The organism is Citrobacter sp. Cf072 (assembly GCF_030334485.1).
GTDB classification, from domain to species: Bacteria; Pseudomonadota; Gammaproteobacteria; order Enterobacterales; family Enterobacteriaceae; genus Citrobacter; species Citrobacter freundii.
The window spans coordinates 112,350-224,801 of sequence record NZ_JAOWDX010000038.1; the positions used below are offsets into that span (position 1 = coordinate 112,350).

125 protein-coding genes, 1 other RNA gene, 3 pseudogenes and 1 other annotated feature (2 of these 130 running past the window's edge) are annotated in these 112,452 nt (G+C 50.7%); of the genes and pseudogenes, 81 read left to right on the plus strand and 48 right to left on the minus strand.

Features of this window, described 5'->3' with window-relative positions; translation table 11 throughout:
• The 8 genes from OGX66_RS06370 to OGX66_RS06405 all read right to left on the minus strand — a co-directional run.
• A protein-coding gene (locus tag OGX66_RS06370) for a host-nuclease inhibitor Gam family protein (RefSeq protein ID WP_270932848.1) crosses the window boundary here: on the minus strand, positions 1–201 show its 5' portion. 93 nt of this gene lie to the left of the window's left edge; 201 of the gene's 294 nt are visible here — the first part of the coding sequence; it begins with the start codon at positions 199–201; its stop codon lies off the left edge, out of view.
• Between the two features lie 72 nt (positions 202–273).
• Positions 274–483: a cell division protein FtsZ gene (locus OGX66_RS06375; RefSeq protein ID WP_270932847.1), complete on the minus strand. Its 210-nt coding sequence runs from the start codon at positions 481–483 to the stop codon at positions 274–276.
• The gene (locus OGX66_RS06380; protein WP_180242121.1) at positions 480–638 is read right to left on the minus strand and encodes a hypothetical protein; all 159 of its coding nucleotides are present in this window, start codon (positions 636–638) and stop codon (positions 480–482) included. The genes OGX66_RS06375 and OGX66_RS06380 overlap by 4 nt, the downstream gene beginning before the upstream one ends.
• Positions 635–991 carry a hypothetical protein gene (locus tag OGX66_RS06385; protein WP_286511050.1) on the minus strand — a complete coding sequence of 119 codons (357 nt, stop codon included), beginning with the start codon at positions 989–991 and terminating at the stop codon, positions 635–637. The genes OGX66_RS06380 and OGX66_RS06385 overlap by 4 nt, the downstream gene beginning before the upstream one ends.
• A 35-nt stretch (positions 992–1,026) precedes the next feature.
• Positions 1,027–1,590, minus strand: coding sequence for an HNH endonuclease signature motif containing protein (locus tag OGX66_RS06390; RefSeq protein ID WP_258925867.1), 564 nt, complete (start codon positions 1,588–1,590; stop codon positions 1,027–1,029).
• A gap of 143 nt (positions 1,591–1,733) precedes the next feature.
• Positions 1,734–2,009, minus strand: a complete 276-nt coding sequence (locus tag OGX66_RS06395) for a hypothetical protein (RefSeq protein ID WP_286511052.1) — start codon at positions 2,007–2,009, stop codon at positions 1,734–1,736.
• An 885-nt stretch (positions 2,010–2,894) separates the two neighbouring features.
• Positions 2,895–3,275, minus strand: a complete 381-nt coding sequence (locus OGX66_RS06400; protein WP_233101314.1) for a hypothetical protein — start codon at positions 3,273–3,275, stop codon at positions 2,895–2,897.
• 45 nt (positions 3,276–3,320) lie between these two features.
• A complete protein-coding gene (locus OGX66_RS06405; protein WP_182316912.1) occupies positions 3,321–4,025 on the minus strand; it encodes an XRE family transcriptional regulator in 705 nt (234 codons plus the stop codon).
• Positions 4,026–4,136: 111 nt separating this feature from the next.
• On the opposite strand from OGX66_RS06405, the gene OGX66_RS06410 reads away from it, so the two are divergent.
• From OGX66_RS06410 to OGX66_RS06520, 24 genes and pseudogenes are all read left to right on the plus strand, one after another.
• Positions 4,137–4,364, plus strand: a complete 228-nt coding sequence (locus tag OGX66_RS06410; protein ID WP_045348771.1) for a helix-turn-helix domain-containing protein — start codon at positions 4,137–4,139, stop codon at positions 4,362–4,364.
• A 30-nt stretch (positions 4,365–4,394) separates the two neighbouring features.
• On the plus strand, positions 4,395–4,937 hold the full coding sequence (locus tag OGX66_RS06415) for a toxin YdaT domain-containing protein (RefSeq protein ID WP_198887315.1): 543 nt from the start codon (positions 4,395–4,397) through the stop codon (positions 4,935–4,937).
• A 185-nt stretch (positions 4,938–5,122) separates the two neighbouring features.
• Complete coding sequence (locus OGX66_RS06420) at positions 5,123–6,064, plus strand: phage replication protein O (RefSeq protein WP_286511055.1); 942 nt, start codon at positions 5,123–5,125, stop codon at positions 6,062–6,064.
• Positions 6,061–6,750 carry a replication protein P gene (locus OGX66_RS06425; RefSeq protein WP_181562394.1) on the plus strand — a complete coding sequence of 230 codons (690 nt, stop codon included), beginning with the start codon at positions 6,061–6,063 and terminating at the stop codon, positions 6,748–6,750. Before OGX66_RS06420 ends, OGX66_RS06425 begins: the two co-directional genes overlap by 4 nt.
• Before the next feature lies 1 nt (position 6,751).
• Entirely contained in the window at positions 6,752–7,051 is a 300-nt protein-coding gene (locus OGX66_RS06430; protein ID WP_103856794.1) for a protein ren, read from the plus strand.
• Positions 7,048–7,587 (plus strand): hypothetical protein, encoded by a 540-nt coding sequence (locus OGX66_RS06435; RefSeq protein ID WP_160180341.1) that lies wholly within the window; start codon positions 7,048–7,050, stop codon positions 7,585–7,587. Before OGX66_RS06430 ends, OGX66_RS06435 begins: the two co-directional genes overlap by 4 nt.
• Positions 7,584–8,045, plus strand: coding sequence for a hypothetical protein (locus OGX66_RS06440; RefSeq protein WP_286511061.1), 462 nt, complete (start codon positions 7,584–7,586; stop codon positions 8,043–8,045). Before OGX66_RS06435 ends, OGX66_RS06440 begins: the two co-directional genes overlap by 4 nt.
• A gap of 2 nt (positions 8,046–8,047) precedes the next feature.
• A pseudogene (locus OGX66_RS06445) lies at positions 8,048–8,308 on the plus strand (ead/Ea22-like family protein); the annotation flags it as partial.
• A 103-nt stretch (positions 8,309–8,411) separates the two neighbouring features.
• Complete coding sequence (locus tag OGX66_RS06450; RefSeq protein ID WP_071697840.1) at positions 8,412–8,924, plus strand: hypothetical protein; 513 nt, start codon at positions 8,412–8,414, stop codon at positions 8,922–8,924.
• Positions 8,921–9,313, plus strand: a pseudogene (locus tag OGX66_RS24600) (hypothetical protein); the annotation flags it as partial. The gene OGX66_RS06450 and the pseudogene OGX66_RS24600, both read left to right, overlap by 4 nt.
• 165 nt (positions 9,314–9,478) lie before the next feature.
• Entirely contained in the window at positions 9,479–10,012 is a 534-nt protein-coding gene (locus tag OGX66_RS24605) for a DUF551 domain-containing protein (protein ID WP_502873835.1), read from the plus strand.
• Positions 10,013–10,431: 419 nt separating this feature from the next.
• Positions 10,432–10,689 carry a DNA polymerase III subunit theta gene (locus tag OGX66_RS06460; RefSeq protein WP_200023746.1) on the plus strand — a complete coding sequence of 86 codons (258 nt, stop codon included), beginning with the start codon at positions 10,432–10,434 and terminating at the stop codon, positions 10,687–10,689.
• 453 nt (positions 10,690–11,142) lie between these two features.
• Entirely contained in the window at positions 11,143–11,598 is a 456-nt protein-coding gene (locus OGX66_RS06465) for a YbcN family protein (protein ID WP_047359646.1), read from the plus strand.
• Positions 11,591–12,112, plus strand: a complete 522-nt coding sequence (locus OGX66_RS06470; RefSeq protein ID WP_286511067.1) for an HNH endonuclease — start codon at positions 11,591–11,593, stop codon at positions 12,110–12,112. The genes OGX66_RS06465 and OGX66_RS06470 overlap by 8 nt, the downstream gene beginning before the upstream one ends.
• The gene (locus OGX66_RS06475) at positions 12,112–12,282 is read left to right on the plus strand and encodes a NinE family protein (RefSeq protein WP_286511069.1); all 171 of its coding nucleotides are present in this window, start codon (positions 12,112–12,114) and stop codon (positions 12,280–12,282) included. The genes OGX66_RS06470 and OGX66_RS06475 overlap by 1 nt, the downstream gene beginning before the upstream one ends.
• Positions 12,246–12,746, plus strand: a complete 501-nt coding sequence (locus tag OGX66_RS06480) for an HNH endonuclease signature motif containing protein (RefSeq protein WP_286511070.1) — start codon at positions 12,246–12,248, stop codon at positions 12,744–12,746. Before OGX66_RS06475 ends, OGX66_RS06480 begins: the two co-directional genes overlap by 37 nt.
• Complete coding sequence (locus OGX66_RS06485; protein ID WP_214603187.1) at positions 12,740–13,351, plus strand: recombination protein NinG; 612 nt, start codon at positions 12,740–12,742, stop codon at positions 13,349–13,351. The genes OGX66_RS06480 and OGX66_RS06485 overlap by 7 nt, the downstream gene beginning before the upstream one ends.
• Complete coding sequence (locus OGX66_RS06490; RefSeq protein ID WP_214603133.1) at positions 13,348–13,527, plus strand: hypothetical protein; 180 nt, start codon at positions 13,348–13,350, stop codon at positions 13,525–13,527. Before OGX66_RS06485 ends, OGX66_RS06490 begins: the two co-directional genes overlap by 4 nt.
• Positions 13,524–13,640, plus strand: coding sequence for a PPVAKH motif-containing phage-derived small protein (locus OGX66_RS06495; RefSeq protein WP_270932846.1), 117 nt, complete (start codon positions 13,524–13,526; stop codon positions 13,638–13,640). The genes OGX66_RS06490 and OGX66_RS06495 overlap by 4 nt, the downstream gene beginning before the upstream one ends.
• Positions 13,637–14,326, plus strand: a complete 690-nt coding sequence (locus OGX66_RS06500) for a bacteriophage antitermination protein Q (RefSeq protein WP_270932845.1) — start codon at positions 13,637–13,639, stop codon at positions 14,324–14,326. Before OGX66_RS06495 ends, OGX66_RS06500 begins: the two co-directional genes overlap by 4 nt.
• A 992-nt stretch (positions 14,327–15,318) precedes the next feature.
• On the plus strand, positions 15,319–15,507 hold the full coding sequence (locus OGX66_RS06505) for a hypothetical protein (protein WP_123924736.1): 189 nt from the start codon (positions 15,319–15,321) through the stop codon (positions 15,505–15,507).
• A gap of 153 nt (positions 15,508–15,660) precedes the next feature.
• Positions 15,661–15,939, plus strand: coding sequence for a phage holin (locus OGX66_RS06510; protein ID WP_001568784.1), 279 nt, complete (start codon positions 15,661–15,663; stop codon positions 15,937–15,939).
• Complete coding sequence (locus tag OGX66_RS06515; RefSeq protein ID WP_123924735.1) at positions 15,911–16,459, plus strand: lysozyme; 549 nt, start codon at positions 15,911–15,913, stop codon at positions 16,457–16,459. Before OGX66_RS06510 ends, OGX66_RS06515 begins: the two co-directional genes overlap by 29 nt.
• Positions 16,456–16,989 carry a DUF2514 domain-containing protein gene (locus OGX66_RS06520; RefSeq protein ID WP_172960226.1) on the plus strand — a complete coding sequence of 178 codons (534 nt, stop codon included), beginning with the start codon at positions 16,456–16,458 and terminating at the stop codon, positions 16,987–16,989. Before OGX66_RS06515 ends, OGX66_RS06520 begins: the two co-directional genes overlap by 4 nt.
• 3 nt (positions 16,990–16,992) lie before the next feature.
• On the opposite strand, the gene OGX66_RS06525 is transcribed toward OGX66_RS06520, so the two are convergent.
• On the minus strand, positions 16,993–17,208 hold the full coding sequence (locus tag OGX66_RS06525) for a KTSC domain-containing protein (RefSeq protein WP_071891841.1): 216 nt from the start codon (positions 17,206–17,208) through the stop codon (positions 16,993–16,995).
• Here OGX66_RS06525 and OGX66_RS06530 point away from each other — a divergent pair.
• Positions 17,187–17,357, plus strand: coding sequence for a hypothetical protein (locus OGX66_RS06530; protein ID WP_191238446.1), 171 nt, complete (start codon positions 17,187–17,189; stop codon positions 17,355–17,357). The two genes, OGX66_RS06525 and OGX66_RS06530, sit on opposite strands and share 22 nt — an antisense overlap.
• A gap of 90 nt (positions 17,358–17,447) precedes the next feature.
• On the opposite strand, the gene OGX66_RS06535 is transcribed toward OGX66_RS06530, so the two are convergent.
• The gene (locus OGX66_RS06535) at positions 17,448–17,834 is read right to left on the minus strand and encodes a hypothetical protein (protein WP_100272350.1); all 387 of its coding nucleotides are present in this window, start codon (positions 17,832–17,834) and stop codon (positions 17,448–17,450) included.
• 76 nt (positions 17,835–17,910) lie between these two features.
• Here OGX66_RS06535 and OGX66_RS06540 point away from each other — a divergent pair, with 76 nt between their 5' ends.
• The 24 genes from OGX66_RS06540 (at position 17,911) to OGX66_RS06655 (ending at position 38,239) form a co-directional block, all read left to right on the plus strand.
• Positions 17,911–18,552: a putative metallopeptidase gene (locus OGX66_RS06540; RefSeq protein WP_270932844.1), complete on the plus strand. Its 642-nt coding sequence runs from the start codon at positions 17,911–17,913 to the stop codon at positions 18,550–18,552.
• A 31-nt stretch (positions 18,553–18,583) separates the two neighbouring features.
• Entirely contained in the window at positions 18,584–19,039 is a 456-nt protein-coding gene (locus OGX66_RS06545; protein ID WP_023300389.1) for a DUF2280 domain-containing protein, read from the plus strand.
• Complete coding sequence (locus OGX66_RS06550) at positions 19,036–20,283, plus strand: PBSX family phage terminase large subunit (protein WP_270932842.1); 1,248 nt, start codon at positions 19,036–19,038, stop codon at positions 20,281–20,283. The genes OGX66_RS06545 and OGX66_RS06550 overlap by 4 nt, the downstream gene beginning before the upstream one ends.
• Positions 20,284–20,347: 64 nt before the next feature.
• Complete coding sequence (locus OGX66_RS06555; RefSeq protein ID WP_032638862.1) at positions 20,348–20,542, plus strand: hypothetical protein; 195 nt, start codon at positions 20,348–20,350, stop codon at positions 20,540–20,542.
• 68 nt (positions 20,543–20,610) lie between these two features.
• Positions 20,611–21,960 carry an anti-CBASS protein Acb1 family protein gene (locus OGX66_RS06560; RefSeq protein ID WP_095140273.1) on the plus strand — a complete coding sequence of 450 codons (1,350 nt, stop codon included), beginning with the start codon at positions 20,611–20,613 and terminating at the stop codon, positions 21,958–21,960.
• Complete coding sequence (locus OGX66_RS06565; RefSeq protein WP_286511081.1) at positions 21,920–22,870, plus strand: phage minor head protein; 951 nt, start codon at positions 21,920–21,922, stop codon at positions 22,868–22,870. The genes OGX66_RS06560 and OGX66_RS06565 overlap by 41 nt, the downstream gene beginning before the upstream one ends.
• 9 nt (positions 22,871–22,879) lie before the next feature.
• Positions 22,880–24,145 carry a hypothetical protein gene (locus tag OGX66_RS06570; protein WP_095140271.1) on the plus strand — a complete coding sequence of 422 codons (1,266 nt, stop codon included), beginning with the start codon at positions 22,880–22,882 and terminating at the stop codon, positions 24,143–24,145.
• A gap of 12 nt (positions 24,146–24,157) precedes the next feature.
• The gene (locus OGX66_RS06575; protein WP_023330664.1) at positions 24,158–24,607 is read left to right on the plus strand and encodes a gp53 minor capsid family protein; all 450 of its coding nucleotides are present in this window, start codon (positions 24,158–24,160) and stop codon (positions 24,605–24,607) included.
• 17 nt (positions 24,608–24,624) lie between these two features.
• Entirely contained in the window at positions 24,625–25,701 is a 1,077-nt protein-coding gene (locus tag OGX66_RS06580; protein ID WP_049110404.1) for a major capsid protein, read from the plus strand.
• Between the two features lie 9 nt (positions 25,702–25,710).
• Complete coding sequence (locus OGX66_RS06585) at positions 25,711–26,004, plus strand: hypothetical protein (protein ID WP_286511085.1); 294 nt, start codon at positions 25,711–25,713, stop codon at positions 26,002–26,004.
• Between the two features lie 62 nt (positions 26,005–26,066).
• The gene (locus OGX66_RS06590; protein WP_286511087.1) at positions 26,067–26,468 is read left to right on the plus strand and encodes a DUF7370 family protein; all 402 of its coding nucleotides are present in this window, start codon (positions 26,067–26,069) and stop codon (positions 26,466–26,468) included.
• On the plus strand, positions 26,468–26,638 hold the full coding sequence (locus OGX66_RS06595; RefSeq protein ID WP_286511090.1) for a hypothetical protein: 171 nt from the start codon (positions 26,468–26,470) through the stop codon (positions 26,636–26,638). Before OGX66_RS06590 ends, OGX66_RS06595 begins: the two co-directional genes overlap by 1 nt.
• Entirely contained in the window at positions 26,635–26,952 is a 318-nt protein-coding gene (locus OGX66_RS06600; RefSeq protein ID WP_241510689.1) for a ubiquitination-like system serine protease family protein, read from the plus strand. Before OGX66_RS06595 ends, OGX66_RS06600 begins: the two co-directional genes overlap by 4 nt.
• Positions 26,953–26,962: 10 nt before the next feature.
• A complete protein-coding gene (locus OGX66_RS06605) occupies positions 26,963–27,313 on the plus strand; it encodes a hypothetical protein (protein ID WP_286511095.1) in 351 nt (116 codons plus the stop codon).
• Between the two features lie 2 nt (positions 27,314–27,315).
• A complete protein-coding gene (locus OGX66_RS06610) occupies positions 27,316–27,780 on the plus strand; it encodes an HK97 gp10 family phage protein (RefSeq protein WP_286511097.1) in 465 nt (154 codons plus the stop codon).
• Entirely contained in the window at positions 27,777–28,160 is a 384-nt protein-coding gene (locus OGX66_RS06615) for a phage tail termination protein (protein ID WP_286511101.1), read from the plus strand. Before OGX66_RS06610 ends, OGX66_RS06615 begins: the two co-directional genes overlap by 4 nt.
• 62 nt (positions 28,161–28,222) lie before the next feature.
• On the plus strand, positions 28,223–28,966 hold the full coding sequence (locus OGX66_RS06620) for a phage tail tube protein (RefSeq protein ID WP_286511103.1): 744 nt from the start codon (positions 28,223–28,225) through the stop codon (positions 28,964–28,966).
• Positions 28,967–29,023: 57 nt separating this feature from the next.
• On the plus strand, positions 29,024–29,695 hold the full coding sequence (locus tag OGX66_RS06625; RefSeq protein ID WP_286511105.1) for a DUF6246 family protein: 672 nt from the start codon (positions 29,024–29,026) through the stop codon (positions 29,693–29,695).
• A gap of 12 nt (positions 29,696–29,707) precedes the next feature.
• Positions 29,708–32,641: a tail protein (tape measure) gene (locus OGX66_RS06630; protein WP_286511108.1), complete on the plus strand. Its 2,934-nt coding sequence runs from the start codon at positions 29,708–29,710 to the stop codon at positions 32,639–32,641.
• On the plus strand, positions 32,641–33,138 hold the full coding sequence (locus OGX66_RS06635; protein WP_071685495.1) for a hypothetical protein: 498 nt from the start codon (positions 32,641–32,643) through the stop codon (positions 33,136–33,138). The genes OGX66_RS06630 and OGX66_RS06635 overlap by 1 nt, the downstream gene beginning before the upstream one ends.
• Positions 33,138–33,608, plus strand: coding sequence for a hypothetical protein (locus OGX66_RS06640; protein WP_065944940.1), 471 nt, complete (start codon positions 33,138–33,140; stop codon positions 33,606–33,608). The genes OGX66_RS06635 and OGX66_RS06640 overlap by 1 nt, the downstream gene beginning before the upstream one ends.
• Positions 33,571–33,987: an NlpC/P60 family protein gene (locus tag OGX66_RS06645; protein WP_286511113.1), complete on the plus strand. Its 417-nt coding sequence runs from the start codon at positions 33,571–33,573 to the stop codon at positions 33,985–33,987. Before OGX66_RS06640 ends, OGX66_RS06645 begins: the two co-directional genes overlap by 38 nt.
• The gene (locus OGX66_RS06650; RefSeq protein WP_286511115.1) at positions 33,974–36,451 is read left to right on the plus strand and encodes a host specificity factor TipJ family phage tail protein; all 2,478 of its coding nucleotides are present in this window, start codon (positions 33,974–33,976) and stop codon (positions 36,449–36,451) included. Before OGX66_RS06645 ends, OGX66_RS06650 begins: the two co-directional genes overlap by 14 nt.
• Before the next feature lie 57 nt (positions 36,452–36,508).
• Positions 36,509–38,239 carry a tail fiber/spike domain-containing protein gene (locus OGX66_RS06655; RefSeq protein WP_270932840.1) on the plus strand — a complete coding sequence of 577 codons (1,731 nt, stop codon included), beginning with the start codon at positions 36,509–36,511 and terminating at the stop codon, positions 38,237–38,239.
• A 66-nt stretch (positions 38,240–38,305) separates the two neighbouring features.
• On the opposite strand, the gene OGX66_RS06660 is transcribed toward OGX66_RS06655, so the two are convergent.
• The 3 genes from OGX66_RS06660 to OGX66_RS06670 are packed head-to-tail and all read right to left on the minus strand — an operon-like array spanning position 38,306 to position 41,021.
• Positions 38,306–39,739 carry a glucosyltransferase domain-containing protein gene (locus tag OGX66_RS06660; RefSeq protein WP_167736305.1) on the minus strand — a complete coding sequence of 478 codons (1,434 nt, stop codon included), beginning with the start codon at positions 39,737–39,739 and terminating at the stop codon, positions 38,306–38,308.
• The gene (locus OGX66_RS06665; protein ID WP_167736304.1) at positions 39,736–40,662 is read right to left on the minus strand and encodes a glycosyltransferase family 2 protein; all 927 of its coding nucleotides are present in this window, start codon (positions 40,660–40,662) and stop codon (positions 39,736–39,738) included. The genes OGX66_RS06660 and OGX66_RS06665 overlap by 4 nt, the downstream gene beginning before the upstream one ends.
• Positions 40,659–41,021, minus strand: coding sequence for a GtrA family protein (locus OGX66_RS06670; RefSeq protein ID WP_167736303.1), 363 nt, complete (start codon positions 41,019–41,021; stop codon positions 40,659–40,661). Before OGX66_RS06670 ends, OGX66_RS06665 begins: the two co-directional genes overlap by 4 nt.
• 394 nt (positions 41,022–41,415) lie before the next feature.
• Between OGX66_RS06670 and thrS the strand changes: the two genes are divergently transcribed.
• The 14 genes from thrS (at position 41,416) to selO (ending at position 54,227) form a co-directional block, all read left to right on the plus strand.
• Positions 41,416–43,344 (plus strand): threonine--tRNA ligase, encoded by a 1,929-nt coding sequence (gene thrS / locus OGX66_RS06675; RefSeq protein WP_003832572.1) that lies wholly within the window; start codon positions 41,416–41,418, stop codon positions 43,342–43,344.
• Positions 43,345–43,347: 3 nt separating this feature from the next.
• Positions 43,348–43,890, plus strand: a complete 543-nt coding sequence (gene infC / locus OGX66_RS06680; protein ID WP_048997935.1) for a translation initiation factor IF-3 — start codon at positions 43,348–43,350, stop codon at positions 43,888–43,890.
• A gap of 96 nt (positions 43,891–43,986) precedes the next feature.
• Complete coding sequence (gene rpmI / locus OGX66_RS06685) at positions 43,987–44,184, plus strand: 50S ribosomal protein L35 (RefSeq protein WP_003030583.1); 198 nt, start codon at positions 43,987–43,989, stop codon at positions 44,182–44,184.
• Between the two features lie 55 nt (positions 44,185–44,239).
• The gene (rplT, locus tag OGX66_RS06690) at positions 44,240–44,596 is read left to right on the plus strand and encodes a 50S ribosomal protein L20 (protein ID WP_003030578.1); all 357 of its coding nucleotides are present in this window, start codon (positions 44,240–44,242) and stop codon (positions 44,594–44,596) included.
• A gap of 120 nt (positions 44,597–44,716) precedes the next feature.
• Positions 44,717–44,841 (plus strand) — a sequence feature (Phe leader region).
• Positions 44,722–44,766, plus strand: coding sequence for a pheST operon leader peptide PheM (gene pheM, locus OGX66_RS06695; protein WP_001386830.1), 45 nt, complete (start codon positions 44,722–44,724; stop codon positions 44,764–44,766). It overlaps the preceding feature by 45 nt.
• 124 nt (positions 44,842–44,965) lie before the next feature.
• Positions 44,966–45,949: a phenylalanine--tRNA ligase subunit alpha gene (gene pheS, locus OGX66_RS06700; RefSeq protein WP_003832580.1), complete on the plus strand. Its 984-nt coding sequence runs from the start codon at positions 44,966–44,968 to the stop codon at positions 45,947–45,949.
• Positions 45,950–45,964: 15 nt separating this feature from the next.
• Entirely contained in the window at positions 45,965–48,352 is a 2,388-nt protein-coding gene (pheT, locus tag OGX66_RS06705) for a phenylalanine--tRNA ligase subunit beta (RefSeq protein WP_088902392.1), read from the plus strand.
• 4 nt (positions 48,353–48,356) lie between these two features.
• A complete protein-coding gene (gene ihfA / locus OGX66_RS06710; protein WP_003030571.1) occupies positions 48,357–48,656 on the plus strand; it encodes an integration host factor subunit alpha in 300 nt (99 codons plus the stop codon).
• A 153-nt stretch (positions 48,657–48,809) separates the two neighbouring features.
• Positions 48,810–49,790, plus strand: coding sequence for a vitamin B12 ABC transporter permease BtuC (btuC, locus tag OGX66_RS06715; protein ID WP_003832584.1), 981 nt, complete (start codon positions 48,810–48,812; stop codon positions 49,788–49,790).
• A gap of 60 nt (positions 49,791–49,850) precedes the next feature.
• A complete protein-coding gene (locus tag OGX66_RS06720) occupies positions 49,851–50,402 on the plus strand; it encodes a glutathione peroxidase (protein WP_003030569.1) in 552 nt (183 codons plus the stop codon).
• Complete coding sequence (btuD, locus tag OGX66_RS06725) at positions 50,402–51,151, plus strand: vitamin B12 ABC transporter ATP-binding protein BtuD (protein ID WP_003030567.1); 750 nt, start codon at positions 50,402–50,404, stop codon at positions 51,149–51,151. Before OGX66_RS06720 ends, btuD begins: the two co-directional genes overlap by 1 nt.
• A 77-nt stretch (positions 51,152–51,228) precedes the next feature.
• Complete coding sequence (locus OGX66_RS06730) at positions 51,229–51,693, plus strand: NlpC/P60 family protein (RefSeq protein ID WP_003836644.1); 465 nt, start codon at positions 51,229–51,231, stop codon at positions 51,691–51,693.
• Between the two features lie 316 nt (positions 51,694–52,009).
• On the plus strand, positions 52,010–52,723 hold the full coding sequence (locus OGX66_RS06735) for an EAL domain-containing protein (protein WP_003836643.1): 714 nt from the start codon (positions 52,010–52,012) through the stop codon (positions 52,721–52,723).
• A gap of 61 nt (positions 52,724–52,784) precedes the next feature.
• Positions 52,785–54,227 carry a protein adenylyltransferase SelO gene (gene selO, locus OGX66_RS06740; protein ID WP_016150131.1) on the plus strand — a complete coding sequence of 481 codons (1,443 nt, stop codon included), beginning with the start codon at positions 52,785–52,787 and terminating at the stop codon, positions 54,225–54,227.
• On the opposite strand, the gene OGX66_RS06745 is transcribed toward selO, so the two are convergent.
• The 8 genes from OGX66_RS06745 to ppsR form a co-directional block, all read right to left on the minus strand.
• A complete protein-coding gene (locus OGX66_RS06745; RefSeq protein WP_003836641.1) occupies positions 54,224–55,003 on the minus strand; it encodes a heme ABC transporter ATP-binding protein in 780 nt (259 codons plus the stop codon). The two genes, selO and OGX66_RS06745, sit on opposite strands and share 4 nt — an antisense overlap.
• Entirely contained in the window at positions 54,996–55,988 is a 993-nt protein-coding gene (locus OGX66_RS06750) for a FecCD family ABC transporter permease (RefSeq protein WP_061550014.1), read from the minus strand. The genes OGX66_RS06745 and OGX66_RS06750 overlap by 8 nt, the downstream gene beginning before the upstream one ends.
• Positions 55,988–56,809 (minus strand): heme/hemin ABC transporter substrate-binding protein, encoded by an 822-nt coding sequence (locus tag OGX66_RS06755; protein ID WP_003843463.1) that lies wholly within the window; start codon positions 56,807–56,809, stop codon positions 55,988–55,990. The genes OGX66_RS06750 and OGX66_RS06755 overlap by 1 nt, the downstream gene beginning before the upstream one ends.
• A complete protein-coding gene (gene chuS / locus OGX66_RS06760; protein WP_061550016.1) occupies positions 56,806–57,837 on the minus strand; it encodes a hematinate-forming heme oxygenase ChuS in 1,032 nt (343 codons plus the stop codon). The genes OGX66_RS06755 and chuS overlap by 4 nt, the downstream gene beginning before the upstream one ends.
• 47 nt (positions 57,838–57,884) lie before the next feature.
• Positions 57,885–59,867: a TonB-dependent hemoglobin/transferrin/lactoferrin family receptor gene (locus OGX66_RS06765; protein WP_003030557.1), complete on the minus strand. Its 1,983-nt coding sequence runs from the start codon at positions 59,865–59,867 to the stop codon at positions 57,885–57,887.
• A gap of 74 nt (positions 59,868–59,941) precedes the next feature.
• Positions 59,942–60,130 carry a hemin uptake protein HemP gene (gene hemP, locus OGX66_RS06770; protein ID WP_003030556.1) on the minus strand — a complete coding sequence of 63 codons (189 nt, stop codon included), beginning with the start codon at positions 60,128–60,130 and terminating at the stop codon, positions 59,942–59,944.
• A gap of 169 nt (positions 60,131–60,299) precedes the next feature.
• On the minus strand, positions 60,300–61,346 hold the full coding sequence (gene aroH, locus OGX66_RS06775) for a 3-deoxy-7-phosphoheptulonate synthase AroH (RefSeq protein WP_003030555.1): 1,047 nt from the start codon (positions 61,344–61,346) through the stop codon (positions 60,300–60,302).
• A 126-nt stretch (positions 61,347–61,472) separates the two neighbouring features.
• A complete protein-coding gene (ppsR, locus tag OGX66_RS06780; RefSeq protein ID WP_003030553.1) occupies positions 61,473–62,306 on the minus strand; it encodes a posphoenolpyruvate synthetase regulatory kinase/phosphorylase PpsR in 834 nt (277 codons plus the stop codon).
• Positions 62,307–62,633: 327 nt separating this feature from the next.
• Between ppsR and ppsA the strand changes: the two genes are divergently transcribed.
• Positions 62,634–65,012 (plus strand): phosphoenolpyruvate synthase, encoded by a 2,379-nt coding sequence (ppsA, locus tag OGX66_RS06785; protein WP_003030548.1) that lies wholly within the window; start codon positions 62,634–62,636, stop codon positions 65,010–65,012.
• A 67-nt stretch (positions 65,013–65,079) separates the two neighbouring features.
• Here the strand turns inward: ppsA and fadK are convergent, their stop codons facing one another.
• The 5 genes from fadK to OGX66_RS06810 form a co-directional block, all read right to left on the minus strand.
• Positions 65,080–66,717 (minus strand): medium-chain fatty-acid--CoA ligase, encoded by a 1,638-nt coding sequence (gene fadK / locus OGX66_RS06790; protein WP_088902389.1) that lies wholly within the window; start codon positions 66,715–66,717, stop codon positions 65,080–65,082.
• Positions 66,718–66,799: 82 nt separating this feature from the next.
• Positions 66,800–67,093 carry a ferredoxin family protein gene (locus tag OGX66_RS06795; RefSeq protein ID WP_003836621.1) on the minus strand — a complete coding sequence of 98 codons (294 nt, stop codon included), beginning with the start codon at positions 67,091–67,093 and terminating at the stop codon, positions 66,800–66,802.
• Complete coding sequence (locus tag OGX66_RS06800; protein ID WP_048233611.1) at positions 67,090–68,379, minus strand: FAD-dependent oxidoreductase; 1,290 nt, start codon at positions 68,377–68,379, stop codon at positions 67,090–67,092. Before OGX66_RS06800 ends, OGX66_RS06795 begins: the two co-directional genes overlap by 4 nt.
• A 57-nt stretch (positions 68,380–68,436) precedes the next feature.
• On the minus strand, positions 68,437–69,372 hold the full coding sequence (locus tag OGX66_RS06805; RefSeq protein WP_103798293.1) for an electron transfer flavoprotein subunit alpha: 936 nt from the start codon (positions 69,370–69,372) through the stop codon (positions 68,437–68,439).
• A gap of 21 nt (positions 69,373–69,393) precedes the next feature.
• Entirely contained in the window at positions 69,394–70,158 is a 765-nt protein-coding gene (locus OGX66_RS06810) for an electron transfer flavoprotein (protein ID WP_032935920.1), read from the minus strand.
• Positions 70,159–70,632: 474 nt separating this feature from the next.
• Between OGX66_RS06810 and OGX66_RS06815 the strand changes: the two genes are divergently transcribed.
• Positions 70,633–71,523, plus strand: coding sequence for an AraC family transcriptional regulator (locus OGX66_RS06815; protein ID WP_003836612.1), 891 nt, complete (start codon positions 70,633–70,635; stop codon positions 71,521–71,523).
• A gap of 54 nt (positions 71,524–71,577) precedes the next feature.
• On the opposite strand, the gene OGX66_RS06820 is transcribed toward OGX66_RS06815, so the two are convergent.
• The 9 genes from OGX66_RS06820 to ydiK form a co-directional block, all read right to left on the minus strand.
• Complete coding sequence (locus OGX66_RS06820) at positions 71,578–72,729, minus strand: acyl-CoA dehydrogenase (protein ID WP_003836610.1); 1,152 nt, start codon at positions 72,727–72,729, stop codon at positions 71,578–71,580.
• A gap of 13 nt (positions 72,730–72,742) precedes the next feature.
• Positions 72,743–74,338: an acyl CoA:acetate/3-ketoacid CoA transferase gene (locus OGX66_RS06825; protein WP_057101589.1), complete on the minus strand. Its 1,596-nt coding sequence runs from the start codon at positions 74,336–74,338 to the stop codon at positions 72,743–72,745.
• Between the two features lie 155 nt (positions 74,339–74,493).
• Complete coding sequence (gene aroD / locus OGX66_RS06830; protein WP_270932839.1) at positions 74,494–75,252, minus strand: type I 3-dehydroquinate dehydratase; 759 nt, start codon at positions 75,250–75,252, stop codon at positions 74,494–74,496.
• Between the two features lie 36 nt (positions 75,253–75,288).
• Positions 75,289–76,155, minus strand: coding sequence for a quinate/shikimate dehydrogenase (gene ydiB / locus OGX66_RS06835; RefSeq protein ID WP_003836604.1), 867 nt, complete (start codon positions 76,153–76,155; stop codon positions 75,289–75,291).
• A 21-nt stretch (positions 76,156–76,176) separates the two neighbouring features.
• The gene (locus OGX66_RS06840; protein ID WP_270932838.1) at positions 76,177–77,412 is read right to left on the minus strand and encodes an MFS transporter; all 1,236 of its coding nucleotides are present in this window, start codon (positions 77,410–77,412) and stop codon (positions 76,177–76,179) included.
• Positions 77,413–77,653: 241 nt separating this feature from the next.
• Entirely contained in the window at positions 77,654–78,874 is a 1,221-nt protein-coding gene (locus OGX66_RS06845) for an MFS transporter (protein WP_003836599.1), read from the minus strand.
• A gap of 48 nt (positions 78,875–78,922) precedes the next feature.
• Positions 78,923–79,279 (minus strand): YdiL family protein, encoded by a 357-nt coding sequence (locus OGX66_RS06850; protein ID WP_003836596.1) that lies wholly within the window; start codon positions 79,277–79,279, stop codon positions 78,923–78,925.
• A gap of 157 nt (positions 79,280–79,436) precedes the next feature.
• Positions 79,437–79,544, minus strand: an RNA gene (rprA, locus tag OGX66_RS06855) — antisense sRNA RprA.
• Positions 79,545–79,728: 184 nt separating this feature from the next.
• Complete coding sequence (gene ydiK / locus OGX66_RS06860; protein ID WP_003030544.1) at positions 79,729–80,838, minus strand: AI-2E family transporter YdiK; 1,110 nt, start codon at positions 80,836–80,838, stop codon at positions 79,729–79,731.
• Positions 80,839–81,051: 213 nt separating this feature from the next.
• Here ydiK and ydiJ point away from each other — a divergent pair, with 213 nt between their 5' ends.
• From ydiJ to OGX66_RS06875, 3 genes are all read left to right on the plus strand, one after another.
• Entirely contained in the window at positions 81,052–84,108 is a 3,057-nt protein-coding gene (ydiJ, locus tag OGX66_RS06865; protein WP_048997932.1) for a D-2-hydroxyglutarate dehydrogenase YdiJ, read from the plus strand.
• On the plus strand, positions 84,105–84,515 hold the full coding sequence (gene menI / locus OGX66_RS06870; protein ID WP_003030541.1) for a 1,4-dihydroxy-2-naphthoyl-CoA hydrolase: 411 nt from the start codon (positions 84,105–84,107) through the stop codon (positions 84,513–84,515). The genes ydiJ and menI overlap by 4 nt, the downstream gene beginning before the upstream one ends.
• A 77-nt stretch (positions 84,516–84,592) precedes the next feature.
• The gene (locus OGX66_RS06875) at positions 84,593–84,781 is read left to right on the plus strand and encodes a YdiH family protein (RefSeq protein WP_003030540.1); all 189 of its coding nucleotides are present in this window, start codon (positions 84,593–84,595) and stop codon (positions 84,779–84,781) included.
• A 66-nt stretch (positions 84,782–84,847) separates the two neighbouring features.
• On the opposite strand, the gene OGX66_RS06880 is transcribed toward OGX66_RS06875, so the two are convergent.
• Positions 84,848–85,699, minus strand: coding sequence for a Vmh family MBL fold metallo-hydrolase (locus OGX66_RS06880; RefSeq protein WP_016150139.1), 852 nt, complete (start codon positions 85,697–85,699; stop codon positions 84,848–84,850).
• A 122-nt stretch (positions 85,700–85,821) separates the two neighbouring features.
• Between OGX66_RS06880 and OGX66_RS06885 the strand changes: the two genes are divergently transcribed.
• From OGX66_RS06885 to ldtE, 8 genes are all read left to right on the plus strand, one after another.
• Entirely contained in the window at positions 85,822–86,700 is an 879-nt protein-coding gene (locus OGX66_RS06885; RefSeq protein WP_008323864.1) for a LysR family transcriptional regulator, read from the plus strand.
• A gap of 490 nt (positions 86,701–87,190) precedes the next feature.
• Entirely contained in the window at positions 87,191–87,559 is a 369-nt protein-coding gene (sufA, locus tag OGX66_RS06890; protein WP_003029385.1) for a Fe-S cluster assembly scaffold SufA, read from the plus strand.
• Between the two features lie 8 nt (positions 87,560–87,567).
• Positions 87,568–89,055: a Fe-S cluster assembly protein SufB gene (sufB, locus tag OGX66_RS06895; RefSeq protein WP_003836585.1), complete on the plus strand. Its 1,488-nt coding sequence runs from the start codon at positions 87,568–87,570 to the stop codon at positions 89,053–89,055.
• Positions 89,056–89,071: 16 nt separating this feature from the next.
• Positions 89,072–89,818: a Fe-S cluster assembly ATPase SufC gene (sufC, locus tag OGX66_RS06900; protein ID WP_193862681.1), complete on the plus strand. Its 747-nt coding sequence runs from the start codon at positions 89,072–89,074 to the stop codon at positions 89,816–89,818.
• Entirely contained in the window at positions 89,793–91,064 is a 1,272-nt protein-coding gene (gene sufD / locus OGX66_RS06905) for a Fe-S cluster assembly protein SufD (RefSeq protein WP_003836582.1), read from the plus strand. Before sufC ends, sufD begins: the two co-directional genes overlap by 26 nt.
• Entirely contained in the window at positions 91,061–92,281 is a 1,221-nt protein-coding gene (gene sufS, locus OGX66_RS06910) for a cysteine desulfurase SufS (RefSeq protein WP_044712283.1), read from the plus strand. Before sufD ends, sufS begins: the two co-directional genes overlap by 4 nt.
• A 12-nt stretch (positions 92,282–92,293) precedes the next feature.
• Positions 92,294–92,710, plus strand: a complete 417-nt coding sequence (sufE, locus tag OGX66_RS06915; RefSeq protein WP_003029378.1) for a cysteine desulfuration protein SufE — start codon at positions 92,294–92,296, stop codon at positions 92,708–92,710.
• A 123-nt stretch (positions 92,711–92,833) separates the two neighbouring features.
• Positions 92,834–93,838 carry a L,D-transpeptidase LdtE gene (gene ldtE / locus OGX66_RS06920; RefSeq protein WP_049002406.1) on the plus strand — a complete coding sequence of 335 codons (1,005 nt, stop codon included), beginning with the start codon at positions 92,834–92,836 and terminating at the stop codon, positions 93,836–93,838.
• A gap of 68 nt (positions 93,839–93,906) precedes the next feature.
• On the opposite strand, the gene lpp is transcribed toward ldtE, so the two are convergent.
• The 7 genes from lpp to OGX66_RS06955 all read right to left on the minus strand — a co-directional run bounded on the left by lpp (position 93,907) and on the right by OGX66_RS06955 (position 100,575).
• A complete protein-coding gene (gene lpp / locus OGX66_RS06925) occupies positions 93,907–94,143 on the minus strand; it encodes a murein lipoprotein Lpp (RefSeq protein ID WP_003029373.1) in 237 nt (78 codons plus the stop codon).
• A gap of 309 nt (positions 94,144–94,452) precedes the next feature.
• Entirely contained in the window at positions 94,453–95,865 is a 1,413-nt protein-coding gene (gene pykF, locus OGX66_RS06930; protein ID WP_003029366.1) for a pyruvate kinase PykF, read from the minus strand.
• 7 nt (positions 95,866–95,872) lie between these two features.
• Positions 95,873–96,067, minus strand: a complete 195-nt coding sequence (gene ynhH, locus OGX66_RS06935; protein WP_242637968.1) for a protein YnhH — start codon at positions 96,065–96,067, stop codon at positions 95,873–95,875.
• 212 nt (positions 96,068–96,279) lie between these two features.
• Complete coding sequence (locus OGX66_RS06940; protein WP_044712284.1) at positions 96,280–97,623, minus strand: APC family permease; 1,344 nt, start codon at positions 97,621–97,623, stop codon at positions 96,280–96,282.
• 20 nt (positions 97,624–97,643) lie between these two features.
• Positions 97,644–98,537, minus strand: coding sequence for a proline iminopeptidase-family hydrolase (locus OGX66_RS06945; protein WP_044712287.1), 894 nt, complete (start codon positions 98,535–98,537; stop codon positions 97,644–97,646).
• A 61-nt stretch (positions 98,538–98,598) separates the two neighbouring features.
• Entirely contained in the window at positions 98,599–99,336 is a 738-nt protein-coding gene (locus OGX66_RS06950; RefSeq protein ID WP_061550031.1) for a glutamine amidotransferase, read from the minus strand.
• A 12-nt stretch (positions 99,337–99,348) separates the two neighbouring features.
• Complete coding sequence (locus OGX66_RS06955) at positions 99,349–100,575, minus strand: PfkB family carbohydrate kinase (RefSeq protein WP_016150146.1); 1,227 nt, start codon at positions 100,573–100,575, stop codon at positions 99,349–99,351.
• Positions 100,576–101,069: 494 nt separating this feature from the next.
• Between OGX66_RS06955 and OGX66_RS06960 the strand changes: the two genes are divergently transcribed.
• The 4 genes and pseudogenes from OGX66_RS06960 to OGX66_RS06975 form a co-directional block, all read left to right on the plus strand.
• Positions 101,070–102,092: a methionine ABC transporter ATP-binding protein gene (locus tag OGX66_RS06960; RefSeq protein ID WP_270932836.1), complete on the plus strand. Its 1,023-nt coding sequence runs from the start codon at positions 101,070–101,072 to the stop codon at positions 102,090–102,092.
• Complete coding sequence (locus OGX66_RS06965) at positions 102,085–102,753, plus strand: methionine ABC transporter permease (protein WP_003029361.1); 669 nt, start codon at positions 102,085–102,087, stop codon at positions 102,751–102,753. The genes OGX66_RS06960 and OGX66_RS06965 overlap by 8 nt, the downstream gene beginning before the upstream one ends.
• Positions 102,754–102,774: 21 nt before the next feature.
• On the plus strand, positions 102,775–103,587 hold the full coding sequence (locus tag OGX66_RS06970) for a MetQ/NlpA family ABC transporter substrate-binding protein (protein ID WP_016150148.1): 813 nt from the start codon (positions 102,775–102,777) through the stop codon (positions 103,585–103,587).
• Positions 103,588–103,603: 16 nt separating this feature from the next.
• Positions 103,604–103,753, plus strand: a pseudogene (locus OGX66_RS06975) (penicillin binding protein PBP4B); the annotation flags it as partial.
• Between the two features lie 42 nt (positions 103,754–103,795).
• Here the strand turns inward: OGX66_RS06975 and OGX66_RS06980 are convergent.
• The 5 genes from OGX66_RS06980 to ttrB form a co-directional block, all read right to left on the minus strand.
• Complete coding sequence (locus OGX66_RS06980; protein WP_003836560.1) at positions 103,796–104,212, minus strand: hypothetical protein; 417 nt, start codon at positions 104,210–104,212, stop codon at positions 103,796–103,798.
• Positions 104,181–106,046, minus strand: a complete 1,866-nt coding sequence (locus OGX66_RS06985) for a PAAR domain-containing protein (protein WP_270932835.1) — start codon at positions 106,044–106,046, stop codon at positions 104,181–104,183. Before OGX66_RS06985 ends, OGX66_RS06980 begins: the two co-directional genes overlap by 32 nt.
• Before the next feature lie 441 nt (positions 106,047–106,487).
• Complete coding sequence (gene ttrA, locus OGX66_RS06990) at positions 106,488–109,553, minus strand: tetrathionate reductase subunit TtrA (protein WP_210959659.1); 3,066 nt, start codon at positions 109,551–109,553, stop codon at positions 106,488–106,490.
• A complete protein-coding gene (gene ttrC, locus OGX66_RS06995; protein WP_270932834.1) occupies positions 109,546–110,568 on the minus strand; it encodes a tetrathionate reductase subunit TtrC in 1,023 nt (340 codons plus the stop codon). The genes ttrA and ttrC overlap by 8 nt, the downstream gene beginning before the upstream one ends.
• Positions 110,569–111,303 carry a tetrathionate reductase subunit TtrB gene (ttrB, locus tag OGX66_RS07000; protein WP_353655291.1) on the minus strand — a complete coding sequence of 245 codons (735 nt, stop codon included), beginning with the start codon at positions 111,301–111,303 and terminating at the stop codon, positions 110,569–110,571.
• A 227-nt stretch (positions 111,304–111,530) separates the two neighbouring features.
• Here ttrB and ttrS point away from each other — a divergent pair, with 227 nt between their 5' ends.
• Positions 111,531–112,452, plus strand: the 5' portion of a protein-coding gene (gene ttrS / locus OGX66_RS07005; protein ID WP_085954020.1) for a tetrathionate respiration histidine kinase TtrS. It continues 812 nt past the right edge of the window; 922 of the gene's 1,734 nt are visible here — the first part of the coding sequence; the start codon lies at positions 111,531–111,533; its stop codon lies beyond the right edge, outside the window.

Genomic DNA, 112,452 nt, shown 5'->3' on the forward strand with positions numbered 1-112,452 from the left:
ATCGAATGCTTTGGAAATGGCCTTCTTGCTGGCCCCGCGCCGTTGCAACTCGTCAACGCACAACGATTCCAGTTTGCTCTGTGGTAATCCTTTTTCGAGGTCATTAGCCAATTCAGATTCACGCTCTTCTCTGGCGATTTGCTGATAATGGCGCGTCCAGTTCTGCGCCTCGATACGGTCTTGAACGAGATATGCAGCCATAATAGGCTCCTGAAATTTGGTTGTGCGCTTCCCGTCTGCGATAGCCGGACGAGTAGGGGAATGGGTTTGAAATTAGTGCTGGATAGGGTTTCCGCTACCGTCGAGAAGGACGTCAATCACGCAGTCAGTGAGCCGGATAATCTCTGCATCGGTGTGCAGGCATACCCATTTGCGCTCCTGAATTACTGCTGAGACGCGATAGGTTCGGCCTTCATGCATTGCCATCATGCCGGGCGTGACGCACTGGCGAATGAGCGGCGTGGTGCCGTAGTGGTTGATCATGCCTTCACCTCAACCTGTTCTAGGAGGCCAGCGATATGCATCTGCCAGCGGTTCAGCGTCAGCTTGTCGCGCGGGTTCGACACCGACGTCAGCTGCCACTCGTTATCGTTGAGCTTTTTGGCGGTGTACTGCTTGCCGTTGTGGGTGACTGTCATGATGCCTCCCGGGCGCGGAGCATTGCGTCAGCCATTTGATAAGCTTCATTAGCCAAGTCCTTTCGGTCATATAAAGCGCCAGATTTGGCAGCAACTCCTTGCATATAAGCAGTTGCGAAGTAGTCGCGTATCGTCATGTCATCTGTAGTGACTGAAACCTCTTCCGGATATGGCTTGTCATCAAAGCGGTAAAGCAGGTCGTAATCGCCAGCATCGTCAAAGCTGGTGACTTCGTACGCCCAGCGGTGACCGGCCCATTCAAATGACTGGCCACTTTTATCGCCCCCAAATCGGCTTTTAAGGTAGGCGCCATATTCAGGAGAGCTAGCGTAAACTTTCATGGTGTATTTCATAATCATCTCCGCGCTTAAGGCCGCGCCGCCGGTGGTTAGTTGTTTCGATACTTGGCGACTGCCGCTTGATAAGCAGCGCTCGCTTCAGATTCTGTCGCGTAATAGCCGAGGGAAACGTTGCGTCCATCAACCCATATCTTTGCCGACCATGGTTTGGGGCGGCTAACCTTCAACTTGCTCGTGCCTTTGGCGTGAGTTCTCTGCTTTTTGAAGGTACGGTGTTCGTCTGTTTTGATTGGCGGCAGCGGCTTTCCGTCGAATCTTTCCGAGTTCAGAAAGTTATCTCGACGCGTGACCACCCGGAGATTTTCAAGCCTGTTATCAGATCGGTTACGGTTTATATGGTCAATTACGAGTCCGTCAGGAATAGGACCGTTGTGCATCTCCCATATAATTCTGTGGGCCTTTATTTTTCGCTTGAGGAAAACAATCTCAACAGCGATATATCCATCGGCTCTCGTGGTTCCCGCTTCCTTGCCTGCGTATCGCTTATTCCACGATCTGATTTTTGCTGCTGAGTCATCTATGTCAGCTGGTCTTTGCTTCCATCGCAGCAGGCCGAGCTTTGGATCGTAAGTAAAGTAGTTTGACCAATTCATTTTCTCTCCCGGTCTTTCCCGAATGTCAGAACTAAAGACTTCTGCGCAAGCGCGTATTCAAACAATATTGGCGGTGGATGGCCGCCGGTTGTCATAACGAAACAGGCTCTTTGAACCCGTTTGGGTATGAAAAAAGCCGCTGGTTAGGCGGCTTTAGTTTGAATGTGTTGAATCAACTTCCAGTCGTTGCTGGTTGAAGAGTGCTGGTAGTAGTCCCAGCATTCATTGTCTGCTGTGTTGGCGTTACATGTTTCTGCGTAACTGATGGCTTCTTGCTCAGAACCAAAAACATCGTTTGAATACCGACATTTGCCATCATCGTGGACAAACAAAACATCAAACCTTGGCTCGTCATAATCAGCAGAGATATCCCGAACATTGAAGCCCTTTAAAATCTCTTGTCCGCTACTTGTTTTCATCGCCTTACCCTCTGTCGTTACCCGCTGATGCGGGAGAAATGCTTTGGTGGTGTGGTGGACTGGCACTGAGTCGCCACTCTCACTTACTTCCTGACGCCCTGTTTTCTGTATTGGCAAACAACTATCTGCCCAGCCGGTTTTCAGGTCTTATCACACTGCTAGCGTTGCACCTCGCTTGAGGACACCGCCACCACACCCCAAAACATTCCACTGTGTGCCCCGGCATAATCCGGGGCTGAATGTTGGTTTTCAGTCGTCACTGTTACCTGTTACATAACTCCTCCGATACGGTGCGCCGCGTCGAAAAGGGTGGCAGCGGCTAGCCATTTGAACGTGTCGCCCAATCGGGCGTGAAAGACTCTTTAATTCAGCCCAGCCCACTCAGCTTCGAATGGACTGGAATAAATCTGTTTGCGCTTCGCACCTCTCATCCCGCCAGTGTTGCCCGTTCCCACGCCTTTATCGCTCTCGCGAGGGGGTAGCCTCACACCGACCGGATCGCGCCCGGTGCTGCGCCGAATTTGTACGTTGGGGTCTAAACAGGATTACCGAGTGCTGTTCCGACTTTGCATGTTGTTAAAAAGCAGGCGACTTGCTGTCCGCCGCTGGCTAACTTCGCTCAGCTGTCGATGTTTCGTTTCGATGGATTGATAATAGCTATGAGTATTGATTATAGCAATACGTATTGATATTGAATAATAGCAAATGCTATTAAACTATTGATAGCTAAATGAATTTATTTATAAAAAAATTGATGTTGGTTGTATCTGTCGTGGGAATGGTAGATTGATGGAGCTTGGTTCGATTGATGGGGTGCGGGATTCTGAGGATTTTTTGGTATGGGGGGGGAGCCCGGTGGTTTGGTCTACCGGGCGGAAAGATTGATTACTGCGCTTTGATGTAGTTTTTCAGTTTTGCAGTTTGTTCTGCGGCGCCGGGGATGCATCCGAACATGTTTGCGCATGCGGTCTGGACAACAATTTCACTTTTATCCCCGCCAAGCGGTGTCTTGACTACCTGGTAACCAAGAACCGCGCTCGTGCCTACTGGGCTATAAGTGGAGATGACAGTCTCATCAGCCATCTGAATCTTCCACCCAGAGTTCATTGCAATCCATGCCTTAGCTCGTGCCCAGTAGGCATCACACTGATCTTTACCCTGGCAATAAACAGGTTGTTGGGCTTGAGCTGCCGTTTGCGGATCCACCTTTTGTGCACAACCAGCAAGTGAAAATACAGTGATACCCGCTACCAAAATTCTTTTCATTACATAATCCTTTGCTGTGTATGGCTCGCAGAATTTGTGAGCAAATTAACCGTGTTTTCTGTATGTCTGAGGCATGCTGCCGATGACTTTGCCAAAGACGAAGATTTTATTCATCTCTTCTTTTTCAATCGGTTCCCATGGGCGATATGTCTGGTTATCTGAGATAACTAAAAGCTTATCCTTCATCTTCTGAAGGCGCTTTACATGCGAAGTATCATCATAAATAAACGCATAAATACCGTCGCCATCAAAATGCTGGATACTTATATCAACAAAGAGCAGATCTCCCGGCTCGATAGTTCCTGACATGCTATCTCCGCGTACGTTGATGATTCGTATTTGCTCAGCTTTCCTGCCATTGAACATCCTGCGGGCATCTTCAACAGAGTATTCCACGGAGCGTAGTACCTCCACAAACTCACTATTTACCGCACCTGGACCAGCGCTGACGCAGAAATCAAGCGCCTCAATACGAAAAGTGTCAGTCGGTAACGGTTCAGATTTCACTGGCAAACTTTTAGGAGACTGGCCTTCTTCACGCATAGGGCCGATTCCGGTAGAAAGCCACTCCGTGCGAACACCAAGAGCGTTAGCGATCTCAACAATTTTAGTTGAGCCTCTGGCGTTGCCGCTCGTTAATCTCCAAATCGTTGGCTGAGCAACTCCAGACGCCTTCGCTAATGCGCCTTGAGACATGCCAGAGAGTTCCATTGCCTGATTCAGGCGTTCTGCAAGAGTTTCTTTTTTCATGAGTTTAAATTTATACGCTTGCGTATTGTTGGTCAAAACACGTTTAGCTATTGCCTAAAGCAATACGCATTGCTATTATCAAGTCACACCAATACTCATAGGAATTGGAATATGACGAACAAAACCATCCAGCGCGCCATTGATATCGCTGGTAGCCAGAAGAAATTAGCCGACCTGTGCGGCGTGGCGCAGCCGACGGTATGGCGCTGGTTGCACGGTGGCGGCATTGATGCCCGCTACGTAATGAAGATTGTCACTGCAACCAACGGCAAGCTCAAACCAGCAGATATCCGTCCGGATCTCGCCCAGCTGCTTGGGGCGAATAACACAGCCGCCTAACCGGCGGCCCTAACCACGAAAGGGAAAGCAATGCATTCACTTGCGTATCAACACAATACAGGAATACACCCGGTAGCGATGATAAACCGCGCTCAAGCTAAGGCGGCTCCAGACCACGAAAAGATCCGCGATGCGGTCCGTGCATGGTCTTCGGCGCTGGACAATCAGGACGTGGTCTCTGCGCTGATCATCAACGAATACCGGGAGCAGGGCGGTTCCGCCATCAGCTTCCCGGGCGACATCAGCCGGGCGCGACAGAAGCTGTTTCGCTTCCTGGATAACCGTTTCGACTCCGATCAGTACCGCGAGAATGTCCGTCAGCTGACGCCGGCAATCATGGCCGTCCTTCCTGTTGAGTTTCGTACGCGCCTAGTGCCACAGAACGACACCATGTCGCTTATTGCATCAGCCATGAAGGAATGTTCAGAGGCAAAGCAGGCGGTCCTGCTGGACGCTCCAGAGCATCAGAAGCTGAAAGAGGTAAGCGAGGGTATAGCTTCGCTGTTCCGCCTCATGCCGGAGCAGGTAGGGCCGCTGATGACGATGGTCACTTCGATGTTGGGGGTTATGTGAAGACTTCAGAAATGGCGAAAGCTGCGGTGCTCGAACACCAACAGCTTTCTTGTGCAACAAACGCGAGTCAATTGCGAGGTCATTATGACAAACGCTAATCCAAAACGCCAGGCGCAGGAGGTTTAACTGTGTCGAACGTCGCTTACGCTAATTTCGCGGCGCACTCAGCCGCAAGGAGCAACAGGATGGAGAACCAGAAGTCTGGTTACGTCCCGTTGTACCGGAGCATCAAGAAGAAGTCCTGGGCGAAGGATGTATTCCTGCGCGCGCTGTGGGAAAACCTGCTCATAGACGCAGCCAGACAGCCTTACACGGCATTCTTCAAGGGCAAACAATGGCCTCTGCAACCCGGTCAACTGGTCGTCACTGCTGCAGATCTTGGCCTTCAGTTGTGTGATCGTCAGGGCAATCCGACAAGCCGCGATGCAGTGGAGAGAATGCTGTCTGTTTTCGTCCGCGAAGGGATGATTTCCATCGAAGGAGAGAAGCGAAAAGGCAGAGTGATCACCATCACGAATTACGTCGAATATGCTCAAAAAATGGACGATTTGCCCGCACATAAAGCCGCACATACAGGCGCACATGACGAAGCCAGTAATGGCGCGGATTCAGATGGGTATGCCGCACATAAGGCCGCACAATTCCCCGCACATCATGAACAAGAAGGTAATAACAAGAATATAAATAACTCTTCGTCCGAGAATTCTGACGAATCCTCTGACAAGCCAGGAAAGAAACCTGCTGTCTTGAAACCTGAAGCGGCAATTCAGAGCGGAACTAAGTGGGGTAACTCAGAAGACCTTCGCTGTGCAGAGTGGCTCTTCGATGTCGTGCAAAGCATCTCTTCGTCTGCCAGAAAGCCGAACTATGCAGCATGGGCCAATGATATTCGCCTGATGCGAGAACGTGACCAAAGAACTCACAAGGAGATCGCCACGCTGTTCAAGTGGGCCTGCGAGGACAAATTCTGGAAGGGAAACGTGCTTTGCCCTTCGACACTGCGTGAGAAGTGGACACAGCTCGATATCAAGCGCACGAAACAAATCACTGGTGAAACCGGAGCAACAGGTAACAAGCCAGAACTCGACTTCAACAACACTGACTGGGCCTATGGGGTGATCCGATGAAATCTCTTGCAGAGCAGATGTGTAACCACGACCGCGAGCAGATGCGCCGCATGGCCCATAACCTGCCAGAGCAGTACCAGGAGCGCGCGCCGGTAGAGCAGGTGGCTCAGGTATTCAACGGGCTGCTTAACCAACTGCGAGCCGCGTTCCCGGCCAGCATGGCGAACTTCCGCACCCAGGACGACTTGAACGAATTCCGCCGTCAATGGCTGCTGGCGTTTCAGGAGAACGGTATCCACTCAATGGCACAGGTCGATGCCGGTATGCGCATTGCCCGCCGCCAGGAGCGTCCATTCCTGCCGTCGCCGGGCCAGTTCGTCGCCTGGTGCAAACAGAGCGGCGGGGTGCTGGGCGTCAACGTTGACCAGGTGATCGCCGAATACTGGGACTGGCGTAACCGTTCGTTCGAATTCACATCCAGCGAGCAATTCCCCTGGTCTCAGCCTGTCATGTACCACATCTGCGTAGAACTGCGCCACCGCAGCACTGAGCGCCAGTTAACGCATGGTGAACTGTCGCGAGAAGCCGGTGACCTGCTGGACATGTGGGAGAAGCGCGTCATAGAGGGCAAACCAATTCCGCCTGTGCGACGTGCAATCGCAGCACCTGCTGCCGATCTTGGACCGACTCCTATCCAACTGCTGCAGGCCAAGTACAACCGAAATAAATCGAACGGGATGGTGTGAGATGAAAGGCAAACAGGCAATTCTGCGTTATCTCGAAACGCACCGGACCTTCACCGCAAAGGATGTGGCTGCCGAGTGTGGCATGACCATCAACTGCATCACGAAGAACGCACTCGAGCTGGAGAAGGTCAACAAGCTAGTGCGCATCAGCAAAGTATGGCGAACAGTTACCTATCGCCTGGCTACTCCGGAAGAACAGGCAGGAACAGCGCGGATTTGCACCAATGGAATATTCAACGAATGTCGAAAAAGCGCGGCGATGAAGAGAATTCTGGCGTTTTACGGGAGAGCATCAGCATGAAACAAATAGCACAAGAAAACATCATTGAGTTAGTGAAGTTAGGACATGAGCGCGCGTCTGAACTGAAAGCATCATGCGGTGCTGTCGACGTGCGCAGTTTGGCGCAACTGATTAGCGATCTGGCTACTCAACTTGAAGTGCAGTATGTGCGTGCCGAAGAGTCACAACGCGAATTCCGCTCTGCTGATATCACAATGCAGAATCTGGAGGCTAAGTGCGCTGCGCTGGCGGCGGAGAATTCGGGGCTGAAGAATCAGGATCCTAAAGCCTGGTATATCAGAATGACCAGCGAGGTAACCATAGACCAGGCTGAGGCGGATAAGTGGCGCGGTGTTCCACTGGTGCTGGCTAACACCGAAACCCCGGCGACCGACGCTTTCCTAGCTGAAGTGCGGGCGCAGGCACGAAACGAGTTAATCGACGAACTCGAATCACGATTTAACGAAATGACCGAAACGTTGCCACCTGAGTTGCGTAGTGGTGCTGCAGGTGCTGCGGCTTTTGTATCAACGCTCCGCAAAGGAGCCGCGCTATGAGCAAACTTTCGAATGAATTTATTCTCCTCGCTATCTGGCACGCAGTTCTGAAGCAACTTCCTGTTCGCGTCACTCACAACTATTTCGGTGATGGAAAAGTAGTGAGTCTATGCAAAAACGACTGGTTCTGGTTGCGCAGCAGTACGCAAATTTGCACGACAGCCCGCAAGAGCTCACTAGGGCTACCGCTAAGCGATAGTCAATCCATGAATCGAATTAAGCGCCTTGCTGAAGAGGGGCTGCTTGGGCGCGAGAAGATGACTGGAGGAGCGTTCTATTTCTGGCTTCCTGACACCATGAATAAACCAGCGTTCGAGCGGTGCCTTGAGCTGATGAGCGCTGAAGGCCTTACGGATAAAGCTACCAACACAGCCAATTATGATGAAATCGTGGAGCGAGTAAGGGCAACGCTCATGCATGAATTTGGCGATATTAATTTGAAGGAGGCAGCCAAATGACAGCACTCAACAAACAGGCACTGCTAATCGAAAACGGTCAACTTGTTGCCGATACGCTACGCCATTTAGCCAATAACGAAATCGACTCTGATTATTTTGCTATCACCTCAACGAATGAGAACGGCACTGAAATTGATCATGAGCTGGTTATTACCGATTACGCACTGCAAGCTGCTGGAACTGTAGACGAATTGGTTATGGCGCTGGAATCCGCAGAGAAGCGCATAGCAGAACTGGAGGCGAGGTCGGTGACGCTGCCAGAAGCATTAAACAGTTACGGTGGCGTGAAAATCTATCGCCCGAATGATGTTATCGAAGCCATCCGCGCCGCTGGCATTGGCGTGAAGGGGGAGTGAGATGGACTTAATACCATTAACGCACGACGAACTCTGCCAAATCGCTTGGCGCTTTCTTCAGAATAACGGCTTCAAAGTAGCGTTTCATGACCGGTTCCGTGCATGGACACCCTACGGAGAACAGGCTGATGCTATCGGCTTTCGCAACGGTGCCAGCTGCTTGATTGAGGCTAAATGCTCTCGCTCTGACCTGTTAGCTGACCGTAAGAAGCCTTTCCGGATTGAACCTGAGAAGGGCATGGGAGATTGGCGCTTCATGATTAGCGAGCCTGGAATTGTGAATGTTGAAGACCTGCCGTCAGGCTGGGGCTTACTTCACGTTATTAAAGGTCGTGTTAAGAAGGTGCACGGATGGCCTGGTAACGGACTTTGGGTTAACCGGGATAGCAAACCATTTCAGGCCAACAAACAAGCAGAATGCGACTACATGTTTAGCGCTCTACGCCGCATGGATTTACGTGGGCATCTGAAAGAAGTTTATGACGGTGTAATCGTTAATAAGACAGAAGGAACCGCAGCATGACCACTAACAACCACCCGGCGCACGGTCCTGTATCACTCGATCGCCTGCACCAGATAAGAGAAATACTCAGCAAAGCAGCAGCACAAAGCGACGGCGGTAATCTCGGCTACGCAATGGTTGATGCTGTGAAGGTGATTGATTCGGCTATTGCAGCGTTTGATGCTGAGCCTGTGGCGTGGACGGAAAAATGCGAAATCACCAATATGCAGGCTACAGGTCTATATCTTCGCGGTTTCCCTAATAACGCGCATGGGCGTGATATCGCGCTCTACACCGCCCCGCCAGCGCCGGTAATTGAAGATGATTTCGACGCCTCAAGGCTCGCATTCGAGAGCTGGGTTACTGAGAGCTATGACTCAAGGCTAATGCGCAGCGGCACTGGATATGCTGGACAGGTGCTAAATCAGATGTGGCAATGTTGGTTGGCCTGCCGCGCCGCCATGATTCAGTCTGGCAACTATCCGGTGATTCCGGATGGTTGGGTTATGGTTCCTAAAGTACCCACTGAAGCTATGTGTGAAACAGGTCATATAGGCGTTGATGTATATACCGGGATGGCAACAGAAGGTGACGGTTACTATTCGATAGGTGGTGATGATGCTGCAAGAGTGTATGAGTTCATGGTTGCAACGGCACCTAAGCAGGAAAATACGATGAATGATATAACAAAGTTATCTGCAAAGTTGGTAAGCGTAGGAATGTTTGAGCAGTTATCTTTCCATGATGGATTTCCTCTAAAATGCAGAGAGTTGGGAATACATGCATCAAAATTAGGACATATTGAGTTATCTAAAAAGGCAAAGGATTTAATGTTTTCTGCGTCACTACAACAGCATGATCAGTTGGTTGATAATATGGCATCACTCATTGAATTGATGGCCGATAAGTACATGAGTGATAAATGGATTCCGGTAAGCGATCGGATGCCTGAAGGCATGAAAACTGTAATCACATCTAATGGTTTCGATATTGGACAAGGTTGGTGGGATGGAGAGTGCTGGAAGTCATTTGACTGTCATGATGTCGTTCCCGGAAAGGTAACTCACTGGATGCCACTGCCAGCAGCACCGCAGCAGGAGGTGAAGTGATGGATTATCTCTTATTTTTCTACTCCGGAGGCATCTTAGGTTGTATGCCTTTTCACTGGCAACTTCGTCGCAGTGAGAAGGTCATGTATCGTGTTATTAACACTATTCTCTGTTCCGCTATATGGCCGATACTTAGCATTCCTAAGGTGAATATCGATGGATAAATGTCTAGGAGTTTTAGGTTTTTTATTTGGTCATTCATATCGACCCGCAATTACCAGAGGCGCTCCGGCTGCAAATCTTGGAGCAATGGAAGGTAGCGGCACGGTCATCATTAGGTTGATAGATAAAACCAGGCCAGAGACTTTTCATGGCGTCTACTGCAAACGTTGCGGGAAGATGATAAATGGCTAAATCCGCAGCAGAACGAAAATCCGCGTAGTGATGTATAATCCCCTCAGGCCATCTAGGGGATTCTTATGTCTGACTGGAACATCGCAGCAAAACCAAAAGAAGAGCAGGACAAGGTTAACGTTGACCTTGCCGCCAGTGGTGTCGCGTACAAAGAGCGCCTTAACATGCCGGTTATCGCTGAGCAGGTAGCTCGAGAGCAGCCAGAGCATCTGCGTGAATACTTCATGGAACGAGTGCGCTTCTACCGCGAGCAGAGCCTGACCCTTCCTAAAGCATCCGATCCGCGCTATCTGGATATGGCAACTCAGAACGAGAAGAAGTAATGGGGTGCTTAATTATTGCCGGTATAAATTTTTATATGCTGGCAGAAGGTGAATCATACCCAACCCCTAATATCGGCAATAATTACTCCGTTTCTTACGTGGTTTTCCCTTACGAAGGCAAATGGGTCGCTCAGAAGCTTCGTAAAGGCGGTCGTTGGATAGATATAACAGACAAGCGATTCGACACCGAAAACGAGGCTTTCAACTTCACATACGAATACGCATTCACGCACAAAGACCGACACAATTTTTAATCCGCGCAACAGCAAGCAAAGTTTGATTTCCAATAATCAACCAGCCATAATCATCTCACCAGAGCCTGAACAACTCTGGTGACTTCTGCGCATTTAAGGGGACTTAAATGCGACCACAATCTGAACTCTCCACTTTGTCACAGATGCAGAAATGCACCTGCGACTTTCTGCATTCTACGGTTTCCGTTAAGGAGGCCGTATGACTCTGCCAGTAGACGGCATCAAACTACATCGCGGCAACTTCGCGGCCATCGGCCAGCAGATTCAGCCATTGTTGGATGCAGGGCAATGCTTCCGCCTTCAGGTTAAGCCATGGCGCGAGAAGCGCAGCCTGTCGCAGAACGCGCTCAGCCACATGTGGTACACGGAAATTAGCGAGTACCTGATCGCGCGCGGCAAGACCTTCGCTACGCCTGAGTGGGTCAAAGACGCGATGAAGCACACCTATCTCGGCTACGAAAGCAAGGACCGTGTAGACGTCGTGTCTGGCGAGGTCACCACCGTCCAATCCCTACGTCATACTTCAGAGCTGGAAACGGGCGAAATGTACATCTTCCTGTGCAAGGTCGAAGCCTGGGCGATGAATATCGGCTGCCACCTGACCATTCCTTCCGACTCCCAATACCAGAAATTGAGGGAGGCCCAAGATGCATAACTGGAGCGATATATTTTCCATTGTTGATGGAAATCTTGTGTGGGCCATAAAGCCAGCTAACAGGGTAAAAATTGGTGACGTTGCAGGATGTCTTAGCGATGGCTACAGAAGGTTTGAATACTCTGGCTGTCAATACCTGGCTCATAGAATTGTATGGGAAATGATAAAAGGCCCAATTCCGGAAGGGATGGAAGTTGACCACATAAATCACGTCCGCGCAGACAATCGGATTGAAAACCTTAGGCTGATAAGTCAGTCGGATAATACCCGTAACAAATCGCTGCCCAGCACCAATACGTCAGGTGAGATTGGTATCCATTGGAATAAAAAACTAAGCAAGTGGCATGTCCAGATCAACGCCGACGGAAAAAGAAAGTTCGTGGGTGTTTACGAGAGCATGGAAGAAGCAAAGCAAGCTCGCGACAAGGCAAAGGCTGAGCATGGTTACCATGCCAATCACGGACTGCCCAATAGTCATTGCTACCAGCAGCTGCGCGATAAGCAGGAGGCCTGATGTCAACTCCACTTTCCCGCGTCATCACCAACGAAATCTTCCGCGTTCCGGCGCGCCGCCAGCGTAAGCACGCGGTTAAGCCGTCCGAAATCCCGACACTGAAAGGCTACACCGCCAGCCTGGTGGATCAGAAATGGCTGCGTCTCGCGGCACGGAGGGCGTTCAAATGATTAAGCTGCATGAGCTTAAAAACATCCTCCACTATGACCCTGAAACTGGAGTTTTTACCTGGAAGGTCAATAGAGCGTCAGTGAAGGCTGGGCAGCGCGCTGGCGGAATTAATGGTGGTGGATACAGAAAGATACGCATTAATAACAAATGGTATCCGGAACATAGGCTGGCGTGGTTCTACATCCATGGTGTGTGGCCAAGCAAGGAGGTTGACCACATAAATCATGCAAGAAATGACAACCGCATTGAAAATCTTCGTGACGTATCAGCCAGATCGAACAAAGGGAATTGTACAAATAACACCTCTGGCTTTGTCGGGGTTTTTTACCACAAAGATATGAGTCGCTGGTGTGCAGGAATAAAGATTGATGGCAGATCGAAACACCTGGGCACATTTGATAATCCGAAAAGAGCGTCTCTTGCGTATCGATTAGCAAAACACTGGTTGGAGGTTGGATTATGAAGCCAGCCCGCCGCAAGTGCGCCCATAAAGCTTGTCGCCAGTGGTTCCACCCGGTCCGCGACGGGCAGGTAGTTTGCTCATTCGAGTGCGCCAGCGCGATCGGCAAAGAGCAGACTGCAAAAGCCCGCGAAGCCGCTAAGCAGAAGGAAGCGCAGCGTCAGCGCACCGAAGAGAAGGCAGGTCGCCAACGGCGCGCTGCGCGGCGTAATGAGCTGAAGCCGCTCCGTCACTGGGTGCAGATGACTCAGCGCGCCTTCAACGACTGGCGTCGCGAAATGCTGCTTGCTGCCGGTTATGGCTGCATCTCATGCGGAACCAAGACCGCGTTTGCCTGGCATGCCGGGCATTACCGCACCACGGCCGCCGCACCACAGCTTCGCTTTAACCCGGACAATATCTGGCTCCAATGCTCCGCCTGCAACGTCCACAAATCCGGGAACATCGAGGCATACCGCGCCGCCCTGGTCGAACTGATCGGCGAAGAGCGCGTTCTGGCGCTGGAATCCAACAACGAAACCCACCGATACACCCGTGAAGAGCTGGACGGCATCCGCGCCAAGGCCAGGGCAGATCTTCGAGCACTGAAACAGCAGGAGGCAGCATGAGCACTCATAACACCCTCGCACTACTCAACTGGTATCGCTCAAAGCATGTTGCCGCTGTAAAGACTCCCGGAGGCATTGTTTTCATGGGGATGCGTAACATCACCGCCGAGCAGCGAAGGACGCTTCTGGCAATCCCGCAAGTTGACCTCGAAGCCGCACTGAGGATTCAGCAATGACCCGTGACCAGATTGTCAGATACCAGGCCGAAAGCGTTAAGCGCGCCAGCCTGCCACCAGTAGCAAAGCACAGCCAGACCAAAACCAACCAGCCACATAAGGAAGCCGCATGAACAGTCAGCAACTGGAATATGTCCGTCAGCAGCTCATTGTGGCGACCGCAGATTTGAGCGGGGCGACGAAAGGGCAGTTGGTAGCTTTCGCCGAGAACGCGCAATTCACCGCGACGGCGCGCAGCCGGGGAAGGAAAAAGGTATTTAGCGAGATCAGGCAGAAGATGGTTAACCCGGACGGTCCGCCGATGAGCGGTAGTCAGTCACGCGCCAAAGGCTCATCCATCGCATTGGTCAACCAGGTCGAGTTCGGCACCGCATCATGGCGCCGCGCTGTACTATCGCTGGAAGACCACCAGAAAGCGTGGCTGCTTTGGAACTACAGCGAGAATATTCGCTTCGAGTATCAGGTGGCGATAACTCAGTGGGCGTGGGCAGAATTCCTGGGCCAACTCGGCGCGAAGAAGGTGGCTGGCAAGACGATGGAACGCCTGAAGAAGCTTGTCTGGTTAGCGGCGCAGGACGTCAAGGCAGAGCTGGCAGGGCGTGAGACGTACGAATACCAGACGCTGGCAGAACTAGCAGGCGTGGCGAAATCCACCTGGACAGAAACGTATCTGCCTCACTGGCTGGCGATGCGCAACAGCTTTAAGCGACTCGATAGCGTTGCGCTTATCTCCGTAACGCGATCACGTTCACAACAAAAGGCGACAAATTTAGACGTAAGTCTTGCAAAACCGAACTAAAATGGATATATTTCGTGTAAATCTGATATTGTGCCATTGTTGTATGCACTGGCAGTAAATGAGTTTTCAAGCCTGAGGTTGACGCCTTGGGCTTTTTTATTTGAATGTAGACAAGCGGTAAAGCACTCAAGCCATAATTGAATTCTCGCTGGCTAAATCCCTGCCAGACGCGTCAAGTCTAAGTTCACTTCGAGGTATCAAAGGTAGTTGTCAATTTGATATATTTCGCTTCAAAGAAGTTGAGAAATGGATTAATGATAATGAGGTTGCCAACAAAGGTAGAGCTGATTTCATTCTGCTTCGTAGTCATTTGGGTTATCTGGTGTGCATGGGCAGACAAAACAACTCACGACACATACCTTTTTGATGGGGTGCTTTATAAGTCAGTTATTGTGGGGACTTCCTTCGTGATAGGAGTTTTCATTGCTTGGCGTGTGTACCTAAGTAATAAGTTCTCAACAGGTCTGGTTAAGAGGCTTTTTGGCGTTTGTCTCACCGTTATGATGTACCTGACTTTTACCTTTTGGAACGTTCCAGAGTTAATAATGATCTCATCAGCTAATAAGCATGTGAGTGACAATTACCGATTCAAAATGAGATACCCCACGGAATCTGGAGGAAAAACCAGGTCATGTAAGGCTCATGTTATCTACTATGACACATATCTGAAGCGTGAAATCGCACTCTGTCACTGGGATTATGCTCCATCTTTTTTCTATACGGATTATATTCGAGTAGATAAGCTGATTTCAGGTATGGGCGGGCAGATTATTTATCACGAAGCCGTTCATTGAGAAAATCCTATTTAAAGTTTAGAGGTCGCCATATGGCGACCCTTTTCATACACACAGCGCCATCCGAAGAATCGGATGTGAGGCTCTAAGGCCAGGATGTGCACCTTGGACAGCAAACATTGAGTTTGTTGTGGTTTCTTGCAACGCTGCATCATCTGCTCCGTTCTATACTGTTTGCTTAGTATTGCGGAGGAATGTATGAAAGAAGGGTATTACTGGATTCAGCATGTAGGCATTGTACAGGTAGCGTATTACACGAATGACACTGTTGATGATCTGGAAACGGGTAAAACAATCACAGGTGTCTGGCATCTGACCAGAGGCGATGACATTTGCCATAACGGTGAGGCAGAGGTGTTAGAAGGTCCTCTCACTCCACCAATGTAAACAACCTAACTTACTTCGAGGCTGCCGCATGGCGGCCTTTTTCATTTTAGGCTCACGGGAATCATCCGCTACGTGCTTTGTTGATAAATCCAGCACGTGAAGCCTGACCCTTTAATCACACACAGCGCCATCCGAACTATCGGAGGTGAGGCTATGACCAGAATGAGCACCATTTACAGCAGACTTTCATATGGAACAGGAACCACGCTGACCGGCTGCGGTGTATCAGCGAAGGCATATGCCGAAACAGCTAAAACAGCAAAAGAGGTGTCCTGGATGTTGGCCGACAGAATTGCAGGGTTAAGCCTGAGTGACTGGGCAATTATAGTCGGTATTGCATGCACCGTTATTACCTGTGCAGTGAACTGGTATTTCCGCTGGAAAGAACGGGAGGATCGTCGCAATGGCTATGCCACAAAAGCTGAAGAATAAACTGAGTGCAGCGGTCGTTGGGTTAATTCTTGCAGGGGCTTCCGCACCCGTGATTCTCGATCAGTTTCTGGATGAGAAAGAGGGTAACAGCACAACAGCGTACAAGGACGGCTCTGGTATATGGACCATTTGTCGTGGCGCCACGATGGTTGATGGCAAGCCAGTGGTTCAGGGCATGAAGCTGTCTGCTGAGAAATGTTCCAAGGTGAACGCCATAGAACGCGACAAGGCGCTGGCATGGGTTGAGCGAAACATCGAGGTGCCACTGACCGAACCACAGAAAGCTGGGATCGCATCTTTTTGTCCGTATAACATCGGCCCCGGAAAATGCTTCCCGTCTACGTTCTATAAGCGCATCAATGCTGGCGACCGTAAAGGAGCCTGTGAAGCTATTCGCTGGTGGATTAAAGACGGTGGCCGCGATTGTCGTCTGACCAAAGGCCAGAAAAATGGCTGCTATGGGCAGGTAGAGCGACGAGATCAGGAAAGCGCGCTGACGTGCTGGGGGATAGACCAGTGAACCTGCGCTATCAGTTCATTGCTATTTCGTTGCTGGTGGCCGTTGCATTCATCGCCGGTAGTGTATGGAGCAGCCGCGGTTGGGAAAAGAAGTGGGCAGAGCGTGACAGCGTGGAATCGTCGCAAACCGCGAACGCGCAGACCGCCGCCCGCATGATTGAACAAGGGCGAATTATTGCCCGTGATGAGGCTGTAAAAGATGCACAAGCACAAGCCGCAAAATCTGCTGCCACTGCTGCTGGTATGTCTGCCACTGTTAGCCAGCTGCGCACCGAAGCAACAAAGCTTGCCGCCCGCCTGGACGCCGCAAAGCACACCGCAGATCTTGCCGCTGCCGTCAGAAGCAAAACAGCCGGAACCGACGCCGCAGTGCTCGCCGACATGCTCGGACGCTTTGCAGAAGAAGCTCGATATTATGCTGAGCGATCTGACGAAAGCTACCGGGCTGGAATGACGTGTGAGCGCATTTACGATTCGGTGAGACAGTCGAACAACGGGAAGTGGCAAAAAGCGGGGACGAATCCCCGCTAGCTGTTAGCCAACTTTGCGATAAGGGTAGCCAGCTTTTTTAATGTGGGCATCAAAATACTGACCTTTTGACGGTGCATTCATTAACGCTGTGTGCACGGCAGAAGGAACCCGAGAGTATTGATAAATGCCACTACTATGGAATGCAATTTCCAGCGTTGAAGTGGCCTGGTCATAACCTACTGATTGGAGATTTGAAGATGAAACAGGTTGACGAATCAAAGCAGTTTCCTCGTTTGAATGGGAAAAGTCCCGAGGAAATCGTAGAGCTATTCAAAGGGTATAACTTTGTCGACGATCATGGTCATCGACTGGATATGTGCCAGGACTTCAAAGATTTAGCTGAGCTTGCCAGTAAGGCGCAGGCCTGACCGCATTACAGAAGCTCTTCACTGAGGGGCTTCGATAATGTAATGCTGCGTTTGTTGAGTTGAGGCCCCACTAGAGATGGGGCCAATAAGTTACGCTCGAGGTAAAACTTTGAAGGTGAAGGTTTGCCCAGCTCCGCCGATGATCATTGCACAATGTATGATTGTTGTGTCTCGCGTGGCATTTTTGTCTTCGAGAATATTTCGAAATAACGTACGCACTAGTTTCTTTGAAAATGCCTCCTTGGCGCTGTCAGACTCCTCATCTTCACCGTAAATCCATATCTGCCCGGATATTGCAGTTTCGACGTTTTTAAGTTTTTCCCACCCATCTATGGCGAAAGCAATAGTTTCATTAGTGGACTTAACAGCCTCGAGCGTCAACGTCCCAATGCTATCTCTAACAGCTTTAGCGGTGGACTCATAACTTGAATTGCCGACATTCTCAACTGAATAGGTTAACAAAAAGTAGTGATACATAATCATCCCCAGAAATTGAATTAGATGTTTATTTGGGGGTGTATCCCTTTAAATCAATAAGGTGAGGTTGTTAATTGTGACGGAGGAAGCAAAAAAAACGAGGCCATATCCGCCAGTAAACTTCATCGCCTCCGACAACTGGCAGCCATACACCATGCTAATCCCCGCTAACGAAGTGCATGAGTGGATAAGCCGGCAAATCCTCAGTGATGACGGAAGCATCCATAACCCTGACCACGCCCATTTAATGGAAGCTGATTTGTGCTTTATGTGGGCTTCAGAATCATTCGCGAAAAAAGGGCGATATGTTCTCGGTCAGGCCGAACAGGTAATGCTCCGTTCCGGTGGTTGGCAAAAAGCAAGAATGGAGCAGCAGATGTATGAATGGTTTGGGCGTATTCCGAAGTTCATCATCACGCTGGCAGCTGATTACTGCTCACAATGCAGTGACCTCGAGTTCTGCGCACTGGTAGAGCATGAGCTTTACCACATAGCCCAGGCCACCGATGATTTCGGCGCGCCTAAGTTCAACAAAGAGACCGGGCAGCCAGTGCTTACACTGCGCGGCCACGACGTCGAAGAATTCACTGGTGTCGTACGTCGATACGGTGCCAGCAAAGAAGTGCAGGAGCTTGTTGATGCGGCCAATGCGCCAGCAGAAGTGGCTCACATCGATATAGCAAGGTCATGCGGGACGTGCATGCTGAAGCTGGCGTAACGCTTTATTCAGATTGTCATGGAGGTAGCCTGTGGCAGCATTATCGACAGAGGTTAAAGCCTTCATCGTTCAATCACTCGCCTGCTACGAGACCCCGGTAAAAGTCATTGAGCTTGTAAAGGCTGAATACGGCATCGATGTCTCACGGCAGCAGGTGTCGCAATATACGCCCGGAAACGCAATGGCGGCCAAGTTGAGCCAGAAGTGGATTGACCTTTTCAACGCCACCCGTAAACGATTCCAGAATGAGATCGCAGACATACCGATCGCGAACAAAGCGTACCGGTTACGGGTTCTCGACCGAATGGCGACCAATGCTGAAAAGATGAAGAACTACGGCATGACCTCGCAACTTATCGAGCAGGCCGCCAAAGAAATGGGCGATGCCTACACTAATCGCCAGAAAGTCGAGCATACAAGCCCTGATGGCAGCATGACGCCGCAACCGACCATCATCCAGCTACTACCCGTTGAGCCGAAAGCATGAGTAACGCCGTTCAACTGCCGATCCCCGCGAAGCTTGCGCCACTGTTCACCGCCGTGAATAAGCGCTACCGGTGCTCGCATGGTGGACGTGGCAGCGCCAAGACGCGCACATTCGCGCTGATGACTGCAGTAAAGGCGTATCAGTCGATGATGAACGGTGAAAGCGGCGTGGTGCTCTGCGCGCGTGAATTCATGAACTCTCTGGAAGAGTCGAGCATGCAGGAGGTGAAACAGGCGATCCTGTCTGTCCCCTGGCTGGCTTCCAACTTTGATATCGGCGAGAAGTACATCCGCACCATCGACAAAAGCGTTAACTACGTATTCTGCGGTCTGCGGCATAACCTCAACAGCATCAAGTCGAAAGCGCGCATCCTGCTTTGCTGGGTAGATGAGGCTGAATCAGTCAGCGAAATAGCGTGGCAGAAGCTGAGCCCGACAGTTCGTGAAGAAGGCTCAGAGATTTGGGTGACGTGGAACCCGGAGCGAGACGGTAGCGCCACGGACAAGCGATTCCGCAAAGAGGCTGGTGACGACTGCATCACCGTTGAAATGAACTACACGGATAACCCGTGGTTCCCCGACGTGCTGGAAGGTGAGCGACAGAACGATCAGCGACGCCTCGACCCGGCGACATACGCATGGGTGTGGGAAGGCGCTTACCTCGAAAACTCCGATAAGCAGGTGCTGGCCGGGAAATACCGGATTGCCGAGTTCTCGGACCAGCTATGGAAAGAGGCCGATCGCCTGTTCTTCGGTGCTGACTTCGGGTTCGCCAAAGACCCTAACACCTTGGTGCGTTCGTTCATCCTCCACAACCGGCTGTACATCGAATACGAGGCATACGGTCAGCAGACTGAGCTCGACCACATGCCAGAGCTATACGACACGATTCCAGGCGCGCGTGACTGGCCCATCAAGGCCGACTCCGCTCGACCCGAAACGATCAGCTATCTCAAGCGGCAGGGCTTCAACATCTCGGCTGCCGAGAAATGGCAGGGGAGCGTTGAGGACGGGATCGCCCATCTTCGCGGCTTCGACGAAATCATTATCCACCCGCGCTGCAAGAACGTGGCGAGAGAGGCCCGCATGTGGTCGTACAAAACTGACCGCATCACTGGCGAGGTGTTGCCGAAGCTCGCAGATGGCTATGAGCACTGCTGGGATGGTATTCGCTATAGCCTCGACGGACACATTAAGCGCAAAGGGCAGATGGCTGGGATGATGATCCCAAAAAGACTACGTTGAAATTGTCCCTATAAATATTTCTGAAAAAATGCCGATTAAATACTGTCTTTCAATAGGAGGGAGTATGAATATTTGGTTTGGGTATTGGATTGTTTATGCCGGTTCTGAAGATGGGTCTGATTTAGAAGGGAATGATTTCTATTCGACAGACTCACCTATAACTTCAATTGAAGCTATGAATGAGATGAGACATGCGATTGCAAAATCACATGGCGTTGCGCCGGACAAGATTTTGTTCAAATCTTTTAACCGGGTATAAAATAAATCACTCATAAAGGTCGCTCAGGCGGCCTTTTTTATTGCCATAAATCCACCAACGGACAATCCATGACTGACAAATTAACTCTCGCCGTCAACCATGCGTTGAACGATGCGCGTATGGCGCGCGCCCGTATGGGGCTTATGGCGCCAACAATGGGGCTGGACAATAAGCGCCATTCTGCATGGTGCGAGTATGGCTTCCCTGAGCAGGTAACCTACGAAAACCTCTATGCCCTGTATCGGCGCGGTGGTATCGCTCACGGTGCCGTTGAGAAGCTGGTGGGCAAGTGCTGGCAGACCAACCCGGAAATCATCGAGGGTGACGATGCCGACGAGAGCAAGGATGAGACGGCTTGGGAGAAGAAGACCAAAAAGGTATTCACTAAGCGCCTCTGGCGGGCCTTTGCTGAAGCTGACCGCCGCCGCCTTGTCGGTCGCTATGCTGGCATCCTGCTGCATATCAACGATTCAAGAACATGGGATCAGCCGGTTGTTCGCGGTAAGTCACTTAAAAAGGTAACGATCGCATGGGCCGGTTCGTTAACTGTCAGCGAGTGGGTAACTGACCAGAAATCGGCAGACTATGGGCAACCAAAGCAGTGGAAATACGTTGAGAGCTTGCCAAACGGCGGAACTAATCAGCGCTTTGTGCATCCTGATCGCGTCTTCATCTTGGGTGACTACTCGAATGATGCCATTGGCTTCCTTGAACCACCTTATAACGCCTTTGTCAGTCTCGAAAAGGTAGAGGGCGGGTCTGGCGAATCGTTCCTGAAAAATGCGTCAAACAAGCAGGCCATCAACTTTGAGAAAGACATCGACTTTGCTAATTTGGCTTCTCTGTATGGCGTCTCGGTAGATGAACTTCAGGAGCGCTATAACGAAGCTGCCAGAGAGCTGAACGTTGGTAATGATGTACTCCTGATCACCCAGGGTGCGCAGGTCACGTCGATGGTCTCTGCTGTTTCAGACCCGTCGCCTACATACAATGTCAACCTTCAGACAGCCTCGGCTGGGGTGGATATTCCGGCGCGTATTCTTGTCGGCAATCAGCAAGCTGAGCGTTCAAGCACTGAAGATCAGAAGTATTTCAACGGTCGCTGCCAGTCACGGCGAGGTGACCTGTCATTCGAAATAGAAGACTTCAGTGACAAGTTAATCGACCTGAAAATAATTGATGCTGTCAGCGAGAAGACGGTTATCTGGGATGACCTTAACGAGCAGACTGGCACTGAGAAACTCGCCAATGCCAAAACAATGGCTGAGATTAACCAGACGTTCCAGGGCAGCGGAGAGAATCCGGCCTTCAGCCGTGAAGAAATTCGCACAGCAGCCGGTTATGAAAACGTCGATGAATTCCCGTTAGGAGAAGAGGATGGCGACGAAGAAGACGAAGCCACCGATTCTGCCGCGTAACTATCAGGATCCGACCGGAGCCGATGCGCTGGAACGCCGGGCAATGAAAGACTTCGCCAGGCGAATGAATAAGATTGGCAAAGCGTACAAATCAGCACTCAACAAAATACCTTCCTCCATCGCAGTAAACGCCAGATACGAATACCAGCTAAACCCGACGCTACTCTCCATCATCCTGAACGATGCCAGTTACCTGGTTGATCAGGTGCTGCTTGAAGGTGGAGATTACGACCTGTGGTTTTACGAGTACATCGATCTGGCTTCGGAGAAAGGAGCCGGGCAGTCGTTCTACAACCTCAGCCAGCAGTCCCCGGTGTATGCCGCTGGGCGCGAATCACTGGCGTCCATCCTCGCAAGCGACCCATACCAGCAACGTATGGCGCTGGTGCATGCCCGTGTGTTTGAGGAAATGAAGGGGCTTACTGCTGATGTTAAGCGCGACATGGCGCGCGTGCTGACTGATGGGGTGGGGCGTGGGCTCAATCCGCTGGACATTGCCCGCAACCTGACAGACCAGACCGGCATCGAGAAACGCCGGGCTAACCGTATAGCGCGCACTGAAGTGACTACCGCTCTGCGTCGCGCACGATGGGATGAGGCCGAATCATCGATGGATGATCTCGGTTTAAACATCAGGCTTCTTCACCTTTCAGCATTAAGCCCCACAACGCGAATAAAGCACGCTCTGAGACACGCGCACACATACACAGTTCAGGCAGTAAGGGATTGGTATGCAGTTGATGCTAATGCAATTAACTGTAAGTGCGGTCAGGTTGAGGTGCTGGTGGATGCAGAAGGCAATCCGCTTTATCCGAACGTCATCGAAATGGCTAAGAAGGAATTCGACAGCCACTGGAAAAAGATGAAGGTCAATCATTCAGCTTGTCACTGCTGCAAAAAGGCAGCTTGAGGTTTAACCATGCCAATGCAGGTCAATATCACCACGAAGGTGAACAGCCAGTCTATCCGGCGAGAAACATACAACGGGCGTGAGCACTTGGTGCTGCCGAGCTACACGCTGCCGGCGAACGTCGTCATGAATGGCGGCTTGTACACGCAAGAACAAATCGACGCCCACTATAAGGGGCTGGAGGGAACCCTGGCGCCGCTTGGTCACCCTCAGGTTAATGGTCAGTTCGTGTCTGCTTTCTCCCCGGAGGGTATTAACGCAGGCCATATCGGCGCGTGGAACCGCAACGTTAAGAAGTCCGGTAATCGCATCTACCTTGAAAAGTGGGTTGATGTTGCCCGTGCCAGTGAGTCGGAAGGTGGTAAAGAACTGCTTGAACGTGTCGCTGCCATTGAGCGCGGCGAAGACGTTCCGCCGATTCATACCAGTGTTGCCGCATTCCTCGACCAGCTTGAACCGAACGATCAGCAGCGCGCAACGGGTGCTGAGTGGGTAGCTGATATCCACGGCATGGACCACGACGCGATCCTGCTGCACGAAGTCGGAGCCGCCACCCCTGAGCAGGGAGTTGGCCTGATGGTTAACGCTGATCTGGCGCAGCCGCTCAAGGCGAACTCCGGCGCGCTGGTGGGTGAATCCTACCGGGAGCGCGAACAGCGTCTCGATCGCGCAGCCAAAGCGAAGTTTGCGGCGGGCGCGGATGAATACGCCTGGATTGCTGACTTCACTGACTCGCAAGCTGTAATCATCCGCAACGGCGGCACCGCAGAGGTGTTTGGCTACAAGTCTGAGGGTGGCGTTATCACCTTCGACGACACCGGCACCGCAGTGGCGCGCCAGGAGTCGTGGGTGGCCGTCGTCGCCAACAAATTCAAAGCTCTATTCACACCGCAGGAACAGCCTGCACCAAACCACAAAACGGAGGGCGACATGCCTTTAACCACTGAAGAGAAACAAGAGCTGATCAGCGAAATCGGTAAAGGCCTGGCCGCTAACTTCGCCGATGCCCTGAATCCGATTAAGGATGCGATCACCGGTCTGCAGGCCAATCAGGACAAGCTTACCGAAACGCTGACCGCCAATTCGCGCGCTGAAGAGAAAGCCAAGCGTGAAGCCGTCGCTAAGGTCCATGGCGATATCGTCGCGAACGCGCTGTCAGGAGAGCCTCTGGACGCGATGTTCAAATCGCTGGGCGAAGCTGCGCCGCTGGGTGCTAACAATGCACAGCAGCACAAAGAAACCGGCGCACCTGCCGCAGACGAACACTTCAAGTAAGGAGCCGGAATAATGCCACGTTATCGTCGCGTTAATATCGACGGTCAGTCTCTGTACAAGACCGAAACCCGCACCACGGCCGCCGCGTTGCTTCCAGGCACCGCCGCAACTATCAACTCATCCGATAAATTCGCTCAGGCCACCGCGCTAACCGGCCGCCTGTACATCATCGATGTCGGTTATCACCAGGGTCTGACCATCACTGAATCAATCCCTGCCGGTGATTCGGCAGTAGGTAACTACGTCGAAGAAGGTCGTGAGTTGGCGTTGCGTTGCCTGCCTGGCGCGTACAAAAAAGACAGCCCAATCAAGCTGGGAACTGCCGGTCAGTTCACCCTTGCCACCTCCGACACTGATTCAGTGATCGGCTACAGCCAGGATGAATACACCATCGCAGCCAGCACCACCGACTTCATTCGCGTGCGCATGCGCGTTGGTACTGTCGCCGCAGCTGGCGCGTAACAAAAGGACAAACACATATGTACTTCTCTAAAGAGACGCTGGCGACTAACTCCCGCCTCGGCGGGCACTGGAGCGAACTGTGGGCAAACCGCAACATGTGGAACCTGCAGAACGATTCCATCATCGCGGCTAACCGCGCAATCATGACGCCTGACATGCTGGCTTGTAACGCTGTTGGCGGTTTCTCCCGTGACTTCTGGGCTGAGATCGACAACCAGGTGCTGCAGCTGCGTGATCAGGAAGTTGGCATGGAAATCGTGAACGACCTGATCGGCGTTCAGACCGTTCTGCCGGTCGGTAAAACCGCCAAGCTGTATAACGTGGTTGGCGACATCGCTGACGACGTGTCAGTAAGCATCGATGGCCAGGCGCCATTCTCCTTCGATCACACTGACTACGCGAGCGACGGTGACCCGATTCCGGTGTTCACTGCTGGTTACGGTGTTAACTGGCGTCATGCTGCTGGGCTGAACTCTGTGGGCATTGATCTGGTGCTGGACTCGCAGATGGCGAAGATGCGTAAGTTCAACCAGAAGCGCGTCAACTACTATCTGAACGGCGATTCAAAAATTCAGGTTCAGTCATACCCGGCGCAAGGCATCAAGAACCACCGACACACCAAGAAGATTAACCTCGGATCTGGTGCTGGTGGTGCGAATATCGACCTGACCACCGCTGACATGACCGCCATCTTCGCATTCTTCGGTAAAGGCGCATTCGGCACCACCGCACGCACGAACAAAGTCGCCGCATACGATGTGATGTGGGTTTCCCCGGAAATCTGGGCGAACCTGGCGCAGCCGTACGTGGTGAATGGCGTTGTAAGCGGCACTGTGTTGCAGGCTGTTCTGCCGTTCGCGCCGGTGAAAGAAATCCGCATGAGTTTCGCGCTGACAGGTAACGAGTTTATCGCGTACGTTCGTCGCCGTGACGTGATCTCTCCACTGGTGGGTATGGCCGTCGGTGTTGTGCCACTGCCGCGTCCACTGCCTAACGTTAACTACAACTTCCAGATTATGTCTGCTGAAGGTTTGCAAATCACCGCAGACGATCAGGGCCTGTCTGGTGTTGTCTACGGCGCTAACTTGGCGTAAGGAAACAGCATGGCTAAATACGAAGTTGTGCGCCCATGGTTCGGCGTAAAGGTAGGGCAGGTGGTGGAGTTGGAAGAACTGCACCCGGCGCTTAAGTCTAACGTCCGTCTCATGAATGGTGAGGCAGGCGGAGAACTTACCCCGTCGACGCCTGATGCCGGTACCGGTGAGAAATCCCGCAAAGAGGTTATCCAGGCTCGTCTGACTGAACTTGGCATCGAGTTCAAAGGCAACCTGGGCGCTGAAAAGCTCAGTGAGTTGTTGCCTGATGGCGAACTCGAAAAGCTTTTCCCTGCTGAATAACAGCCGCCGCTAAGGCGGTTTTTTTATGCCCCGCTCCGGCGGGGTATTTCACGGAGTCGATAATGGTAACTCTCGAACAGGCGAAGGAGTATCTGGAGAGCCAGGGAATTACCATTCCCGATTTTGTTCTTCAGGCTCTCGTAGACCAGGCTAACAGCATTCATGAGTGTCTCGATGCGCATTATCCTGCATCGACCGCGCTGCTGATTCAGCTCTATCTGCTGGCGCTTATGGGGCTCGGGCAGGGGGATAAGTACATCTCAAGCCAGACAGCTCCGAGTGGTGCGTCTCGCTCGTTCCGATACCAGTCGTTCACCGATCGCTGGAAGGCCTCGGTTAACCTGTTGCGCGGGCTGGATAAGTACGGCTGCGCCACCTCGCTAATTCCTGCCGACCCTACAGCCGCCCCGGCATTCGCTGGCATCTGGATCGGGAAGGGCGGCTGCATGTGCGGGGGCAAGTGATGACGTACAAATCAGTTAAGCACGGACTGCCGCGCTCTTTCACCCACGTCTGGGTGATGACCGACACCGGGCGGGAGACTACCGGCTACGTTAAATCCGATGGCGAGTGGTTCATTAACTGCCCTCGCATCCGGGCGACTGGCGCGAAGGTGCTGAGGTGGAAAGAATGACAGAGCGAGTAAAGAAAGCGAGCGATAGCCGTTTATCGTTCATGTGCCCTGGGTGTGGAAGTCGCCATGTGGTGCAGATTGGCATTGGCAATGGTCCGCGATGGGGATGGAATGGCAGCGTTGATAAGCCGACGCTGACTCCAAGCGTTTTGGTTACTGGCTTCTTGCCCAGCGATGACCCAGAGGAGTTTGACGACGCCACGAAAGACAAACCGTTTACCTGCCATTCATTTGTGACAGATGGGCAGATTCAATATCTGAATGACTGCACACATAGCATGGCAGGCATGACGGTGCCGCTACCAGAGCTTTGAGGGGGTAGCAATGTCTAGCGTTGCAAACTGGTCATACACCGCCACGGCGACCATCTGGCGCAAGCTGGAAGGCAATGACGAATACGGCGATCCGCTGGGCTATGCCACACCTGAGCAAATCCTCTGTGACTACGAGGGAGGTCTCAGCAAGAAATTAGCTAGCCTGGGCGCCGAGATCGTCGTGAAGAATACCGTCTGGACCGAGTTCGCGCTGGCGGCGTCCGGTGATTATCTACTTATTGGTGCGTCGACCGAAGCTGACCCGGTTGTGGCCGGTGCCGACGAGGTGCGGCAGGTTATCCGTTACGCCGACACGTTCGAGCGACTGGCGGATGATTACGCCATCCTGACGGGAGTGTAGCCATGGGCATCAAAGTGAAAGGCATTAGCCAGGCGAAAAAGCACCTGAACGATGTCATCAATGACGTAAAGGGGCGCAAGGTAATCCGCGCATTGCAGTCGGCGATGATTCTTATCGGTGCCCGAGCGGCCTACTACACCCCGATCGACACCTCAACGCTGATTAACAGCCAGTTCCGGGAAATCGACGCTGGCGGCGTGCTCATTACCGGGCGCATCGGTTACTCAGCCAACTATGCGGCGTACGTTCATGAAGCATCAGGCAAGCTCAAAGGTCAGCCGCGCGCGCATTTCGGCGTGACCAGCAACCGTTCGTCAGTAGGCCCGCAGAAACCGAAAGAGTTCGGAGGCGGTACCGGAACTGGCAACTACTGGGACCCTCATGGTGAGCCGCAATTCCTAACCAAAGGCGCGAATGACGAGCGCGATAACGTTGATGCGGTGATGCGCAAGGAGCTTTCGTTATGACACCCATGATGCACGAACGGGTGCGCAACATGTTTGGCGATGCCGGGCTGACGACTGGGTTCACGGTACAGCAGTTGATGTACGACGACCCGAAAGACCTATCGAAGGCGATCATGGTGTTCAGACCAAACGGCGGGTCGAATATCCGAACCGATCTCGGATCTGAGTACCACGTCCTGGTCGACGTTGTCGGCGCGAAGGACAAGCGCAAAGACGCGCTTAATGCCGTGCAGCGAATTGTCGATTACGTCCAGGCGAACCCAATGGCTGACGAGTGCGTCGGTTACATCCAGAACATGGGCGCAATTCCCGCGCCGGTGCTCACAGAAGAAGGGCGAATAGTCTTCCGACTCCAGTTCGCCTGCACTTACGGCGAATAGCCATTCCAACCAAGTAACCCGCTCCGGCGGGTTTTCTTTTATACGTTAAAGAGGAGTTTCACATGGCTGATTGCCAGAACTCGAACGAACGCCTTTTCGGTGGCGCAGTCGTGCTGGAAGTTGCCGATGGCTGCCCGGACGTCAAACCACTTGAATCTGAGTGGCTGGCTCTGGCTGCCGGTACAACGAAGGGATTTGATTTCAACCCTAACACCACTACCAGCGATGCTGATGATGGCGGCGGATACGTTGAAACTATCGTCACCAATAGCGACTTTACTATCTCATTTGATGGTGAGGTGCGGGTGAAGGATAAGTTGGATCAGTATGGTTTTGGACGCTTCACCAAGTATTTCCATACGGAAGTAGCTGCACGTCGTCAGCCAGGTATCTGGGTTCGACTGGACTATGGCCCAGTAGAATTTATCGGTTACATGAATATTACCGCCCTTAACTCCAGTGGCGGGACGAACGATATCACCCCGTTCACCACTGAGTTTAAGGTTGGTGACGCAAGCACTATCGAGGTAAATGAAAATAACTCGGTAGCAGTGACTGGCGTGACGGTAACCCCGACAACCAGCACTGGCACGGCGGGCGGTACCAGCACCTTCACGGTGAACATCGCACCAACCGGTGCAACCAACAAAGACTTCACCGTAGCATCAACCGATCCAACCAAAGCCACTGCGACGGCATCAGGTACCACTGTTACCGTTACCCGCGTCGCCACCGGAAGCGCACAGATCATCATTAACACCGAAGACGGCAACTTTGTGGCCGTGCATACGGTTACTGTTACTTAACGGACATTCCAAAGGGCGGCGTGCTGCCCTTGATAATGACCGTTTACTGGAAGGCCTATGACTGCTTTAACCGATATTGGCGAATTCTCTGTCAGTGACAGCCGCACCGGCGGGAAAGACTACCTGCTCAGGCCATCATTCGAGGCAATGACCAGGATCGGCACTCCGGAAGAGATTGTGCGGGCCTATGCCACCATCCATGGGAATGATGTCGCTCAGCTGATTGAGGTGTGCGCTGGCACGCTGGGGCGGTTCCCAGAATGGATGGCTCCATCATTCAACCGCGCTGCTGAAAAGCTTTTATCAACGTGTATGCATGTTTTGCAGGCGTGCTGTGAGAGCGACCTGACGCCAATGATCGGCGAGTGGAAGGGCTGGCGGCATTGCGTAGTTTACCGCCCGGGCCAGATGCCGAAAAACGACATCATTGTGCTTGCTCAGCACCTTATTCAACACGGCGTTGTTGGCAAAGCAAAAGTGCGCCAGTTGCAGCGTCACGAGACTGGCGAGAGCACCACTGAATTTAAAGCATTCGACTACATCAGCGCTGCACGCAGCCACTTCGGCATGAACCGCGCAGAAGCATCTCAATTAACGATGACCGAATTTCAGATGCTGCTGGCGGCGAAATATCCTGATCAGAAAGGCTTCACTCGCGATGAGTACGACAGCATCGCCGACGAATACCTGGCTAAACAGGCCGCACGCAGGGCAAAAGCAAAGCAATAACCGGAGAATGACATGGCAGGTGAGAAGAACGCCGGTAGCATCGTTTATGAAATCAGCGCCGACGTTGAGCCGCTGCTGCAGGGCGGGAAACAGGCCATTGATGCTCTGGATAAACTGGATTCTGCGGCCCAGCAATCCGGCAAGGGAATGGATAACCTCGACCAAAGCACCTCGCAAACTGGTGCTGCATTCACCGAGCTGGCTGGTTACGCTAACTCCATGGATAACCAGCTGCGTAAGCTGAACACTAACGTGAGTGGCATTGCTCGGGCAATGGAAGAGGCGCGCAGTGGTACCGGTGGTGCAAGTAGCGAGTTCAGTCGTGCTGAGTCCATTGTTGAGGCGCTTGGTAACCAACTTGCTGTGCTTGACGAGGCTCAGGAAAACGGCGCCCGCAGCGCTGCAATTCTGGCAGCACAGCTGCGAGCCGGGTCAAAGGCTACCGATGAAGAAAAGCAGAAGATTGGAGAACTGACTGGTCGACTCTACGACATGAAAACAGGTGTCGAGAATGGAGCTAAGGGAACCGGTAAGTGGAAGTCCAGCATGCAGTCTGCTGGTTACCAGGTGCAGGACTTCATCGTTCAGGTGCAAGGCGGTCAGTCTGCACTAGTGGCCTTTGCTCAGCAGGGTTCTCAGTTGGCTGGCGCATTTGGCCCGGGTGGTGCAGTCGTCGGAGCATTCATTGCACTTAGTTCTGTGCTGGCTGGCGTCCTGATAACGTCTCTGAACGGCGGCAAGAATGCCATGGATGCGCTGAAAGATGCTGCTGAGGCGATGGATAAAGTCATCAACGTCTCTATTAACGGCGTGGCTGCACTCTCTGACAAATACGCCTACCTCGCCAAGACTAACGCTGAAGTAGCAACTCTGATGCGCAACCAGGCGCTTCTGGAGTACAACGAGGCGATCAACAAAATCCCGAAAGCTATCAGTGATGCATCAAGCTCTCTGCTGTCATTCGGTGATAAAGCTCTGTCTGCATTCTCCGGCGGGTATGCGTCGGTTGACGGGTTCAATGAGCGTCTGGCGTCGCTGGAGATCACCACTGATAACTATGCTGAGGCAGTCAAACAAGCATACGGTGCTGGTCAGGCGTTTCAGGCTACGGCGAACAGCATCGGTAACACTGTCGGTGCGGTTGCAGATAAGTTCGGCATCTCTGAGCAAAAGGCTTTTGAGTTCAGCAAGCAACTTTCTGATATTGCTAAAAACCCAACCCCGGAAGCGCTGCAAAAGCTAGCAACAGAGTTACAGAATACTCAAAGCTCAACAGAGAAGGGGCAGACGGCGCTTACAGCGTTCGTTGGCAAGCTTGTAGCGCTTTCCCGAGAGGCGGTCATTGCCAAGGGCAACGTTGCTGCACTGAAGGAGGAAACGGATAACCTGACGTCAGGGCAGAAGAATCTCATCAAGCAGTCAGAGCGCAATCTGGCGCTTTCGAAGTTACAGGGTGAGGCCCGCGCACGACTGCAGGCACAATACGCTGCCGAAGATGCCGGGTTTGCGAAGGATGATCCGCACGCTAAGCAAATGGAAGACGATGCTGCAGCCACGTACAAAAATACGCAGGCACAGAAGACGCTTCAGTCAGAGCAGAAGAAAGGCGCTTCCCAGGCTGATTCTATTGCTCAGAAACTGGCGAACTTGAAACAGCAGTCAGAGTTAGCTGCCGACTCAACAAACAAGCTGAGCCGGGAACAAGCGATCCTGAATGCTCAGCAGTCACTTGGTAAAGGCGCAACGAAGGAGCAGATCGCGCTGGCTGGGCAGTACGCCGCAACAAAATGGGACACTGCCAACGCCATTAAGGCGCAAGCTGCAGCAGAGAAACTCCTGCCAGAAGCGCGCGAGAACGCCAGTTACAAGCAGGATATAGAGGATCTGAATACCGCTCTGGCTGCGAAGAAAATCAGCCAGGAGCAATTCAATCAGACATCCGAGCGACTGGCAGCAACTCATCAGGCTAACCTTGCAAAAATCCAGGCTCAGCAGGCAGTGACGCCGCAGCAGGATGCAGTTGGTGGTGTTGACCCAGTGCAGCAACTGGCTAACGAAAACGCCCGCAATTTAGCGCTAATTCAGGCATTCGAACAGCAAGGGCTTATCACTCATCAGAACGCACTTATGTTGCGCGCTACTGCTGACAGGGAGTACGAACAGGCACGTATAGCAGCGCAATGGGAGATTTTCCGTAACCAGAGCGCAGGCAATGAAGCGCTGGCGGCGTCATTTGATGCACTGGCTGGTAATGCGTCCAATGCCTTAACCGGCATCATCACCGGGAGCATGTCAGCATCTGACGCTTTGCGATCGATCGGCAATACCGTCCTGAACAGCCTCATCAATACTTTCGTCCAGATGGGCGTTGAGTGGGTGAAGTCGGCAATCATGGGGCAGACAGCCACCACTGCAGCAGTTGCAGCATCAACTACGGCGCAGGCGGCTGGCATTGCCACCACGACGGCGACGTCTACGGCAGCGGCGGCAGCTACCACTGCGGCATGGACTCCTGCGGCCATCATGTCCTCCATTGCCTCGTTCGGTGGTGCGGTGGCGATCGGTATCGGCGCTATGGCTGGCATCCTGGCTCTGTCCGGTAAGCGCAAGAACGGCGGGCCGGTATCGGCTGGCGGGATGTATCAGGTCGGCGAAGGCGGCATGCCGGAGATTTACCAGGCCAGTACTGGCAAGCAGTACATGATCCCCGGCGATAACGGCAAGGTGATCAGCAATAAGGATATGAATGCTGGCGGTGGTGGTGGCGCTCCTGTTCTCAACATCTACAACTATTCATCCGCTTCTGTTGATGCTCAGGCAAAGCAGAACGGTGATGGTTCATGGACGCTTGAGGCATTTATCGCTGACATGAATAACGGTGGTCCTGCAAGCAGCGCCATTACCAGCAACATGAACGTTAAACGCACGCCAAGGGGGCAGGGCTGATGCCTATTATCGACTATCCCGACTGGCTGCCGCTGGCGCAGAAAGCCAGTAAAAACATGACGCTCGATACCGGGTTCCAGACCGATCAGCCAGCGGTAGGCCCGGCTATCTTTCAGAACCAGACCGATGACCTGAAAGTGACGTGGTCACTGACGTGGATCTTTACGTCGGCAGAGGAGCGCGCATTCCAGCAGTGGCTGCGCAGCCCTAACTACCTAAACCGTGGGCTAAATTGGTTCCGTATGAAGGTGAATCTCGGCGGCAGTGGGGTACAGTTGCAGGAACTCCACTTCACGCAGATGCCTGTTCAGACAAACATCACAAACGGCGTTGTTACATGGACTGGAACCGTGATTGCAAACCACCTCTACAACGCAGATGACGAATTCGACGACATCATTGTTGAGCTGCCGCCGCCGTGGGATTCGTGGCTGGATATCGTAGTTACTGGTTATCCGGACGGCCGCGATCCGGAATCACTACCGAGGGTGCCGTAATGCCGAGCTTCAGAGAGTACAAGCAGCAGCGGCCGACGCGCGGGCTGTACGACACCATCACGTTCTACCATCCATCCTTTGGCTATGTCCGCTTGGTCGACAAGCAGTTCTTTCCGAAGGTACTAGGAGGCCAGACGTACACGCCAGCGCGCTTTGAAATCGAAGAGAGTCAGCAGAGTGGTACGCCGGTGATCGACGCGACGGTGAAGTTAGGTCGGCTGTCGTCTGACATTAAAGCGCTGATGAAGCAGTGGAAGGGCGCGGCCCGGCTGACAGCCATCACTGCCACCAGGCAGATCTTCGACAGCGGCGACGTGTCTGTGCCGATTAAGTCCTGGCAGCTTTACGTCAAGACGGTGGACATCGACGCTGACTCCGCGTCAGTAACCCTGTCCGTCACCAACCCGCTGAACAACAACATCGGAAGGCTCTATGACCCAACGGAATATACTGGCCTGCAGTACCTCTGATTTTGTTCGGAAGGTGATCGGCGTGCCGTGGGCTAATCGTGCCTGTTCGTTCGAGAGGGTCGACTGCTGGGGACTGGTGGTGTTGTATTACCGTCACGTTCTCGGCATTGAGCTGCACCAGACTCCGGACTACGAAGCCGGTGAGGACTTCTTCACATGCTATCAAGGTGACGTAGTCTTCTGGCGCCAGGCCGATAAACCTGTCGAAGGCGGGATATTTGTCGGGTACCGCGGCGCGCAACCGACGCACGTTGGCCTGGTGATGAACCGGAAGGCGCTACACTCTCGGGGCGAGAACGGCAGCGTGCGCATGGACTCGTTGCTGGTCATTCAGCGGGCATTCACTAAAGTGGAGTATTTTTCTTATGGCGCTGGTTGAGATATCGAATTTTCCAGGAACGCCTAAGCTGCGTTGCAGGGTGCCAAACGGCACCCTTTTTTATGACTGGCTGTCGGCCAATGATGGCACCTTTCACCGTGATCTGCTGATCGTCCGTAACGGCGTGAGGTTAAATGATGATGATGAACTGGCGTTTGAACTGAGCGAACTGGACACTATCCAGATTTTCGACCAGCCAAAGGGCATCATTAGCGACATTCTCAGCCCAATCTTCAAAGTTGTTGGTGCTGTGTTTTCATTCCTTGCCCCGAAGCCAGCAATAGCCAATAACGGTGGAAACACTGTCGATTCTCCGAACAACAGTCTGACCGGGCAAACGAATACCGCAAGGGTATACAAAGCGAAGCCTGATATTTACGGGCAGGTCAGATCGTTTCCAGACTTGATTCAGGAATCGATGTTTGAATATGTACGCCAGAGTGAGAACGACGGCGGCCTGAAATACGTCACTGAGTGGATGTGTATCGGTATCGGTAAGTATGACTATGAGTCTGTTCGTTACTCAGAGTCGAGTCTCGGATCGATGGCCGGTGCTGAGTATCAGTTTTATCAGCCTGGTGAGGTAATACCGACTATTAACGAGGGCTATTCGTTCGACGATGTCGACGGGCAGGAGATGCCAGGGCCAAACGAAAGCGACAATTTCCCGGTAGAATCGGCTACTGCCAATAGCGTGGTTAGTGGTGATTATGCTGGCGGCCAGATAGCGATGAAAATCGTCAAGCAGGCTGAGTTCGACTACTTCATGGGGCTGGCACTTCCACACTCCGTCACCTTTACTATCAACGTCACTTATGACACGACATCAGGCAGTATTACTGAAGATGTGCTTTTCTCTGGAACGTTAATTTCTGCTGTGCAGAGTGATGATGGTTCTGTGATAAACCCTGTTAAGTGGTACACGTTCACCATGACAGATTTGCAGGGGCCACCTACCGTTCCATCTACAGCCACCATCAACACAACGAAATTTATTCTCAACGATAATGAGGCGCTTGTTGTGGGGCCTTTCTTCTCACCGGTTGAATCAACAGAGCTTTGGCTGCATACACAGTCATCACTGGGGGGCGGTAACTGGACTGACTGGACGGTGACAATCTGGAAAATCGACGACGATTACAATCAGATCCCCGGCACACAACAAACCTTTACCTATCACCAGGGAACGCCTCATAAGTCGACCAGCGAAGTGTTTTATCGCACTGATAAAATAATTCCAGCGGGAGGGTTTGGTAAATATGCCATCAATTTCCAGCGGACAAACAACTCCAATGATGCGTCAATTCTTAAGGTTGAGGAGATACACGCTGTCAACATCAGAAGCAACGTAGTTCATCCGACTGATACGTTGGTTCGCGTCAAGGTGCGGGCAACAGAAAACGCATTAGGAAGCCGTGACCGCAAATACAATACTCTGGTAACTCGCCAGACTATCAGTTACGACCTGATGACACAGACCGTCGATCACACATTGCGTCCATCGCGTTCCTTTGCTGACGCGGTTGCACATACCTGGCTCGTAATGGGCAGCCAGCCAGAAAGCAGCATTGACCTCTACGGACTGTATTCGATTGCTGAAAGCCTGCCTGACGAACGGCTGGGTTACTTCGACTACACCTTCGATGATGAAAACGACTCGCTGGGCGACAGGGTGCAGGCGATCTGTAATGCAGCGTCTGTTATGGCGTACTGGGATGACGGTGTACTGACATTCACCCGCGATCAGAAAGTCGGTTACCCGGCAGCAGTGTTCAACCGGGCAAACATGAAAACGGACGAATACAAAATGACGTATGAGGCCACGCTGCCAGGCGGTTACGACGGTGTTCAGGTCTCCTACGTTCACCCGACTACGAACAACAAGACGTACATCAACTATCGTGTTCTGAACGGCGTTATCGTCGAGCAGGAAGCGGAGAACCCAAACAAGCTCGAGATAGTAGGATTCCGTAACGAGTACCAGGCTCGTGAGCGAGCGCTACGCGAAACAAAGCGCCTGATTTACTCACGTGTGAAGATGAACGCCAAGGTGTTCGAGGACGGAATTATCCAGGTTGGAAGCGTCATTCAGATGCCGGACATCTACGACAGCAACCAGCAACAGGGTTACATCACCGGTCGCACCGGGAATGACTTCGACACCAGTGAGCCGATCACATTTACTGGAGATATGTATGTGCTTGTCACCGACAACATGGGTAACCCGACACTGCGCCATCCGGCTACGGCCCGCAGCGATACAAAGTACGGATTCACCGCGGCTATCCCTAACATTCAGCTCAACATATGGAACGGAGACACTGTGCAGCTACCATCGCGCTATCTGATCGCGACAGTGGAAGAGCTGGACAGTCAGCTATGGACGGTCAATAGCATCAAACCGAACACAGATAACACGGTATCTCTGACCGTCTCAGAGTACAGCGACTCAGTCTACGAATAATACCTTATCCAAATACCACAACCCGGCCACCGAGCCGGGTTTTTTTATGGAAAAAATATGAGCACTACACCAACTAACCTGCCGGTTCCGAGCGAAAAGCCGCAAGATCTGAAATTCAACGCCGGGAAAATTGATGAATTTGTTACGTCAATGGCCCAGCAGTACATCGATCGTTTTGGGAATGCACATTATACGATTGAAGGACTTAAGCAGCTAACTCTCCAGCATATCTACAATCTCGGATGGAGTCTTGCAGGAACATTTCAGGGAGGGGGAACAGTAACCGCTGCTGGTGATGTATTGCAGGACACGTCAACAAATGTCTGGTATCGATGGGATGACCTGACAACATTGCCAAAAACGGTTCCGGCAGGCTCTACGCCAGAATCATCAGGTGGGACAGGTGAAGGAAAATGGCAGCCGGTAGATATTAGTGATGTTTTGAGAAAAGATTTAGCCGCCGGAACAGGTTCACTTCTTGTTGGATATAACCTCAATCAACCATCATCAAAATTAACCACTGTAGACAGAAAACTCAGAAACTCTATCGATTTGGCTGCTGATTTTGTCCCTGGCGGAGTGATTAGCGGGCAACCGGATCTGACAGCAAACCTGCAGGCCGCAATCGTTGCTGCTCACACGTTAGGGATTCCTGAGGTAACAATAGTTGGTGATTTCTACATTTCGAATACGGTATTGTTATATCCTGGCGTAACGTTGAAGGGGGGAGGTTACGATAAGACTCTAATCCGTGCCTCATCAACTTTTCCCGTCGGAAACACAATGATCAGGTCACATAGACCATCTGGATGGGTTCCTGGATGCAATAATATTGGAATTAAGGACGTATATCTCGTCGGTCGTGCAGCCAAGGATATTCATGCCATAGATTTTGGTGATTGTAACTACTTTCATTTATATAGGTTAAGAGCTGATCTTTTCGATAAAGCAATTTCTTTTAACAGATGGATTGATGAGGGCAGGACAGGAACTTCACCAAACCTAACTTATCCGCGTGCTTTATTTCCATCATTAGGTGGGCAAGTATATTTTGGTAAGATTGAAATGTGCGCCGCTATTAATTGCGTTAGGGCATTATATTATGCAGGTGTATATAATCGTAATACTGAAATCAGTTGTACGTGGTCATCTTGCGCATTAGCTTATGACCTAAGTAATGAGCGTGGTGTATACGAAACAAACACATTTATATCTACAAACGTTGAAGGTTGCGAAGAGGTATGGACATGGTTTTATAGCATAAATTCCCCTTATGCTAATACATGGATTACGATGTCTATCGATAATAGTAACGAATTTACTTGTCAGGCTCGCGATGGAGGAAGGCAAACATTCATCAACCTTTCATTATTTCCATACAACGATCCAAACAAAGTTAACTGGATTCTTGATAATCCAAACGGGCATAGAAGTACCGTCGTTGGTACTGATATAGGTGAAAATTTGGGCGATTATCAACTAAAAACCCAGTTTCGTGAAGAAATACATAGCATGGTGGGTTTTTATAATAAGATATTTGCTTCTGGGTCGTTATCATCAACGATTGCAGCAAATGGCGGAACATATAACACATCTGTTTTAGTTCCTGGGCTACCTTCAGGATCCGCAGTAAGTTGGACTCTGGGTAATCTATATCCTGGTATAGTTGTACAAGTAGCGTCAATATTAGCAGGTGCGGTTAATGTTCAAGTTGTCAATATTTCATCTAGTTCTATTACTATTAACACTAACATTCAAATTACAGGTATATCAAAAAGTTTCTTATAAGATATATCATCGATGCTCAAATTAGTTAGTAATGAGGCATGCCAAATTTATTGGCATGCCTTCAATTTACTTAAAGTAAATAATTGATATATTATTGTATACGTAATAATTATATACATTGTTTGATGTTGCTGGATTCAAGGATGCTATATTAGCACGTATAAAGTCAATTTCCTTATCAGAAGCAAATTGTTTCCTTGGCATTCCATTTGCTAACAATGTATACCTTCCACCATCATATCCACCTCTAAATACTACAGGTAACAAGTCTTCTATGATTGGGAAAGATCTTAGTGCTGGTATTGTCCTTGGTGCGTGGCTTGGCTTGCCTATGATGGCTATTTTTTCACCTGATCCATATTGTTGCATATCAAATATTATAGATTTTGATATGGAATCAGCTTGACTAATCTCAAATTTTGATGCATTTAAAGTAGTAGAGCACAAAACCAATTGAGGTATAAGTAGGAACAAACAAACTGGTATGGCAATTATATTACTGGCTCTAACTTTATGTAATACAATGATAGGAAGTACTAAGAAAACAGAAAGACCACAAAAAACTCTAGGGAAGAATGATGCGAACTTACCAAAATATACTATCCCACATATAGAGAATGCACATGTAATTACAGCAATAAAATAAAAAATCAGGATGTAAACATCTCTGTTTTTCAGTGAGCTGTGAATAACATACGCCAGCGACACAATATAAGCGAAAGTGATTGGATATAATAACCCGCTTCCTAAAAGTTTTTTCACATATATTAGTGATGTGCTTATATTATTAATAAATATATTCACACCTTCAATGGATGGATCAATGGCTTTATTAAACTCAGTGAAATGGGCATTCAATGGAATAAATTTCAATATAAAAGCATATATCGCATAAGATAAAACAAAAATAATTGCACTATGCAAAATTGAAATTATTGATTTTTTTAAATCTCGGGTTTTGCAGTAGGCAACATAAGCATATATAGAAGTAAAGCCAATAAAAACATTAACAGATGACTGGTATAGACAAAAAGATGAAACCAGTGATATTACTGTTAATACAGACCAAATCCATTTATTATCTCTATTCAATGCAAATGGAAGTGATGATAAAACCATGGCCAGAAGCATAAATGCTCCGTCAAATCTAAATAATAGATTTGAAATAAAGAAGGTGTTGGATAAAAATATAATTGGTATAATGTATTTAAAACTTCCTTCTTCATCGCAAAAGTTTTCTACTACTTTGTAAAAAACAAAAGAAAATAAAATTGAAGATGTCAGTAATGGTATAGGGTAAACATCTGGAAGATATGATGAATTTAATGGCAAAAATATCCTGTAAAAAATATCTGCCAAAGGTCGCCCATCATCACCCCATAAAAAATAAGCATCTACAACTCTGAATAAATCATCTCCATAATAAATGTCTGCAATTATAAATTGCAAAATATAAGCCATTACGCTAAATAAAATTAAAAACTTCCAGTCCTTAATCATTTTTTAATCACCATCTTTTTTAAAATGTACCTAGGCCTTGATTTCGACTCCACATAAATTCTACCTATATACTCACCAAGAACTCCAATTCCAATTAATTGAACTCCACCAAGGAAAAGTATAGACACTAACAGAGATGGATATCCTCTGACAGGGTTACCAAATGCTAATGTGTCAACAATCATCCATGCACCATACATGAAAGAAATCCCAGCTACTACAATTCCTATGTATGTCCACATGCGGAGAGGGAAAGTTGAAAAACTTGTGATCCCCTCAAGAGCAAGATTCCAAAGTTTCCAGCCGTTAAATTTTGAATCTCCAGCCACACGCTCAGCTCTGGCATATTCAACAACGTCAGTTTTTCCTCCTACCCAGCTAAGAATACCTTTCATGAAGAGATTACGCTCTGGCAATTGCTTTATGTTCTCAACTACGTCACGTGACATTAGTCTAAAATCGCCAACATTTTCCTCAATTTTAGGAGTGCTTATCTTGTTGTGTAGTTTGTAAAACCACTCTGCTGTCTTGCGCTTGAGTCTGCCATCTGTAGAACGGTCTGTGCGTTTTGCCAATACCATGTCGGCACCGGATTTCCATTTCTCAATGAGTCGAGGGATGACATCTATTGGGTCCTGCAAATCAACATCAATCGGGATTATTGCGTCTCCGGTTGCATGATCGAGGCCTGCGAAAAGTGCTGGCTCTTTTCCAAAGTTCCTGGTGAATGATAATGGCATTACTAGAGAGTCAGAAACTGCCAGTGCATTGATTATTGACTCTGTATTGTCCTTACTTCCATCATTGATGAATATTATCTCAACTTCGTATGGTTTCAGATCTTCAAATTCTCTAACGGTTTTATAAAAAATTGGTATGGTGGCTTCTTCATTGAAGACAGGAACAACCAAAGAAATTTTCATTTCGCATCCCTAAAGACTATGAACTTAGAATAAATAAAACCGCACACCAGACTGATGGCGGAGAAAGCGATTAATGTAATGATAGGTGCTAGGCCGGATTTGTCAGCACCCCAACCAACAGCGGCACTCAGGGTTCCCATGAACCCGACATACAGCATATAGCGTAGTGTGGTAGTCGATGACTTAAACGTGAACCTTGCGTTAGCGAAGAAGCTGAACGATACAGCGACAACGAATCCGGAAAAGTTGCCAAGCGCCTGCCCCGTATGAAATGCGTATATGCAAATAGCGAAAACCACCCAGTGAATTAGAGTGTTAATGACACCTATTGTTGTGTACTTAGCGAATAGCTTTATCATTATAAAAATCAGTGAATTCCTAAAGATAGGGAGTTTATCATCTGAAAGGGCAGCGATCGACCTATGAAATTCAGGTGTAAGACAAAAAAAGGCACACACAAAGCTTTGCATCGGTTTGCAAGGCTTTGTGCTGCTCTCACTTAGCCGATAGCATCCATTGTTGCAAGACAATTTGAATCAATGTGAAACAGAGTGGTGCAATCACCACTTTTTTAGTGTTACCATCATTTTACCGGGTGAGGGACTGAGGATGTCAGTTTTTCATTTGTGTACCAGATTGTGTACCAATTTAGCGATTGTTGGTTAGATGGTTACACAACTTACTGTAAACAAATAAATTTTCTCTTTGTATGTGATCTTACGTGTGGGTCACCACTGCAAATAAGGATATAACATGCCTGTTATTACTCTTCCTGATGGCAGCCAACGCCATTACGACCACGCTGTAAGCCCCATGGATGTTGCGCTGGACATCGGTCCAGGCCTGGCGAAAGCCACTATTGCTGGCCGTGTTGACGGTGAGCTGGTAGATGCTTCCGATCTGATTGAGCATGATGCGAAGCTCTCCATCATCACCGCGAAGGATGAAGAAGGTCTGGAGATCATTCGTCACTCCTGTGCGCACCTGTTAGGGCACGCGATCAAACAACTCTGGCCGCACACCAAAATGGCGATCGGACCGGTTGTTGATAACGGTTTTTACTACGATATCGATCTTGACCGTACGTTAACCCAGGAAGACGTCGACGCGCTTGAGAAGCGGATGCACGAGCTCGCTGAGAAAAACTACGATGTCATTAAGAAGAAAGTCAGCTGGTACGAAGCGCGTGAAACCTTCGTGAAGCGTGGCGAGACCTATAAAGTCTCCATTCTTGATGAAAACATTGCCCATGATGACAAGCCTGGCTTGTACCATCATGAAGAATATGTCGATATGTGCCGTGGCCCGCACGTGCCGAATATGCGTTTCTGCCATCACTTCAAACTGATGAAGACCGCTGGGGCATACTGGCGTGGCGACAGCAATAACAAGATGCTGCAGCGTATTTATGGTACTGCATGGGCAGATAAAAAAGCCCTGAATGCCTACCTGCAACGTCTGGAAGAAGCGGCCAAACGCGACCACCGTAAAATCGGCAAGCAGCTTGACCTGTATCACATGCAGGAAGAAGCGCCGGGTATGGTGTTCTGGCACAACGATGGCTGGACTATCTTCCGTGAACTGGAAGTCTTTGTTCGCTCAAAACTGAAAGAATACCAGTATCAGGAAGTGAAAGGTCCGTTCATGATGGACCGCGTGCTGTGGGAAAAAACAGGTCACTGGGACAACTACAAAGATGCGATGTTCACCACCTCTTCTGAGAACCGTGAATACTGCATTAAGCCAATGAACTGCCCTGGCCACGTACAGATCTTTAATCAGGGTCTGAAATCCTATCGCGATCTGCCGCTGCGTATGGCTGAGTTTGGTAGCTGCCACCGTAATGAACCGTCAGGTGCGCTGCATGGCCTGATGCGTGTTCGTGGCTTCACTCAAGATGATGCGCATATCTTCTGTACTGAAGAGCAGATTCGTGATGAAGTTAACGCGTGCATTCGTATGGTCTACGATATGTACAGCACCTTTGGCTTCGAGAAAATCGTCGTCAAACTGTCCACTCGCCCCGAAAAACGTATCGGTAGCGATGAAATGTGGGACCGTGCTGAAGCTGACCTGGCCGTTGCGCTGGAAGAAAACAACATCCCGTTTGAGTTCCAACTGGGTGAGGGCGCGTTCTACGGTCCGAAAATTGAATTTACCCTGTATGACTGCCTCGATCGTGCATGGCAGTGCGGTACTGTACAGCTGGACTTCTCCCTGCCGTCCCGTTTAAGCGCCTCTTACGTTGGCGAAAACAACGAACGTCAGGTGCCGGTTATGATTCACCGTGCAATTCTTGGGTCGATGGAACGTTTCATCGGTATCCTGACCGAAGAGTTCGCTGGCTTCTTCCCGACCTGGCTTGCGCCGGTTCAGGTTGTGGTCATGAACATCACCGATTCTCAGTCTGAATACGTTAACGAATTAACGCAGAAACTACAAAATGCGGGTATTCGTGTAAAAGCAGACTTGAGAAATGAGAAGATTGGCTTTAAAATCCGCGAGCACACTTTACGTCGTGTCCCTTACATGTTGGTCTGTGGCGACAAAGAGGTAGAAGCAGGCAAAGTTGCCGTGCGCACCCGTCGTGGCAAAGACTTGGGCAGCCTGGACGTAAATGAAGTGATTGAGAAGCTGCAACAAGAGATTCGCAGCCGCAGTCTTCAACAACTGGAGGAATAAGGTATTAAAGGCGGAAAACGAGTTCAAACGGCACGTCCGAATCGTATCAATGGCGAGATTCGCGCCCTGGAAGTTCGCTTAACAGGTCTGGAAGGCGAAGCTTTGGGTATTGTGAGTCTGAGAGAAGCGATCGAAAAAGCTGAAGAAGCTGGAGTAGATTTAGTTGAAATCAGCCCTAACGCCGAACCGCCAGTTTGTCGTATTATGGACTACGGCAAGTTCCTTTATGAAAAGAGTAAGTCTTCTAAGGAACAGAAGAAAAAGCAAAAAGTTATCCAGGTTAAGGAAATTAAATTCCGTCCTGGCACCGACGATGGCGATTACCAGGTAAAACTCCGCAGCCTGGTACGCTTTCTGGAAGATGGCGATAAGGCTAAGATCACGCTGCGTTTTCGCGGTCGTGAGATGGCCCACCAACAGATCGGTATGGAAGTGCTCAACCGCGTCCGTGACGATCTGAGTGAACTGGCAGTAGTCGAATCCTTCCCTACGAAGATCGAAGGCCGCCAGATGATCATGGTGCTCGCTCCTAAGAAGAAACAGTAAGGCCTTCAAGTAGCAATGTCTGTGGAGCCTACGGGTTCCACAGCCGTTGTTCGCCTACGTTTCGTTTATTAACAATGCGAAGTGGAAGTTATTAAAATGCCAAAAATTAAGACCGTACGCGGTGCTGCTAAGCGTTTCAAAAAAACCGGTGGTGGTGGATTTAAGCGTAAGCACGCAAACCTGCGTCATATTCTGACCAAAAAATCTACTAAGCGTAAACGTCACCTGCGTCCAAAAGGCCTCGTGTCTAAAGGCGATCTGGGTCTGGTTATCGCGTGCCTGCCGTACGCATAAGCCGTTAACGTTTAATTCATTTTTTTACTAAGAATATAGATACAGGAGAGCACATATGGCTCGCGTAAAACGTGGTGTAGTTGCCCGTGCACGTCACAAGAAAATTTTGAAACAAGCTAAAGGCTACTACGGTGCGCGTTCTCGCGTATACCGCGTTGCCTTCCAGGCTGTTATCAAAGCTGGTCAGTACGCTTATCGTGACCGTCGTCAGAAAAAGCGTCAGTTCCGTCAACTGTGGATTGCGCGTATCAACGCAGCAGCACGTCAGAACGGTATTTCTTACAGCAAATTCATCAACGGCCTGAAAAAAGCCTCTGTTGAAATCGACCGTAAGATCCTGGCTGACATCGCAGTATTCGACAAAGTAGCGTTCACCGCTCTGGTCGAAAAAGCGAAAGCAGCTCTGGCATAAGCCGGTGAAAAGAGGGAGCCTGGCTCCCTCTCTTTTATTTGCAGTACAATCAATTAGTTGACAATTTATCCGTAAGCCTTTTCAATAAAGGTTGTCCGGTTTTTACCACACAAGGTAACGCAAGCATGAATGCTGCTATTTTCCGCTTCTTCTTTTACTTTAGCACCTGAAATCAGGAGGCTTGCGCGTGAAAGAAGAAACGGAAAACAGCGCCTAAAAGCCTCCCTGGTGGAGGCTTTTTTTATACGCGTCATCCTTCAAGTTGTCTCTGTATTGGCTGCATTCGCTCTTTTGCTGCGTTGATACAACTTGAATGATTTTGCGTATATATGAGCGACTAGTGAATATCGCAACATAACGAGGAAAACCATGTCACATCTCGCAGAGCTGGTTGCCAGTGCAACGGCCGCCATTAACCAGGCTTCAGATGTTGCCGCGTTAGACAATGTCCGCGTCGAATATTTGGGCAAGAAAGGGCACCTGACCCTTCAGATGACAACCCTGCGCGAACTGCCGCCAGAAGAGCGCCCGGCAGCAGGTGCGGTGATAAACGAAGCCAAAGAGCAGGTGCAGCAAGCGCTGAACGCGCGTAAGGCCGAATTAGAAAGTGCTGCCCTGAATGCTCGTCTGGCAGAAGAAACTATCGATATCTCCCTGCCAGGGCGTCGTATCGAAAACGGCGGTCTGCATCCTGTAACGCGTACAATTGACAGGATTGAAAGTTTCTTTGGTGAGCTGGGCTTTACCGTGGCGACTGGTCCGGAAATCGAAGATGACTATCATAACTTCGATGCGCTGAACATTCCTGGCCATCATCCGGCGCGCGCTGACCACGACACTTTCTGGTTTGACGCGACGCGTTTGCTGCGTACGCAGACTTCCGGCGTGCAGATCCGCACCATGAAGGAAAAACAGCCGCCGATCCGTATTATCGCCCCGGGCCGTGTATATCGTAACGATTACGATCAGACTCACACCCCGATGTTCCATCAGATGGAAGGGCTGATTGTTGATACCAACATCAACTTCACCAACCTGAAAGGCACGCTGCACGATTTCCTGCGCAACTTCTTTGAAGAAGACCTGCAGGTTCGTTTCCGTCCTTCCTACTTCCCGTTCACTGAACCTTCTGCGGAAGTAGACGTGATGGGCAAAAACGGTAAGTGGCTGGAAGTACTGGGTTGCGGGATGGTTCACCCGAACGTGCTGCGTAATGTTGGCATCGATCCGGAAATCTACTCGGGCTTTGCATTTGGTATGGGGATGGAGCGTCTGACCATGCTGCGTTACGGTGTTACCGATCTGCGTTCTTTCTTCGAAAACGATCTGCGTTTCCTCAAACAGTTTAAATAAAGGCAGGATAAAACAATGAAATTCAGTGAACTGTGGTTACGCGAATGGGTAAACCCGGCGATTGATAGCGATGCTCTGTCAAACCAAATCACAATGGCGGGTCTGGAAGTTGACGGTGTGGAACCTGTTTCCGGTGCGTTCAACGGCGTTGTGGTGGGTGAAGTGGTTGAATGTGGCCAGCACCCGAACGCTGACAAACTGCGTGTCACCAAAGTGAATGTAGGCGGTGACCGTCTGCTGGATATCGTCTGCGGTGCGCCAAACTGCCGTCAGGGGTTGAAAGTGGCTGTGGCAACCGTTGGTGCCGTTCTGCCGGGCGATTTCAAAATCAAAGCCGCGAAACTGCGCGGTGAGCCGTCTGAAGGTATGCTGTGCTCATTCTCTGAGCTGGGTATTTCCGACGATCATAACGGGATTATCGAACTGCCGGCCGATGCGCCAATTGGCACCGATATCCGTGAATACCTGAAGCTTGACGACAACACTATCGAAATCAGCGTCACGCCGAACCGCGCCGACTGCTTAGGCATTATCGGTGTCGCACGTGATGTTGCTGTGCTGAACAAAGCTCCGCTGGTTGAGCCGGAAATCGCGCCTGTAGCGGCAACCATTAGCGACGTCCTGCCGATTCAGGTTGAAGCCGTGGAAGCCTGTCCACGCTATCTGGGCCGCGTGGTTAAAGGCATCAATGTTAAAGCGCCGACCCCGCTGTGGATGAAAGAAAAACTGCGTCGTTGCGGTATTCGTTCAATCGATGCCGTGGTTGACGTGACTAACTATGTGCTGCTCGAACTGGGCCAGCCGATGCACGCATTCGACAAAGACCGCATTGAAGGCGGAATTGTTGTCCGTATGGCAAAAGAGGGTGAGACCCTGGTATTGCTGGATGGCAGCGAAGCGAAGCTGAATGCGGATACGCTGGTGATTGCGGACCATAACAAAGCGCTGGCGATGGGCGGCATCTTTGGTGGCGAACATTCCGGCGTGAATGATGAAACGCAAAACGTCCTGCTGGAATGTGCATTCTTCAGCCCGCTGTCTATTACCGGTCGCGCACGTCGTCACGGTCTGCACACCGATGCTTCTCACCGCTATGAGCGTGGTGTCGATCCGGCTCTGCAACATAAGGCCATCGAACGTGCAACGCGCCTGCTGATCGATATCTGCGGCGGCGAAGCGGGTCCAGTCATTGACGTGACGAACGAAGACACGCTGCCAAAACGCGCAACCATTACGCTTCGTCGTAGCAAACTGGATCGTCTGATCGGACACCATATTGCGGATGAGCAGGTGAGCGACATTCTGCGTCGTCTGGGTTGTGACGTGACGGAAGGGCAGGATGAGTGGAAAGCGGTCGCGCCGAGCTGGCGTTTCGATATGGAAATCGAAGAAGACCTGGTCGAAGAAGTCGCCCGCGTATACGGTTATGACAATATCCCGAACACGCCGATTCAGGCGGGTCTTATCATGGGTACGCATCGTGAAGCGGATTTGTCGCTGAAACGTGTAAAAACCATGCTGAATGACAAAGGCTACCAGGAAGTAATTACCTACAGCTTCGTCGACCCGAAAGTCCAGTCGCTGCTGCACCCGGGTGAAGAAGCGCTGCTGCTGCCAAGCCCAATTTCTATTGATATGTCGGCTATGCGTTTGTCCCTGTGGACCGGCTTGCTGTCTACGGTAGTGTATAACCAGAACCGTCAGCAGAACCGCGTACGTATTTTTGAAACGGGTTTACGTTTCGTACCGGATACACAGGCCAATCTCGGGATCCGTCAGGATCTGATGCTGGCGGGCGTGATCTGCGGTAACCGTCATGATGAACACTGGAATCTGGCAAAAGAGACCGTTGATTTCTATGATCTGAAAGGCGATCTGGAAGCGGTTCTCGACCTGACCGGCAAACTGGCAGACATTCAGTTCAAAGCTGAAGCGAATCCAGCACTGCATCCGGGTCAGTCTGCGGCGATTTATCTGAAAGGTGAACGTATTGGTTTCATTGGGGTTGTTCATCCTGAACTGGAACGTAAACTGGATCTGAACGGTCGCACTCTGGTGTTTGAACTGGAGTGGAATAAGCTCGCAGACCGCGTGGTGCCTCAGGCGCGTGAAGTTTCTCGCTTCCCGGCGAACCGTCGCGACATCGCGGTTGTTGTGGCCGAAAACGTTCCCGCTGCGGATATTTTATCCGAGTGTAAGAAAGTTGGCGTAAATCAGGTAGTTGGCGTAAACTTATTTGACGTGTACCGCGGTAAGGGTGTTGCGGAGGGTTATAAGAGCCTCGCTATCAGCCTGATCCTTCAGGATACCAGCCGTACACTTGAAGAAGAGGAGATTGCCGCTACCGTCGCCAAATGTGTAGAGGCATTAAAAGAGCGATTCCAGGCATCATTGAGGGATTGAACCTATGGCGCTTACAAAAGCTGAAATGTCAGAATATCTGTTTGATAAGCTTGGGCTTAGCAAGCGGGATGCCAAAGAACTGGTCGAGCTGTTTTTCGAAGAGATCCGTCGTGCTCTGGAAAATGGTGAGCAGGTAAAACTCTCTGGTTTTGGTAACTTCGATCTGCGTGATAAGAATCAACGTCCGGGCCGTAACCCGAAAACGGGCGAAGATATTCCCATTACAGCACGGCGCGTGGTGACCTTCAGACCCGGACAGAAGTTAAAAAGCCGGGTCGAAAACGCAACGCCCAAAGAAGAGTGATTTAACGATCCGTTAAGTCACTTGCTCTGCCATCAAAGCGGCAGCGCAAACCATGATATATAACTAAAAAGGCCGCTCTGCGGCCTTTTTCCTTTTCACTACCGAATCAGCACCGTAGAATCACCTTCATCTCTTTTCAGCAGAATGGAAAACATGCTGACTTTCGCCCATCAACAGCAGCGTCGAAATGTGCGCTGGATACTGTCACTGTCAGTACTTATGCTACTGGCAACGATTCTAAGCTTGTGTGCAGGAGAACAATGGATCGCTCCCGGCGACTGGTTCAGCGCCCGCGGCGATCTGTTCGTCTGGCAAATCCGACTTCCCCGTACCCTTGCCGTTTTGCTGGTAGGCGCTGCGTTGGCCTTATCAGGCGCAGTGATGCAAGCTCTCTTTGAAAATCCGCTCGCCGAGCCGGGATTATTAGGCGTGTCTAACGGCGCGGGAGTCGGGCTTATCGCGGCGGTGCTGCTGGGGCAGGGGCAACTTCCCGGCTGGGCATTGGGCCTTTGCGCCATTGCCGGGGCGCTGATTATCACGCTCATACTGCTACGTTTCGCCCGCCGTCATTTGTCTACCAGCCGTCTGCTGCTGGCAGGGGTGGCGCTGGGGATTATCTGTAGCGCGCTGATGACATGGGCCATCTACTTCTCCACATCATTTGACTTACGACAGCTGATGTACTGGATGATGGGGGGCTTCGGTGGCGTAGACTGGCATCAGGCCTGGCTCATGGTGGCGTTGATTCCGGTACTGGTGTGGATCTGCTGTCAGTCGCAGCCGATGAATATGCTGGCATTAGGAGAGACGTCTGCTCGTCAACTGGGGCTGCCCCTATGGTTCTGGCGCAACCTGCTGGTGGTCGCCACAGGCTGGATGGTCGGCGTGAGCGTGGCTCTGGCAGGGGCGATTGGTTTTATTGGGCTTGTGATCCCGCATATTTTGCGACTGTGCGGCCTCACCGATCACCGTGTTTTATTGCCAGGTTGTGCGTTGGCTGGTGCAATCGCATTACTGTTTGCTGATGTTGTCGCGCGTCTGGTGCTGGCCTCGGCTGAGTTACCTATCGGCGTGGTGACGGCCACCATGGGCGCACCGGTATTTATCTGGCTATTGTTAAAAGCCGCGCGCTAGAACGCGTTGGTTCGGTCTATGATTAAAAACTGAAAATCCACCTGTTGTTCTGGAGATGCTATGCAAAACACTATCCTTGATACAGAAGTGACGACCATCGACGGCGAGGTTACCTCACTGCAGCCGTATTCCGGAAATGTGCTGTTAATCGTCAACGTTGCTTCAAAATGTGGACTGACGCCGCAGTACGAGCAACTGGAGAATCTGCAGAAAACCTGGCACCAACAGGGCTTCAGCGTTCTTGGTTTCCCTTGCAATCAGTTTCTGGGCCAGGAGCCGGGCAGCGAAGAGGAAATAAAAACGTACTGCAGTACCACCTGGGGCGTAACTTTCCCGATGTTCAGCAAAATTGACGTCAACGGCGAGGGACGCCATCCGCTGTATCAGAAGCTGATTGATGCCGCGCCAACGGCCGTTGCACCTGCGGATAGTGGGTTCTATGAGCGAATGGCGAGCAAAGGTCGTGCGCCGCTCTACCCGGACGATATTCTGTGGAATTTCGAGAAGTTTTTAGTGGGTCGCGATGGAAAAGTGCTGCAACGATTCTCACCGGATATGACGCCTGAGGATCCCATTCTGGTGCAAACCATCAAGCAGGCGCTGGCAAACTAATGTCTCGATTGATGCAGCTACAGGACGTCGCGGAATCGACCCGTCTTGGCCCGCTTTCTGGTGAGATAAAAGCAGGAGAGATCCTGCATTTAGTGGGACCAAACGGTGCCGGAAAAAGTACGCTGTTGGCGCGTATGGCGGGTCTGACGAACGGAGAGGGCAGCATCACTTTTGGTGATATGCCGTTGGAGGAATGGCCGGCTGCCAGGCTGGCGCAATATCGTGCCTATCTTGCGCAACAGCAAAATCCGCCGTTTGCGATGCCGGTCTGGCATTTTCTGACGCTGCATCAACCCGACAAAGCACGTACCGATCTGTTACAGGAGGTCGCCGATGCGCTCGGCTTGGGAGATAAACTGGGGCGCGGCGTGAACCAACTCTCCGGCGGTGAGTGGCAGCGTGTGCGCCTGGCTGCGGTTATCCTGCAGATTTGTCCACAAGCGAATCCATTAGGTCAGCTTTTACTCCTGGATGAGCCGATGAACAGTCTGGACGTCGCGCAACAAAACGCACTGGATCGATTGTTGAGTCAGCTGTGTTTGCAGGGCATAGCGATTGTGATGAGTAGTCACGACCTTAATCACACCTTACGCCATGCGCATAAAGCCTGGCTACTCAAACGCGGGAAACTGCTTGCCAGTGGCTCTCGAGATGCGGTACTGACGCCGGCCAATCTGTCTGCGGCCTATGGCGTCAACTTCCGACGTTTGGATATTGAAGGGCACAGAATGCTCATATCAACCACTTAAGTTAAATGGGTTCTTGAAAATCATATAATTTCCACGCTAAATTGGTATAAAAATAAAATTCAGAGGATTCGTACTGAATGCGCTTTTGGCTCCTTTTAATCACAGCATTGTTTTTGGCGGGCTGCAGCAGCCATCGTGCGCCTGCGCCAAATGCCCGCTTGTCGGATTCAATCGCCGTTATTGCCGGTCTTAATGATCAGCTACAAACCTGGCATGGCACACCCTATCGTTATGGTGGTATGAGTCGTAGCGGGGTGGATTGTTCTGGATTTGTTTTGATGACGATGCGCGATAAATTCGATCTGCAACTCCCACGCGATACGCGTACGCAATCAAAGATTGGTACCGAAATTGATAAAGACGATTTGCTGCCCGGCGATCTGGTTTTCTTTAAAACCGGGTCTGGGGAAAGCGGTTTGCATGTCGGTATTTACGATACCAATAATCAATTTATTCATGCTTCAACCAGCCGTGGAGTGATGCGCTCGTCTCTGGATAACGTTTACTGGCGTAAAAACTTTTGGCAGGCGCGACGTATTTAATCCTCACAACTCCGAGGCTGCCATCGAGTGGCAGCCTCGACATCACCGTTTGAAAGTTAACTTTTATTTCTGCTTTTGGTTAGACAATACCCATGAACATTAAGAGCGTATCTTGCTAAAAATATGATTTATTCCGAGATATTAAAAAGTGCAAAGCTGGATATTCGCTTATAATCAGGATAAGCTAAAAAAAAGGATTCGATTTACCGGCTAAAAAGGGAAAAATGAAAGGGCCTCTACTTGCATCAGCAGTAACGTATTTCTTCATCCTTTGCTACAGGATGCCGGATAACACCCATGCAGCGGGGCTGGCACGATGATTGTTTCACTGGATAATCTTTACCATTCTGAGTTCTCTTTTCTTCCTGCGAGAAGCGAAAAAGGCGATCTTGAATTCGTCGACATCATCACCAATTTCGCCAGTGCACATGGGGATGTGCGTATACCCACCGAGCTGGTCCTACCTCGGATGTCAGACGACGAACAATGTCGTTTATTTGTAGAAAAACTAGAATTAATCGAAACGTGCCAACATTTTTTTATTCAGCGAAAAGTATTTGCCTGGATTAATTTAACGCCAGCAATTGCTAATACTTTATTATCAGATACTGAACTTGCTTCACAAGTTGAACGATTTTCATTTCTGGAGCTGACTATTAATGAAAGCTATCCGGAGTTAAACAAAGGTAAAGATAATCCAACATTGGCCGCACTTGCTGCGCGATTTCCATTAGTCCTGACAAACTATGGTGCTGGCGGTATATCAACCCGGGCAATTTTTGACGGTCTGTTCAAACGCGTCGTTCTGGATAAAAACTTTGTTCAACAAAGGATTGCACATATTTCGTTTGAACCGTTTATGCGGGCTATTCTGGCGCAACTATCTCCCAGTTGTGAGTCAATAATCATTAGCGGAATTGATACACAAGAGATGCTGGAGCGTGTTTTGCCTGTGGGATTCAGTGCCATGCAGGGAGGATTGTGGCCTGCAGTGCCTCCTGCGCAGATAATTTCGCTTGCTAAGATATAACCCTTTTATTTGCTGGTGTTTAACAGGCTATTAACAGTCTACACTAGAGGCAGGAGGCCCTATGACCCTGTCTTTTACCACTCGCTGGCGTGATGAACTACCAGCAACTTATACCGCGCTTTCACCCACCCCTTTGAAAAATGCGCGCCTTATCTGGCATAACGATGCGCTGGCGGAGCAATTAGCTATTCCTGCGGCGCTATTTGATATTTCAACTGGTGCGGGCGTTTGGGGAGGCGAATCGCTGCTTCCCGGGATGTCGCCTTTAGCCCAGGTTTATAGTGGACATCAGTTCGGCGTCTGGGCAGGTCAGCTTGGCGACGGACGTGGGATCCTGCTGGGCGAACAACAGCTCGCGGATGGTTCAACGTTTGACTGGCACCTGAAAGGCGCCGGACTCACGCCGTATTCCCGCATGGGTGATGGGCGCGCCGTGCTGCGCTCGACCATTCGCGAAAGCCTTGCTAGCGAAGCGATGCACTACCTGGGAATACCGACCACGCGGGCATTGTCGATTGTCACCAGCGACACGCCGGTGTATCGCGAAACGGTCGAAGCGGGAGCGATGCTTATCCGCGTGGCGCAAAGCCATATGCGGTTTGGCCATTTTGAGCATTTTTACTATCGCCGGGAGCCGGAAAAAGTGCGCCAGTTGGCTGACTTTGCGATTCGCCATTACTGGCCGCAATGGCAGGAAGACGCCGATAAATATCAGCTGTGGTTTAACGATGTTGTCACGCGTACTGCGACGTTAATCGCTGACTGGCAGGCGGTAGGGTTTGCGCATGGTGTTATGAATACGGACAACATGTCGATTCTGGGTCTGACGATGGATTACGGTCCATTCGGTTTTCTTGATGATTACGTGCCCGATTATATCTGTAACCACTCTGACAACCAGGGGCGATACAGTTTCGATAATCAGCCGGCCGCCGCGTTGTGGAACCTGCAACGTCTGGCGCAAACCCTGTCGCCGTTTATCCCGGTCGAGGCGCTCAATGATGCGCTGGACAGTTACCAGCTGGCGCTGTTAACTCGCTACGGTCAGCGGATGCGGCAAAAGCTCGGCTTCTTTAGCGAGCAGAAAGACGATAACGAACTGCTTAGCGAGCTGTTTAGTCTGATGTCGCGGGAAAGAAGCGACTATACGCGAACGTTTCGCATGCTCAGCCAAACGGAACAACACAGTGCGCAATCTCCGTTGCGCGATGAGTTTATCGACCGCGCAGCGTTTGACGACTGGTTCACGCGGTATCGCTCGCGCCTTCAGCAAGACAATATTGCCGATGCTGCCAGACAAACACAGATGAAGGCGGCTAACCCGGCGATGGTATTACGTAACTGGCTGGCGCAACGGGCGATTAGTCAGGCAGAGCAGGGGGATTACGCCGAGCTGCATCGGTTGCACCAGGCGTTGCGTACCCCGTTTGCCGATCGTGATGATGACTATGTCAGCCGTCCACCTGACTGGGGAAAACGGCTGGAAGTGAGTTGTTCAAGCTAAGGGGCCAGAAATACCTGCGGGGAGGCGTTGGCCGGATGCTGGCCAACGTGTACCTGAGCACCGTACCAGCGCTTCAAGTCATCGGCCTGTAACACAGTTTCCGGTGTTCCCTGCGATACCAGCCTGCCGTTGTGCAGCAGCACTATTCTGTCTGCCCACAGTGCGGCGAGGTTCAGATCGTGAAGCACAATGCACACATGCAGCTCTCCCGAAGAGGTAAGCGTTTTTAGCATGCGCAACAGATGCTGCTGGTGGTAAAGATCCAGCGCGGAGGTCGGTTCATCAAGGAATAACCAACCACGAGGCGCACCGTCGCACCAGAGTTGTGCCAGCGCACGGGCTAACTGTACTCGCTGTTGCTCGCCGCCGGAAAGCGCGGCGTATTGCCGACCCGCCAAAGGTGTGCATCCGGTCATTTCCATCACCTGAGCGATAAGCCGGGGCTCCTGCTGTTGGGTCCACGGCGCGCGGCCCATCGCGATGACGGCCTCTACCGGCCAGTCGAATCCCAACTGTGTTTGCTGGCGCATCACTGCCCGATGCCGCGACAGGGTCTGGGTAGACCATTCATGCAGCGGTTTGCCCGCCAGCACGCAACGCCCGGTTGCTGGTTTGAGAAAACCGGTCAGCAGGCGCAGCAGGGTGGATTTCCCCGCACCGTTTGGGCCGATGAGCGCAACCAGTTCACCTTTTGTAAGGGCGAGCGATACGTCGTCAATCACCGCTCTGCCAGCTACGTGATAGTGAAGCCCTTCAGCGATGAAATGTTCAGCCATGCGCTCCTCGCTGACGAAAAATAAGCCATAAAAACCACGGTGCGCCGAGAAGACTGGTCAACAGACCGACCGGCATCTCCGCAGGCGCAACCGCAGTACGGGCCAGGGTGTCGGCAATCAGCAATAAAAACGCGCCCGCCAGCACGGAACCCGGAATAACGGCCCGATGGTCTGAGCCGAGCCACATACGTATTAAATGTGGGATTACCAACCCGATAAAGCCAATCACCCCGCTTACCGCCACGGCTGAGGCAACCAGTAATGCGCTACAAAGCAGCAAAATACGCTGGATTGTACGTACATCAACGCCGAGATAATGCGCCTCTTCCTCACCCAGTTGCAGAAGATTCAGCGCCGGAGCAAGTCGCCAGATGATCAGCACTGTCGGGATTGTCAGTGAAGTGACAGCCAACAGCGTGGACCACTGTGCAGCCCCCAGACTTCCCATTCCCCATAGCGACAGCTGGCGCAGTTGCGCATCATTACTGACCCACGACAGTACGCCAACCGCCGCCCCGCAGAGCGCGTTGATGGCAATGCCGACCAGCAGCAGGCGGGAGAGCGAACCGTCGCGCTGTTGGCTGAGGATAAAAATCACTACGGTTGCCGCTAGCGCGCCGAAAAAAGCGGCCAGCATTGGAGCATACAACATCATCAGCGCGGGCAAAGAGACAGGCAGCACCACCCACAGGGCCACAGCGCAGGCGGCGCCGCTGCTTATTCCCAGTAATCCAGGGTCTGCAAGCGGATTGCGAAACAGTCCCTGCATCACGCAGCCAGCGAGCGCCAGAGAACCGCCAATCACCAGCGCCAGCAGGACGCGGGGAAGGCGAATCGTGATCCAGATTTGACGCAGTGCCTCATCGCCATCACGCCAGAGCAGACTTACCGGCAGGCGCAACGCGCCAAAACCGGTAGCCAGAACCGTCATTGCAACCAGCATCAATGCCAACATCCACAACGAACAGGTGATCCGCCGGGACATCAGGGCAATTGCTCCGCTTTAGCACGAAGCTGCAAAATAGCCTGTGGCGTGCGAACGCTGAAGCCCAACAGCGCCATATCGTCAACCTGCAATACCTGTTTATTCCTTCCGGCAGGTGTTTGTGCAAGTCCCGGTAGCGCCCACAGGTTATCTTCGCCACCCATCGCCTTAACGCCGTCCTGCGAAATCACCACCAGATCGGGCTGGCTTGCAATGACGCCTTCTTGTGACAGCGGCTGATAGCGATTAACGCCTTGCATGGCGTTGCGTAGCCCTGCGGCACGAATCGCCGCATCGGCTCCGGTTTGCTGGCCCGCCGCCATTGCGGTCATCCCGCCATGATTGAGAATAAACAGCACACGTTTATTAAGTTCAGACGACGGGAGCGTCGCCAGTTCCTGACGTAACGTTGCGCGCAGAGTTTCGCCGTCGGCCTCCCGATGAGTAGCCTCAGCGATAACCCGAACTTTTTCATCAATCGCGTTAAGATCGTTGCTTGCTGGGATCGTGACAACCCTGACGTTGCTCTGCTCAAGCTGTTTTAGCGCTAAAGAGGGCTGTGCCTGCGCGCTGGCGAGGACCAGCGTAGGGCGGGTAGCCAGGATCCCTTCGGCGTTGAGCTGGCGCAAATAACCAACATCAGGTAACGCGGTTGCCGCAACAGGCCACTGGCTGGTGCTGTCTCTCGCCACAAGGGAGGGTTGTGCTCCCAGTGCGTAGACAATCTCGGTGACATCGCCACCGAGCGCAACAACCCGTTCCTCGGGCGCAGCCAGCGCCGCGAAGGGCAGCAGCGCGATCAGGGCCAGCAGTTTTTTCATGCGGCCAGTCCTTTCGGCGTCAGTGCGTCAATCTGTGCGCGCCATTGTGTCTGCTCCGGCTCGCCTTCCGTACGTTGACCATACAGCTGGGCGATTTGCGTGCCGTCGGCAGCAAACAGCTCCAGACTGGTGACGTGACCATCGGCGGTCGGTTTACGCGTCACCCACGTTTCCGCCACGCTCTCTTCCAGTAGATGCAGGGTAAAGGTTGGGTTGAAGATGTTCAGCCAGCCTTTCATCGGCACCAGTTTTTCTATTACTCCGGTAAATATCTGTACACAGCCGCGATTACCCACAAAAAACATAATTTCGTTGCCATCCTGACGCGCGGTGTCGAGTAATTGCGCCAGTGCGCTATTAGAAACCTTACAGGCCAGATCGTCGCCAACCAGATTAAACGCCTGTTGACGGGTGAGATCGTGGCGTTTCAGCAGACCGAAGAACTGATGGACATCGGTCATGGCTCGCCACTCTTGATCAACGGTATGTGCGTCGACAGTGACGGCGGCAGGCACAGAATTGTTGACGGGTTGCTGCACCAGCGGCGGGTTTTCTGCAAAGATGAAACGGGTCAGCAACGCCGCCCATTCCTCAACGAGGGTATTTTGTGTGGTATAGACCTTCAGCAGTGCGTCTCCCTGATGGTCAAAGAATTGAATGCTCTGACGCTCGCCGTGGGCGGTGGTCTCACTGATATGAAAAGCGCTTGCCCACTGATTGAGGAACAGGCGCAGGTCGAGGGCACGCGGATTAAGAACCAGCCCGGCATGGCCGTTCAGGTGCTGATTGGTAAAAGTGCCAACCTGTTCATGCACCGCATATTCGTTGCGGCAAATGCATTTGGTTTCACCTACGGCTTCCAGTGCGCCGAGGATTTCGCGGACTTCGCCACGTAAGCGCCAGGCGTCATGGCCGACGCGCGCAAAGGTCAGTTCGGCTTCACTAATATTCATCAACCCTGCAATGTCGCGTGCGTATTTGCCGGGATTTTCTTTCTTCAGTTCCAGCCAGCGTGTGTAATGATTCATTGTCTCTTCCTTCCAGATTGCGGCCCCGGCGAACCGGGGAAAAGTGATTACCACTGATAACTCACGAAAATTTTGCCATTACGACCATCCTGCGGAATGCCTTGCGGCGACCAGTACTCTTTGTCGAAGGCGTTGCCCAGTACCAGCGTGGTGGTCATGCCTTTCAGTGCTTGTTGGCCCTGATAGCTCACGTAAAAATCGTTTACTGCATAGCCAGGCTGTTTAGCGTAGGTGCTGCTGATATGCGTTGAACGGTCAGCAAATGTCCCAATCCAGCCTACGGAGAAACCGCTGTGCGCAACCGGCACATTCAGTTTGCTGGTGACGGTGTCGGGGTTAATGCTGGAAATGTATTCACCTGTGTCAGTATCTTTGCCGCGTGTGCGGTTATAGGCCATGTCGAGACTGAACAGGTCGGCGGTATATTTCGCCATCACGTCCCAGCCCCAGATTTTGGCATTGGGAACGTTATAGGACATGGTTGTCGCAGCGGCGAAGTCAACACTGGTGGAGATGTAATCTTTTGCTTTGGTGTCGAAATAGCTGGCTTTAAATTCGAGCGCATCGCTCGCCATCAGCAGATCGTCAAAGCGCAGGCCAAATCCGTATTCCTGGGTTTCGTTGGTTTCCGGGCGCAGGTTAGGGTTTGGCACCCAGTAGTTAGTGTAGAAACGACCAATCGAGAAGTGTTTCGCATCGTTATACATCTCGCCCATGGTTGGCGCACGGAAGGCCTGAGCGTATGAACCGAACAGCATCAGCCAGTCGGCTGGCGTAACGGTGAGTCCGGCGCGGGACGACCATTTGTCAGCATCAACATCTTCATAGCCGTCGCTGCTGCCGCGATAAGAGTCATAACGGGTACCGCCCAGCAGCGTAACCGGCAGGTCGCGCAGGGTGATTTCATCCTGTAGCCAACCGGAGCTGAAATCGATCTTTGCCTCCGGGAAACCGGTGGTTGAACCACCCGGTTGTTGTTCCTGGCGATAGTACTCACCGCCGTAGGTCAGCAGGTGAGATGCAAAAGAGTCGGTAAACAGGCGGCTGCGGTTGTCGATCTTCCCGCCTTTGGTGGTTTGCTTGCGAAATTCGCCAGTGTTATCTGCGTTCTGAGCATTAATGCGCGCTTCGGACCAGTAGATACGGGCATCCGCGTTCAGCCAGTCATTGTCCGCAGGAGCAAGCGAGTAGGTCAGTTGCGCATCACGCTGGATCGTTGAACGGTTGGTCATCGGGTTGCTGGCATCAGCTGCACTGGTCTGCGGGTTTTTAGGTTCCCGGGCGTCATTGTTGTAGTATCGCAGCGAGCCGGCCAACGTCTGGGCGCTGTCAATTTTCCAGCTACCTTTCGCCAGCATATTGTTGATCGCTTCATCGTTTGGCGCTGTAGTACCGTCGCTTTGGCGCAAATCACCGCGATCGCGACTCGACCATGCAAGCAGTCCGTCCAGCGTATCGGTGCGCCCAAATGCGCTGGCGCCCATACCGAGGCTGTGATCGCCAGTTGCCGCAGTACCGAACACGCGGTAACCGCTGTTTTGTCCGGCTTCCAGCAGATCTTTGGCATCCGCAGTGTCATAGGCGATCACGCCGCCCAGCGCGCCGCTACCGTACAGTAGTGCGGAAGGGCCACGCACGACTTCGATACGTTTGATAAGCGCCGGGTCGAGGAAGGTGCTGTTCAGGTGTCCGGTGTCAGTTCCCTGACGAACGCCGTCAACCAGTACCAGAACGCCACGTCGATCGTAGCCGCGCAGATTCACGTCCTGGCCGTTGGTACGACCCGTTCCATCGAGGGTTAGACCCGGAACCGTCCGCAACAGATCGGCTGCCGAACTGGCGGTCTGGTTTTCCGGGGCGGTGGCATCAATCACGCTGACCATCATCGGCGCTTCAAAGGCACTACGGGCATTGCCGGTGGCGGTGACGGTCATATCCTCGACCGCCGCATAGGCTACGGCGGGCAGGTTACTGACAATCGCCAGCGCCAACAGCGATGGGCGCAGGGAAGCGGTGTGCAGGTAAGGCATAGCAACTCTCCATTAGGAAATCGAAAAGCGCTGGCTGCCTGGGTATGACCTGGGTGGCTGGCGAAATGTGTTGTTTATTTAGTCAGAATGAGTTTTCCGGCTTGCGTCTGGCGCAGCAGGTAGTGCTGACCATCATGCTCTATGATCACGCGTCCTTCGTTACCCAGCAGGGTTTTACTGTCAATTCGTCGCTCGTTTGGCGCGACGGAAGGCGGTGTTGTGTCTTTTGTAGGCGTAGCCGTTGTGTTATCCATACGTGACATAGTGTTTAAAAATAACAATCAATGTAACAATGATAATCATTATCATCAAACTGCAAATTTGCGGCAAGCGTTTTTGTGAAATAATTGTGACGAGAACGTTTTTTGCACAACAATCGGGGAAAAACAAAGGATTAGCACCGGGCAAAGTGATATTGCCCGGCGAACAGCATTAAAAACGGCTATCAACCGCAGAGGCGAGTTTTTCAACCAACAGTTCAGTATCTTCCCAGTTCAGGCACGGGTCGGTAATAGACTGACCGTAAACCAACGGCTGGCCGCTAACGATTTTTTGAGTACCTTCACGCAGGAAACTCTCCGCCATGATCCCGGCAATTGCCGTCGAACCGTTACGAATTTGCTGGCACACGTCGTCACAAACGTCCAACTGACGACGATGCTGCTTCTGGCAATTGCCGTGGCTAAAATCGACCACCAGATGCTCAGGCAGGGAAAATTCGTGCAGGGTATCGCAGGCGGCGGCAATATCTTCAGCATAATAATTCGGCTTTTTACCGCCACGCATGATGATATGCCCGTAAGGGTTACCGCTGGTCTGATAAATGGTCATCTGACCGGTTTTATCCGGCGAGAGGAACATGTGACTGGCGCGGGAGGCGCGAATCGCATCGACGGCGATGCGCGTGTTGCCATCCGTTCCGTTCTTAAAACCGACCGGGCAGGAGAGCGCGGAGGCCATTTCACGATGGATCTGACTTTCGGTGGTGCGCGCGCCAATAGCTCCCCAACTGATTAAATCGGCAATAAACTGGCCGGTCACCATGTCGAGGAATTCAGTCGCCGTGGGGACGCCCAGTTCGTTGACCTGCAACAGCAGTTTTCGCGCCAGTTCAATACCGTGGTTTACACGATAACTGCCGTTCAAATCCGGGTCGGAAATCAGGCCTTTCCAACCCACGACGGTGCGTGGCTTTTCAAAATAGGTACGCATCACGATTTCCAGACGCGCCTGGTGCTTTGTGCGCAGCGCCTGTAATCGTGTCGCGTATTCCATCGCGGCATCAAGATCGTGAATCGAGCAGGGACCTACGATCACCAGTAAACGGGGATCTTCACCATTTAAAATTTTTTCTATCCGACGTCGGGAGTCCGTAACATGACGGGCGACGGAGGATGAAACAGGATGCCGTTGCGCAAGCTCTGCTGGAGTGACCAGGTTGTCAATACGCGCAGTACGGAGTTCATCGGTTCTGTTCATTACTTGTCTCAGAAATTTGTTGCTTCAACGGCAGGACTACCGGGAAGTGATGTACATCACAATATCACACTCATCCTGCCTGGTGGCGAGCATAATAACAAAAAAACGAACCAACGCACTAGCATTCTAGTACATGCGGCGATTCAGTCCCATGATATCGAGGATCTTGGTAGCAATCTCTTCTACCGAATAATTGGTACTGTTCAGCCAGGGGATCTGGTTTTTCCGGTACAGCGCTTCTACCTCAGCAACTTCCATTCGGCATTGGCGCAGCGAAGCGTACCGGCTGTTCTCACGGCGCTCTTCGCGGATGGCCGCCAGGCGCTCAGGGTCGATAGTCAGACCGAACAGCTTATGCTGCAACGGCTTCAGGGAGGCGGGCAGCACCAAATTATCCATATCATCGGCAATAAAGGGGTAGTTGGCGGCGCGGATACCAAACTGCATGGCCAGATACAAACTGGTCGGGGTTTTGCCGCAACGAGAAACACCAAGCAGGATCACCTGGGCCTGATCGAGGTTGCGCAACGAAATACCGTCGTCGTGGGCGAGGGTGTAGTCAATGGCGGCAATGCGCGCGTCGTACTTGTTGAGGTTACCGGGATTCAGACCGTGCGTGCGATGGGCGATAGGTGTAGGGTCGAGCTTCATCTCATGCTGCAGCGGAGCAACCAATGCCTGCACGATATCCTGACAAAATCCCTCGCTTTGCAGAATGATTGAGCGAATTTCTGGCAGGACGATGGAGTAAAACACCAAAGGGCGCACGCCAGTTTGTTGGTAGATCGCGTCAATCTGGTCTTTAACCGCGCGCGCACGACTCTCATTTTCCACAAACGGCAGCGTAATGCTGCTGATCGTGACCGGGAATTGCGACATCACCGCGTGACCCAAGACCTCGGCGGTGATGGCCGTACCATCAGAAATATAAAATACGTGACGATCAACAGCATTATCCATTTTGCTCATCCTGGGCAGACATAATTCTCTGAAAGCATAAATTAAAATTCGCCAGAAGCGAATATTGCTGCATCTTTTTTATAAAATGAAACGGTATTTTTATAATTAATGAAAAGTACATTTCATTTTTCGGAACAAATGTTTATACCGGTAGTTTTTGTGGAGATCCCCTGTGGCTCGCGGGTTTGCGCAAATGCGGAAACAATCTGAAAAAATAAAAAATAAAGTTGCTTGAACGATTCACCGTTTTTTTCGCTGGAGTAAATATGCAAAGATAATTACGCAAAATTGAGTTTCCTAACCTCGTTCAAATATAAGGATTGTTCGATGTCCAACAATGGCTCGTCACCGCTGGTGCTTTGGTATAACCAACTCGGCATGAATGATGTAGACAGAGTTGGGGGCAAAAATGCCTCCCTGGGTGAAATGATTACTAACCTTTCAGGTATGGGTGTTTCCGTACCGAATGGTTTTGCAACGACCGCCGACGCGTTTAACCAGTTTCTGGACCAGAGCGGTGTAAACCAGCGCATTTATGAGCTGCTGGATAAAACGGATATTGACGATGTCACCGAGCTTGCAAAAGCCGGCGCGCAGATCCGCCAGTGGATTATCGACACTCCTTTCCAGCCGGAGCTGGAAAATGCCGTCCGCGATGCCTACGCGCAGCTGTCAGCGGACGATGCCCATGCCTCTTTTGCTGTGCGATCTTCCGCAACCGCAGAAGATATGCCAGATGCGTCATTTGCCGGTCAGCAGGAAACCTTCCTCAACGTCCAGGGATTTGATGCCGTGCTGGTTGCCATCAAACACGTATTTGCCTCGCTGTTTAACGACCGTGCGATCTCTTATCGTGTCCACCAGGGTTATGACCATCGTGGCGTAGCGCTCTCTGCTGGCGTTCAACGGATGGTGCGTTCTGACCTCGCGTCCTCAGGCGTCATGTTCTCCATCGATACCGAATCCGGTTTTGACCAGGTGGTGTTTATCACGTCTGCATGGGGCCTGGGCGAAATGGTCGTGCAGGGCGCTGTTAACCCGGATGAGTTCTACGTGCATAAACCGACGCTGGCGGCTAACCGTCCGGCTATCGTTCGTCGCACCATGGGTTCGAAAAAAATCCGCATGATCTACGCGCCGACCCAGGAACACGGTAAGCAGGTAACGATCGAAGATGTGCCGCAGGAACAACGCGACATTTTCTCCCTGACTAACGAAGAAGTGCAGGAACTGGCCAAGCAGGCGGTGCAGATCGAGAAGCACTACGGTCGTCCGATGGATATCGAATGGGCGAAAGACGGTCATACCGGCAAGCTGTTCATTGTGCAGGCGCGCCCGGAAACCGTGCGTTCTCGTGGCCAGGTGATGGAGCGTTATACGCTGCATGCGCAGGGTAAAATTATTGCTGAAGGTCGTGCTATCGGTCACCGCATTGGCGCGGGTCCGGTCAAAGTCATCCAGGACATCAGCGAAATGAACCGTATCGAACCAGGCGACGTACTGGTTACCGACATGACCGACCCGGACTGGGAACCGATCATGAAGAAAGCAGCGGCGATTGTCACCAACCGTGGCGGTCGTACCTGTCACGCGGCAATCATTGCCCGTGAGCTGGGGATCCCTGCCGTGGTGGGCTGTGGCGATGCGACCGAGCGCATGAAAGATGGTGAGAAGGTTACTGTCTCTTGTGCCGAAGGCGACACCGGTTATGTTTACGCTGACATGCTCGATTTTAGCGTGAAGAGTTCCAGCGTGGAGACCATGCCGGATCTGCCGTTGAAGGTGATGATGAACGTCGGTAACCCGGACCGCGCTTTCGACTTCGCCTGCCTGCCAAACGAAGGTGTTGGTCTGGCGCGTCTGGAATTTATCATCAACCGTATGATTGGCGTACACCCGCGTGCACTGCTGGAGTTTGATGACCAGACGCCTGAGCTACAAAATGAAATCCGCGCCATGATGAAAGGTTTCGATTCTCCGCGTGAATTCTACGTTGGTCGTCTGACGGAAGGGATCGCGACGCTGGGAGCGGCGTTTTATCCTAAACGCGTCATCGTGCGTATGTCTGACTTTAAGTCCAACGAATATGCCAACCTGGTCGGCGGTGAGCGTTATGAACCGCATGAAGAGAACCCGATGCTGGGCTTCCGTGGGGCGGGCCGTTATGTTGCCGATAGCTTCCGCGACTGCTTCGCGCTGGAATGCGATGCAGTAAAACGTGTCCGTAACGACATGGGCCTGACTAACGTTGAAGTGATGGTACCGTTTGTACGTACCGTTGCCCAGGCGAAAGCGGTGGTGGAAGAGCTGGCACGCCAGGGGCTGAAACGCGGTGAGAACGGACTGAAGATCATCATGATGTGTGAGATCCCGTCTAACGCCTTGCTGGCCGAGCAGTTCCTCGAGTACTTCGACGGCTTCTCCATCGGCTCAAACGACATGACGCAGTTGGCGCTGGGTCTGGATCGTGACTCTGGTGTGGTTTCTGAACTGTTTGATGAGCGTAACGACGCGGTGAAAGCGCTGCTGTCAATGGCGATTCGTGCAGCCAAGAAACAGGGCAAATACGTGGGTATTTGCGGTCAGGGCCCATCTGACCATGAAGACTTTGCGGCCTGGCTGATGGAAGAGGGGATCGACAGCCTGTCGCTGAACCCGGACACTGTCGTACAGACCTGGCTAAGTCTGGCTGAACTGAACAAGTAACATCATGCCTTATCCGGCCTATTCAACGTAGGCCGGATAAGATACGCTAGCGTCGCCATCCGGCACTTTATCCTGCAACACTCTCCACGCTCAAACGCTGAATAATATCCTGACGCAGTTGGTATTTTTGTACTTTACCGGACGCTGTGCGTGGTAATTTCTCCACGATCACAATGTGCTCAGGGTATTTGTACTTTGCCACCCGCTTGCGACTAAAAAAGGCTACCACTGACTCCAGTGACAGCGAATGATGCGGCGGCTTTAGCACCACATAAGCACATGACCTTTCACCTAAGCGTTCGTCTGGCATCGCGACAACGCAGGCATCGTGAATGCGGGGGTGCTGCAATAAAATATCCTCAACTTCGCGGCTGCTGATGTTTTCTCCACCGCGGACAATGATATCTTTTTTCCGTCCGGTGATTTTGATGTACCCCGCATCGTCCATTCGGCATAAGTCGCCGCTGTAATACCAGCCGTCTTGATCCAGCGCACGGGCGGTGAGTTCGGGTTCATCGAGATAGCCCATAAACACATTGGGACCGCGTGAGGCTTCTTCGCCTTCTACACCCACAGGCAACGTATTGCGCGCTTCATCGACGACTTTAATTTCGACGCCTGCAGCAGCATATCCGTCGGTATCCATCATGCGAGAAAGCGAATCATCGAGATTGACCAGCGCATGCGGGGGACTCTCTGTCGAGCCATAAATGCTTAATAATTTTATGCCGAGCTGCTGGCAGTCACGGGCAATCTTCTGTGGAATGGTTGTGCCCCCACATAAGAAAAAGCGTAGCGATGAGAGATCGCTTGGCCGTTTGTCCATGCTACACAACATGTCGTAGACGAAGGGCGTTGCGCCGAGCACACAGGTACAGCGTTGTTGTTCCAGCAGTTCAAGACAGGCGGCTGGGGTGAAAATATCTAACAATACGCTGCGTGCGCCGATTAAAAACGGTGCGGTAACGCCATGCAGAAAACCGGTAGCGTGTCCCAGTGGTGCTGGCATTAAAAACACATCCTGCCAGGTGAGATTAAGGCGGGCACAGTAGGCGCGCTCGCTGGCAAGAATGTTGTTGTGGGTCAGCATTACGCCTTTTGGCATTCCCTCGGTACCGGAGGTAAACAACACCACCGCCAGTTCATCGGCGTGAACATTAATCGTTTGGGTTAATGGCGGAGCTAAAAGCAGTTGGCTGAGCGCTAGCGAGGTCGTTGCCGGAGCCAGTTTATCCACGGCAACGATCTGTTGCAGATGTGGCAACTGGTTTTGTAAGGGCAGGATCAGATCGACCGGTCGGGTCTGTTTAAACAGCGTCGGTGCGAAAAAAATCTTCGCTTTGCACTTATTCAGCACCCATACCAGCTCTGCTTCACGCCACGCTGGCAGCAGCGGTACGGAAACGGCCCCGGTTTTCAGGCAGGCCAGGTAGATAATCGTAAACTCGCACCAGCCCGGTAGCTGGAAGGCAATGCGATCGCCAGGTTGAATACCGCAGGCTAAAAACCAGGTTGCCAGACTGCTGGCCGCGCTATCGAGTGCAGCATAGGTGTATGAAGCACCATGGTTATCAACCACCGCGATTTTATCTGGCATGGCTCTGGCAGTTTGGTTCCAGTAATCGCCAAGCGAAGCATCTCCCCATAAACCCTGTTGCCGCCAGACTTCGCGACGTTCGGCGTTAAACGTTAGTGTGATACTCATGAAGTTATTCCCTGGATGATTTCGGCATACATCTGACCGGATGGCCGGCGTGGCCGAACCGGTGTACTACAGGCAAAATCCGTTAGCCGTAGCGAAAATCAATGCCAAATGTTCCGACCGGATATTCCCATTGGTCGAGGATCGTGTCGCCGCACAGTACTCGACACGTTCCGCACTCCAGGCAACCAGCAGAATCAAAATGAATGTTTCCACTCTCGTCCTGCTTATACAGCCCGGCGGGGCAGGCTTTCAGCAGCTTGCGAAATTCATTAAGGTCTGGATGTTCGGCCAGGATGATGTGCGGGTGGCCTTCATCGACATTGAATTTATTGACGCCCAGTTTGACGTCAACGTTAACAGTATTGTCCTGACTCATAGTGCAGTTGCCCCCTTGATACCGTCTTTCAGTAAGTTCATCAGTCCGATTTGTTTGGCATGGGACATAATCATCTTGCGAACCGGTTGATTTGGACGTCCGTCAACGGTGAACATATCGCTCATGATGTCGGCCACCATACGCGGATACTGGGTGAACAGACGTGGGTTTTCCATCAACGCCGGGATCTTGCGAAAATGTTGTAAATCACGCATCACACAGCCTTGTTCAAGCGCGCGTTTGTAGGCCATCAGGCTGCTGGCAGAGAAATCCTGTCGTTCTTTTGCTGCAATGGCTGTTTGGGCAGCGGCTTCTGCGGAAGCGATGGCCAAATCCATACCTCGCACCGTGAAACCCAGGTTCAAACAGAAACCGGCGGCATCACCGACGATCATCACACCGTCATCGACCAGCTTTGGAACCATTGCCAGACCGCCTTCCGGCACCATATGCGCGGAATATTCCAGTAATTCACCACCGGCAATCAATGGTCGAATAGTTGGATGTTGCTTAAAGTCTTCCAGCATTTGTGGAATACTTTTTGTGGCATGGGCAATATCCCCCAGACCACACACCAGCCCCAGAGAGATGGAGTCCTGGTTGGTATACAAAAAACCTCCTCCCATCAATCCATCAGACGGTGAGCCTGCAAACAGCCAGGCCGCGCCCTCATTACCTGAAAGGTTGAAGCGATCTGCAATGACCGCTGGAGGTAAGCCGATCAGCTCTTTTACGCCAACGGCATAGTGATGTGCAGAAGAGGGAGGAACCATCCCCAGGGACCGCCCCAGCATAGAGTTGACGCCATCGGCCAGGATGACAATATTGGCTTCCAGGATATCGTCACCGGCCTGGACTCCGGTGACCTTATTACCTTCGCGGATCAGAGCATCGACGCGCACACCGGGGATGAACTGCACGCCAGCTTGTTCCGCTTTTTCCATTAGCCATGGGTCAAGTCTGTTGCGCAAAACGGTATACGAATCCTGCGTTGGTGCGTCAGCTTTTTCACGATGGAAATCGAGAGTGACGGCGCTTTCTTCGGTCAGAAAGGAGATTTTTTCGCGGGTGACTTTACGCTCGAGCGGCGCCTCCTGCGCGAACCCTGGCATGATGCGCTCAAGGCTATGCGCGTAGAGTCTTCCGCCGGTCATATTTTTACTGCCTGCACTGTTTCCGCGCTCAATGACCAGCACGTCCAGTCCGGACAGAGCCATAACGTAGCCTGCAACCGTACCCGCCACGCCAGCACCGACCACAATGGCATCAAATTTTTCATCTGACATGCTTTATGCTCCTTTCCCGCTGCAAGGGCAGCGGGAGATGTGCGTTAAATGGGGGGATTAGCGGCTGAGATGTTCGATAAGGGCCGGAACAACTTTGTAGATGTCGCCTACCAGGCCGTAATCGGCATAATTGAAAATAGGGGCTTTCTTGTCTTTGTTGATAGCAACAATGACTTTCGTGCCGTTACCACCGACCATATGCTGAATTTGTCCTGAAATGCCCAACGTCAGATAAAGGTCTGACTTCAGTAACACACCAGAAACGCCAATGTAGCGTTCGCGCTCCATCCAGTTTTCGCCTTCGGCGATCGGGCGTGAACAGCCCACTTCTGCCCCCAGTACCGATGCCAACTGATGCACCATCTCCAGATCGTGTTGCGCAACCAGGCCGCGACCCACGCCAACCACACGTTTGGCTTTACTGAGGTCCACGCTGCTCACGGATTTAGCGCGACGTTCCTGGCACATAATTTCATGAAGCGGTGCGATGTAAGCTGCTGGGACAACAGGGCAGTTGTACGAGGCGTTTTCTGCTACGGGTTCAAGCAGGCCAGGGGCAAGAGTGATAATTGCCAGCGCGCTTTTGATTTTTTCTTTGCCGAATGCCAGCCCACCATACATTCGGTGCTCTGCGAACACTGTGCCATCCTCAAGAGTCACCGATATTGCGTCGTTCACCATCGCGGCATTGAGTTGGATGCTTAACCGTGCCCCAAGTGATTTCGCGCGCTTTGTGGCTGACATCAACAGCATTCCGGCGTGTTCTTGCATCAGCGCCGCGATGGTTTCGGCGTAATTTTCTACACGCTGTAAACCGGAGGGGGCTTCGAGCACGATTATTTCATCGGCACCCAGAGGTTTAACCTGATTAGCCTGTTCGCTGCCTTGTACAATAAGATGGACATGCTCACCCCACTGACGCGCGCCGGTCATTAATTCTGCGTAGCGTTCTACGTTATCGCTGAACACCCATACGTTAGCTAATTTACTCATGACAATTTCTCTCCGTTGAGCTTAGTTCAGGGCTTTTTTCAGGTGTTCAGCCAGTTCGGCAATGGCTTCAGCCGAGTCATTTTCCAGAATGATGTGCTTACGTTCTGTTTGTGGCGGTACGGTGAGGCTTACCAGTTCCGCTAACGGTGACGCAGGCGTCCAGCCAATATCGCTGGCTTGCCATGGTGTGACGGGCTTTTTACCCGCGCCGAGAATGGCTTTCATTGAGGGAATACGCGGCGTGTTGATATCCGAGGTTACGCAGAGTACGGCGGGGAGCGGCAGGTCAATCACCTCAACCTCGTCTTCCAGCACGCGCTCAACCACAATGCGGTCGCCGTTACGTTGGATGTTGCTGACGGCGTTAATCACCGGGAGTTGCAACAGTTCGCCAACCAGTAAGCCAACCTGTTGGGCATAGATATCCCCCGATCCTTCTCCGAACAGCATCAGGTCGAAATTCATATTTTTGGCCGCGCAGGCCAGCGCTTGAGCGGTGTCGCGGGGCAATGAATGCTCCAATTGCGGATCCTGCACCATGAACAAACTGTCCGGTCCACGTGACAGCACGTCTTTACGCACTTTGGAATTTTGCAGTAGCGATCCGCCCACGGTTAAAGCGACGATTTCATCACCCTCCGCACTCAGTTGCGCCGCGGCCTCAATCGCATTCAGATCAAACTGGCTGATTTTGGCATCGGCCCGGTCAAAGTTAAGCGAATGCTGTGGGGTAACAACAATGTCCTGTTCTTCAGGCACCAACTTAAAGCAGGTTATTATTTTCATGGCATCTCCAGTCATCCACAGTAGGGAAAATTAACTGAAAATAGTTTGCGGCAGAGAGGGGACAGTTTTCGACGGGGCAATCTGTTTTCATTCCCAACAATCTTGCAAAAAAAAGTGCTGCGGGAATGCTTGTTTTATAAACGAGAGCTCGGCCTTGTGTACTGAAGAGAAAAAAGAGCAAACAAACCAGGGAAGGATAATTGCGAAATGCATCATGTTTTTTATCGTTTTTACGCTTAATTTGTTTCTGATATGTAAATTGTTAATGTTGAATTAATAACATTTATTCTTTTCGTTTTTTATCAAACGAAAATAAACGTGGAAAACAACGCAATGAGGCAGGAGGTATCATCTTGCAGTCGACGCAAATAATTTTGTTTCGCCAGCAAGGAATAACGTTGTATAACGTTATTATCGTTTTCACTTTTCGATATTCATTATTCACAAAATTACTGCCTTTAGGTGGAGGTTGTCATGTATCAACGCTGCTTTGATAATGCCATTGAGACCCTTTTTGAGCAGGGGAAAACGCCGAGATTTTCCCGATTCGTCATTAGCGATGATCCTAACTGGGAGTCCGGACATCATGTTCATGATAATGAAACGGAGCTTATCTATGTTAAAAAGGGGGTTGCAAGATTAATCATCGACTCTTCGCTGTATGTCGCGCATGCCGGGGACATTGTGGTGATTGAGCAAGGGCGATTGCATGCGGTTGCATCTGATAGCAGCGCACCTGCTACCACTTACACCTGCGCACTCTACGGTTTCCGGTTTAACAGTTGGCAGGACAATCAGCTATTGCAGATGCACTCGTGTCCGGTCATTAGCGTCAGCCAGGGTAAAGAGGTTATTAAGAGTATTTTTAATGAGCTGGGGGTGATGCTCCCGCAGAGCAAGAACAACCTGACGTCTTCCGCTTATGACGCATTCGCGTATGCATTAACCGTGTTATATTACGAAAACTTTAAAAATGCTTACCGCTCTGAACAGGGATATATTAAAAAAGATGTCTTAATTAAAGATGTATTGGTCTATTTAAATAACAACTTCCGCGAAAAAATTACTCTCGAACAGTTATCTAAAAAATTCCGCGCCAGCGTGAGCTATATCTGCCATGAATTTACCCGCGAGTATCGTATATCACCCATCAATTATGTTATTCAACGGCGAATGACAGAAGCGAAATTTTCCCTGACCAATACGGAGGCCTCGTTGGCGGAAATTTCGTGGCGGGTAGGGTATGAAAACGTCGATCATTTTGCCAAACTTTTTCAGCGGCATGTGGGGTGTACGCCCAGCGATTATCGTAAGCAGTTTAAAAATAACCTTGCTGAGCAGGAATGCTTGATGCCTGAAGTTTGATTCTCCCGCACCGTCCCGGATAGCGTATCTGCGCTATCCGGTCAGTTATACCGCTTACTTATTCTGATAATCCTTTAGGATTTGGCGACCCGCGACGTAAATCATGATTTCATCGGTACCACCGCCAATGCGCTCACAGCGGACATCGCGCCAGAATCGGGATACGCGTGCTTCATCGGTGTAACCCAGTCCGCCCATGATCTGAATTGCGTCGTCAATCACTTCCATTGCCGTACGTGCACAATACAGTTTTGCCAGTGCCGCACTGGTTCGCAGCGACTGTTCCTGATCGGCCTGCCAGGCGACCTTCAGCACCATATTGCGCATGTTTTCAATTTTGATTGCCATCAGCGCCAGTTTTTCCTGGATCATCTGGTTATGACCGATCGGCTTACCAAATGCGATGCGCTGGTTAGCGTAGCGGGCGGCATCTTCGAAGGCGCATTCGGCAAAACCCGTGCTGCGCGCGGCGTTGATCAGGCGTTCCATTTCGAAGTTGTACATTACGTTGAGGAAGCCCATGCCTTCTTCGCCGACCATATCGCTTTCGTCCACTTCAACGTCATCAAGATAGACTTCGCAGGTGCTTAACATGTGCCAGCCGATTTTATGCAGCGGGTTAACCTTAATGCCCGGTTTCTTAGAATCCACCCACCACAACGTAAAGGCTTTCTTCGGATCTTTCGGCTCCGGGTCGCGAGCCAGTACCAGCATGTATGGATACTCTTTAGCGCCAGTGATAAACGTTTTTTGCCCGTTGAGATACACCTTGCCATTTTTGCGGGTGTAGCTGGTGGTGGCACTATTATTATCGGAGCCTGCTCCCGGCTCGGTTAATGCCAGCGCATACGCCGGATCGCCCGTTTCCATGGTGCTTTCTGCTGTTTTACGCAGCTGCTCGGCGGAGCCAAAACGTCGCATGCTGTGGATGCACTGACCGTTAGTGATCAAAAAAGCGGGCGCGCCACATTTTGACACTTCCATCAGCGCCAGCATCTGGGTGACGTAATCAGCCGGTATGCCGCCAAACTCTTCCGGAACGCCCAGCATCGAAATGCCGTTGTCCGCAAGGGCTCGCATAAATTCCTTCGGATAAGTCGCCGTCTGATCGCAGGTACGGAAATACTCCTCCGGGAAATTGCTGGTAATCAGCTCACGAATGCTGGCAAGCAACAGTTCTTGTTCTTCAGTTAATGAAAAGTCCATCAGGGTACTCCTTTTAATTGGCTGCGTCGGGTAATACAAAGCCCATCGAGGCATCGATAAATAATCTTTCGTCCATCAATTTCAGGTCTGGGGAAATAATCGGTGTGAAATCCATTTTGTCCAGGATGTCTTCCTGTAAAGAGACTCCCGGTGCAATTTCGATTAAATGAAGACCATCTGCTTTTAACGTAAATACAGCGCGTTCAGTGATGTAACGCACATCAAGTCCACGTTCGAGGGCAATTTTTCCGCTGAAAGTCACTTCAGGTAATTCATTAACGAATTTTTTCACCCGACCTTCCTGCACGATATTTAACTTACCGTCCGCAACTTCCGTTTTCAGACTTCCGGCAGTTAACGTGCCGCAGAAAATAATTTTTTTGGAAGTGGCGCTAATATCGATAAAACCGCCGGTACCCATGATTTTGCCATTGAATTTGTGTACGCCGACGTTGCCGTGGCGATCCACTTCGGCAAAACTTAAATAGCACACATCCAGCCCGCCACCGTGATAGAAGTCAAACTGGGACGTCATATCCAGAATGGCGCGAGTGTTGACGTTGGCACCGAAAGCAATGCCTTGAGAGGTGATGCCGCCAATCGGACCCGTTTCGACTGTCAGAATAAAATCGTCAGCACAGCTTTCTTCGCGCGCGACGAGACCAATGCCATCGGCAATACCTACGCCAACGTTGCCGACCGCACCTTTGCGCATTTCAAACAGGGCGCGTCGGGCCACCAGTTTACGCTGATTGAGCGGCAGGGCAGTTTGTTGGCTGTCATCGAGCACAAAATCGCCAGAGATAAAGCGGTTAACCGGCGCACCACCGTACAGTTGCGTTTGGTCGGGGTCGATGACCACAATATCGACCAGATAGCCGGGAATACGTACCGACTTCGGATGCAAAGTGGCTTTCTTCACCATTTTTTGCACCTGCATCATAACGATGCCGCCGTTATTGTGTACGGCCTGGGCAATCACCAGCGCATCAAGATACATAACTTCATCTTCAAAGGTGGCATAGCCTTCGCTGTCACAGGTGGTGGCGCGAATAAAGGCGATGTTTGGCGCAATGGCTTTGTAATACAGGTACTCTTTGTTATCAATTTCCACCAATTTGATCAGATCTTCGGTGGTCACTTCATTCAGCTTACCGCCCTGTTGGCGAGGGTCAACAAATGTACCGATGCCGATATCACTGAGGATCCCAGGCTGGTGGGCTGCCGATGCACGCAGGGTTTGGGTTAATACGCCCTGAGGATAGTTATAGGCGGCAATTTTATTTTGTTCCGCCAGGTCGGAGATTCGTGGTGATTGTCCCCAGTGTCCGCATAATGCCCATTTGACTAAGCCTTCCTGTGCCAGCGGGCTAATTCCCCGGTCGGCACGGTCACCCAGACCCGTAGGGCTAATCAACGCTAGATTCCGTGGTGACTGAGAATTTTTATATTTTTCAGCCAGCGCGTTAATTAATGTTGTTGCTTCGAGAATACCGCCACCTGCACCTAATACACAAAGAGTTGCTTCATCAGGAATATAATTAACTGCATCTGCTGCGGATAATACAGGTACCCGACCATCTATACGATTTGGTCTTGAAAATTTCATGTGAACTCCAGATTATATGCGTGCGACTACCTGTCGCTATATTCGACAATAATATTGTGCGTAATTTAATAACGTTTAATCATCGGCCAGATATCCGTGGTTAGACGAATATCTGGGGTAGGGCATTACTGATATTTATATGGATATATCTGTAATTAAGCCTGATGCAATATTGTCAATACAGTACGCAGGTCGGTGACCGAAATTTGTCCTGGGGCGGAGGCTTTTTTTACTGCCCCAAAGGTTGCCGCTGAACCGAAAACTTCACCAGACAGACGTGAAATCACCCCTGTTTTAGCCATCGACATGGTGATTATCGGGCGATCGGCATAGCGTTCTTGCATTTTCAGCGTGGCGCTAAGCAGCGTCAGAACATCCGCTTTATTTTGCGGCATCAAGGCAATTTTGGGGATGTCTGCGCCTAGTTTCTGCATTTTACGCAGGCGCTGGACAATCTCTTCTGCAGCTGGTGTCTTATGAAAATCGTGATTGGACATAATCACAAAGACATTTTTCGCGTGCGCATGCTCGACGGTCGCTTTGACCAGTTCGTCTCCGGTAAACAGTTCCAGATCGATCATATCCACCAGACCGCTGTCTACCGCCGCGCGGTTAAGTGCAATATAGTTTTCGACAGACAGTGCCTGTTCACCGCCTTCTTTGGCGCTGCGGAAGGTGAAAAGTAGCGGTTTGTCCGCTATCACATCGCGGATGGCGCGAGCCGCTTCCAGCACGGCATCTGTGGAAGAGACATCGCCGAAATGGTCAACGCGCCATTCCAGAATGTCGAAATCCGCTTCGCGATAGGCCAGCGCTTCGCTTTTTACCGTTGCGATGTCTATACCCATCAGCGACACAATGATCTTCGGCGCACCATCGCCAATAACGAGGTTTCTTACGGTTACGGTTTTCATTGATTACCCTTTAACTATTCTACAAATGCTTGCCCGTCAGGCGGCAAAACCCATAACCTGTTTCACATACTCCAGCGGGAAATCTTTCCCGGTCCAGAGCTTGAACTGTTCAGCCCCTTGCCATAACAACATGCCGTAACCATCAATTGTTTTGCAACCAGCACTTTGTGCCTGCTGCAATAATTTGGTCATATGCGGGTTGTAGACGCATTCGGTTACCAGCAGTTCCGGACGTAGCAGGGAAGCGTCGGTCACGAGAGATTCATTTTCCAGCGGCTTCATGCCGACTTTTGTTCCGTTGGTTAAAATATCCGCGCTGGCAAGTGCGTCAGCAAAAGCCTGGCGATCTGCGAGATCGATAACAGTGACCACGCAGTCGGTGTTTTCATTGACGCGTTTGGCAAACTCCTGCGCTTTGGCAAAAAACTCATCCTGGCGGTTAAAGAGTTTAATTTCTTTGATGCCTTCAATCGCTGCCTGTGCACCAATGGCTGTCGACGCACCGCCTGCGCCCAACAGTACCATGGTTTTACCTTTGATATCGAAACCACTTTCCTTAATTGCACGAATATGACCCGTGCCATCGGTATTGTAACCACGCAGGTAACCATCATCATTGACGATAGTATTAATTGCACCGACCAGTTTGGCGGCAGGTGTTAATTCATCAACATATTCACATGCTAGCTGCTTGTTGGGCATTGAGACCCCTGTACCACGCATCTTTAAGGCCTTCAGCCCGGCAATTGCATTAGCAAACGTTGAGTTATCGACTTCAAATGCCATATAAGTGAATGGCAATCCCGCTTTTTCTAATGCCTTATTTTGCATTTCAGGCGACAGACTGTGTCTGATAGGGTAGGCCATCAATCCAATTAGTTCATATTTAGCAGTTACGTCCATTTGATACTCCTTCTAAACAATTTATTGAAAATAACGTTCGCCCAACCGCACATCATTTTTGGGGATATCAAATACGCGGTAGTAACGAATAAAGACGATGATGGCGGTGATGAAGGCCAGCAGAGCAAATGCAAAGTCCAGCAAAATGATGTACTGCAGACCAATGTTAGAGAGGTATCCGGTGATTAATGGGATAATAAAGTTGGCTACGCCACCCATCATCATATAAATACTGGTGACTTTGGCTTTGCTCTTGGGAAAGAATTCAGACATCACCGAGACACCGAGCTGTAAAATACCGCCAGCGGCAGAGAATCCAATGAGAAATGAACCGACGTTACACACCAGCGGAGAGGGATATAAGTAGATGACGGCTGCGGTGATGGTTGCCAGCCCGGCGTTAAACACATTTGCCCAAATAGGTCGAACCCATTTTTTTAACAGAGCGGCAAAAATAAATACGCAGACCAATGATCCCATACTGTAGTAAGAGATTGTCTTCAGTGCGTCAGATTCTGCCATGCCGGCAAAGGCCATCGCATATTTTGGCATCCAGACCACGATGACGTAAAAAGTCGAAAAGGCAGCAACACCAAACATGACGGATGCCACACCTTCCAGCCAGACCAACGGTTTACTGTTCATCTGTGGCAGATCTTTCGCGATGCCAGCATCCACCATCTGGCCAGGGAAGCGACTTCTTAGCAGCATCAAGGTAATGACGACAAACAACGCACCCGGGATAATGACCGCATAACCGTACCAGATATGGTTGAGCAGCATGGTGCTGACGACGATGGGGTAGATCATCTGCCCAAACGAGACCATAGCTTTCACCAGGATAACGGCTGAGCCAGAGGCTTTAGGGAAGCATTCCATTAACGCCGGGTACCCGCCGGTATCCAGTGCCGAGTTTGCCACGCCAACGCAAACGGCCAGAATAAAGGCAACCATCAGATTAGGGCTGGCGGGAATACCGAAGAAGAACAGTATATAAAGAATAGCGCCTAACAGAATGATAGCCCGACGACCAAATTTATCTGAGAGCACGCCAAAGAATAAGATGCTCACCAGTCGCCCCAGACCAATGCCTGAAATCAAATAGGCAATTCCTGCATTGTCGGTGGAAAACTTTTCTGCAAGAGAGGTCATATTTTGCGCCAGTGTAATGACGCTAATGCCGTGTAGGAAATAACTTAAATAAATACAGATTATCGCCAAAAGAAATGGCGTATTAAAGGTCTTGCTTTGAGACATTTTCACAACTCCTTGCGGATTTTAAAATTGTTCTGTGCTCGTCGATATTGTTTAAATTGCGGCGACCTTGTAATTAATATACTGGGCGGCAGCCACAGAACCTACATAGCATGGCGTTTAAGTTACCAGGTATATTGCATAACACACTGTGAAATCGAACTCTGCCGGCCGGTGTTTTGCTGATGTTTTAAAACTGAAGTCAATTATTTTGCAGAAGAGGGGAACAATATTGCATCCACGCTTATTTTACGGCTTGTATCATCTTTAGCTGATGTTTTGACGTGATGTGGCTGCGATAACCAATAAACAACGCCAACAGGAATCCAACAGCGGCTATGCCAGTATCAAACCACATGATGTGAGCAATACTGGTTTCAGAGAGTTTTGCTGTTATCAATGGAATGGTGAAGGTCGCAATGCTGCCCGCGCTGTAGTAAATACCGGTCGCTTTGCCCTTCGCATGCGGAAAGCGTGCGGCCATCAGCGTTAAACCGATTTGCACAACGCCCCCTGCGGAAGAAAAACCGATGACAAACGCAAAGATAATGACAACGATAGGTGTCGGATGCAGACAAACCATCAGCAGTGCGACAAATGAGATAAACGTATACAGCATCAGCATCGATGTCGCGCGTTCTGCTTTTCGCGCCAGCGGGGCGGTGATCAGCACGCACAGTAGAGAGCCGCAGGTATAAATGCTTAACAGTTTGATAGATAACGTATAGGGCATTCCGGCGACAAACTGTCCGTATTGCGCCAGCCACTGGCTTACCAGGTAAAATGTCGCCATTGCGATGTAGCCGTACAGGGTGTAACTGGCAAGGTCGAGCAGGGAGCAACGATGTTCAGGTTGTCCGGTTTCCCGTTCAGCCGGTTGAGCCCGGATGACGGTATGAGGCCCGGGATGTGGCGGAAACCGACAGCGAAATAAAAACACACCGTTGAGTATCATAACGGCTGCCGCCAGCAGGAAGGACCAGCCAAACCAAAGTTCGGCCCATACCAGCAGACTGATAATCATTGGCAGCAGGAACTGACCGCTGGAGACGAAGGCTTTTATCAAAATATTGGCCGTGCTGGGTGAGCGGGGGAATGCCTCCATCAGGCTGGGATAGGTTCCGGCATCGAGAAAACTGTTTGCCATTCCCGCTAAAAAACCAAAAGCATAGGCAAGAAAAATACTGTGAGTATTTATGATGCCAATAAAGAAAATCAGGTAGCAGGTCATACCAAGGATAATAAATGGTCTGCGACCATAGCTATCGGAAAGCATCCCTGCTACTAATAAAACGCTTAAGCGGCCGATACCGAGTGAGGAAATAACAATCGAGACGCCCGCGGTATTGGTTTGCCACTGTTGTTCCAGTGAAGACATATTGAGGCTCATCAGAATGACCCCCATGCCGTGCACCAGGTAATTTAGGTACAGCCCTATCGCAGTGGAGAAATAGGTGTTTTTCATAATGTGTTACTCAGCGAAGAGGCTAAATAGGTATGGCGTTGCGATCTCTTAACACATACGCTCGAGATCGTGAGCATAGAGTTCAACAGCTGCCGACTGATAGATTTTCCAGTCGAGAAAACCATCGTGGTGATAAACCGCCTGAAAAGCGTTCAGATCGGGGAAAAAACGCATGGTGTTATTACCAATGCGGTTATTTATTTTGTCGATAATTGCATTAATTCTTAACTTCCTCTTGGCTTTCATTTCTGAACAAATGCGGACAATGTCGTCTGGAATTTCTCTTTCACCCTTTTCCCATTGTTGCCAGGCGACAACATTGTCATCGCGCGCGATATACCTGGCGCTTTCTTCCACCGTCATAGCAAAAATATGGCGGATCGCCTGTAGCTCTAATGCGTTCATTATTTGGTCGCTTCATAAAAGACGGTGGAATAGTAATAACATTGCTGTGGATATTTCGGCTTGAAGAGAGTCACAGTATTTTGTGCAATATTATTTGGTCCTTGACGGGGAAGATAATGTGTTGGTGCGTTAAGGTTGGTGGAGTGGCGCGCGAAGGACAAAAAAAAGCCCATCGTGGGAGATGGGCAAAGACTACACACAGCAATTCGTTGTTTCACTCAGGGGATTTCCATGCTTATAAATCAATGTGTTGATCTAAAGCCATGGGCTAATAGTAGGCATACTGATTTTTTACGTCGATCAGATTCATCTCAATAGTTTAAAAACTGTAAAGAATTTGCGACACAAATGAGTATTGAAAGAGGGACGAAGTTGGTTCTAATCCCGTAAGAGGGAGGGATTGATTAGTATTGTTAAACAATCAGGCGGCGTTGCCGCCTGATGTTGGATTACTTATTGCGTTCGATTTCAGCAATTTCTTCGAGGATTTCATCCGGATTGGTACCTGGTGCAGGGGCTTCGTTTACCCAGGCGGAGAACAGACGCCAGGAAACGGCCAGTACTACTGGACCGATAAACAGACCAATCATGCCGAAGGCAATCAATCCGCCGATGACTCCGGAGAGAATCAGGAGCAGTGGCAAATCGGCACCCATGCGAATCAGCATCGGTCGAATCACGTTATCCAGTGTTCCGACCACGCCGCTCCACACCAGCAGCACGGTGCCCCAGGTTGAATCCCCCGTCCAGTATAGCCAGATAATGGCCGGAATCAGTACCGGTAGCGGCCCCAGTTGCACCAGACATGACAGGATCATCAATACCGCCAGCAGTGTGGCATACGGCACACCGGTTACCGCCAGACCAATACCCCCGAGCACTGCCTGTACCAGAGCGGTGACCACAACGCCTAATGCGACGGCGCGAATGGCTTGTGCTGCCAGCAGAATGGCAGCATCTCCACGTTTTGAGGCAAGACGGCAGGCGAAGTGACGAATACCTAATGCGACTTGTTCACCGCGCCAGTACAACAGGGCACTGAACAGCAGCATCAGGCCACAGTGCATCATAAAGCGGCCGATATGCGCGGCCTGACCGACGAACCAGGTGGTGGTGGTGCCGATATAAGGACGAACCTTGGCCATAATCGCCGAACCGCCCATATCCAGTAAGCTGTGCCATGCGCCATACATTTTGGCACCCACCAGTGGAATGCTGTTCAACCATGCCAGATCCGGTAGTGTCATATCACCTGCGGTTACGGCATGGATCAGCGGCCCACTGCCATCGACGATGCTGTTAACCAGCAGCGCGATGGGGATGATGAACAACAGCACCAGCAACAGCGTCATCACCAGTACGGCAAGTGAACGGCGTCCCCAGAGCAATTTTTGTAAGCGTAGCAGGATAGGCCAGGTTGCAATGACAATCGTGCCTGCCCAGGCAAAACCGAGGATAAAGGGCTGAACAATCCAGAGACAGGCCACAATCAGGATGGCTAAAAACAGCACCGATAGCAGCACTTGTGCAATATCCCTGGGCTGACGGAAATTTACCATAAATACTTTTCACCTTTGTCTTTGCGCCAGAACGTTGACGCGACGTGAATACTTAAATCACACCCTGTAATGATGAGCAATTTCAGCGGTTTTGAACAGGCGGATTCTGCCTGTAAATCTGCTGAGCGTATTAGAAAAAAATGTGATACAACAAACAAAGCAACACGCAAACGATTAAATTCACAACACAGACCGCAGGAAAGGGTCACTATAATGATTCCACAAATTTCTCAGGCACCAGGTGTCGTTCAACTGGTGCTCAACTTTTTGCAGGCGCTGGAGCAGCAAGGATTTACGGGCGATACGGCAACGAGCTATGCCGATCGTCTAACAATGTCGACGGATAACAGTATTTATCAGCTGCTACCTGATGCTGTCGTTTTCCCTCGTTCAACCGCAGATGTGGCGCTAATCGCCCGTCTGGCGGCAGAACCGCTTTTCTCGTCGTTGATTTTTACCCCGCGCGGCGGCGGCACCGGGACCAACGGTCAGGCGCTGAACCAGGGCATTATTGTTGATATGTCCCGCTATATGAGCCGCATTATTGAAATCAACCCGCAAGAAGGTTGGGTGCGGGTAGAAGCCGGGGTGATAAAAGATCAGCTCAACCAGTTTCTGAAGCCTTACGGCTATTTCTTTGCCCCGGAATTATCCACCAGTAACCGGGCAACACTCGGCGGGATGATCAACACCGATGCGTCCGGGCAAGGATCGTTGGTTTACGGTAAAACTTCCGATCATGTGTTGGGCATCCGTGCGGTGCTGATGGGCGGTGATATTCTTGATACTCAGCCAATGCCGATCGAGCTTGCCGAAATGCTGGGGAAAAGCGATACCACCATTGGCCGCATCTATAAGACCGTTTATGAACGTTGTCGCGATAACCGACAGCTGATCATGGATAAATTCCCGAAACTTAATCGCTTCCTGACCGGGTACGATCTACGGCACGTCTTTAACGATGAGATGACCGAATTTGATTTAACCCGCATTCTCACCGGCTCTGAAGGTACGCTGGCGTTTATCACCGAAGCCCGTCTGGATATCACCCCGCTGCCAAAAGTCAGACAACTGGTTAACGTCAAGTACGACTCTTTCGACTCGGCGTTGCGTAATGCGCCGGTGATGGTGGAAGCACGCGCATTGTCGGTAGAAACTGTTGACTCCAAAGTACTCAATCTGGCGCGGGAAGATATCGTCTGGCACTCGGTAAGTGAATTGATTACCGATGTACCTGATAAAGAGATGCTGGGTCTGAACATTGTAGAGTTTGCCGGTGACGACGAAGTATTGATTAATTCGCAGGTCAGCGCACTGTGTGAACGTCTGGATGGCTTAATCGCTCGTCAGGAAGCGGGTGTCATTGGCTGGCAGCTGTGTACCGAACTGGCGGGAGTCGAACGAATTTACGCCATGCGCAAAAAGGCAGTCGGTCTGCTGGGTAATGCAAAAGGTTCCGCGAAGCCAATTCCGTTCGCCGAGGATACCTGCGTTCCGCCGGAGCATCTGGCGGACTATATTGCCGAGTTCCGCGCGCTACTCGACAGCCACGCCCTGAGTTACGGCATGTTTGGTCATGTAGACGCAGGCGTGCTGCATGTCAGACCGGCGTTGGATATGTGTGACCCGCAGCAGGAAGTGCTGATGAAACGCATTTCTGATGATGTTGTGGCGCTGACGGCGAAATATGGCGGTTTGCTGTGGGGCGAGCATGGGAAAGGTTTTCGTGCAGAATATAGCCCGGCGTTCTTCGGCGAGGAGCTGTATCGCGAACTGCGCAAAGTGAAATCGGTGTTTGATCCGCAAAACCGGCTGAATCCTGGGAAAATCTGTCCACCGGAAGACGTAGATGCGCCGATGATGAAAGTGGACGCGGTGAAACGCGGAACGTATGACCGTCAGATCCCTCTGGCCGTACGCCAGGAGTGGCGCGGGGCAATGGAGTGTAACGGCAACGGGTTATGCTTTAACTTCGATGCGAAAAGCCCTATGTGTCCGTCGATGAAAATCAGCCTCAACCGTATTCATTCGCCAAAAGGGCGAGCCACGTTAGTGCGTGAATGGCTGCGTTTGTTAGCGGATCGCGGGATTGACCCAATACAGCTGGAAAAAGAGCTACCGGAAAAACGCGCCAGTTTACGTTCGCTGATTGCCCGTACCCGCAACAGCTGGCATGCGCGCAAGGGTGAATACGATTTCTCACACGAAGTAAAAGAGGCGATGTCAGGTTGCCTGGCGTGTAAAGCCTGTTCCACCCAGTGTCCAATTAAAATTGATGTACCGGAGTTCCGTTCGCGCTTCCTCCAGCTGTACCACACGCGTTATCTGCGCCCGTTGCGCGATCACATGGTGGCGACCGTTGAGAGCTATGCGCCGTTAATGGCACGAGCGCCCAAAACGTTTAACTTCTTCATCAACCAGCCGCTGGTGCGAAACCTGGCTAAAAAGCACATTGGAATGGTTGATTTACCTCTGTTGTCTGCACCGTCGCTGCAACGCCAACTGGTGGGGCATCGCTCCGCCAATATGACGTTGGAACAGCTCGAATTACTCAGCCTTGAGCAAAAAGCCCGTACGGTGCTGGTGGTGCAGGACCCTTTCACCAGCTATTACGATGCGCAGGTGGTTGCTGACTTTATACGTCTGGTAGAGAAGCTGGGCATGCAGCCGGTACTGCTGCCGTTTTCGCCAAACGGCAAGGCGCAGCACATTAAAGGCTTCTTAAACCGTTTTGCCAAAACGGCGAAAAAGACATCCGAGTTTCTTAACCGGGTAGCGAAGCTGAATATTCCGATGGTGGGTGTTGATCCGGCGCTGGTGCTTTGTTATCGCGATGAATACAAGATGGTGCTGGGTGAACAACGGGGGGATTTCCATGTGTTGCTAGCCAACGAATGGTTATCGAAAGCTGTGGAAGCACAGCAGCCAGTCGCTGTTGGCGGTGAACCGTGGTACTTCTTTGGCCACTGTACCGAAGTGACGGCCTTGCCGGGCGCGCCTGCACAGTGGGCGGCTATTTTTGCTCGCTTTGGCGCAAAGCTGGAGAACGTCAGCGTGGGATGCTGTGGTATGGCTGGCACCTACGGCCACGAGGTAAAGAATCACCAAAACTCATTGGGGATCTATGAGTTATCATGGCACCAGGCAATGCAACGATTGCCACGTAACCGTTGTCTGGCTACCGGGTACTCCTGTCGCAGTCAGGTTAAACGCGTTGAAGGTACGGGCGTTCGCCACCCATTACAGGCACTGCTGGAGATTATAGGATGATCTGGAAACGTGAAGTCACACTCGAGGCGCTCAATGCCATGGGTGAAGGAAATATGGTTGGGCTGCTCGATATTCGTTTTGTGCACATTGGTGACGATACGCTGGAAGCTACAATGCCGGTGGACCATCGCACCAAACAACCCTTTGGGTTGCTGCACGGCGGCGCATCCGTGGTGCTGGCGGAAAGTATTGGTTCAGTAGCGGGATACCTGTGTACTCAGGGTGAGCAGAAAGTGGTGGGCCTGGAGATCAACGCCAACCATATCCGTTCTGCGCGGGAAGGGCACGTCAGGGGCGTATGTCGCGCGTTACATACCGGCTCTCGTCACCAGGTTTGGCAAATAGAGATCTTCGATGAGCAGGGACGATTGTGCTGTACTTCGCGTCTGACGACCGCAATTTTGTGATGCATATTGCTTTTGGTCATTATCTGCACAGGGAATGGTGTTATACTGTGCAGGTTTTGAACACAAGCGAGGATGATATGTCTACCCAATTAGACCCTGCCCAACTGGCAATAGAATTTTTACGTCGTGATAAAACCGATCTTTCACCGGCTCAGTACCTGAAAAGGCTGAAACAGCTTGAGCTGGAGTTTGCAGATCTGTTGGCGCTCTCTTCAACTGAACTGAAAGAAGAGATCTATTTTGCCTGGCGCATGGGCGTTCATTGATTCCGGTATGCTTATCGTAACGAAACCCCGACACGTGTTCGGGGTTATTTTGGCCTTAAATCTTCATTACCACTTCATCTCACCGCTGTTAACCTTCGCACTTAGTTCCAGCGAGCTTGCGTCTGCCAGACCTGGCCATGCTGCCGTCATGGTTTTAATCACATAATCCGATCCTTTCTTCGCCCCTAACGCCTGCTCAAACGACTGCAAATAGTCCTGGGTGAAGCGAATAGCTTTATCGCCGGTTGGGCGTTCGCCAATGTAATGACCCGGGACCACCTGAGTGGGCTGTAAGCTCTGCATTTCGCTCAGTACGTTACGCCATGTACTACGCTGTTCTTCAGATTGTGTATCCGCCGTCCAGACGTGAATACCTGAAGCCACGCCTGTGCCGCCAATAATGGCCCGATTCGCCGGGATCCAGATATACGCTGCATAATCGTTGGAGTGACGCAGTTCCAGCGGTTCACCATCAACCGTGAACTGCGTTTGCGTCGTCGCCTGCGGAACGGTGAGCGATGTTGGCGCGCCGTCCTTCATTTGCGGGCCCCAGAATTGCAGTTTGGCCTCTTTGGTGGCGCGGATATGGTCTACCACCTGCGGTGTTGCCAGAACTTTTACCTGTGGGAAAGCGTTGACGATAGGTTGCAGACCGAAATAGAAATCCGGATCGCCGGAAGTGATCACGATAGCCTTCAGCGTTTTACCGCTGGCGCGAATCATCTGCACCAGCTGTTCGCCATCTTTGGTGCTGAACTGGGCGTCAAACAAAATCGCCTCTTTGGGGCCAGACACCAGCGTCGAAGAGACCGGGAAAATACCCTTCTCCTGCGGATTATAGACGTTCAGCTGTAGCGGTGCGGCGAAAGCTGAAGACGCAAACAGAGGTAACAGCAGGGCCAGAGATTTAACTTTCATACCAGGTAACCTTATGCAGGGAATTGACTTTTGATAGTTCCCGTATTTTAAGCATATTCGTATCTGTTAGAATTCCCTCATTAGGACATGCTGAGTTTCATAAAACGATCGGATGGGATGCAATGGACAGAGTGATGGCGGCAACGGTATTTAACCATATCTGTGATTTGGGCAGTCTGAGCGCCGCTGCACGTGCATTGGGGCTTTCCCGTCCGATGGTCAGTCGTTACCTCGACGAGATGGAAAAATGGGCAGGCGCAAGGCTTATCCATCGCTCATCACGTCGGTTAACGATCACGCCAGCGGGTGAAGAGGCATTACTGAAAACGCGTTCTCTGGCGCAACTTTCGCTGGATATTGGTGCCGCCAGTGGCGCGCAAATTCCCTCAGGCACGCTACGTGTGGCCTGCGCCCATTTTACCGCCATGCATATTCTTGCTCCGGTTCTGCCGGCGTTTATGGAGCAATATCCGCAATTACGTATTGAGGTGGAGATCAATAATCAACCGGTAAGCCTTGTGGGGGAACGCATCGATGTGGCGATCCGCATAACGGATAATCCCGAGCCAGGAACCATCGCCCGTCGGTTGGGCGACTGTAAATCGGTACTTTGCGCGTCCGCAGATTATCTGCATCAACATGGCACGCCTGAGACAGTCGACGATCTCACTCGGCACAATTGCCTGTACTACAGCGGTTTTGCCGGACAATCCTGGCACTTTTTGGATGCCCAGGGGCAGTCTGTCTCCGTTGCAATCAAAGGGAATTTGAGTGCAGGGATCTCTTCGCTGCTCTGCGAGTCGGCGGTGGCAGGAATGGGAATCGCGTTGGTGCCAGAACTGGAAGCGCAGGAAGGGCTGGCGCAGGGAGCGTTAATTCGATTACTGCCAGAACTTCAACCTAAATGCTTACCAATTTATGGCTTATACCTTTCTCGGGAGCATCAGCCTGCGGGGCTACGTTTGCTGCTGGATGCGCTTAGTGGGGCGGCGCAATGCTAAAAAGGTAGCTAAACGTGCTCACAAAATAGTCAAACCGCAAGTTGTGTTAAAAAAAACTTAACGGTGTATGAGACTATTCTTATCGCCCCTTCAAGAGCTAAGCCATCGTGAGTGCCGGAGATAAGCGCCGGATGGGGCCGGAACCCTTAAGCCTGCCAGCAAGCAGACTTAAGGGTTTTTTGTCATTAGCATATTATTTGAATAGTTGTTTTCCCTGTTTTTATCCCTACCTATCCCTTAAATAGACATTATCTATACATCTTTTAATCTTTGACCTGCCTGAACGATTAGATTTCTATAATCCATTATTAATCAATGCATTGAACAAATAATTCCATTCCTGTAAACCCTCGCTGCAGGGTCTATGCTTAGTAAAAGTAGTCAAAAAGGGCGGTTAACCCGAATGCCCCTGCTGTTGAGGGGTTGAAGTGATAATCATTATCACTAACATGTTGTTATAGCTTAAAAGCTAGTGACTCGAGGTAACCCTATGGAATTGCATTCAGGAACATTTAACCCGGACGATTTTGCCTGGCGTGGACTGACGTTAACACCTGCGGCTGCGGCGCATATCCGTGAACTGGTGGCAAAGCAACCCGACATGTTGGGCGTACGCCTGGGCGTGAAGCAAACGGGATGCGCGGGATTCGGCTACGTGCTGGATACCGTGCGCGAGGCCCAAAAAGACGATCTCCTGTTTGAAACGGATGGCGCCAGACTGTATGTGCCTTTACAGGCGATGCCGTTCATCGACGGCACAGAAGTCGATTTCGTTCGCGAAGGATTAAATCAGTTATTTAAATTTCATAACCCGAAAGCCCAGAACGAATGCGGCTGTGGCGAAAGTTTTGGGGTATAGGCGGTACTATGTCTCGTAATACTGAAGCAACTGACGATGTCAACACCTGGGCTGGCGGGCACCTTAATTACAAAGAGGGCTTCTTCACCCAACTGCAAACCGATGAGCTGGCGAAAGGGATCAACGAAGAGGTCGTGCGCGCGATTTCGGCAAAACGTAATGAACCCGACTGGATGCTGGAATTCCGCCTGAATGCCTTTCGGGCATGGCTGACGATGGAAGAGCCGCACTGGCTAAAAGCGCACTACGACAAGCTGAATTATCAGGAGTACAGCTATTATTCCGCACCGTCCTGCGGTAACTGCGATGAAACCTGCGCATCTGAGCCGGGAGCGGTGCAGCAAACGGGGGCGAATGCGTTTTTAAGCAAAGAGGTTGAGGATGCCTTTGAACAGCTTGGCGTACCGGTCCGTGAAGGCAAAGAGGTGGCGGTTGATGCTATTTTTGACTCGGTATCGGTGGCGACCACCTATCGCGACAAACTGGCGGAACAGGGCATTATTTTCTGTTCGTTCGGTGAGGCGATTCACGATCATCCTGAGCTGGTAAAACAATATCTGGGCACCGTGGTTCCAGGTAATGACAACTTCTTTGCCGCGCTGAATGCAGCGGTGGCATCTGACGGCACGTTTATTTATGTACCGAAAGGCGTGCGTTGCCCCATGGAACTGTCGACCTATTTCCGTATCAATGCGGAAAAAACCGGGCAGTTTGAACGCACTATTCTGGTCGCGGATGAGGGCAGCTACGTCAGCTATATCGAAGGCTGTTCGGCTCCGGTGCGCGACAGCTACCAGCTGCATGCCGCGGTGGTAGAAGTCATCATCCACAAAGATGCCGAAGTGAAATACTCGACGGTGCAAAACTGGTTCCCCGGGGATGGTAACACCGGCGGCATTTTGAACTTCGTCACCAAGCGCGCTCTGTGCGAAGGTGAAAACAGCAAAATGTCGTGGACGCAGTCGGAAACCGGCTCGGCCATTACCTGGAAATACCCAAGTTGCATTTTGCGTGGCGACAACTCTATCGGCGAATTCTACTCCGTGGCCCTGACCAGTGGTCATCAGCAGGCCGATACAGGCACCAAGATGATCCACATCGGTAAAAACACCAAATCGACCATTATCTCGAAAGGGATCTCCGCCGGACACAGCCAGAACAGCTATCGCGGTTTAGTGAAAATCATGCCGACCGCCACCAACGCCCGCAACTATACCCAATGTGACTCGATGCTGATCGGGGCGGATTGCGGAGCGCACACATTCCCATATGTGGAGTGTCGTAACAACAGCGCCCAGCTCGAGCACGAAGCCACGACGTCGCGCATTGGCGAAGATCAGCTGTTTTACTGCCTGCAGCGCGGTATCAGCGAAGAGGATGCCATTTCGATGATCGTGAATGGTTTCTGTAAAGACGTGTTCTCTGAACTGCCGCTGGAATTTGCCGTGGAAGCGCAAAAACTTCTCGCCATAAGTCTTGAACACAGCGTCGGTTAAAATTTAAGGAAAGCACATGTTAAGCATCAAAGATTTACAGGTCAGTGTGGAAGATAAGGCGATCCTGCGTGGGCTGAGTCTTGAAATTTGCCCCGGAGAAGTGCACGCCATTATGGGGCCAAATGGTTCCGGGAAAAGTACGCTTTCCGCCACCTTGGCCGGACGTGATGACTATGAAGTCACCGGCGGGACGGTAGAATTCAACGGTAAGGATTTACTGGAACTGTCACCGGAAGACCGGGCCGGTGAAGGGATCTTTATGGCATTCCAGTATCCGGTGGAAATCCCCGGCGTCAGTAATCAGTTTTTCCTGCAAACGGCACTGAATGCGGTACGCACCTACCGTGGCGAAGAGTCACTGGACAGGTTTGACTTCCAGGATCTGATGGAAGAAAAAATTGCGTTGCTGAAGATGCCGGAAGATTTGCTCACGCGTTCGGTCAACGTTGGTTTCTCCGGCGGTGAGAAAAAGCGTAATGACATTTTGCAAATGGCGGTGCTGGAGCCTCAGTTGTGCATTCTGGATGAGTCGGACTCCGGGCTGGATATCGATGCGCTGAAAATCGTCGCCGACGGCGTGAACTCACTACGCGACGGGCAACGCTCATTCATTATCGTCACCCATTATCAACGCATTCTGGACTATATCAAACCCGATTATGTTCACGTTCTCTACCAGGGGCGAATAGTGAAGTCCGGTGATTTTACGCTGGTCAAACAACTTGAGGAGCAAGGTTATGGCTGGCTTAGCGAACAGCAGTAACGTGCTGCAACAGTGGCACCATCTGTTTGAAACGCAAGGTGAGACGCGCTCGCAACATGCCCAGCAGCATCTGCAGCAGATGCTGCGTCTGGGGCTGCCAACGCGTAAGCATGAGGACTGGAAATACACGCCGCTGGAGGGGTTAACCAATAGCCAGTTTGTCAGTCATGTCACTGAGATAACGTCAGCCCAGTGTGAAGCGTTAGCGCCGGCAATTGATGCCATACGACTGGTATTTGTCGACGGGCAATTCTCACCAACGCTGAGCGACAGAGCGGAAGGTAGTGGTTTTGACATTACCATTGACGATGCGCGCCAGATGCTGCCAGCGGCTATCCAACCGGAAGTGTTTCTGCACCTGACCGAAAGCCTGTCGCGTAGCGTCACTCACATTCAGGTGAAGCGTAACCAGCGCCCAGCGAAACCGCTGCTGCTACTGCACATTACCCAGGGGCTGGCGGGCGATGAGGTGAACACGGCGCACTATCGCCACCATCTGGAGCTGGCGGAAGGCGCAGAAGCCACCGTTATTGAACACTATGTCAGCCTCAGCGAGCTTCGCCATTTCACCGGCGCACGTTTAACCATGAATGTCGCGGCGAATGCGCACTTGCGCCACATCAAACTGGCGTTTGAGAACCCACAGAGCCACCATTTCGCGCACAATGACATTCAATTGGGGGCGGATGCCACGGCCGCCAGCCACAGTTTTTTACTCGGTGATGCGGTGCTGCGTCATAACACCAGCACCCAGCTTAACGGCGAAAACACCACGCTTCGGCTCAACAGCCTGGCAATGCCGGTGAAAAATGAAGTCTGCGACACCCGCACCTGGCTTGAGCATAACAAAGGATATTGCAACAGCCGCCAGCTGCATAAAACGATCGTCAGCGATAAGGGGCGGGCGGTATTCAATGGCCTGATCAACGTCGCTCAACACGCTATTAAAACCGATGGCCAGATGACCAACAATAATTTGCTGCTTGGTAAACTGGCGGAAGTGGATACCAAGCCGCAGCTTGAAATCTATGCCGACGACGTGAAATGCAGTCACGGGGCGACGGTAGGGCGGATCGACGACGAGCAGATGTTCTATTTGCGTTCGCGCGGGATCGGCCAGCAAGATGCCCAACAAATGATTCTCTATGCGTTTGCCGCTGAGCTAACGGAAGCCCTGGGCGAGGAAACGCTGAAACAACAGGTACTGGCACGGATCGCCCAACGCTTGCCGGGAGGCGTAGCATGACATTTCCCATTGAAAAAGTGCGGGCCGATTTTCCGGTTCTGACGCGTGAAGTGAATGGTTTACCGTTGGCGTATCTGGATAGCGCGGCCAGCGCGCAAAAGCCGAACCAGGTGATTGATGCCGAAGCCGAGTTCTACCGTCACGGCTATGCGGCGGTCCACCGCGGTATCCATACGCTGAGCGCTCAGGCTACGGAAAAAATGGAGAATGTGCGCAAGCTCGCTTCGCTGTTTATTAACGCCCGCTCCGCCGAAGAGCTGGTGTTTGTTCGCGGTACGACGGAGGGCATCAACCTGGTGGCGAACAGCTGGGGCAGCAGCAATGTGCGGGCGGGCGATAACATTATCATCAGCGAAATGGAGCACCATGCCAATATTGTGCCCTGGCAGATGCTGTGTGCACGCGTAGGTGCAGAACTGCGCGTTATCCCGCTCAATGCCGATGGTACGTTGCAGCTGGAAACGCTGCCGACGCTGTTTGACGATCGCACGAAGCTGTTGGCGATTACCCACGTATCTAACGTGCTGGGCACGGAAAACCCGTTGGGTGAGATGATCGCGCTGGCGCATCAATACGGCGCGAAAGTGCTGGTGGATGGCGCGCAGGCGGTGATGCATCATCAGGTGGATGTGCAGGCGCTGGATTGCGATTTTTATGTTTTCTCCGGGCATAAACTTTACGGTCCAACCGGTATTGGCGTTCTGTATGCCAGAGAGTCGCTGCTGCAGGAGATGCCGCCGTGGGAAGGCGGTGGTTCAATGATTGCGACGGTGAGTTTGAGTCAGGGAACGACGTGGGCCAAAGCGCCCTGGCGGTTTGAAGCCGGAACGCCGAACACCGGGGGCATTATCGGACTCGGCGCGGCTATTGAATATGTTTCAGCGCTGGGGCTGACTGAAATCAGCGAATATGAACAGTTCATGATGCGCTATGCGTTGGAACAGCTGGCGGATGTGCCGGATTTAACAATCTACGGACCGGATAACCGTCTGGGTGTGATTGCGTTTAACCTCGGCAAGCATCACGCCTATGACGTCGGGAGTTTTCTCGATAACTATGGCATCGCCGTGCGGACGGGGCATCACTGCGCAATGCCGCTGATGGCCTTTTATAACGTTCCCGCGATGTGCCGGGCGTCGATTGCAATGTATAACACCCATGAAGAAGTGGATCGCCTGGTAACGGGCCTCAAGCGTATTCACCATTTACTGGGCTAACAGGGAGGCGTTATGGCTGCGCTACCGGATAAAGAAAAGTTGTTGCGTAATTTTCTGCGTTGCGCTAATTGGGAAGAGAAATACCTGTACATTATTGAACTGGGTCAGCGTTTGCCGGAACTAAACGATGACTTACGCTGCCCGGAAAATAGCATTCAGGGATGCCAAAGCCAGGTATGGATTGTTATGCGTCAGAATGGTGAAGGGATTATTGAATTACAGGGCGACAGTGATGCGGCAATTGTGAAAGGGCTTATTGCCGTGGTATTCATTTTGTATGATCGCATGACGGCTCAGGATATTGTGAATTTTGATGTGCGCCCGTGGTTTGAAAAAATGGCGCTCGCACAGCATCTCACACCGTCTCGTTCACAAGGGCTGGAGGCGATGATTCGGGCTATTCGCGCCAAAGCCGCAACTCTTAGCTAAACTGATAAAACACGTCAACTTTCAGACCGACTTGAAAGCGTTCGTGTAAGGCAACGCAGTGACTCGTAGGCCGGATCGGGCGCTCGCCGCCGTCCGGCAAGAACGCCAGGGGGGTGAGTGAGTATGAAACGCGCGTCTGTTATTACGTTAATGCTAATCGGCGCCTACAGCGCTATTCAGGCCGCATGGGCGGTCGATTATCCTTTGCCCCAGGCGAACAGCCGCCTTGTTGGGCAAAACCAAACCTACACCGTGCAGGAAGGCGATAAAAACCTACAGGCGATAGCCCGTAAGTTTGATACCGCTGCAATGCTGATCCTTGAAGCCAACAATACTATTGCCCCCGTACCTAAACCCGGAACGCTGATCACTATTCCCTCACAATTACTGCTACCGGATGCACCACGCGAAGGCATTATTGTGAATCTGGCGGAACTGCGTCTGTATTACTTCCCGCCGGGAGAGAATATTGTTCAGGTATTCCCGATTGGTATCGGTTTGCAGGGGCTGGAAACGCCGGTAATGGAAACCCGGGTTGGGCAGAAAATCCCGAATCCAACCTGGACCCCTACACCAGGCATCCGTAAACGCTCTCTGGAGCGTGGCATCACATTACCGCCTGTTGTACCTGCAGGACCAAATAACCCTTTAGGACGCTTTGCACTGCGTCTGGCGCATGGAAACGGTGAATATCTGATCCATGGCACCAGCGCACCGGACAGCGTGGGCCTGCGAGTGAGTTCTGGGTGTATTCGCATGAACGCGCCGGATATCAAAGCGTTGTTTGCTCAGGTCCGCACAGGCACGCCGGTCAGGGTGATTAATGAGCCGATAAAATATTCGATAGAGCCGAACGGTATGAGGTATGTCGAAGTGCATCGACCGCTGTCGCCTGAAGAGGAACAAAACGTCCAGACCATGCCGTATGTGTTACCAGCCGGCTTTACCCAGTTTAAAGACAATAAAGCGGTGGATAACAGTCTGGTGGAAAGGGCGTTGTATCGTCGTGCAGGTTATCCGGTCACCGTCACTGCCGGGCAAGCATCGGTCGCGAGCAATGGGCCAGAAGTGAAGTCTGCGCAAAATGGTGTGCCAGGAGAAGATGCTGAGGTGCGCGCTATGCAATAACAGGGAAGGGGAATTCAGAGCAAAAAAAATGGCGCACAATGTGCGCCATTTTTATTACACAGATACTATTACTTGCGGTATTTAGTAGCTGCGTTGTCCAGACGCTGGTTAGCGCGAGCTGCGTCATCTTTAGCAGCCTGAACGTCGGAACGCATTGCGTTCACGTCGTTGCTCAGCTGGTCAACTTTAGCGTTCAGAGTCTGAACGTCAGAAGACAGCTGATCGATTTTAGCGTTGCTGGAGCAACCTGCCAGCAGAGTAGAACCCAGGATTACCGCGCCCAGTACCAGTTTAGTACGATTCATTATTAATACCCTCTAGATTGAGTTAATCTCCATGTAGCGTTACAAGTATTACACAAAGTTTTTTATGTTGAGAATATTTTTTTGATGGGAATGCACTTATTTTTGATCGTTCGCTCAAAGAAGCATCGAATTGTGCAAAAACGGCTAAAAAACCGAGTGAAAACAGAAAGCTTCCATCGGATTCATCTTAGATAATCACGGATTAGATAGTGAAATCCGATTTGATTTTTTATTAATTGTGGCTATCGATTAAATAAAAAAAGCGCCACAAGGGCGCTTTTTTAAGCAAATTAATTCGCGATGGAATTATTACAGCACGTGAACGGATGCAGTGTTGGTGGTGCCGCTCGGAACCAGTGCACCAGAAACCATAACCACAACGTCACCTTTCTGAGCCAGACCGCTTTCCAGAGCAACTTCTTTGCCCAGGCGGTAGAAATCATCGGTAGAGCTGATTTCTTTAACAACTTGTGCAACAACACCTTTGCTCAGCACCAGCTGACGCGCGGTAGTTTCATTGGTGGTCAGCGCCAGAATGGTGGCATCCGGGAAGTATTTACGTACTGCGCGAGCAGATTTACCACCCTGGGTTGCGACAACGATCAGCGGAGCATCCAGTTTTTCAGCAGTTTCAACCGCGCCACGGCAAACGGCTTCGGTGATGCGCAGTTTGCGGCTGTCATTGTTGAAGTCCAGACGGCTGGTCATCACACGGTCAGTACGCTCACAGATGGTCGCCATGATGGTAACGGCTTCCAGCGGGTATTTACCTTTTGCTGATTCGCCAGACAGCATTACTGCGTCGGTACCGTCGAGGATGGCGTTCGCTACGTCACCGGCTTCTGCACGGGTCGGACGCGGGTTTTTGATCATGGAGTCCAGCATCTGGGTCGCAGTGATAACGACTTTACGTGCACGGATACATTTTTCGATGATCATCTTCTGCGCGAAGATAACTTCTTCAACCGGGATCTCAACGCCCATATCGCCACGCGCAACCATGATGCCGTCAGACGCTTCGAGGATTTCGTCGAAGTTGTTCAGGCCTTCCTGGTTTTCGATTTTGGAGATGATCTGGATGTTTTCGCCGCCGTGGGCTTTCAGGTGCTCACGGATTTCAACGACGTCAGAACGTTTACGGATAAAGGACGCTGCAACGAAGTCAACGCCTTGCTCGCAACCGAAGATCAGGTCTTGTTTGTCTTTTTCAGCCAGTGCTGGCAGTGCGATGGAAACACCCGGCAGGTTAACACCTTTGTTTTCGCCCAGGTCGCCGTTGTTCAGCACTTTACAGATAACTTTGTTACCTTCGATGGCGGTAACTTCCATGCCGATCAGACCATCGTCAACCAAAACGGTGTTGCCGACGGACAGATCTTTCGTGAAGCCTTCATAAGTAACAGCAACGATTTCGTTGTTGCCTACGACAGATTTGTCGGTGGTGAAGGTGAAGGTCTGGCCCGCTTTCAGGGAAACGTCGTTACCGCCTTCCAGTTTGATGGTACGGATTTCCGGACCTTTGGTGTCGAGCAGGATTGCTGCTTTCTTGCCGGTTTTGCTCATGACGTTGCGCAAATTCTTGATGCGCTGACCGTGTTCTGCGTAATCACCGTGAGAGAAGTTCAGACGCATGACGTTCATGCCCGCGTCCAGCATTTTGGTTAACATCTCTTCGGATTCGGTTTTCGGACCGATGGTGCAAACAATTTTCGTCTTTTTCATGACAGTCTTAGTCTTTAAGTTGAGAAGGATATGGAAATCTGGCTCCCGCCGCGCACGGACGGGAAGCTAAACCTGAGTTACGAAAGTTGTGATGCCTCGCTCTAAGGATAGGTGACATCGAAAGAGCGTGCAGAGGAATGTGTGCTTGTGTTTCAGCCCAACGGGATGGTGAGTTTTGTAGTCGTTGAGTTTTACAGGTCAATGTGCTGAAACCATTCAAGAGACAATTGGCGCGCATTATACGCTGAAAATTATCAAAAAGGAAAATGGAAACAGCGTTTCAAAACACTTCTGTGCAGTTTTACAAAGAATCAGCATTAAATTGTTTCGGGTTGGTTAACAAAACACCGCCCAACTTCAGACGGTGTTGCGCAACAAGAAAAAAATAACGTGTTGCAAACTCAGCATTCAGCCTTAGTCGAGCAGCTTTCGCCCCTCAAGATCGATATGGATGTCCTGCTTATGCGCTTTCCGATACCACAGAACCGCCAGACCGATTACAGACCAGATAACCCCGAGCGTCAGCGCGTGAATGTTCATATTCATACAGACATATCCAATGACGACCATCCCCAGCACAGGAGAAATCACATGAGGGACAAAACGACGATGCTGTTTCATCTTTACGTTGTAGAGCACGAAGACACTCAGGTTCACCATAAAGAATGCGAAAAGCGCACCGAAGTTGACAAGGGTGGATATGGATTCAATTTTCCCGGAAAACAAGTAACTAAGGAATAGTGTCACAGCCCCGGTGAACAGAATTGCATAGTCAGGTGTTTTTCTTTTACTGTGCACATGCGCCAGAAATGTGGGTAACATTTTATCTCGACCCATAGAGAACAGGACGCGCGATACGGCGGTTTGTGCCGTAATGATATTCCCGACTGCGCAAACGAACGCTACGATGATAGAAAATGCAACTTTAAGCCAGATGCCGCCAACATCGCCTGCAATCGTGAAAAAGGCCTCGTTAGTTTGTGTACCTTCCGCAAAACTGTCGATTTTACCCGTAGCGAATGCGGCAAAGGTCACCACAATAATAAACAGCACGGTGGCCAGGATAAGGGCGAGAAGGGTTGCCTTACTGACTGCTTTCCCGCCGCCTTCGCTTTCTTCACTTAGGGTACTAATGGCATCAAATCCGAGGAAGTTGAGCGCCGCAACAGAGATCGCGGTAGCAATTAAACCAGGCGTAAACCACTGAGAATCAAAAAAAGGTTTGAAAGAAAATGACACATGGCTGCTATCAAGCATCAGCAGTCGCAAAATCAGCACCACAAAAATGGCCAGAATACCGAGTTGAATAAAGACCAGCAGTTTGTCGAATTTAGCTGTTTGTTGTATTCCCAAATAATTTATACCCGTTCCGATAGCCACATAAATTAACGGCCATATCCAAATCGGTATTTGCGGAAGTATTGCATGAACAGCAACACCGCCCAGGACGGCAACCAGCGTAGGGAATAACAGATAATCCAGCAACAAAATCCATCCGGTGAGAAAACCCACAGCGGGGTTGATGCACACGCCTGCATAGGTATAAGCCGACCCGGAGGATGAGATGTGCTTTGATAATGTTGAATAGCTGTGGGCGGTAAAAAACATCGCGATAGCGCCAATAATATACACGAGCGCGACCATGCCATGAGATAAATTATATACGACGCCATAGAGAGAAACCGGCGCGATCGGCACCATAAATACCAGCCCGTACAGCACCAAATCTGTGAGAGATAACTTTTTTATTTTACTCATAGTAAACACCTCAATTCGTGTTAATCAAGGCCTCGTAAAAACTCACGGACAGCAGTGAGGCAAGGCTCGGTATTTTCTTCATGTGGGTTATGGCTGCTGTCAGGAATCGTGACACCCCGACAGTGGGTTATATGGGTAATAAGCGGTTGAACGACCTGTGATGTCGCCTGATCATACTCACCATGAAGGACTAATCCTGGGCATCGAATCTTGTGCAATGAACGGGTGATGTCCCACTGCGCCAGCAAGCCATTCACCGCAAGTTCATTGGCGCCCCATAGCACATGGTAGGCGGTGGGATCGGCGGCAAATTGCGCATCAGAACGCTGAATATGCAGCGGTTCTTGCGCCAGGGAGTAAACATGTTTTTTGTAGTAGGCAATAAGTTGTTCAGGCGGATGCTGATAGATTTTTGCCTGCATAATGGCATCGTCTGGCATTGCATCAGCGCGAGTCGTGAGTTCTTTAAACAATCGCAGTACTTCGCTTTGCCAAAGTGGTATGCTGGCGGGAGCGCTGGCATATATCACACCACTCAACCCTTCCGGTTGCGTGCAGGCGTGCTCTGCTGCCAGCATACCTCCCCAGGAATGTCCGAGTAATGAATATCGCTGACCAATATTCAGATGACTGATTAATTGGCGAAGTTGCTGAAGATAACGTTCTATTGTCCAGAATGAGGCATCCGCCAGCGGAAAATGCGTCGAACGACCACAACCATATTGATCGTAAAATATCACCATGCGTCCATCATCAGACAGCTCATGATAATTTAATAGATAATCAAAACCGCCTGATGGACCGCCGTGTAAGATAATTAATGGCATTAATTGAGATGCCGGGTCGCCATAAATACGATAGCTGGTTAATATGCTATCGCAAAACATTTCACCATATTTGTAGTGACTTTGCATATTTTTAACCGATACAGAGGGGAAAGGGCAGGTGATTCAATAATCACCTGCAGATTGGCGTTTATTTTTTAATTGCTTGCAGAACGTTACACCAGAATGACTTGTAATGTTCCCATTGCATAAATTGCGGACTTCCCCAGTGCGGTGCGCAATCACTGGCAAAACAGCCGACTTTACCTTTATTGTACTCACCGAGAACTAATAGTGGGTCGTCATTTATTTTGACCAACGTGATGCTGTTTACCTTGGAACGCAATTTGTTATAACCGAGCAAGGGGGGCCACTGTGTCAGGTCCTGCGTAATGACATGCTGTTCCTCCGTGTTGATTGGGCAGCATCCTTCCGGAATTTCAACGCGATCATCATGCTCCAGCATTTCGACAGGCAAAACTTCGGCCAGCAGGGTGTTTTTATAATTTGCTTTCGCTTCAATGCCGGTGAAGGAAAGGTATCCGCCAATCATTAACAGACCGCCGCCATTTGAGACATATTCTTTAATCAGCGCTAACGCATTCGGGATGATATTCATGTGATAAAAAGTTTTGTTTTGCAACAAAAAAGTATTGCTGCCTATATCGCTAATCACGATAGCATCGTATATATCAAGTTCCTCCACCGTCTGCGGGAAGCGGGTTTGTACAATATGCGCTGGCATGTAGTCGATAGTGATATTTTGCTGGCGCAGACAGGATAAGAGATAGTCAGCGCCTTCTTCGTATTTACTGGATGTGAAGCTGTCATATCCCTTAGAATGAATCATATGAATATGCCATGACTCACCGATAAATAAAATTTTCATACTGAGATCCTATTATTTGATATTAATAATATCATGCGATTGAGTGCGCATCCGGTGTAGTACCAGCTCATGCTGCGGCATGCTCGATGCGCCTTCTTGTTCAACTGCCAGTGAAGCAAAGGCAGAGGCATACTGAATGGCTGATACAAGGTCTGATTTACGGGCAAGTGAGGCGGCCAGTGCGCCATTAAATGCATCACCCGCGCCCGCAGCATCTTTGACGACGGCACTCCAGGCTGGGATAAACAAAGTACGGTGGCGTTCGCACAGTAATGATCCTTGTGCGCCGAGAGTGATAATGACCTTCTCAACGCCTGATTGAAGAATGATATTCCCTGCTTTTTGAGCATCATCAATATTTAATATTGTAATGCCCGATAAAAATGATGCTTCTGTTTCGTTAGGTGTTAAAATATCTATTGAAGGTAATAAACGGCTAACATTTTTGGTATAAGGTGCCGGATTCAAAATAATTGTCTTGTTTGCTAATTTACCCAAGCGAACAAATTCTTCAATAGCATCGATATTAGTCTCCAGCTGCATTAGCAAAACGTTAGCTTCAGATATATGACCCTGCTGTTCATTAATTTCGTGCCTGGTTAGCATCATATTGGCACCAGGATAGATAGCAATGATATTATCACCATCCTGCTCTGAAACATAAATTAATGCACTTCCGGTGGGTGCATCATCAGTCTGATAAGCACAATATGAATTTATACCAGATTGGATAATATGATTGAGGGCAAAAGAGCTAAACTGATCTTTACCTACTTTAAAAATAAAGTGGACGTCGGTGCCAGCATTATTTGCGGCCAATGCCTGATTAGCACCTTTACCTCCTGGATAAAAACCGAACTGGCTTGCGAGGATTGATTCACCGCTTTGCGGAAGCCAGGGGACGGTAGCCGATACATCAATATTAAATGAACCTAATATACAAACTTTTCCCGACATTTTCGTGCCTTCTCTATGTAATCGAAAATCTTTGTTTGCCGGAGTTGAAATTGTGCCGGAGATATCAATTTTATTTTCTGTTATCAACTTGCTTAATGCCTGGCGGTTAACAATACCACCACCGTAACAACGCAAAAGCATTCCTGTTTTCTGAAAATAACAAAGATCTGAACGTATAGTCTCCTGGCTAACATTAAAAAGAACGGCGAGTTTTCTCACGCTGACACTATGATCTTTGATGAGTAAGTTAAGAATAGATGTACGCCTTTCTTCTTTAAACATTAAAGCCTCCGTGTATTTTGCTGAATTGTATTTATAGTAATGTTGCCATGTGGTGAAATGAATCACAGATCATGCTGTAAACCGGAAGCAAAACCAAATTATTGAGAATAATAAAAAGTGGATTACACGTTCTTTATTTTTATATGTTTACAATTAACGCAAGATATCTTGTGAGCACAGTCATGTATTAGTTTTGCAATTTCCTATGTCGCATTTAAAAGGTGCTGGCTTGCTCGATTCAGTTATAAATTGAGATGGGTTGAGATAAAAAAAACAGTGAACAAAAATGTCAGGAGTTTTTCCATCATCGTGGCTGGGATAGGACGGGTATCTGTTCAGTGTTCGCGACATATATATCTAAATGTTATATCAAATACTTTTTAATTCATTTTAAAAGACAATTCCGCTGATTACACTCGTTTGGACATCCATACTGCTAAACAGCCAAAAGCAATAGCAGAAGAACAATAAGCAGCAGCGGATACCCAAACGACATGATTGTCCTGAAAAATATTTCGAAAGTGTTTATGCCAGGAAGGCTTGCCATCACCGCTGTCGATAACGTCAACCTGACGGTTGAACAGGGACAGATTTACGGCATTATTGGTTACAGCGGGGCAGGTAAAAGCACCTTAATTCGTTTGCTCAATGGGCTGGAAAAACCGACCTCCGGCAGCGTGATGATTAACGGCCACGATATCTCTGCCGCCCGTGGGGAATCGTTACGCCAGGCACGACTGAAAATCAGCATGGTGTTTCAACACTTCAATTTGCTGTGGTCACGGACCGTTAGCGAAAATATTGCTTTCTCTATGCAAATCGCTGGCGCGTCCAAAGCGTCAATCAAACAGCGGGTTGCTGAACTGATTACGCTGGTTGGGCTGAGCGGTCGTGAAAATGCGTATCCGTCCCAGCTCAGCGGCGGGCAAAAACAGCGTGTAGGAATTGCCCGCGCGCTGGCGAACAATCCGGATGTCCTGTTGTGTGACGAAGCCACCTCGGCGCTGGATCCGCAAACTACCGATCAGATACTCGATTTACTCCTCGATATTAACCGTCGCTTCAAATTGACCATTGTGCTGATCACTCATGAAATGCACGTGGTACGTAAAATCTGCGATCGCGTGGCGGTAATGGAAAATGGCAAAGTTGTTGAGGAAGGTGACGTACTCAGCGTCTTTACCCAACCACAGCAGCCGATCACCCGACAGTTCGTTCGTCAGGTGAGTCAGTACACCGAGGAAGACGAGTTTAATCCGCAGTTGGCAAGCGAGCTTGGCGGCGTAGTTATCAAGCTTACGTTTACCGGGCAACGCACGCACCGGCCTGTGGTTGGCGAGTTGACCCTGCGCTATGGCCTGCCATTCAATATCTTGCACGGCAAAATGACGCAAACCGCACACGGTGTGTTTGGTCAACTTTGGGTGCACGTGGTGGCCTCTGAGGAACAATTGAACAATATTTTGGCCGACCTGCGCCAGAGCGACATTGAAGGCGAGGTGATTCAACATGGCTGAAGAACTGTTTCCCCATCTGAAGTGGGAGCAACTGTTAGCGGCAACCCAGGAAACGCTGTATATGACGGCCCTTTCGGGTGCTGCGACCTTTATTCTGGGCATCGCGCTTGGTCTGGCATTGTTCCTGACCGCGCGCGGCGGATTGTTCCCCAACCGAGCGGTATATAGCGCTATTTCGCTGGTGGTGAATATCTTTCGTTCAATCCCATTCATCATTTTGATCGTGCTGCTGATCCCGTTTACCAAAGCGATGGTAGGCACCATTCTCGGCGCCAATGCCGCGTTGCCTGCGCTGATTGTCGGTGCAGCGCCGTTTTATGCACGTCTGGTCGAAATCGCTCTGCGTGAAGTGGATAAAGGCGTTATTGAAGCGACACGTTCGATGGGCGCACGGCTGAGCACGCTTATTTTTCGGGTTTTACTGCCGGAATCCTCTCCTGCTCTGGTGTCCGGGATCACCGTGACGCTAATTGCGCTGGTTAGCTACAGCGCGATGGCAGGGGTAATTGGTGCCGGTGGTTTAGGGAATTTGGCCTATCTGGAAGGATTCCAGCGCAACCACAGCGACGTCACGCTGGTGGCGACGGTGACGATTTTGCTCATTGTCTTCATCATCCAGCTTTGCGGCGATGTGATCACCTCTCTGTTAGATAAACGCTAATAAAATACGGAAACCATTATCATGAAAAAATCACTGACGTTACTCGCCGCAGCAACCTTAAGCGCTCTGAGCTTTGCCTCCTGGGCAGACACTCTGACCGTTGGTGCATCTAACGTGCCGCACGCGGAGATCCTTGAACAGGCCAAACCGATTCTGGCGAAACAGGGGATCGATCTGGAGATTAAACCGTTCCAGGATTACATTCTGCCGAACACCGCGCTGGCTGGTCGTGAGATTGACGCTAACTACTTCCAGCATATTCCGTACCTGAACAGTGTGATTAAAGATCATGCGGGCGATAAAACGTATGACTTCGTCAGCGCCGGAGCAATTCACATTGAGCCAATTGGTATCTATTCGAAAAAAGTGAAATCGCTTAAAGAACTACCGGAAGGCGGCAAAGTCATCATGCGCGATGCGGTATCTGAGGAAGGCCGTATTCTGTCGATTTTCGAAAAAGAGGGTGTTATTAAGCTGAAGCCGGGCGTGGATAAAGTAACCGCGCGCATTAGCGATATCGTCGAAAACCCGAAAAAGCTGAAGTTCCTGCCAAACGTGGAAGCCGCGCTGTTACCGCAGATGTATAACAACGACGAAGGCGATGCGGTGGTGATTAACGCCAACTACGCCATCGACGCCGGGCTGGATCCGGTGAAAGATCCTATTGCCGTTGAAAGTGGTGAAAACAACCCGTATGCCAACATCATTACCGTGCATCGTGGCGACGAGAAGAAGAAGGATATCGTCGCATTGGTCGATGTCCTGCACTCCAAAGAAATCCAGGACTGGATCCGTACCAAATATAAAGGCGCGGTGATCCCGGTAAACAACTAATCCGCTTTTTGCCGAGTGGCGTATGAACGGTAACGCATCGATGCCGTCAACGTCCGGTGTGTTAACCATTTCAGAAACCTATAGTCATACAGGATGGACCGGAACGTTGACGTCAATCGATCCGGTTAACCATATGGCTGGATTGTTGTTCAAACATATGGCACATTGAAATAAAAGTTAAAAAGGGACTCCACCGGAGTCCCTGTTTTTAAACAATAAACTCTATTAGCATAAAAGCCATCGCTAATACTAACTCAGCAAGCCATAGGGCTGCTTCTATTTTAAACCCGGTAGTCAAATGACCTGGAAGGTTTCTAATATAATTATAAGATTCAATACTCATATCATGATTGATTACTCTATTATATGGGAATATAAGGCTCCCCATAATAAAATCTATTTTTGCGAAATATGCCGCAGGAGTGCCAATCAAACTCGCCCCTCTTGCCAGTCGTGCTGTTTGAGGAAGCAAACCAAATTTATTCTCATATGCTTTTGCAATTATCTTGTAATTATAACCATTAATAACATAAGATATAAAGATTATTGCTAGCATTAAAAACATAAAACTTATTCCTATCAAACCTTGTAAATTAGCGTAATTTTCTATCAAATAACTTTTCATATATAAGGATTCCTGATTCTTCCATAAATGTCTCGGGCGAGTAGGTAAGCTTTTCTGGACTATTAATTATAATTTCTCCCACATACTCTCCTGCTTTTTCTCCATATTTTTCAGCACCTTTACCTGCTAAGATTCCAGCACCAGTGCCGATCGCTAAACATAATGCAGCACCAGCGCCTGCAAATTCTGCGCTAGCAAAACCCATTGCCCACATGCAAACAGCTCTGGAAGCTGTGCCAGCAGCACCACTGGCAAACATACTTGCAGTTTGTTTACCACCAAACTTACTATATTCAGAGATAGCGGCTTTTCTACATTCACTTTCACGGCCTTTTGCGCAAGCATCGTATACATTTGTAGTGTAACTAGCAAAATCGAGGCCGACACCAACATAACCTACGGTTTTCATTATTTTAAATAACTTTGCGGATTTTTCTATATAACTTGCATACCCTTCAATATCATTTATACCAGTTTGATCCCATTTATGTATAATTGATTTTGTTGATAGTCCTAGTGCCTGTTTTATATTATCATATTGTTTTAGATCTAATTGCTCTTTTGATAATCTATTCATAATAGCATCAAGCTCTTTAAACAACCGCTTTCGCTGACCAAAAAATTCCTCACCAGAAATACGACCAGCATTTTCGCTATAAGTTCTTTGGTATAGACCCTGAATTTGATTTAATTTTTTATTAATTTCTTCATAATAGTTTCCTCCCGCGTCCTTTATATAACCCAAAATGTCGCCACTTGTTCCTAGCGCATCACTGTATAAATTTGATGCGAATATATCTACCGGGGTTCTGTTTTCAAATAGAATTTTAGCCTCTTCATTTGTTAATGGTGCTAAAGCCAGATCAATTTTATCTCTGGCAACTTTAATATGATTTATTTTATCGGTATCAATTTTTTCAGGATCAGCAACAATCAATATTGAACCTGGTTTTTTTCCTCTTTCTGGATTTAGTTGGCGGTATAACTCTCTTACTCCCGATGGTGGATTGACTATTAACTCACACTCATATTTCTTAGGTGATGTTTGATCTGGCACGACACAAAAACCGGGTTCAACCGATTGTCTTGCTTCAGAGGGGCGCTGATGCCGTACAGGTGGTGTCTCCGGTTTTGAATTACTGGTATTATTTACTGATTGAAAACTGGACAAAAGATATTCATCATATCTGTATGTTAAATTAAAACGTGGTGTAAACCTGCAATGACATTTGCATGAACCTCTACTGTGTGCGGAGCCTGCAAGGAGACATATTATTTCTGTTTCATAACCTGATAAATCTTTCCCCATCCTTGTGTAAGTATCAAATAAATGCCTGGAAATCCTTGTTCGAAAACCTGTGCTAAAATTTGAAGTTAAGAATTTATTTTCCTTATCTCCAGTAATGATTCTTTTCCGTCCAGGTATTATACCTCCTGCAGAACCAATAAAATCATCGCGTTCATATATTTCATTGAAATTTCTAAGTGAATTATATGAACGTCTTTGTAAACCTGATTCTTCCTGCATTTTCCTCAGTCTCTCTGAGGCTGGTGTTATTTTTTGACCTTCATAATCGATGTCATCATCAAAGGCATTCTTGAAGGTATTTCTAATTAAATTTCTACCTACCTCTATATGTGAACCATTTGGTACGCCGCCTTCAATTTTGTATCGTTGACCATCAAGGCCGCATATGTATTCATCTCCTTCGCATGCTATGTTAATTCCTCTGATACGAGGGAGATCAGTATTTTCCAAAATATAACCACCGCAACTTGTTCTATCTCCAGGAGATAATAAAAAGCCTTGCTTATCTTCATCCCAGAAGTTCATAGATTAAGTCCCTATTTTAAATATCCAGACTAATTGGTGTATGATATCAAACTATTTCACATTTAATTAATGTGACTATGTTCTCAAATTACACAAAAAAAACCTAAATTCCGCATGTGAAATTTAGGTTTTAAATATTCAAGGGTTTATCTATTTATCGGATAAATGAATTATAAAATTCGGCTTTTATCAATAATTAACTCTATTTCACCAACTCTGCCATTTGATACTGAATCGCCTAATGAATCATTATCAGCAACCAAACCGTAAGCGAAGACAGCATGTGATTTGTTCCTTACTTTATTAGTTTGTGCCAGAAAACCTCTTTTGACCCAACTTTGCCGTCATTGAGTAACTTCTGTTGGAGTTATCTCTATAGCCAATGACTTTGAACGTCATAGGCCGGATAAATCGCGTTAGCGTTGTCATCCGGCGCTAAAGTTATATACGCTCAATTCTCGCTGGCAACCCCTGACGCACCGACGCACCCGACACCCAGTCAAGCCAGGTATTGGCAACCTGCCGGGTAGGATCCGCAAAGCCCAAATCATTGAGATTAATCCCTGACTTTATCTGTGCATCAAATGCCATTGGCTTGCCGTCGAGCGTATGCTGAGCTGCGCCCATCTCTTTATGCCCGTAACCGTGTTCAATGGCGATCACGCCCGGCATGACGCCATGCAGCAGACTTATCTGCGCTTGCGCCTGACCGCCAGGGGTGGTGATACGCACGATATCGCCGTGTGCTAAACCATACCGCTGACCATCCTGCGGATTGAGCGCCACCAGATTAACCGGTTTCAGATGATGAAGGCGCGGGATAACCGCCGTGGCGCTGGACATGGTATTGGATTTAAAGGAAATCAGTTTCAACGGCCACTCTTGTTCCGGGAACAACTCCTCGACCGCACGTCCATCAGACAGACGTGAAGGATACCAGGCCGGGCAGCCGCTGTAGCGCTCGCCGGTAATTGCATGGCGGTGCGCGGCAACGTTCGCATTCCAGATTTGGAGCGGTTTTTCCCAGGCATTGCCGACGCGGTTATCAACTCGTCCGCTGATGTCCGGCGCAAAGCGCCCGCCGCGGGAGTAGATAAACGCAACTCGGCTGATTTCATCGGGTTTCAACGTTTGGGTCATCACAGGCATGATCCGCTGTACTCCGGTTAGCGCTATGTCTTCCGGCTGTGCCTCTGCAACCGGGGCTTTGCCCATAAACGCAATATTGGCGGCGAGGCGCAGGTAGTAATCTTCCGCACGATTCAACGGATAGTGATTACCTTGCGGATCGGTAATCGCATTGTCGCCGAATCCAGGTAGCCCAATGCGCTTTGCCACTGCGATACAGAAAGATTCCATCGAGGCCGGTTGACCGTCAGCCGTGAGGCTGGTCGCAGGTCTGACGACAGGCCAACGCGCGGTGGTGGCTTTGCTGGCCACGCCTGCCCACGGAGCGCTAAATCCCCAGCTTTCGAAGTTGTGGGTATCCGGCACGATGTAATCTGCCAGCGCCGTGGTTTCGTTCATAAAGGCGTCAATGGCGATAAACAGCGGCAAACGCGCAGGATCTTTAAGCTTTTCTTCCGCCACGCCACGTAATCCCGCAATGCCGTAAAACGGGTTGGTCATGTTTGAGATCCAGGCTTTCAGCGGATAAGGGTAACCTTCAAGCGCCGAGACGAGGAGTTCGGTAAGCTGACCTGCGACAAACGGGTACCACGGGGCCTTAGCCGGGAAGGGGGATTGTCCGGCAGCTACCTTATTGCGGTACTCTTCGGAAGACTCATAAGCGGTTTTACTGCGCGCGATGCTTAACCCTTTCGGCTTTACCTTCCCGGCGAAGCTGTCCATGTTGTAGCGCGGACCGTCGGTGGCACCATTGAATTTGCCGCCACCAACAAACACACCGCCTTCAAGACTGAGGTTGCCAATCAGCGCATTGAGCATCATTACCGACCAGGCGTTATAAAATCCATTGCCTGCCATCATTCCGCCGTGCGTAATTACTGCCGCTTTACGTCCGTGGCGGGTGAATGCGTCGGCCAGAGTGCCAATGTCTGCTTCTGACACCCCACACTGCTGGCTGTACTGCGTTAGCGACAGTTTCTCTGCGGACTCTCGCAGACGCTGGAAGCTGCTTTTTACCGTTACCGTCTGCCCGTCAGCCAGCGTCACCTCGCGGGTAACAAACAGTTGCGCACGCGGGCAACTGTTGGCGGCGACAATCTCACCGGCCTCGTTGACGACCACCGGCTCCTGGGCGGCGTTTGTGCTCAGATGGGCGAGGGTCAGGTGTTGTCCGGCAAGCGTTGGAATTTCATCGGTAATCACAAGATGAGTGGCGTTAGTCCAGCTTTTTTCTCCTGCCTGCTGCATGGCCTGCACGCCGGGAATGGCGAGATAATCAGCGTTATAGCGTTGTTTATCGATAATCCAGCTTATCATCCCCATCGCCAGCGCGGAGTCGCTTCCCGGTCGTACGGGCTGCCAGTGGCCGCGATCGTCAGTCAGCACCGTGGTTAATGGCAGGGCGGGCGCTACCACAACATAGCGGAAGTCGTCACGTAAACGGGCGCTGGCCAACTGGCGGGCCTGGCGCTTAAACGGGTTGCCGGATTGCGCCGGAGAGGTGCCCATAAACAGCGCGAATTCGACGTTATCCCAGTCGGGTTTCACGTGGGTATTTTTATCCAAATCGCCCATTAACGCGCCGGAACCAGCCCGATAGGCCAGACCGCAGTATGCGCCATGAGCACCGAAATTTTTACTGCCGAAACTGTTCAGTGCGAAGCGACGTAAAAAGGTATCACGTCCTTCATCGCTGGTATTAGTGACCAGCAGTTGATTGGATTTTGGGCCAAAGCCGGGATGTTTCGCATCAAGCGGTGTAGCGGGATCGTGGATGGCTCTCAGACCATCAACGTGGCCTTCACCAAACAGATCTCCGCCTTCCACCACCTCTTTGATCAGCTGTTCGAAGCTGATGCGCTGCCATTTTCCCTCACCGCGCTTACCGACGCGCTTCATGGGCTCCAGAATACGTAACGGGCTGTACAGACCTTCGAGTAAAGTTGCACCACGGGCGCAGGCGGTGGAACGTGCGTCAAGACCTGACTCCCCGGCCAACTGTTCCATTGCCGTGGTAAAGGGGACGGAGGCGTCTATATGGTGCTCGTGCGACAACGGATGATAAGGGTTGCCCGCAATGCGCAGCACCTTGCCTTGCTCAGTGTCAACGCGAACCCGCACGCCACACTGCGTCCAGCAACCAAAACACTGTGTCATGGAGATCACCTGCTGCGGGTTTTGCTGCCAGTGCGGCCGGGCGTTGGCTTCAGGGATGAGCGCGTTTGCAAAGATGCGGTCACGGGTAATTTTGCCCGAGGTTCCGTCCAGCAAACCGTCTATCGCGCGCTTTGCCACATCCCGATAACTCAGGCCAAAAGTCACCATGCCACCTACGGCAAGGCCCACTTTAAGCCACTGACGACGGGTTAAATTAGCCATGTTGCATTCTCCTTGCGATCGCGTTCAGGGCTTCACGAACAATAATAATCAGTGCTATCCACAGGCCGAAGGTACCCACAATGGCCAGCCAGCCATCGGTGCCGCCGGGCAGGGTGTAGGGATTAAACTGCGCGTTAAATTTCGGTACGGTCTGCACCTGGATGAGTAACGTCCAGCGCATTAGCCAGCACAGCGCCATGGCGCTAAAAGCGAGTAATATGCGCAGCGGTAGCGACAAGGGGTAACGTACAACCAACCCACAAAGAACAAGTGAAACAAGCCATAACGCAACCCAACCGATAGCGTAGTGTTGTGCTGAAGAAGCAACATCCAGCCATTGGCGGATAGCCGAACCGGAAAGCGTATTACCGCTCACCCAGATCAACACCACGATAGCCAGTGCGATCAACGTGACCATTTGCCCCCACGCTAGCTTACGCGGCAGTACGCCCTTGCTATTTGTCGTGGCAATAAGCAGGGCAAGAAACGTTTGCAGCGCGCTGAGGAACATCGCAACCGGAAAGGCGTAACTGAACCAGATGGGACGCGCCTGCACCACCGACACTTCACGGCCGGTGTAAACCAGCAATCCGATGGCGGACAGCGCGCTACCAAGTGCTAACCATTTTGTGACGTTGTAACTTTTTAGCGTTAGTCGTTTAACGTGCTGCGCCAGAAACCACAGACCTAAAAAACCGGTAAACAGCGGTAAGAACAGTGCGCCCCACGGCATCCAGGACCAGGGCGTCGGATACGCATAGAAATGCCAGACGCGGGCGGTTTGGTGTAGATCAGCGGTCAGCGCCAGCGGTGCGGTAATCGCGCAGGTCAGAGCGATTAACAGCGTCAGATTCTCCAGATCTGCCGTTTCTTTTTTGCGCCAGTGGAGAACGCAGGCGAACAGTGCGGCGCAGGCGGCAATGCCGATGAAAAAGAAATATTGTACGGCCCAGGGTAACCAGCTTACGTCCTGGGGATGGGCCAGAACCTCGTCGATAATTAGTGAATGGTTCATTTAAACCTCCTGCCAGAGAGCGGGTTGAGCACGTCCAATCAATGGGGTGACAAACGCCTCATCCAGTCCCAGATAGAACACGTGAGGAGAAGTACCGCTTTCCGGCTTCAGGACTTTGATGGTGTCATGGTGTTCATGCAGCATTTGTGAAATGCGGCTGTGTGGATCTTTAATATCGCCAATGATGCGCGCGCCGCCGACGCAGGATTCTACACAGGCCGGGAGCAGCCCCGCTTCGAGGCGGTGAACACAGAAGGTACATTTATCGGCGGTTTGCGTTTCATGGTTGATGAATCGCGCATCATAAGGGCAGGCCTGCACGCAATAGGCGCAGCCAACGCAGCGTGTGTTGTCGACCACCACGATGCCGTCTTCGCGTTGGAAAGTGGCCTGTACCGGGCAAACGGGCACGCAAGGGGGATTATCACAATGGTTGCATAGTCGCGGCAGCAGGACGTTGGTGACGCTTTGCTGACCTTCAATCTGTACTTGATACTGGTTGACGAGGGTACGAAATTCGCCCTGTGGCGTATGGTTTTCAATGGCGCAACTGACGGTACATGCCTGGCAGCCAATACAGCGTCGCAGGTCAACCAGCATGGCGTAGCGATGCTGAAGTGAGCCTTCATGGCGTTCAGGCGAAAAGGGAAATTTCGCCTGAGCCAGCGGAACCAGTGATGCGCCAGCGGTCAGGACGCCCAGTTGCTGGAGAAACTGCCGTTTACTGCTGTCCATATTTTCTCCCGTCACGATGCAACAACGAAACATTGGTCACGCCGTTGATTTGCGTGTGATGAATAAAGAATCTCAATGATTTACAGTGTAAAAATCGTGACGGGGTATACTCTATTGTGGTTAACCACATACCCGGCTTGTTGTTGATCTAAAACAACATAATTGACAGGGACAATTGAGTGGGACGCAACGTAGTAAGATGTCTGACAGTGCTGGCGTCGCTGTGGATGCTAAGCGGCGCGGTCAGGGCGCAGACATGGAACATTGGCGTTTTGGCGATGCGCGGGGAGGTTTCTACACGTAATCACTGGCAGCCGCTGGAAACATTGTTGAATCAGCAAATCCCCGGCGAACAGTTTCATATTCAACCTCTGGATCTGCACCAGATGCAGGAGGCGGTGAATCGTGGAACGGTGCAGTTTGTTGTTACTAATCCGGCGCAGTTTGTTCAGCTAAACAGCCGTTCTGCGCTGCGCTGGCTAGCGTCGCTACGCTCCACCCGTGGTGGGAAAGCCACCAGTAACGTGATTGGCAGCGCGATCCTCGTCAGACGCGACAGCGGGATAACCTCCCCACACGATCTGATCGGCAAAACGGTTGGCGCCATTGATGCTCAGGCTTTTGGCGGCTATTTGCTGGGATATAAAGCGCTCAGTGATGCCGGTCTGCGTCCTGAACGCGATTTACGACTGACGTTTACCGGATTTCCCGCCGATGCCTTACTCTATTTATTACGTGAAAAAGCCGTGCAGGCGGTGATCGTGCCGGTGTGTCTGCTGGAAAAAATGGATGAAGAAGGCCTCATTCGTAAAACCGATTTTATGACCGTGTTGAACCATCCGACCTCAATTCCCTGTCTGACCAGTACACCGCTCTATCCTGACTGGTCATTTGCCGCACTACCTGCAGTGAGTGACGAGCTGGCCGATCGCGTCACGCGGGTGCTGTTCAATGCACCGCAAAACGCGACATTTCGCTGGGGAGCGCCCGCCTCGACCCGCGAGGTGGAAGCGTTGTTGCGCGATGTCCGCCAGCATCCGCAGCAGCGTCAGCTGTGGCTGGATGTCAAAAGCTGGTTTATTCAACACCGACTGGCAATGGGGGGCGTGGCCATCGTGTTGCTGTTGCTGACGCTCAATTACATCTGGG

What these genes read in the sequence shown, in the direction of transcription:
- OGX66_RS06375 (WP_270932847.1), bottom strand. Translation starts at nt 483, where the DNA reads ATGATCAACCACTACGGCACCACGCCGCTCATTCGCCAGTGCGTCACG.
- OGX66_RS06380 (WP_180242121.1), bottom strand. Translation starts at nt 638, where the DNA reads ATGACAGTCACCCACAACGGCAAGCAGTACACCGCCAAAAAGCTCAAC.
- OGX66_RS06385 (WP_286511050.1), bottom strand. Translation starts at nt 991, where the DNA reads ATGAAATACACCATGAAAGTTTACGCTAGCTCTCCTGAATATGGCGCC.
- OGX66_RS06390 (WP_258925867.1), bottom strand. Translation starts at nt 1,590, where the DNA reads ATGAATTGGTCAAACTACTTTACTTACGATCCAAAGCTCGGCCTGCTG.
- OGX66_RS06395 (WP_286511052.1), bottom strand. Translation starts at nt 2,009, where the DNA reads ATGAAAACAAGTAGCGGACAAGAGATTTTAAAGGGCTTCAATGTTCGG.
- OGX66_RS06400 (WP_233101314.1), bottom strand. Translation starts at nt 3,275, where the DNA reads ATGAAAAGAATTTTGGTAGCGGGTATCACTGTATTTTCACTTGCTGGT.
- OGX66_RS06405 (WP_182316912.1), bottom strand. Translation starts at nt 4,025, where the DNA reads ATGAAAAAAGAAACTCTTGCAGAACGCCTGAATCAGGCAATGGAACTC.
- OGX66_RS06410 (WP_045348771.1), top strand. Translation starts at nt 4,137, where the DNA reads ATGACGAACAAAACCATCCAGCGCGCCATTGATATCGCTGGTAGCCAG.
- OGX66_RS06415 (WP_198887315.1), top strand. Translation starts at nt 4,395, where the DNA reads ATGCATTCACTTGCGTATCAACACAATACAGGAATACACCCGGTAGCG.
- OGX66_RS06420 (WP_286511055.1), top strand. Translation starts at nt 5,123, where the DNA reads ATGGAGAACCAGAAGTCTGGTTACGTCCCGTTGTACCGGAGCATCAAG.
- OGX66_RS06425 (WP_181562394.1), top strand. Translation starts at nt 6,061, where the DNA reads ATGAAATCTCTTGCAGAGCAGATGTGTAACCACGACCGCGAGCAGATG.
- OGX66_RS06430 (WP_103856794.1), top strand. Translation starts at nt 6,752, where the DNA reads ATGAAAGGCAAACAGGCAATTCTGCGTTATCTCGAAACGCACCGGACC.
- OGX66_RS06435 (WP_160180341.1), top strand. Translation starts at nt 7,048, where the DNA reads ATGAAACAAATAGCACAAGAAAACATCATTGAGTTAGTGAAGTTAGGA.
- OGX66_RS06440 (WP_286511061.1), top strand. Translation starts at nt 7,584, where the DNA reads ATGAGCAAACTTTCGAATGAATTTATTCTCCTCGCTATCTGGCACGCA.
- OGX66_RS24605 (WP_502873835.1), top strand. Translation starts at nt 9,479, where the DNA reads ATGGCAACAGAAGGTGACGGTTACTATTCGATAGGTGGTGATGATGCT.
- OGX66_RS06460 (WP_200023746.1), top strand. Translation starts at nt 10,432, where the DNA reads ATGTCTGACTGGAACATCGCAGCAAAACCAAAAGAAGAGCAGGACAAG.
- OGX66_RS06465 (WP_047359646.1), top strand. Translation starts at nt 11,143, where the DNA reads ATGACTCTGCCAGTAGACGGCATCAAACTACATCGCGGCAACTTCGCG.
- OGX66_RS06470 (WP_286511067.1), top strand. Translation starts at nt 11,591, where the DNA reads ATGCATAACTGGAGCGATATATTTTCCATTGTTGATGGAAATCTTGTG.
- OGX66_RS06475 (WP_286511069.1), top strand. Translation starts at nt 12,112, where the DNA reads ATGTCAACTCCACTTTCCCGCGTCATCACCAACGAAATCTTCCGCGTT.
- OGX66_RS06480 (WP_286511070.1), top strand. Translation starts at nt 12,246, where the DNA reads ATGGCTGCGTCTCGCGGCACGGAGGGCGTTCAAATGATTAAGCTGCAT.
- OGX66_RS06490 (WP_214603133.1), top strand. Translation starts at nt 13,348, where the DNA reads ATGAGCACTCATAACACCCTCGCACTACTCAACTGGTATCGCTCAAAG.
- OGX66_RS06495 (WP_270932846.1), top strand. Translation starts at nt 13,524, where the DNA reads ATGACCCGTGACCAGATTGTCAGATACCAGGCCGAAAGCGTTAAGCGC.
- OGX66_RS06500 (WP_270932845.1), top strand. Translation starts at nt 13,637, where the DNA reads ATGAACAGTCAGCAACTGGAATATGTCCGTCAGCAGCTCATTGTGGCG.
- OGX66_RS06505 (WP_123924736.1), top strand. Translation starts at nt 15,319, where the DNA reads ATGAAAGAAGGGTATTACTGGATTCAGCATGTAGGCATTGTACAGGTA.
- OGX66_RS06510 (WP_001568784.1), top strand. Translation starts at nt 15,661, where the DNA reads ATGACCAGAATGAGCACCATTTACAGCAGACTTTCATATGGAACAGGA.
- OGX66_RS06515 (WP_123924735.1), top strand. Translation starts at nt 15,911, where the DNA reads ATGGCTATGCCACAAAAGCTGAAGAATAAACTGAGTGCAGCGGTCGTT.
- OGX66_RS06530 (WP_191238446.1), top strand. Translation starts at nt 17,187, where the DNA reads ATGAAACAGGTTGACGAATCAAAGCAGTTTCCTCGTTTGAATGGGAAA.
- OGX66_RS06535 (WP_100272350.1), bottom strand. Translation starts at nt 17,834, where the DNA reads ATGTATCACTACTTTTTGTTAACCTATTCAGTTGAGAATGTCGGCAAT.
- OGX66_RS06550 (WP_270932842.1), top strand. Translation starts at nt 19,036, where the DNA reads ATGAGTAACGCCGTTCAACTGCCGATCCCCGCGAAGCTTGCGCCACTG.
- OGX66_RS06555 (WP_032638862.1), top strand. Translation starts at nt 20,348, where the DNA reads ATGAATATTTGGTTTGGGTATTGGATTGTTTATGCCGGTTCTGAAGAT.
- OGX66_RS06560 (WP_095140273.1), top strand. Translation starts at nt 20,611, where the DNA reads ATGACTGACAAATTAACTCTCGCCGTCAACCATGCGTTGAACGATGCG.
- OGX66_RS06565 (WP_286511081.1), top strand. Translation starts at nt 21,920, where the DNA reads ATGGCGACGAAGAAGACGAAGCCACCGATTCTGCCGCGTAACTATCAG.
- OGX66_RS06570 (WP_095140271.1), top strand. Translation starts at nt 22,880, where the DNA reads ATGCCAATGCAGGTCAATATCACCACGAAGGTGAACAGCCAGTCTATC.
- OGX66_RS06575 (WP_023330664.1), top strand. Translation starts at nt 24,158, where the DNA reads ATGCCACGTTATCGTCGCGTTAATATCGACGGTCAGTCTCTGTACAAG.
- OGX66_RS06580 (WP_049110404.1), top strand. Translation starts at nt 24,625, where the DNA reads ATGTACTTCTCTAAAGAGACGCTGGCGACTAACTCCCGCCTCGGCGGG.
- OGX66_RS06585 (WP_286511085.1), top strand. Translation starts at nt 25,711, where the DNA reads ATGGCTAAATACGAAGTTGTGCGCCCATGGTTCGGCGTAAAGGTAGGG.
- OGX66_RS06590 (WP_286511087.1), top strand. Translation starts at nt 26,067, where the DNA reads ATGGTAACTCTCGAACAGGCGAAGGAGTATCTGGAGAGCCAGGGAATT.
- OGX66_RS06595 (WP_286511090.1), top strand. Translation starts at nt 26,468, where the DNA reads ATGACGTACAAATCAGTTAAGCACGGACTGCCGCGCTCTTTCACCCAC.
- OGX66_RS06600 (WP_241510689.1), top strand. Translation starts at nt 26,635, where the DNA reads ATGACAGAGCGAGTAAAGAAAGCGAGCGATAGCCGTTTATCGTTCATG.
- OGX66_RS06605 (WP_286511095.1), top strand. Translation starts at nt 26,963, where the DNA reads ATGTCTAGCGTTGCAAACTGGTCATACACCGCCACGGCGACCATCTGG.
- OGX66_RS06610 (WP_286511097.1), top strand. Translation starts at nt 27,316, where the DNA reads ATGGGCATCAAAGTGAAAGGCATTAGCCAGGCGAAAAAGCACCTGAAC.
- OGX66_RS06615 (WP_286511101.1), top strand. Translation starts at nt 27,777, where the DNA reads ATGACACCCATGATGCACGAACGGGTGCGCAACATGTTTGGCGATGCC.
- OGX66_RS06620 (WP_286511103.1), top strand. Translation starts at nt 28,223, where the DNA reads ATGGCTGATTGCCAGAACTCGAACGAACGCCTTTTCGGTGGCGCAGTC.
- OGX66_RS06625 (WP_286511105.1), top strand. Translation starts at nt 29,024, where the DNA reads ATGACTGCTTTAACCGATATTGGCGAATTCTCTGTCAGTGACAGCCGC.
- OGX66_RS06630 (WP_286511108.1), top strand. Translation starts at nt 29,708, where the DNA reads ATGGCAGGTGAGAAGAACGCCGGTAGCATCGTTTATGAAATCAGCGCC.
- OGX66_RS06635 (WP_071685495.1), top strand. Translation starts at nt 32,641, where the DNA reads ATGCCTATTATCGACTATCCCGACTGGCTGCCGCTGGCGCAGAAAGCC.
- OGX66_RS06640 (WP_065944940.1), top strand. Translation starts at nt 33,138, where the DNA reads ATGCCGAGCTTCAGAGAGTACAAGCAGCAGCGGCCGACGCGCGGGCTG.
- OGX66_RS06645 (WP_286511113.1), top strand. Translation starts at nt 33,571, where the DNA reads ATGACCCAACGGAATATACTGGCCTGCAGTACCTCTGATTTTGTTCGG.
- OGX66_RS06650 (WP_286511115.1), top strand. Translation starts at nt 33,974, where the DNA reads ATGGCGCTGGTTGAGATATCGAATTTTCCAGGAACGCCTAAGCTGCGT.
- OGX66_RS06655 (WP_270932840.1), top strand. Translation starts at nt 36,509, where the DNA reads ATGAGCACTACACCAACTAACCTGCCGGTTCCGAGCGAAAAGCCGCAA.
- OGX66_RS06660 (WP_167736305.1), bottom strand. Translation starts at nt 39,739, where the DNA reads ATGATTAAGGACTGGAAGTTTTTAATTTTATTTAGCGTAATGGCTTAT.
- OGX66_RS06665 (WP_167736304.1), bottom strand. Translation starts at nt 40,662, where the DNA reads ATGAAAATTTCTTTGGTTGTTCCTGTCTTCAATGAAGAAGCCACCATA.
- OGX66_RS06670 (WP_167736303.1), bottom strand. Translation starts at nt 41,021, where the DNA reads ATGATAAAGCTATTCGCTAAGTACACAACAATAGGTGTCATTAACACT.
- thrS (WP_003832572.1), top strand. Translation starts at nt 41,416, where the DNA reads ATGCCTGTTATTACTCTTCCTGATGGCAGCCAACGCCATTACGACCAC.
- rpmI (WP_003030583.1), top strand. Translation starts at nt 43,987, where the DNA reads ATGCCAAAAATTAAGACCGTACGCGGTGCTGCTAAGCGTTTCAAAAAA.
- rplT (WP_003030578.1), top strand. Translation starts at nt 44,240, where the DNA reads ATGGCTCGCGTAAAACGTGGTGTAGTTGCCCGTGCACGTCACAAGAAA.
- pheS (WP_003832580.1), top strand. Translation starts at nt 44,966, where the DNA reads ATGTCACATCTCGCAGAGCTGGTTGCCAGTGCAACGGCCGCCATTAAC.
- pheT (WP_088902392.1), top strand. Translation starts at nt 45,965, where the DNA reads ATGAAATTCAGTGAACTGTGGTTACGCGAATGGGTAAACCCGGCGATT.
- ihfA (WP_003030571.1), top strand. Translation starts at nt 48,357, where the DNA reads ATGGCGCTTACAAAAGCTGAAATGTCAGAATATCTGTTTGATAAGCTT.
- btuC (WP_003832584.1), top strand. Translation starts at nt 48,810, where the DNA reads ATGCTGACTTTCGCCCATCAACAGCAGCGTCGAAATGTGCGCTGGATA.
- OGX66_RS06720 (WP_003030569.1), top strand. Translation starts at nt 49,851, where the DNA reads ATGCAAAACACTATCCTTGATACAGAAGTGACGACCATCGACGGCGAG.
- btuD (WP_003030567.1), top strand. Translation starts at nt 50,402, where the DNA reads ATGTCTCGATTGATGCAGCTACAGGACGTCGCGGAATCGACCCGTCTT.
- OGX66_RS06730 (WP_003836644.1), top strand. Translation starts at nt 51,229, where the DNA reads ATGCGCTTTTGGCTCCTTTTAATCACAGCATTGTTTTTGGCGGGCTGC.
- OGX66_RS06735 (WP_003836643.1), top strand. Translation starts at nt 52,010, where the DNA reads ATGATTGTTTCACTGGATAATCTTTACCATTCTGAGTTCTCTTTTCTT.
- selO (WP_016150131.1), top strand. Translation starts at nt 52,785, where the DNA reads ATGACCCTGTCTTTTACCACTCGCTGGCGTGATGAACTACCAGCAACT.
- OGX66_RS06745 (WP_003836641.1), bottom strand. Translation starts at nt 55,003, where the DNA reads ATGGCTGAACATTTCATCGCTGAAGGGCTTCACTATCACGTAGCTGGC.
- OGX66_RS06750 (WP_061550014.1), bottom strand. Translation starts at nt 55,988, where the DNA reads ATGTCCCGGCGGATCACCTGTTCGTTGTGGATGTTGGCATTGATGCTG.
- OGX66_RS06755 (WP_003843463.1), bottom strand. Translation starts at nt 56,809, where the DNA reads ATGAAAAAACTGCTGGCCCTGATCGCGCTGCTGCCCTTCGCGGCGCTG.
- chuS (WP_061550016.1), bottom strand. Translation starts at nt 57,837, where the DNA reads ATGAATCATTACACACGCTGGCTGGAACTGAAGAAAGAAAATCCCGGC.
- OGX66_RS06765 (WP_003030557.1), bottom strand. Translation starts at nt 59,867, where the DNA reads ATGCCTTACCTGCACACCGCTTCCCTGCGCCCATCGCTGTTGGCGCTG.
- hemP (WP_003030556.1), bottom strand. Translation starts at nt 60,130, where the DNA reads ATGTCACGTATGGATAACACAACGGCTACGCCTACAAAAGACACAACA.
- aroH (WP_003030555.1), bottom strand. Translation starts at nt 61,346, where the DNA reads ATGAACAGAACCGATGAACTCCGTACTGCGCGTATTGACAACCTGGTC.
- ppsR (WP_003030553.1), bottom strand. Translation starts at nt 62,306, where the DNA reads ATGGATAATGCTGTTGATCGTCACGTATTTTATATTTCTGATGGTACG.
- ppsA (WP_003030548.1), top strand. Translation starts at nt 62,634, where the DNA reads ATGTCCAACAATGGCTCGTCACCGCTGGTGCTTTGGTATAACCAACTC.
- fadK (WP_088902389.1), bottom strand. Translation starts at nt 66,717, where the DNA reads ATGAGTATCACACTAACGTTTAACGCCGAACGTCGCGAAGTCTGGCGG.
- OGX66_RS06795 (WP_003836621.1), bottom strand. Translation starts at nt 67,093, where the DNA reads ATGAGTCAGGACAATACTGTTAACGTTGACGTCAAACTGGGCGTCAAT.
- OGX66_RS06800 (WP_048233611.1), bottom strand. Translation starts at nt 68,379, where the DNA reads ATGTCAGATGAAAAATTTGATGCCATTGTGGTCGGTGCTGGCGTGGCG.
- OGX66_RS06805 (WP_103798293.1), bottom strand. Translation starts at nt 69,372, where the DNA reads ATGAGTAAATTAGCTAACGTATGGGTGTTCAGCGATAACGTAGAACGC.
- OGX66_RS06810 (WP_032935920.1), bottom strand. Translation starts at nt 70,158, where the DNA reads ATGAAAATAATAACCTGCTTTAAGTTGGTGCCTGAAGAACAGGACATT.
- OGX66_RS06815 (WP_003836612.1), top strand. Translation starts at nt 70,633, where the DNA reads ATGTATCAACGCTGCTTTGATAATGCCATTGAGACCCTTTTTGAGCAG.
- OGX66_RS06820 (WP_003836610.1), bottom strand. Translation starts at nt 72,729, where the DNA reads ATGGACTTTTCATTAACTGAAGAACAAGAACTGTTGCTTGCCAGCATT.
- OGX66_RS06825 (WP_057101589.1), bottom strand. Translation starts at nt 74,338, where the DNA reads ATGAAATTTTCAAGACCAAATCGTATAGATGGTCGGGTACCTGTATTA.
- aroD (WP_270932839.1), bottom strand. Translation starts at nt 75,252, where the DNA reads ATGAAAACCGTAACCGTAAGAAACCTCGTTATTGGCGATGGTGCGCCG.
- ydiB (WP_003836604.1), bottom strand. Translation starts at nt 76,155, where the DNA reads ATGGACGTAACTGCTAAATATGAACTAATTGGATTGATGGCCTACCCT.
- OGX66_RS06840 (WP_270932838.1), bottom strand. Translation starts at nt 77,412, where the DNA reads ATGTCTCAAAGCAAGACCTTTAATACGCCATTTCTTTTGGCGATAATC.
- OGX66_RS06845 (WP_003836599.1), bottom strand. Translation starts at nt 78,874, where the DNA reads ATGAAAAACACCTATTTCTCCACTGCGATAGGGCTGTACCTAAATTAC.
- OGX66_RS06850 (WP_003836596.1), bottom strand. Translation starts at nt 79,279, where the DNA reads ATGAACGCATTAGAGCTACAGGCGATCCGCCATATTTTTGCTATGACG.
- ydiK (WP_003030544.1), bottom strand. Translation starts at nt 80,838, where the DNA reads ATGGTAAATTTCCGTCAGCCCAGGGATATTGCACAAGTGCTGCTATCG.
- ydiJ (WP_048997932.1), top strand. Translation starts at nt 81,052, where the DNA reads ATGATTCCACAAATTTCTCAGGCACCAGGTGTCGTTCAACTGGTGCTC.
- menI (WP_003030541.1), top strand. Translation starts at nt 84,105, where the DNA reads ATGATCTGGAAACGTGAAGTCACACTCGAGGCGCTCAATGCCATGGGT.
- OGX66_RS06875 (WP_003030540.1), top strand. Translation starts at nt 84,593, where the DNA reads ATGTCTACCCAATTAGACCCTGCCCAACTGGCAATAGAATTTTTACGT.
- OGX66_RS06880 (WP_016150139.1), bottom strand. Translation starts at nt 85,699, where the DNA reads ATGAAAGTTAAATCTCTGGCCCTGCTGTTACCTCTGTTTGCGTCTTCA.
- OGX66_RS06885 (WP_008323864.1), top strand. Translation starts at nt 85,822, where the DNA reads ATGGACAGAGTGATGGCGGCAACGGTATTTAACCATATCTGTGATTTG.
- sufA (WP_003029385.1), top strand. Translation starts at nt 87,191, where the DNA reads ATGGAATTGCATTCAGGAACATTTAACCCGGACGATTTTGCCTGGCGT.
- sufB (WP_003836585.1), top strand. Translation starts at nt 87,568, where the DNA reads ATGTCTCGTAATACTGAAGCAACTGACGATGTCAACACCTGGGCTGGC.
- sufC (WP_193862681.1), top strand. Translation starts at nt 89,072, where the DNA reads ATGTTAAGCATCAAAGATTTACAGGTCAGTGTGGAAGATAAGGCGATC.
- sufD (WP_003836582.1), top strand. Translation starts at nt 89,793, where the DNA reads ATGGCTGGCTTAGCGAACAGCAGTAACGTGCTGCAACAGTGGCACCAT.
- sufS (WP_044712283.1), top strand. Translation starts at nt 91,061, where the DNA reads ATGACATTTCCCATTGAAAAAGTGCGGGCCGATTTTCCGGTTCTGACG.
- sufE (WP_003029378.1), top strand. Translation starts at nt 92,294, where the DNA reads ATGGCTGCGCTACCGGATAAAGAAAAGTTGTTGCGTAATTTTCTGCGT.
- ldtE (WP_049002406.1), top strand. Translation starts at nt 92,834, where the DNA reads ATGAAACGCGCGTCTGTTATTACGTTAATGCTAATCGGCGCCTACAGC.
- lpp (WP_003029373.1), bottom strand. Translation starts at nt 94,143, where the DNA reads ATGAATCGTACTAAACTGGTACTGGGCGCGGTAATCCTGGGTTCTACT.
- pykF (WP_003029366.1), bottom strand. Translation starts at nt 95,865, where the DNA reads ATGAAAAAGACGAAAATTGTTTGCACCATCGGTCCGAAAACCGAATCC.
- OGX66_RS06940 (WP_044712284.1), bottom strand. Translation starts at nt 97,623, where the DNA reads ATGAGTAAAATAAAAAAGTTATCTCTCACAGATTTGGTGCTGTACGGG.
- OGX66_RS06945 (WP_044712287.1), bottom strand. Translation starts at nt 98,537, where the DNA reads ATGCAAAGTCACTACAAATATGGTGAAATGTTTTGCGATAGCATATTA.
- OGX66_RS06950 (WP_061550031.1), bottom strand. Translation starts at nt 99,336, where the DNA reads ATGAAAATTTTATTTATCGGTGAGTCATGGCATATTCATATGATTCAT.
- OGX66_RS06955 (WP_016150146.1), bottom strand. Translation starts at nt 100,575, where the DNA reads ATGTTTAAAGAAGAAAGGCGTACATCTATTCTTAACTTACTCATCAAA.
- OGX66_RS06960 (WP_270932836.1), top strand. Translation starts at nt 101,070, where the DNA reads ATGATTGTCCTGAAAAATATTTCGAAAGTGTTTATGCCAGGAAGGCTT.
- OGX66_RS06965 (WP_003029361.1), top strand. Translation starts at nt 102,085, where the DNA reads ATGGCTGAAGAACTGTTTCCCCATCTGAAGTGGGAGCAACTGTTAGCG.
- OGX66_RS06970 (WP_016150148.1), top strand. Translation starts at nt 102,775, where the DNA reads ATGAAAAAATCACTGACGTTACTCGCCGCAGCAACCTTAAGCGCTCTG.
- OGX66_RS06980 (WP_003836560.1), bottom strand. Translation starts at nt 104,212, where the DNA reads ATGAAAAGTTATTTGATAGAAAATTACGCTAATTTACAAGGTTTGATA.
- OGX66_RS06985 (WP_270932835.1), bottom strand. Translation starts at nt 106,046, where the DNA reads ATGAACTTCTGGGATGAAGATAAGCAAGGCTTTTTATTATCTCCTGGA.
- ttrA (WP_210959659.1), bottom strand. Translation starts at nt 109,553, where the DNA reads ATGGCTAATTTAACCCGTCGTCAGTGGCTTAAAGTGGGCCTTGCCGTA.
- ttrC (WP_270932834.1), bottom strand. Translation starts at nt 110,568, where the DNA reads ATGAACCATTCACTAATTATCGACGAGGTTCTGGCCCATCCCCAGGAC.
- ttrB (WP_353655291.1), bottom strand. Translation starts at nt 111,303, where the DNA reads ATGGACAGCAGTAAACGGCAGTTTCTCCAGCAACTGGGCGTCCTGACC.